98 protein-coding genes (1 of these 98 only partly in view) are annotated in these 114,045 nt (G+C 67.4%); 42 read left to right on the top strand and 56 right to left on the bottom strand.

Features of this window, described 5'->3' with window-relative positions; translation table 11 throughout:
• The 4 genes from JW897_RS21370 to JW897_RS21355 form a co-directional block, all read left to right on the top strand.
• Positions 1-276, top strand: partial view of a surface-adhesin E family protein gene (locus JW897_RS21370; protein ID WP_048415540.1) — the 3' portion only. The gene continues 207 nt to the left of window position 1, outside the view; only the last 276 of its 483 coding nucleotides appear in the window; its start codon lies beyond the left edge, outside the window; its stop codon occupies positions 274-276.
• A 259-nt stretch (positions 277-535) separates the two neighbouring features.
• Positions 536-1,327: a ParA family protein gene (locus tag JW897_RS21365; RefSeq protein WP_082159133.1), complete on the top strand. Its 792-nt coding sequence runs from the start codon at positions 536-538 to the stop codon at positions 1,325-1,327.
• 45 nt (positions 1,328-1,372) lie between these two features.
• Complete coding sequence (locus JW897_RS21360; protein WP_048415541.1) at positions 1,373-3,961, top strand: sensor histidine kinase; 2,589 nt, start codon at positions 1,373-1,375, stop codon at positions 3,959-3,961.
• Entirely contained in the window at positions 3,936-4,829 is an 894-nt protein-coding gene (locus JW897_RS21355; RefSeq protein ID WP_048415542.1) for an ATP-binding response regulator, read from the top strand. Before JW897_RS21360 ends, JW897_RS21355 begins: the two co-directional genes overlap by 26 nt.
• A 19-nt stretch (positions 4,830-4,848) precedes the next feature.
• On the opposite strand, the gene JW897_RS21350 is transcribed toward JW897_RS21355, so the two are convergent.
• Positions 4,849-7,122: a DNA internalization-related competence protein ComEC/Rec2 gene (locus JW897_RS21350; RefSeq protein WP_205467557.1), complete on the bottom strand. Its 2,274-nt coding sequence runs from the start codon at positions 7,120-7,122 to the stop codon at positions 4,849-4,851.
• Positions 7,123-7,442: 320 nt separating this feature from the next.
• Here JW897_RS21350 and JW897_RS21345 point away from each other — a divergent pair, with 320 nt between their 5' ends.
• Positions 7,443-8,030, top strand: coding sequence for a phage tail protein (locus JW897_RS21345; protein ID WP_048415544.1), 588 nt, complete (start codon positions 7,443-7,445; stop codon positions 8,028-8,030).
• Between the two features lie 80 nt (positions 8,031-8,110).
• Entirely contained in the window at positions 8,111-8,443 is a 333-nt protein-coding gene (locus JW897_RS21340) for a hypothetical protein (RefSeq protein ID WP_048415545.1), read from the top strand.
• A 168-nt stretch (positions 8,444-8,611) separates the two neighbouring features.
• On the opposite strand, the gene JW897_RS21335 is transcribed toward JW897_RS21340, so the two are convergent.
• From JW897_RS21335 to JW897_RS21310, 6 genes are all read right to left on the bottom strand, one after another.
• The gene (locus JW897_RS21335) at positions 8,612-9,148 is read right to left on the bottom strand and encodes a GNAT family N-acetyltransferase (protein WP_048415546.1); all 537 of its coding nucleotides are present in this window, start codon (positions 9,146-9,148) and stop codon (positions 8,612-8,614) included.
• A 111-nt stretch (positions 9,149-9,259) separates the two neighbouring features.
• On the bottom strand, positions 9,260-11,368 hold the full coding sequence (locus tag JW897_RS21330; RefSeq protein ID WP_205467556.1) for a site-2 protease family protein: 2,109 nt from the start codon (positions 11,366-11,368) through the stop codon (positions 9,260-9,262).
• Between the two features lie 2 nt (positions 11,369-11,370).
• Entirely contained in the window at positions 11,371-12,702 is a 1,332-nt protein-coding gene (locus JW897_RS21325) for an efflux RND transporter periplasmic adaptor subunit (protein WP_205467555.1), read from the bottom strand.
• 7 nt (positions 12,703-12,709) lie between these two features.
• Positions 12,710-13,468, bottom strand: a complete 759-nt coding sequence (locus JW897_RS21320) for an efflux RND transporter periplasmic adaptor subunit (RefSeq protein ID WP_205467554.1) — start codon at positions 13,466-13,468, stop codon at positions 12,710-12,712.
• Complete coding sequence (locus JW897_RS21315) at positions 13,465-14,988, bottom strand: TolC family protein (protein WP_048415549.1); 1,524 nt, start codon at positions 14,986-14,988, stop codon at positions 13,465-13,467. The genes JW897_RS21320 and JW897_RS21315 overlap by 4 nt, the downstream gene beginning before the upstream one ends.
• A 43-nt stretch (positions 14,989-15,031) precedes the next feature.
• Positions 15,032-21,247: a DUF4347 domain-containing protein gene (locus JW897_RS21310; protein WP_240352319.1), complete on the bottom strand. Its 6,216-nt coding sequence runs from the start codon at positions 21,245-21,247 to the stop codon at positions 15,032-15,034.
• A 462-nt stretch (positions 21,248-21,709) separates the two neighbouring features.
• Here JW897_RS21310 and JW897_RS21305 point away from each other — a divergent pair, with 462 nt between their 5' ends.
• Positions 21,710-22,483, top strand: coding sequence for a class I SAM-dependent methyltransferase (locus JW897_RS21305; protein WP_205467553.1), 774 nt, complete (start codon positions 21,710-21,712; stop codon positions 22,481-22,483).
• Positions 22,484-22,596: 113 nt separating this feature from the next.
• Here JW897_RS21305 and JW897_RS21300 read toward each other — a convergent pair whose 3' ends face one another.
• Genes JW897_RS21300 through JW897_RS21290 form a run of 3 tightly spaced genes read right to left on the bottom strand, consistent with a single transcriptional unit; the run spans position 22,597 to position 24,646 of the window.
• The gene (locus JW897_RS21300) at positions 22,597-22,920 is read right to left on the bottom strand and encodes an antibiotic biosynthesis monooxygenase family protein (RefSeq protein ID WP_205467552.1); all 324 of its coding nucleotides are present in this window, start codon (positions 22,918-22,920) and stop codon (positions 22,597-22,599) included.
• Positions 22,917-24,023: a cytochrome P450 family protein gene (locus JW897_RS21295; RefSeq protein ID WP_205467551.1), complete on the bottom strand. Its 1,107-nt coding sequence runs from the start codon at positions 24,021-24,023 to the stop codon at positions 22,917-22,919. Before JW897_RS21295 ends, JW897_RS21300 begins: the two co-directional genes overlap by 4 nt.
• Complete coding sequence (locus tag JW897_RS21290) at positions 24,020-24,646, bottom strand: DUF6058 family natural product biosynthesis protein (RefSeq protein ID WP_205467550.1); 627 nt, start codon at positions 24,644-24,646, stop codon at positions 24,020-24,022. The genes JW897_RS21295 and JW897_RS21290 overlap by 4 nt, the downstream gene beginning before the upstream one ends.
• A gap of 80 nt (positions 24,647-24,726) precedes the next feature.
• Between JW897_RS21290 and JW897_RS21285 the strand changes: the two genes are divergently transcribed.
• On the top strand, positions 24,727-25,446 hold the full coding sequence (locus tag JW897_RS21285) for an ArsR/SmtB family transcription factor (RefSeq protein WP_205467549.1): 720 nt from the start codon (positions 24,727-24,729) through the stop codon (positions 25,444-25,446).
• 580 nt (positions 25,447-26,026) lie between these two features.
• Here the strand turns inward: JW897_RS21285 and JW897_RS21280 are convergent.
• The gene (locus tag JW897_RS21280) at positions 26,027-26,476 is read right to left on the bottom strand and encodes a hypothetical protein (RefSeq protein WP_205467548.1); all 450 of its coding nucleotides are present in this window, start codon (positions 26,474-26,476) and stop codon (positions 26,027-26,029) included.
• Between the two features lie 1,100 nt (positions 26,477-27,576).
• On the opposite strand from JW897_RS21280, the gene JW897_RS21275 reads away from it, so the two are divergent.
• The 4 genes from JW897_RS21275 (at position 27,577) to JW897_RS21260 (ending at position 30,199) form a co-directional block, all read left to right on the top strand.
• The gene (locus JW897_RS21275; protein ID WP_205467547.1) at positions 27,577-28,131 is read left to right on the top strand and encodes a cysteine hydrolase family protein; all 555 of its coding nucleotides are present in this window, start codon (positions 27,577-27,579) and stop codon (positions 28,129-28,131) included.
• A gap of 33 nt (positions 28,132-28,164) precedes the next feature.
• Positions 28,165-28,956: a helix-turn-helix transcriptional regulator gene (locus JW897_RS21270; RefSeq protein ID WP_205467546.1), complete on the top strand. Its 792-nt coding sequence runs from the start codon at positions 28,165-28,167 to the stop codon at positions 28,954-28,956.
• 35 nt (positions 28,957-28,991) lie between these two features.
• Positions 28,992-29,693 carry a transglutaminase-like domain-containing protein gene (locus JW897_RS21265; protein ID WP_205467545.1) on the top strand — a complete coding sequence of 234 codons (702 nt, stop codon included), beginning with the start codon at positions 28,992-28,994 and terminating at the stop codon, positions 29,691-29,693.
• A gap of 113 nt (positions 29,694-29,806) precedes the next feature.
• Positions 29,807-30,199, top strand: a complete 393-nt coding sequence (locus JW897_RS21260) for a VOC family protein (RefSeq protein WP_205467544.1) — start codon at positions 29,807-29,809, stop codon at positions 30,197-30,199.
• Positions 30,200-30,644: 445 nt separating this feature from the next.
• On the opposite strand, the gene JW897_RS21255 is transcribed toward JW897_RS21260, so the two are convergent.
• From JW897_RS21255 to JW897_RS21200, 12 genes are read right to left on the bottom strand one after another with little or no spacing between them, the layout of a single operon-like run.
• Positions 30,645-32,051: a lipid II flippase MurJ gene (locus JW897_RS21255; RefSeq protein WP_205467543.1), complete on the bottom strand. Its 1,407-nt coding sequence runs from the start codon at positions 32,049-32,051 to the stop codon at positions 30,645-30,647.
• A 13-nt stretch (positions 32,052-32,064) separates the two neighbouring features.
• Positions 32,065-32,928 carry an acyltransferase gene (locus tag JW897_RS21250; RefSeq protein WP_205467542.1) on the bottom strand — a complete coding sequence of 288 codons (864 nt, stop codon included), beginning with the start codon at positions 32,926-32,928 and terminating at the stop codon, positions 32,065-32,067.
• Positions 32,925-34,352 (bottom strand): O-antigen ligase family protein, encoded by a 1,428-nt coding sequence (locus JW897_RS21245; protein ID WP_205467541.1) that lies wholly within the window; start codon positions 34,350-34,352, stop codon positions 32,925-32,927. The genes JW897_RS21250 and JW897_RS21245 overlap by 4 nt, the downstream gene beginning before the upstream one ends.
• On the bottom strand, positions 34,349-35,452 hold the full coding sequence (locus JW897_RS21240) for a glycosyltransferase family 4 protein (RefSeq protein ID WP_048415561.1): 1,104 nt from the start codon (positions 35,450-35,452) through the stop codon (positions 34,349-34,351). The genes JW897_RS21245 and JW897_RS21240 overlap by 4 nt, the downstream gene beginning before the upstream one ends.
• Complete coding sequence (locus JW897_RS21235; RefSeq protein ID WP_197083108.1) at positions 35,436-36,689, bottom strand: glycosyltransferase; 1,254 nt, start codon at positions 36,687-36,689, stop codon at positions 35,436-35,438. Before JW897_RS21235 ends, JW897_RS21240 begins: the two co-directional genes overlap by 17 nt.
• Complete coding sequence (locus JW897_RS21230) at positions 36,686-38,020, bottom strand: cellulase family glycosylhydrolase (protein ID WP_205467540.1); 1,335 nt, start codon at positions 38,018-38,020, stop codon at positions 36,686-36,688. Before JW897_RS21230 ends, JW897_RS21235 begins: the two co-directional genes overlap by 4 nt.
• Positions 38,013-39,197, bottom strand: a complete 1,185-nt coding sequence (locus JW897_RS21225) for a glycosyltransferase (protein WP_205467539.1) — start codon at positions 39,195-39,197, stop codon at positions 38,013-38,015. Before JW897_RS21225 ends, JW897_RS21230 begins: the two co-directional genes overlap by 8 nt.
• Positions 39,194-41,188, bottom strand: a complete 1,995-nt coding sequence (locus tag JW897_RS21220; protein ID WP_205467538.1) for a GumC family protein — start codon at positions 41,186-41,188, stop codon at positions 39,194-39,196. The genes JW897_RS21225 and JW897_RS21220 overlap by 4 nt, the downstream gene beginning before the upstream one ends.
• A 27-nt stretch (positions 41,189-41,215) precedes the next feature.
• On the bottom strand, positions 41,216-42,022 hold the full coding sequence (locus JW897_RS21215; RefSeq protein ID WP_048415564.1) for a polysaccharide biosynthesis/export family protein: 807 nt from the start codon (positions 42,020-42,022) through the stop codon (positions 41,216-41,218).
• A gap of 5 nt (positions 42,023-42,027) precedes the next feature.
• A complete protein-coding gene (locus JW897_RS21210; RefSeq protein ID WP_205467537.1) occupies positions 42,028-42,942 on the bottom strand; it encodes a glycosyltransferase in 915 nt (304 codons plus the stop codon).
• Positions 42,939-44,402: a mannose-1-phosphate guanylyltransferase/mannose-6-phosphate isomerase gene (locus tag JW897_RS21205; protein WP_205467536.1), complete on the bottom strand. Its 1,464-nt coding sequence runs from the start codon at positions 44,400-44,402 to the stop codon at positions 42,939-42,941. Before JW897_RS21205 ends, JW897_RS21210 begins: the two co-directional genes overlap by 4 nt.
• A gap of 7 nt (positions 44,403-44,409) precedes the next feature.
• Positions 44,410-45,843 carry an undecaprenyl-phosphate glucose phosphotransferase gene (locus JW897_RS21200; protein WP_205467535.1) on the bottom strand — a complete coding sequence of 478 codons (1,434 nt, stop codon included), beginning with the start codon at positions 45,841-45,843 and terminating at the stop codon, positions 44,410-44,412.
• Between the two features lie 237 nt (positions 45,844-46,080).
• Here JW897_RS21200 and JW897_RS21195 point away from each other — a divergent pair, with 237 nt between their 5' ends.
• The 17 genes from JW897_RS21195 to JW897_RS21115 all read left to right on the top strand — a co-directional run bounded on the left by JW897_RS21195 (position 46,081) and on the right by JW897_RS21115 (position 61,343).
• Complete coding sequence (locus tag JW897_RS21195; RefSeq protein ID WP_019101069.1) at positions 46,081-46,260, top strand: DUF3460 family protein; 180 nt, start codon at positions 46,081-46,083, stop codon at positions 46,258-46,260.
• Positions 46,261-46,321: 61 nt separating this feature from the next.
• Entirely contained in the window at positions 46,322-46,990 is a 669-nt protein-coding gene (locus tag JW897_RS21190; RefSeq protein ID WP_048415567.1) for a class I SAM-dependent methyltransferase, read from the top strand.
• Positions 46,991-47,267: 277 nt separating this feature from the next.
• On the top strand, positions 47,268-47,678 hold the full coding sequence (locus JW897_RS21185) for a biopolymer transporter ExbD (RefSeq protein ID WP_205467534.1): 411 nt from the start codon (positions 47,268-47,270) through the stop codon (positions 47,676-47,678).
• Positions 47,675-48,541: an energy transducer TonB gene (locus JW897_RS21180; RefSeq protein ID WP_205467533.1), complete on the top strand. Its 867-nt coding sequence runs from the start codon at positions 47,675-47,677 to the stop codon at positions 48,539-48,541. Before JW897_RS21185 ends, JW897_RS21180 begins: the two co-directional genes overlap by 4 nt.
• Positions 48,542-48,645: 104 nt before the next feature.
• A complete protein-coding gene (gene tolB, locus JW897_RS21175) occupies positions 48,646-49,935 on the top strand; it encodes a Tol-Pal system beta propeller repeat protein TolB (RefSeq protein WP_205467532.1) in 1,290 nt (429 codons plus the stop codon).
• A 14-nt stretch (positions 49,936-49,949) separates the two neighbouring features.
• On the top strand, positions 49,950-50,477 hold the full coding sequence (gene pal, locus JW897_RS21170; RefSeq protein ID WP_205467531.1) for a peptidoglycan-associated lipoprotein Pal: 528 nt from the start codon (positions 49,950-49,952) through the stop codon (positions 50,475-50,477).
• A 316-nt stretch (positions 50,478-50,793) separates the two neighbouring features.
• Positions 50,794-51,540 (top strand): tol-pal system protein YbgF, encoded by a 747-nt coding sequence (gene ybgF, locus JW897_RS21165; protein ID WP_048415570.1) that lies wholly within the window; start codon positions 50,794-50,796, stop codon positions 51,538-51,540.
• Positions 51,541-51,873: 333 nt separating this feature from the next.
• Positions 51,874-53,535: an RCC1 domain-containing protein gene (locus JW897_RS21160; protein ID WP_205467530.1), complete on the top strand. Its 1,662-nt coding sequence runs from the start codon at positions 51,874-51,876 to the stop codon at positions 53,533-53,535.
• A 27-nt stretch (positions 53,536-53,562) separates the two neighbouring features.
• Complete coding sequence (locus JW897_RS21155) at positions 53,563-55,041, top strand: S8 family peptidase (protein ID WP_205467529.1); 1,479 nt, start codon at positions 53,563-53,565, stop codon at positions 55,039-55,041.
• 131 nt (positions 55,042-55,172) lie between these two features.
• Positions 55,173-55,994, top strand: coding sequence for a CPBP family intramembrane glutamic endopeptidase (locus tag JW897_RS21150; RefSeq protein ID WP_205467528.1), 822 nt, complete (start codon positions 55,173-55,175; stop codon positions 55,992-55,994).
• A gap of 102 nt (positions 55,995-56,096) precedes the next feature.
• On the top strand, positions 56,097-56,585 hold the full coding sequence (gene purE, locus JW897_RS21145) for a 5-(carboxyamino)imidazole ribonucleotide mutase (protein WP_205467527.1): 489 nt from the start codon (positions 56,097-56,099) through the stop codon (positions 56,583-56,585).
• Positions 56,585-57,715 (top strand): 5-(carboxyamino)imidazole ribonucleotide synthase, encoded by a 1,131-nt coding sequence (locus JW897_RS21140; protein ID WP_205467526.1) that lies wholly within the window; start codon positions 56,585-56,587, stop codon positions 57,713-57,715. The genes purE and JW897_RS21140 overlap by 1 nt, the downstream gene beginning before the upstream one ends.
• Positions 57,716-57,754: 39 nt before the next feature.
• Positions 57,755-58,174 carry a fosfomycin resistance glutathione transferase gene (locus JW897_RS21135; protein ID WP_205467525.1) on the top strand — a complete coding sequence of 140 codons (420 nt, stop codon included), beginning with the start codon at positions 57,755-57,757 and terminating at the stop codon, positions 58,172-58,174.
• On the top strand, positions 58,171-58,857 hold the full coding sequence (locus tag JW897_RS21130; RefSeq protein WP_205467524.1) for a DNA alkylation repair protein: 687 nt from the start codon (positions 58,171-58,173) through the stop codon (positions 58,855-58,857). Before JW897_RS21135 ends, JW897_RS21130 begins: the two co-directional genes overlap by 4 nt.
• Positions 58,854-59,732 (top strand): phosphoribosylaminoimidazolesuccinocarboxamide synthase, encoded by an 879-nt coding sequence (locus tag JW897_RS21125; protein WP_048415577.1) that lies wholly within the window; start codon positions 58,854-58,856, stop codon positions 59,730-59,732. Before JW897_RS21130 ends, JW897_RS21125 begins: the two co-directional genes overlap by 4 nt.
• A gap of 473 nt (positions 59,733-60,205) precedes the next feature.
• Positions 60,206-60,751: a cysteine hydrolase family protein gene (locus tag JW897_RS21120; protein WP_205467523.1), complete on the top strand. Its 546-nt coding sequence runs from the start codon at positions 60,206-60,208 to the stop codon at positions 60,749-60,751.
• Positions 60,752-60,761: 10 nt separating this feature from the next.
• Positions 60,762-61,343, top strand: a complete 582-nt coding sequence (locus JW897_RS21115) for a GNAT family N-acetyltransferase (RefSeq protein WP_048415579.1) — start codon at positions 60,762-60,764, stop codon at positions 61,341-61,343.
• A 442-nt stretch (positions 61,344-61,785) separates the two neighbouring features.
• Here JW897_RS21115 and JW897_RS21110 read toward each other — a convergent pair whose 3' ends face one another.
• Positions 61,786-61,992: a DUF1484 family protein gene (locus tag JW897_RS21110; protein WP_205467522.1), complete on the bottom strand. Its 207-nt coding sequence runs from the start codon at positions 61,990-61,992 to the stop codon at positions 61,786-61,788.
• Between the two features lie 600 nt (positions 61,993-62,592).
• Here JW897_RS21110 and JW897_RS21105 point away from each other — a divergent pair.
• The 3 genes from JW897_RS21105 (at position 62,593) to JW897_RS21095 (ending at position 65,781) form a co-directional block, all read left to right on the top strand.
• Positions 62,593-63,525, top strand: a complete 933-nt coding sequence (locus tag JW897_RS21105; RefSeq protein ID WP_205467521.1) for an alpha/beta hydrolase — start codon at positions 62,593-62,595, stop codon at positions 63,523-63,525.
• A gap of 264 nt (positions 63,526-63,789) precedes the next feature.
• Positions 63,790-64,611, top strand: coding sequence for a class I SAM-dependent methyltransferase (locus tag JW897_RS21100; RefSeq protein WP_048416074.1), 822 nt, complete (start codon positions 63,790-63,792; stop codon positions 64,609-64,611).
• A 735-nt stretch (positions 64,612-65,346) separates the two neighbouring features.
• Positions 65,347-65,781: a lysozyme gene (locus JW897_RS21095; protein ID WP_205467520.1), complete on the top strand. Its 435-nt coding sequence runs from the start codon at positions 65,347-65,349 to the stop codon at positions 65,779-65,781.
• Positions 65,782-65,872: 91 nt separating this feature from the next.
• On the opposite strand, the gene JW897_RS24570 is transcribed toward JW897_RS21095, so the two are convergent.
• The 11 genes from JW897_RS24570 to JW897_RS21040 form a co-directional block, all read right to left on the bottom strand.
• Positions 65,873-66,310: a DUF2846 domain-containing protein gene (locus tag JW897_RS24570; RefSeq protein ID WP_048416076.1), complete on the bottom strand. Its 438-nt coding sequence runs from the start codon at positions 66,308-66,310 to the stop codon at positions 65,873-65,875.
• A 118-nt stretch (positions 66,311-66,428) separates the two neighbouring features.
• A complete protein-coding gene (locus JW897_RS21085) occupies positions 66,429-67,526 on the bottom strand; it encodes an AAA family ATPase (protein WP_205467519.1) in 1,098 nt (365 codons plus the stop codon).
• A gap of 49 nt (positions 67,527-67,575) precedes the next feature.
• On the bottom strand, positions 67,576-68,403 hold the full coding sequence (locus JW897_RS21080) for a S1/P1 nuclease (RefSeq protein WP_205467518.1): 828 nt from the start codon (positions 68,401-68,403) through the stop codon (positions 67,576-67,578).
• A 189-nt stretch (positions 68,404-68,592) separates the two neighbouring features.
• Positions 68,593-69,252, bottom strand: coding sequence for a DUF799 domain-containing protein (locus JW897_RS21075; RefSeq protein WP_048416104.1), 660 nt, complete (start codon positions 69,250-69,252; stop codon positions 68,593-68,595).
• Between the two features lie 11 nt (positions 69,253-69,263).
• A complete protein-coding gene (locus JW897_RS21070; RefSeq protein ID WP_231589351.1) occupies positions 69,264-69,620 on the bottom strand; it encodes a DUF4810 domain-containing protein in 357 nt (118 codons plus the stop codon).
• Positions 69,621-69,723: 103 nt separating this feature from the next.
• On the bottom strand, positions 69,724-70,398 hold the full coding sequence (locus JW897_RS21065) for a CsgG/HfaB family protein (RefSeq protein ID WP_048416078.1): 675 nt from the start codon (positions 70,396-70,398) through the stop codon (positions 69,724-69,726).
• A 226-nt stretch (positions 70,399-70,624) separates the two neighbouring features.
• Positions 70,625-71,455, bottom strand: coding sequence for a taurine dioxygenase (tauD, locus tag JW897_RS21060; RefSeq protein WP_205467517.1), 831 nt, complete (start codon positions 71,453-71,455; stop codon positions 70,625-70,627).
• Between the two features lie 54 nt (positions 71,456-71,509).
• Positions 71,510-72,391 (bottom strand): taurine ABC transporter permease TauC, encoded by an 882-nt coding sequence (gene tauC / locus JW897_RS21055; protein ID WP_205467516.1) that lies wholly within the window; start codon positions 72,389-72,391, stop codon positions 71,510-71,512.
• Entirely contained in the window at positions 72,378-73,172 is a 795-nt protein-coding gene (locus tag JW897_RS21050) for a taurine ABC transporter ATP-binding protein (RefSeq protein WP_205467515.1), read from the bottom strand. Before JW897_RS21050 ends, tauC begins: the two co-directional genes overlap by 14 nt.
• A 16-nt stretch (positions 73,173-73,188) precedes the next feature.
• Positions 73,189-74,199 carry a taurine ABC transporter substrate-binding protein gene (gene tauA / locus JW897_RS21045; protein WP_240352318.1) on the bottom strand — a complete coding sequence of 337 codons (1,011 nt, stop codon included), beginning with the start codon at positions 74,197-74,199 and terminating at the stop codon, positions 73,189-73,191.
• A 120-nt stretch (positions 74,200-74,319) separates the two neighbouring features.
• The gene (locus JW897_RS21040; protein WP_205467514.1) at positions 74,320-76,929 is read right to left on the bottom strand and encodes a glycoside hydrolase family 15 protein; all 2,610 of its coding nucleotides are present in this window, start codon (positions 76,927-76,929) and stop codon (positions 74,320-74,322) included.
• Between the two features lie 237 nt (positions 76,930-77,166).
• Between JW897_RS21040 and JW897_RS21035 the strand changes: the two genes are divergently transcribed.
• The 3 genes from JW897_RS21035 to JW897_RS21025 all read left to right on the top strand — a co-directional run bounded on the left by JW897_RS21035 (position 77,167) and on the right by JW897_RS21025 (position 82,067).
• Complete coding sequence (locus tag JW897_RS21035; RefSeq protein ID WP_205467513.1) at positions 77,167-78,771, top strand: FAD-binding oxidoreductase; 1,605 nt, start codon at positions 77,167-77,169, stop codon at positions 78,769-78,771.
• A gap of 193 nt (positions 78,772-78,964) precedes the next feature.
• Positions 78,965-80,920 carry a hypothetical protein gene (locus tag JW897_RS21030; protein ID WP_048416083.1) on the top strand — a complete coding sequence of 652 codons (1,956 nt, stop codon included), beginning with the start codon at positions 78,965-78,967 and terminating at the stop codon, positions 80,918-80,920.
• 49 nt (positions 80,921-80,969) lie between these two features.
• Positions 80,970-82,067, top strand: coding sequence for a ferritin-like domain-containing protein (locus tag JW897_RS21025; protein WP_205467512.1), 1,098 nt, complete (start codon positions 80,970-80,972; stop codon positions 82,065-82,067).
• On the opposite strand, the gene JW897_RS21020 is transcribed toward JW897_RS21025, so the two are convergent.
• Both JW897_RS21020 and JW897_RS21015 read right to left on the bottom strand, forming a co-directional pair.
• Positions 82,042-83,358: an ATP-binding protein gene (locus tag JW897_RS21020; RefSeq protein ID WP_205467511.1), complete on the bottom strand. Its 1,317-nt coding sequence runs from the start codon at positions 83,356-83,358 to the stop codon at positions 82,042-82,044. The two genes, JW897_RS21025 and JW897_RS21020, sit on opposite strands and share 26 nt — an antisense overlap.
• Positions 83,355-84,020, bottom strand: a complete 666-nt coding sequence (locus JW897_RS21015) for a response regulator (RefSeq protein WP_205467510.1) — start codon at positions 84,018-84,020, stop codon at positions 83,355-83,357. The genes JW897_RS21020 and JW897_RS21015 overlap by 4 nt, the downstream gene beginning before the upstream one ends.
• A gap of 110 nt (positions 84,021-84,130) precedes the next feature.
• Here JW897_RS21015 and dsbD point away from each other — a divergent pair, with 110 nt between their 5' ends.
• The 5 genes from dsbD (at position 84,131) to JW897_RS20990 (ending at position 91,965) form a co-directional block, all read left to right on the top strand.
• Entirely contained in the window at positions 84,131-85,912 is a 1,782-nt protein-coding gene (dsbD, locus tag JW897_RS21010) for a protein-disulfide reductase DsbD (RefSeq protein WP_205467509.1), read from the top strand.
• Positions 85,913-85,939: 27 nt separating this feature from the next.
• A complete protein-coding gene (gene dsbG / locus JW897_RS21005; protein ID WP_205467508.1) occupies positions 85,940-86,689 on the top strand; it encodes a thiol:disulfide interchange protein DsbG in 750 nt (249 codons plus the stop codon).
• A 149-nt stretch (positions 86,690-86,838) separates the two neighbouring features.
• Positions 86,839-87,657, top strand: coding sequence for a TlpA family protein disulfide reductase (locus tag JW897_RS21000; RefSeq protein WP_205467507.1), 819 nt, complete (start codon positions 86,839-86,841; stop codon positions 87,655-87,657).
• A 7-nt stretch (positions 87,658-87,664) separates the two neighbouring features.
• On the top strand, positions 87,665-88,414 hold the full coding sequence (dsbG, locus tag JW897_RS20995; protein WP_205467506.1) for a thiol:disulfide interchange protein DsbG: 750 nt from the start codon (positions 87,665-87,667) through the stop codon (positions 88,412-88,414).
• 212 nt (positions 88,415-88,626) lie between these two features.
• A complete protein-coding gene (locus JW897_RS20990; protein WP_205467505.1) occupies positions 88,627-91,965 on the top strand; it encodes a coiled-coil domain-containing protein in 3,339 nt (1,112 codons plus the stop codon).
• 156 nt (positions 91,966-92,121) lie between these two features.
• Here the strand turns inward: JW897_RS20990 and JW897_RS20985 are convergent, their stop codons facing one another.
• Positions 92,122-92,742 (bottom strand): VTT domain-containing protein, encoded by a 621-nt coding sequence (locus tag JW897_RS20985; protein ID WP_048416090.1) that lies wholly within the window; start codon positions 92,740-92,742, stop codon positions 92,122-92,124.
• Positions 92,743-93,014: 272 nt separating this feature from the next.
• Between JW897_RS20985 and pdxR the strand changes: the two genes are divergently transcribed.
• A complete protein-coding gene (gene pdxR / locus JW897_RS20980) occupies positions 93,015-94,472 on the top strand; it encodes a MocR-like pyridoxine biosynthesis transcription factor PdxR (RefSeq protein ID WP_197083143.1) in 1,458 nt (485 codons plus the stop codon).
• Between the two features lie 562 nt (positions 94,473-95,034).
• Here the strand turns inward: pdxR and JW897_RS20975 are convergent.
• The 15 genes from JW897_RS20975 to JW897_RS20905 all read right to left on the bottom strand — a co-directional run bounded on the left by JW897_RS20975 (position 95,035) and on the right by JW897_RS20905 (position 109,756).
• On the bottom strand, positions 95,035-95,427 hold the full coding sequence (locus JW897_RS20975) for a RidA family protein (protein WP_048416091.1): 393 nt from the start codon (positions 95,425-95,427) through the stop codon (positions 95,035-95,037).
• The gene (locus tag JW897_RS20970) at positions 95,424-95,852 is read right to left on the bottom strand and encodes an acyl-CoA thioesterase (protein ID WP_191186214.1); all 429 of its coding nucleotides are present in this window, start codon (positions 95,850-95,852) and stop codon (positions 95,424-95,426) included. The genes JW897_RS20975 and JW897_RS20970 overlap by 4 nt, the downstream gene beginning before the upstream one ends.
• 48 nt (positions 95,853-95,900) lie before the next feature.
• Positions 95,901-96,509 (bottom strand): anthranilate synthase component II, encoded by a 609-nt coding sequence (locus JW897_RS20965; protein ID WP_205467504.1) that lies wholly within the window; start codon positions 96,507-96,509, stop codon positions 95,901-95,903.
• Positions 96,500-98,017: an anthranilate synthase component I family protein gene (locus JW897_RS20960; protein WP_205467503.1), complete on the bottom strand. Its 1,518-nt coding sequence runs from the start codon at positions 98,015-98,017 to the stop codon at positions 96,500-96,502. Before JW897_RS20960 ends, JW897_RS20965 begins: the two co-directional genes overlap by 10 nt.
• On the bottom strand, positions 98,011-100,776 hold the full coding sequence (locus JW897_RS20955) for a 3-deoxy-7-phosphoheptulonate synthase (RefSeq protein ID WP_205467502.1): 2,766 nt from the start codon (positions 100,774-100,776) through the stop codon (positions 98,011-98,013). The genes JW897_RS20960 and JW897_RS20955 overlap by 7 nt, the downstream gene beginning before the upstream one ends.
• Positions 100,777-100,889: 113 nt before the next feature.
• Positions 100,890-102,089 (bottom strand): iron-containing redox enzyme family protein, encoded by a 1,200-nt coding sequence (locus JW897_RS20950; protein WP_205467501.1) that lies wholly within the window; start codon positions 102,087-102,089, stop codon positions 100,890-100,892.
• 76 nt (positions 102,090-102,165) lie between these two features.
• The gene (locus JW897_RS20945; protein WP_205467500.1) at positions 102,166-103,347 is read right to left on the bottom strand and encodes an MFS transporter; all 1,182 of its coding nucleotides are present in this window, start codon (positions 103,345-103,347) and stop codon (positions 102,166-102,168) included.
• A gap of 22 nt (positions 103,348-103,369) precedes the next feature.
• Positions 103,370-104,437, bottom strand: coding sequence for a 2Fe-2S iron-sulfur cluster-binding protein (locus tag JW897_RS20940; protein WP_205467499.1), 1,068 nt, complete (start codon positions 104,435-104,437; stop codon positions 103,370-103,372).
• Positions 104,438-104,447: 10 nt separating this feature from the next.
• The gene (gene paaD / locus JW897_RS20935) at positions 104,448-104,969 is read right to left on the bottom strand and encodes a 1,2-phenylacetyl-CoA epoxidase subunit PaaD (RefSeq protein ID WP_197083145.1); all 522 of its coding nucleotides are present in this window, start codon (positions 104,967-104,969) and stop codon (positions 104,448-104,450) included.
• Complete coding sequence (gene paaC / locus JW897_RS20930) at positions 104,966-105,736, bottom strand: 1,2-phenylacetyl-CoA epoxidase subunit PaaC (RefSeq protein WP_338030582.1); 771 nt, start codon at positions 105,734-105,736, stop codon at positions 104,966-104,968. Before paaC ends, paaD begins: the two co-directional genes overlap by 4 nt.
• Positions 105,733-106,014: a 1,2-phenylacetyl-CoA epoxidase subunit PaaB gene (gene paaB, locus JW897_RS20925; RefSeq protein WP_019104274.1), complete on the bottom strand. Its 282-nt coding sequence runs from the start codon at positions 106,012-106,014 to the stop codon at positions 105,733-105,735. Before paaB ends, paaC begins: the two co-directional genes overlap by 4 nt.
• Positions 106,007-106,969: a 1,2-phenylacetyl-CoA epoxidase subunit PaaA gene (paaA, locus tag JW897_RS20920; RefSeq protein ID WP_048416096.1), complete on the bottom strand. Its 963-nt coding sequence runs from the start codon at positions 106,967-106,969 to the stop codon at positions 106,007-106,009. Before paaA ends, paaB begins: the two co-directional genes overlap by 8 nt.
• A gap of 3 nt (positions 106,970-106,972) precedes the next feature.
• Positions 106,973-108,715, bottom strand: a complete 1,743-nt coding sequence (locus JW897_RS20915; protein ID WP_205467498.1) for a class I adenylate-forming enzyme family protein — start codon at positions 108,713-108,715, stop codon at positions 106,973-106,975.
• A 104-nt stretch (positions 108,716-108,819) separates the two neighbouring features.
• Positions 108,820-109,251, bottom strand: coding sequence for a carboxymuconolactone decarboxylase family protein (locus JW897_RS20910; protein WP_205467497.1), 432 nt, complete (start codon positions 109,249-109,251; stop codon positions 108,820-108,822).
• Positions 109,252-109,315: 64 nt separating this feature from the next.
• Positions 109,316-109,756, bottom strand: coding sequence for a MauE/DoxX family redox-associated membrane protein (locus tag JW897_RS20905; RefSeq protein WP_205467496.1), 441 nt, complete (start codon positions 109,754-109,756; stop codon positions 109,316-109,318).
• Between the two features lie 560 nt (positions 109,757-110,316).
• Here JW897_RS20905 and JW897_RS20900 point away from each other — a divergent pair.
• The gene (locus JW897_RS20900; protein WP_205467495.1) at positions 110,317-111,051 is read left to right on the top strand and encodes a glycoside hydrolase family 16 protein; all 735 of its coding nucleotides are present in this window, start codon (positions 110,317-110,319) and stop codon (positions 111,049-111,051) included.
• A 218-nt stretch (positions 111,052-111,269) separates the two neighbouring features.
• On the opposite strand, the gene JW897_RS20895 is transcribed toward JW897_RS20900, so the two are convergent.
• From JW897_RS20895 to JW897_RS20885, 3 genes are all read right to left on the bottom strand, one after another.
• Positions 111,270-112,064 carry an N-acetylmuramoyl-L-alanine amidase gene (locus JW897_RS20895; RefSeq protein WP_200123101.1) on the bottom strand — a complete coding sequence of 265 codons (795 nt, stop codon included), beginning with the start codon at positions 112,062-112,064 and terminating at the stop codon, positions 111,270-111,272.
• A 149-nt stretch (positions 112,065-112,213) separates the two neighbouring features.
• The gene (locus JW897_RS20890) at positions 112,214-113,260 is read right to left on the bottom strand and encodes an SEL1-like repeat protein (protein WP_205467494.1); all 1,047 of its coding nucleotides are present in this window, start codon (positions 113,258-113,260) and stop codon (positions 112,214-112,216) included.
• A partial coding sequence (locus tag JW897_RS20885; protein WP_205467493.1) for an SEL1-like repeat protein occupies positions 113,253-114,045 on the bottom strand: 793 nt, incomplete at its 5' end. The genes JW897_RS20885 and JW897_RS20890, both read right to left, overlap by 8 nt.

The following is a 114,045-nucleotide window of genomic DNA, read 5'->3' as shown; positions in this document are numbered from 1 at the left end:
CAGCTGGTCAGTTTTCGCGACCGCAAAACCATCTTCAATCTGAAGAAGGAAAACTTCCTGTCCACGCCGCGCCACAAGGTGTCGATCAATACTTGGCAGATCGACTGTTCGCAGCGCACTTTCCGCCTGCTGGACATGGTGTTGTTCGATGAGAACGGCCGCCAGATCGCCAGCTTCACCTATAATGACGCTCAGATAAAACCTATGCCGGTGGTGCAGAATTCGGCCAGCTATCAACAGATGTTGCTGGTCTGCAAGGGCGATCCCGGGTTCTAAGAACGTGTTTACGATCTCGCGAGCTACAGCGAGACAAGGCGAATACGGCTGAGAAAGCGGAATGTACAAACGGTACATGAGCATTTCGAAGCAGTTTTCAACGCCGTATCGCCGACGCGCAGCAGATCGTAAACAGGTTCTAAGCCCGCTTCGCCCTGCCCGCTCGCGCGCGGCCCGGCCCCGCGGCGCGCCAAGACGCAAGCGGGCGTCTTCTGCGTAGCGGCCCCGCCGCCCAACCGGCCCCATGCCTGGAGCACCCATGCAAGCGATCCGACGAGTGGTCTTCAATCAAAAAGGGGGGGTGGGCAAGTCCACCATTACCGTCAACCTGGCCGCCGTCGCCGCCAAACAGGGCAAACGGGTGCTGCTGGTGGACCTGGACCCGCAAGGCAACGCCAGCCATTATCTGCTGGGGCCCGCCGCCCGGGACGAGGCGCCTTCGCTGGCCGGCCTGTTCGAGCAGATGCTGAACATTTCCATGTTCAGCAAGGAGCCCGTCGACTTCGTCCGCGCCACGCCGCTGTCCGGCCTCAGCCTCTTGGCCTCCCACCCCGAGCTCTCCGAGCTGATGGGCAAGCTGGAGGCCCGCTACAAGATGTTCAAGCTCAAGGAAGCGCTGGACAGCTTGAGCGCGCAGTTCGACGAGATCTGGATCGACACCCCGCCGGCCTTGAACTTCTTCACCCGCTCGGCGCTGATCGCCGCCGACCGCTGCCTGATTCCCTTCGACTGCGATGCCTTTTCCCGCCAGGCCCTCTATAACCTGAAAGTAAACACCGAGGAAATTCGCGCCGACCACAACCCCGAGCTGTTCATCGAAGGCATCGTGGTCAACCAGTTCCAGGCTAGGGCCAGCCTGCCGGTACGCCTGGTGGAGGAGCTCAAGCAAGAAGGACTGCCGGTATTGTCCTCTCCGCTGTCTTCATCCGTGAAAATCCGGGAGTCACACGATGCGGCGCTTCCCATGGTGTACCTGGACCCGCGCCACAAACTATCGCGCGAGTTCGAGGCCCTTTACCAGGAGCTGGCGCAGGATGGGCGGCGGGCCTAGCGTCCCGGTTCCGCCGCTCGCCGGCTCGCGCGGGGGCCGCTCTCCTTGAATCGCCTGAGCTCGCTGGTGGTCAGCGGCCTGCTGAGCGTCGGCCTGCTGTCCGCCGAATACTGGCTGATGATCAACGATGAGCGCGCCGAGCTCATCGACCGTCAGCATTACTGGGGCGAATTGAGCGCCGAGCTGCTGCGCGTGCGGATGCAGGCGATGCTGGATCACTCCGCCGTGCTGGCGCAAAGCCTGGCCAACAGCCCGCAGCCGCGCTCGCTGGCCGTGCTCGCGCGCAGCACCATACGCGACGACACCCCCTTCGGCGGCCTGGGCATCATCGAATACGTGCGCCCGGAGCAGCGCGAGGCGTTTGAAAGCCGCATCGCCAACAGCATACGCGTGCTGCAAGACCGCCACCTGGCACCCAGTCCGCGCCGACCGCTGTACTACCCGGTTTCCGGCTACCTGCCGGACGACAGCAACGCCCTGCCGCAAGGCCTGGACCTGGGCGGCATAGGCAACGCCCGCCGCAAGATGGACCTGGCCCGCCACAGCACCCAGCCGGTGCTGATGCCGACCACGCTGCCGGGCAGCAACGGCAGCCGCCTGGACATCGTCGTGCGGCTGAACGACGACAACACCCTGCTGCTGCTGAATCTGCGCAAGGACAAGCTGATCCAGGACAGCCAGCGCGAGCCCGGCACCGCCAGCCCCTTGCGCCATGTGCGCATCGTCGCCTGGACCCAGGAGCAGCCCGACGCGCCCTTGCTGGACTCCCAACCCACCCGGCCGCTGCCGTCCACGCCGCCCTTGTACACCATCCGCCACAATCTGGGCGGCAACGAGTTGCTGTTCGGCGCTTATCCGCAAGGCGTGGCCAATCCCGGCATGCGCCTGACCCACTGGGCCATCCTGGCCACCACCGCCGGCTTCTTGCTGGCGATGTTCTGGTTCCAGCAACAGCAGGCCCAGTCCCGCCGCCGGATGCAGGATCAGCTCAAGCGCAGCCAGCAGCAGCTGGAAATGAACACCCGCACGCTGCGCGAGCAGATCAACGACCGGGTGATGTCGGAACAGGCGCTGGCGCAGAGCGAGGCGCGCCAGCGCGCCATCCTGCAGGCCAGTTCCGACGCCATCATGCTGATCGACCACCAGGGCCTGGTCTTGCAGATCAACCCGGCGGCGGTGCGGCTGATCGGCCAGTCCGCGGACATGGTGCGTCAACTGCCGATAGGCAAGCTGCTGGACGAGCTGTACGACCGCAACCCGGCGCGCAGCTTCGAGCACATCGCCCAGGAGCACGAAGGCCGGCCGTTCGAGGCCAGCTTGCGCCGCAGCGACGAGCACATGCTGCCGGTGGAGTTGTCCCTCAGCCGGGTCACCCTGCCGGACGACTGGTTCTACGTGGTGGTCTGCCGCGACATTTCCATTCGCAAGGAACAGGAAGCGGCGCTGATCGAATTGAAAAACAGCCTGGCCGAGCAAGTCGAGGTGCAAAGCCGCCAGCTGTCCGCGCTGCTGGACGCCAGCCCGATGGCAATGGCCTACATCGTGGACCGCAACCTGCTCCAGGTGAACCGCGCCTTCCTCGACCTGTTCGAGCAGCGCGAAGAAGTCGTCCTCGGCCACAGCACCCTGCCCTTTTTCGAATCGCCTGAGCAGTGGGAGCGTACCGGCAAGGCGTTGTACAGCCTGCTCAACGACGGCAAGGTGGTGCAGACCGAGCAAAGGCTGCGCACCGGCACCGGCAAGCTGTTCTGGTGCCGGCTGTACGGCAAGGCCATCAATCCCTCGGTGCCCAAGCTCGGCACCATCTGGTTGTACCAGGATTTTTCCGCCCAGCGCGCGCTGGAGGAAACCCTGCGCCACGCCAAGGTGCTGGCCGAGGAAAACAGCCGCGCCAAGACCGAATTCCTGGCCAATATGTCCCACGAGCTGCGCACGCCGCTGCACGCCATCCTGGGCTTCACCGAAATGGGCCAAGCCCGCTCGCGCGGGCAGCACGACGACAAAATGGCGCAATACTTCAGCCGCATCCAGAGCAGCGGCAACCGGCTGCTGACCCTGCTCAACGATTTGCTCGACCTGGCCAAGATGGAAGTGGGCCGCATGGAGTACAGCATAGGCCGCAATAATCTGTGCCAATGCCTGCACGACATCTGCGACGAAATGACGCCGCTGGCCGCGCTCAACGAAATCCGCATCTACCTGAACTGCTCGTCGGAACAGTTGAACGCCGACATCGACCCCTTCCGCATCGGCCAAGTGATGCGCAACCTGCTGTCCAACGCCATCAAGTTCAGTCCGCACGGCGGCGAAATCTACGTCAACGCCGGGCTGCGCCAAGACGCCGACGGGGAGAACATCCTCGTCACCGTGGAAGACACCGGCCCCGGCGTGCCGGAATCCGAACTGGAAAGCATTTTCGACAAATTCATCCAGAGCAGCAGCACCAAGACCGGCGCCGGCGGCACCGGCCTGGGTCTGGCAATTTGCCGCGAAATCATCACGGCCCATCATGGCCGCATCTTCGCCAGCAATTTGCCGACACGCGGCGCGCTGTTCACCTTCATCATTCCGCGCACCGGGCCGGCCGGCGCCACGGAGGACCCCAACCATGCCCCACAAACTACTGCTCGTTGACGATGAACCCTTCAACCTGGAGCTGATGGCCGAGCTGCTGCAGGACGCCGGCCACGAGGTGGTCCAGGCCGAGGACGGCGAAACCGCTCTGGCCATCCTGCAGCGCGAAGGCGAAACCTTCTCCACCGTGCTGCTGGACAAGATGATGCCCGGCATCAGCGGCTTCGACGTGCTCAAACGCATCAAAAGCGAGCCGCGGCTGGAGTTTTTGCCGGTCATCATGCAAACCGCCATGGGCGCGGCCTCCAGTGTGCAGGAAGGGCTGGCCGCCGGCGCCTTCTACTATCTGACCAAGCCGTTTTCCCGCGACATGCTGCTGGCCATCGTCGAAGCCGCGATAGGCCACTGGGACCGCTACGCCCATTTCCGCGAGCTGGCCAATCTGCACGTCGACGCCCTGCGCCACCTGAACAAGGCCACCTTCACCTGCCGCAGCCACAAGGAAGCCCAGACCGTCACCGCCCTGCTGGCCAAAACCTGCGCCCATCCGGAGCGGGTGGCCACCGGCCTGTTCGAGCTGCTGGTCAACGCCATCGAGCACGGCAACCTGGACATCAGCTTCGACGAGAAAAGCCACTATATGGCCGAGGGACAGTGGGAAGCCGAGCTGGCCCGCCGCATGCAGGACCCGGTGATGGGGCAGCGCCAGATCAGCGTGGACTTCAGCCGCGAACCGGAACAGATGCGCTTCACTATCAGCGACATGGGCGCAGGCTTCGACTGGGAGCGCTACCAGAACGCCGAACCCGCCTCGCTGATGTCCAGCCACGGGCGCGGCATCCTGATCGCGCGCAAGCTGTCCTTCGACGGCCTGCACTACCAAGGCCGGGGCAATATCGTGGTCGCCCACGTCAACAGCCAGGACTAAGCATCCGTTCGCGGCCCGCTCAGGGCGGCTCGCCGCAATCGCCGCGCTCGCGCCAATACCGGCGCTGACTGTCGCGCAGGCAACTCCACTCCACCCCGTCGCCGAACTCCAGCGTCAGCGCGCCGTCCAGGTCGGTGCGCAGCACCGCGGCGCCGGCCTCCTCCGCCCGCCTCAGCACGGACGGATGCGGATGACGGTAACGGTTCAAATAGCCGGCGCTGATCAAGACCACCTCCGGCCGCGCCGCCGCCAGCCAAGCCGCGCCGGTGGCGGTGCGGCTGCCATGATGGCCGGCGGCCAGCACCGTGCTGCGCAACCGCAGGCCCGGCTGCCCCGCCAGCGCCCGCTCCACAGCCTCCGGCGCGTCGCCGCTCAGCAATAAGGCATGCCGCATGCCGGCCACCCGCAGGATGCAGCTGCGCGCGTTCTCATCATTGGCGGGCGCCGCATCCGGCGGGCCCAGCACATCGAAGCGCACGCCATCCCACGCCCAGCTCTGGCCGAGCCGGCACCCCTCTCCGCTCAAGCCCAATTCCGCCAGCGACTCCGGCTGGCCCGCCAGCACCCGCCCCGGCGGCATGGCGGCGGCCAGCTCCGCCGCCGCGCCGTCGTGATCGCTGTGATGGTGCGACAACACCAGGCCGTCCAGCTTCTTCACGCCCAGGCCGCGCAACTGCGGCAAGAGAACCCTCTCGGCCCCGCCGAGGCCGGTATCGAACAACAGCGCGCGATCCCGGGTCTGCACCAGCACCGCCAAGCCCTGGCCCACATCCAGCATGGTGGCGCGAAATTCGCCCAAGGCCGGCGGCGGCGGCCGGTAGAGCAACATCGGCAGCAGCAGCAAGGCCGCCAGCCCTTTCCCCGGCACCCCTCGCGGCGCGATCAGCCACACCGACCCCAGCAAGGCGAGCAAGAACAGCGGCAGCGGCGTTCCGGCCAAAGGCATGGGCGGCGCTTGCGCCAGCCGCTCCACCCCCCAAAAAAAGCCGCGCGCCAGCCAGGCCGCCCAATGCAGCGGCCATTCCAGCGGCAGCAAAACGGCGGCCAAGGCCAACGGCGTCAACAGCAGCGACACATAGGGGATGCCCAGCGCGTTGGCCAGCGGCGACACCAGCGGGATACCGCCGAACCACCAGACCAGCGGCGCCAGCGTGCATACCCCGGCCGCCCACTGCCCCGCCAACGCCGCCCGCCATTTGCCCGGCGCGCGGCGTCTGGCGATGGAACTGGCCATCAAGGCCGCCACCAGTCCGAAGGACAGCCAGACGCCGGGCGCCAGCACGCAGAAAGGATCGATCAGCAAGACGACCGCCAGGGCCAGCCACCAGATGCGGAACGGAGACAGGCCGCGGCGCAGGCACAGGGCGACCAGCCCGACGCCCAGCATGAACAGCGTGCGCTGAGTCGGCACCGATAAGCCGGCCAGCAAGGCATAGGCCGCCGCCGTCAGAAACGCCCCGCCGGCGATCAACAAGCGCGGCGGAAAGCCGAAAGTCGGCAGCCGCCGCGACAGCCAAGCCAGCGCCGCCGCGGCCAGGCCCGCCAGCATGGTGATGTGCAGCCCGGAAATCGAGATCAAATGCGTCAGGCCGGTGGCGGCGAACAAGCGCCAATCCTCGCGCGCCACCCGCTGCTGCGCGCCCACCGTCAAGGCGGCGATCAGCGCCGCCTCGCGCGATTCGCCCAACACCCGTTCGACACGCGCCACCAAGGCGGCGCGCACTCGGTCCACCTGGACCAACGGCGCGCGGCTGTCCTCAAGCCGACGCTCCCCCGGCCCCAGCGAGCCGGTGGCCAGCACTCCTTCCGACCACTGCCATTGCTCGACGTCGAAACCGAAGGGATTGGCCGTGCCGCGGCTGCGCTTGAAGCGAGCTTCCGCCCGCCAGCGGCTGCCCGTCGGCCACTCCCGCCCGCGAAAATCCGTCAGCCTCACCGTCTGCGGCAACTTCACGCCCGGCGTCAGCGTGCGCTCCACCTCCATGGTCAGGCGCGTTCCGTACTCGCCGGGCTGCGGCAGGCCGCGCACCTCACCGATAAAGACGACCGGCCGCTGCTGCCAATCGGCCGGCAGCTGCTGCGCCAGGCGGTGCTCGGCGCGCCAGGCGGCGTAGCCCAGCCCCAGCAGGAAGGCCGGCGCCAGCGCCGCCCAAGGCCGCAACCGCGACGGCAGGCAGGCGGCCAACGCCGCCGCGCCCGCGGCCAGGCCCACCAGACAGCCCGCCGCGGCGGGCAAAGCCGGCAAGACGGCGCAGGCGGCGATGCCGCACAACAGAGCGATCAAGACAGGCATGCCGACATCTTAGGCGGCGATGCCGCGGCACCGCAATCTATTAAACACATTCACTAAAGCGCAGCGAATAGACCATGCCGATTGTATTTTTTATGATCTCGGAACGAACCCATAGCAGATAAATCCTGAAAAAATAACAAGTACAAATGCGTATTGCATTAGCGGAACGCTGGGCTACACCTAGGACAAGCGCTTTCGAAACCTCGGCCGCCGCGACGCTCCGCTGAGCCGGGGCGGCCCCCAAGCGCGGCAGCCGGCCTCTCTTTGACACGGCTTTCCCATCTGGCAGCCGCCAGGCGGATCACTCGCAGGAGGAATACATGGACGCATACATGGGCACCATCACGGTCTACGGCTTCAATTACGCGCCGCAAGACTGGGCGCTGTGCCAGGGCCAGACCTACCAGGTATCGCAGTACGAGGCCTTGTACTCGCTGCTGGGCACGCTCTACGGCGGCACCGCGTCGCAAAACTTCAAGCTGCCCAATCTGACCGGCCGCATGGCCATAGGCACCGGCCCCGCCCAGCCCGCCTACAATCTGCCGGCCTACAACCCCGGTCAGTTCGGCGGCACCCAGAACGTGGCGCTCAGCGTGGCCAACCTGCCGGCTCACTCCCATACCGCCACCTCCATGGCGGTGACCTTCCACGCCGCCGGCACGCCCACGCCGGCCACTCCGGCCAGCGCGCCCAGTTCCAGCAACCCCTATCTGGGCGCTTCCGGCGCCGGCACCGGTCTCGCCACCATCTGGTCCACCGCGCTGAACAATCCGGTATCGGTGCAAGGCCTGTCCGCCACCGGCAATACCGATCTGACCGGCGGCAACGCTCCGGTCAGCGTGCTCAACCCCTTCCTGGCGCTGAATTTCTGTATCGCCATCAACGGCCTGTATCCGGTTCGTCCATAATCACAATACGCGGCCTCCGGCCGCTCCCGGCCGCCTCTCCTCCGCGGGAGCGGCGGCCTTTGCCTTCAGGGGACATCGCCATGCTCGCCACCGTCCAAGCCGAAGACTTCATGCATCTGCTCGGCAAGCACTGCATCTTCCGCAATCCGCAACATCCCGATATTTCGCTGCAAGTGCAGGCCGTCAAGCTGCGGCCGCAAGCGCAATCGCCGCACCAGACCGCGCGGCGCACCCCCTTCGTGGTGGAGTTGGCAGCCGAAGGCGCCACCGACCTGGCGGATGCGGTGGGCCAGCTGGAACTGCCCGCCACCGAGCACAGCGACGCCATCCGCCTGGACCTGGTATGGATAGGCCGGGTGATTCCCGCCGGACGCGACCCGGCGCTGGCCTACTTTCAGCTGCCCTTCAACTAAGCGCCTGTTCGCAGGCCCGCCGGGCAAGAGCGAAGCAAGGCCCGGCGGCCGAGAAAACGAAACGCTCATACGGCATGTATGAGCGTTTCGAAAACCTACTCGCCGACTCCATGGCGGGCCCGCGCAGCGGACAGTGCACAAGCTCCAAGCCGGCCGGAGCCGGCGACGCTACAGGCCGACCCGCGCCTCGCCCTGCGGCGAATGGCGCTCCGGCCGCCACACCAGCTTGTCCGCCATGTCGCCGGCCTCTTCCAGCACGAAGCCCAACTGGTGATACAGCCGGCGCGCCTGCACATTGCTGTGCCACACCACCACCGCCAGCGGCGCGCGCACTTGCCAGGCCGCCTGCTGCAAGCCCATCAACACCTCTTTGCCGTAACCCAGGCCGCGCGCCTCCGGCACCATGGCCAGGAAGATGATGCGCACTTCGTTATGGCCGAAATCCACCATCACCACGCCGACGTTGGCGCCGGTTTTTTCGATGACGAAATGCATCGCGTCCGGGTAGTTGTCGCCTGCGCCGCGTTGCAACACCTGGTACTGCTGCTCCTGCACGGTGCGGATCAGTTCCTCCTCGCCGTCTATCAGCTGCAGGTCCGGGCGGGCGCTGCGATAGAGGCCGGCGATGAAGGCCTCGTCGTGATGCCGCGCCGGGCGCAGATGCAGGCCTTCGGCCAGCGAGGAAGTGTTCAAGAATGAAGACATGGCGAACGGCTCCTTTCCAAAACCCGTTATGGGGCGCGCCGGCGGCGCGCCCGACTTCGTAGTGCGCGCTCCTGCGCGCAAGGCCTTGCGGATAGGACGACACAAGCCGCGCTACAGCCCGCCCTCCCGCCGCAACACCGCCAACAACTGCCGCGTCCCTCTCTCCAGCAAGCTGTAGCGCTCACCCCGCAAGCGCGCCACCCCGGCCAGTTCCCGCAGCGGCGCCGCGCCGCGCTCGCAGCGCTCCAGCCGCACGCGGAAGGTGGCCGCCAGCGGCACCAGGCCGCGGTCGCGCTGCTCGGTGGGAATCGGCCCGCCATAGGTGGAGGCCAGCAAGGGCTGATCCAGCAGCGGCAGATTGAGACGGTCTATCTGGCCCAGCCGGCACTCCACGCTCCAGAACTCGCCGCCGTCGGCGACGAAACGGGCGACATGCCCCGGCTTGAGCCCGGCCAGCGCGGCCTCGTCGACAAAGGCCTCGCCCTTGACGCCGTCCGGCCCCACCACGTCCAGCAGATGCTCGCCCTCGGCCAGCGCGGTGCCGGCGCGCAGCGCCTCGCTGACGTCCACGACACGGCCGGCGAAAGGCGCGGTCAGAGTGAGCCGGGCCATCTGCTGGCGCAAGGCGGCCACCTGCTCCTGCGCCACCTGCCATTGCTTACGCAAGGCCGGGCCGCGCTGCTGCAGTTCCGGATCGAACGGCTGCTGCGCGGTCTGCCAGGCCAGATCCCGCTCGCGGGCGCCGGCCAGCGCCAGCTGCGCCTCCAGCATCGGTGAACCTAGCCTGGCCATGACCTGCCCCGCCTTGACCAGCTGGCCGTCGCGCACCAGGACTTCGGCCACCTCGCCCGTCGCCGGCGCGTACAGGCCCTGCGATTGCAGCGCGCCCATCACCGCCGGGCTGGCCACTTCGCGCTGCCAGGGCAGGATCAGCGCCAGCATCAGGATCAGCAGCGCCGCGGCGCTGCGGCGGGTTTCCCGGCCCCAGCGCAGATCCGCGCGGCGCTGCCACCACACCATCAGCTCGCCGACCACGGGCCGGGCGATGAACCAGCCCAGCTCCACCGCCAGCAACAGGATGCCCAGCGCCTTGAAGAACAGGTGGTAGACCAGGAAGGCGATGGACAGGAACAGCACCAGCCGGTACAGCCAGGTGGCCCAGGCGAACAGGATCAAGCCGCGCCGGCGCGCGGCCGGAAAATGCTCCGGCACCGGATCGTCCAGGCCCAACAGCGTTTTGCGCAGCCGCCAGCGCGCCAGCGCGAAGGAGCGGTTGTGCAGATTGGGCAGGCCCAGGTAATCCGCCAGCAGAAAATAGCCGTCAAAGCGCATGAAGGGGCTGGCGTTGATCGCCAGCGTCGCCAGCCAGGTGGTGGTGGCCAGCAGGAAGACGCCGGCGCGCAGCGGGCCGTCCGGCAGGAAGCTCCACAACAGCGTGGCCCAAGCGGCCAGGACCAGTTCCGCCAACATGCCGGCGCCGCCTATCAACAGCCGCTGGCGGCGGCTGTTGAGCTTCCAGGCGTCATTGGTGTCGGTGTAAAGCACCGGCATCATCACCAGGAAGGCCACGCCCATGGCCGGCACCCGACAGCCGAAGTGGCGCGCGGTCAGCGCATGGCCCATTTCGTGCAGGATTTTGGCCAGGCTCAGCGACAGGCCGATGCCGATGGCGGCGCTGACGCCGCCGTAGGCGGAGAAGGTGTGGGTGAACTCGTCCCAGCGCCGCGACACCAGCGCCAACGCCAGCGCCAGCACCGCGGCCATCGCCAGCCAGAAGCGCGGGTGGAACAGCCAGCCGGTCCACGGCAGCAGGCGATTGAGCAGCGCCTCCGGCCGCAGCAGCGGCACCCGGAAGAACAGATAGTTCTTCAACAGCCACATCGCGCGGCTGGGGCGGTTGGCCTCGCGCAGCTGCCACAGCCAGGCGTTCTGCTCGGCGCTGGCGGCCTGCAGCAGCTGATGGCGGGACAGGAACAACAGCACCGCCTCGATATCCTCGGCGCCCAAGCTCAGCGTGGTTTCTTCGTTGACGGCTTGCAGCACCGCCTCGGCGGTGCCCAACTGCCAGCGCGACAGGATTTCGAAACTGGCCCAACCCAATTGGTAGAAGCGATGGGCGCAGGGGTCGTGCAAGGTCCAGCTGGGCGCGCCGTCGGCCAGCGCCGGGCCGGGGTGCAGCGTCAGTTCCTGGCGCAGCGCGGGCAAAGCGGGGGACCGCATGCTCACCACCCCAACCATTGCCGCGCGGCGGTCAGCGGCCGGCGTAAGGCGTAATAGACCAGCGGCACCCAGTCGCCGTAAACGCGGGCGGTGCCCATCTGCCCCAGCCGCGGCTTGTCGCCGTCGACGAAGCGGGCTTGCAGCCGGTAGGCGAGCAGGCCGCCCTCCACCGCCTCGGCCTTGTAGGCGACGCGGAGGATTTCCGCGTCGTAGGACTCGGTGGGCGAAGCGTTGGGATAAAGCGTGATCTTGCCGCCGGGCGCCACGTCTATGGCCTCCGCCGCCGGCAGCCAGGCGGCCAGTTCCACATGGGCGGGATCGGCCAGCGTCATCACCTTTTCGCCCACCGTCACCGCCTTGCCCTGCCAGTCGTTGCGGTCGGAAAACACCACCACGCCGGCGCTGGGCGCGGTGACGTGCAGCCTTTGCAGCTCCAGGCCGGTGTATTCGGCGGCGATGCTTTTTTCTTCCAGCTTGGCGCGGTCCTGCGCCATGGCCAGCTTGCCCTTGTCGTCGGTGACCGCCAGCTGGGCGCTGGCGCGGAAGCTTTCCTGCGCGGCATCGCGTTCGCGCGCGGCCATGGCGAACTGGCCGGCCAGCGAGGTGGCGTCCAGATCGAACAAGGGATCGCCGACCTTGACCCGCTGGTTGGGCTGCACCTGGATGCGGTCTATCACTCCGCTGAGCGGCGCGCGCAGCAGCACCGGGTTTTGCGGCGTCACCTCGCCGCGCGCCAGCACGCTGAGACGTATCGGCATGCAGGCCAGCAACAGCGCGGCGATGAGCAGCCGGCGCTGCTTGCGGCCGGGCCGCAGCCATTGCCGCGCCAGCTCCCGCCAGTTGCGTTTGGGCGCGAAGCGCAACAGCGCGTGGCCGTAGCCGTGGGCCAGCTCTTCCGCCAGCTTGCGCTCGTAATCGCTCCACGGCAGTTCCCGCGCCAGCAGCCAGGCGCCCTGCTCGCCCAGGCGCAGCCACAGCGCGTGGGCCGGCAGCCAGGACGACCAGTCCTCGGCCAGCGCCGTCGGCAGGTCGCCGGCCTCGAGCGCGCGGCTGTCCTGCCCGACCTCCGGCCCGCCGGACTCCGCCAGATGGCGGAACACTCGGGACAGCCATTGCATATAGGGCGCGGTGGGGTCCAGCTCCGCCAGGCCGGACAGCGCCGTCACGTGGCGATGCAGGCCTTCGCGCCATGCCGCCGCCTGGCGGTAGGGCAGCAATTGCTGGCTTTCGTTGACGATGATGAAGCCCAACTGCTCGGCGCTGACCGCGTCGCGCGCGCGGTGCAGCAATTGCAGCAGGCCGGCCAGTTCCCGGCTTCTATCGGCGTGCCCCATGCACGGCCTACTTGAAGCTGGCCCAGCCGCTCATCCCCGGCAGCAGGCTGGCGCCGTTGCCCTCGATGACGCCCACCGCGAGGATGGACTGGCTGACCGGATCGATCTGCGCGCCCAGGCGTTCTATCCTGGCCGGGAAGCTGGCCCCCAGCTCGTCCACCGCCACGGTGAACTTGCTGCCGGGCTTGAGTTTGGCCAGCCATTTGGACGGCACCAGCATGCGCAGCTCCAGCGAGCCGGAATCGACGATGTCCAGCACCGGGTTGCCGGGGCTGACGTATTGGTGCACGGCGGCGATGCGGCGCGCCACGCGGCCGTTGAACGGCGCGCTGATCACGCATTTGCCGACTATGGTCTGCATATAGCTGGCGTCGGCGGCCGCCTCCTTGGCCTTGCCCTGGGCCTGGGCCACGTCCAGCACGCCGGCGGAATTGAGCTTGGCCAGCTGGTTGTTCACCTTGAGCAGTTGGCTGGCCGCCTCCAGCGAGGCCTGGGATTTGCGCAGCTGGGCGCGGTAGCTGCCGCAGTCGAACTGCACCAGCGCCTGCCCCTTGCTGAAGCTGGCGCCCTCCGGCACCGGCAAGGCCGCGATCTTGGCGGCCACTTCGCCGGACAGGGTGACGGCGTTGCGCGCCATCAGTTGCACGCGGATGCGGCCGTCGCTGGCGTTGGTCACCGGCGCCGACGGTTTGGCCGGCGGCGTCGCCGCCTGGGCGCAGGCGGCCGCCAGCAGGCAGGCGGCAAGCCTAAGTACCGTCAACCTCATGGCTTGCTCCCCGCCACCTGACCCTGCCACCGGGTTTCCGCGCCCTTGAAGGCCGCGGCCAGCGCCGGCAGCTCATAGCTGGCCGTGCTTTCCGGCAGCGGGTCCATCCCCAGGCTGGAGCCCATCTGGCCGTAGGCGTTTTGCAGATCGCCGTAGCTCTGGTACAGCCGCAGCGTGGAGAACACCGCGTTGGCGTCGGCCAGGATCGCCGGCAGGCGGCCCTGCACGCCGCTGTCGGTGGCGTTGCGGTTCTGCACGTAGATGCGCTGTTCCACGTCGTTGAGCTCTTGCTCCAGCGCGAACTGGCGCGAGCGGCCCTTGAGGTCGAGATAGGCCACGTGCACCTGGGTCAACACCGCCATGTTCAACGCCATGCGCTGGGTCTTGGCCACTTGCAGCTGGGCGTCGGCGGCCTTGGTGATCGGCCCGGCGCTGAACAGATTGAGCAGGTTCCAGCTGATGCGCAGGCCGGCGTCGCTCCAGGAGTTGTTGACCAGGAATTTATTGCTGTCGTAGTTCTGGCCGATGCTGAATTCCAAGCCAGGCAGCAGCTTGGCGATGGCCTTGCGGGTTTCGGTGACGCCGATGCGCTCGTTGTAGCGCGCCTCGTTCAGTTCCGGCCGGTTCAGCAGGGCCATTTCCTCCATCTGTTCCAGCTTCAGCCCCAGCGCCGGAGTGGGCAGCCCTTCCGGCACCGCCACCTTGAAGTCGGTGCCGGGCGGCACGTTCATGATGGCGGCCAGCTTGGGTTTGGCCTGGGCCAGCGCGTTGCGGATCATGCCCATCTGGCGGATCACGTCCAGCAGCTGACGGCGGTAGTTCAGCGCTTCCAGCGGCGCGCGCAGCTTCTGCTTCTCCACCTGCCGCGCGTCTTCCAGCGCGCGGTTGGTTTCGGCCAGCAAGGAATCGATGCGGCCTTCCAGTTGTTGCGCGCCCACCGCCTGCCACCAGGCTTCGCGCACCTGCTGCATCAGTTGCTGCGCCACTTTGCGCTTGCGCTGCTGCAGGATCAGCAGCCGGTCGGACTGCTGTTGCGCGGTGTAGTAGCTGACGCCGAAGTCCAGCACGTTCCAGCTCAGATTGAGGTCCGCGGTATGGCTGCGCTTCTCCGAGGAGATGGACGGCACCAGCGATTGCTCGCCGGTGGCCACGTTCTGCGACGAAGAGGCGTTTTCCTTGTTGCGTGCGGTGTAGCCGGCGGCCAGCGCCAGCTTGGGCAGCATGTCCAGGCTGGACAGGTCCAGCTGGCGCTGCGCCATCGCCTCTTCCATCAGCTTGACCCGGTAGTCCAGGTTGTACTTCAGCGCGCGCGCCATCGCTTCTTGCAAAGTCACAGGCCCCGCCAACGGCTCCTGGCTGCCGAACATGGCCTGGCGGTCCGCCGCCAGCGTGGCCTGGCGATCGCCCAGGCTCATCGGCGCGGGCGTGACCGCGCAGCCGGACAAGGCCAGCGCCGTCAGCGCGGCCAGCGTTCGAAGAACGCCGCGGCCGGCCCCTCCCCCTTGTGTTTGTTTGTTCATATCGTCCCCTGTGCGGTTTGTTGGTTTAGTGGAGAGACGGCGCTCAGACCGTGTCCTCCGTCTGCAGCCATCCGGCGATCTGCTGATCGAAGGCGGGTCTGCCGTGCTGGCGGAACTGCTCGTGCAAGGCCGGCTTGCCGGCCGCCGCGACCTTTTCCGTCGCCGCGGCCGCCTGCTCGCCCGCGCCGGTTTTCAGCTGCATATGGGTGACGCCGCGGTGGCCGTTCTGGTCGCTGACCGTCACTTCCAAGGACAAGGACCGGTTCCAGCCCGCCGGCGGCGTGCCGCTGAAACGGCCGGTCTGCGGGTCGAACTTCAGCCAGGCCGGCAGCGGCTGACCATTGCTCTGACGCACCTGGATGTTCAGCACCGCGTCGGGATTGCGGCTGATCACGGTGCCGGGCGGCAGGCTGAAATTGAAGCCTTGGCCGGCCACCAGCGGCCGCACGCCCAGATCCGGCATCACTTGCAGCGGCGCGCCGGCGGTGCCGCCCAGATTGGAGACGAAGGGCAGACCGGCGTTGCCGCGTCCAAACGGCTCGCTAGGCGTCGGCGCGAAACGATCCTGACCGAAGGAGAGCTGGATGGGATTGCTCGTCAGCGGGCCGGCCGGGCCTTGCGGTGTCGGCGCGGAGCCCGGGCCGTTGCCGCCGTTGCCCGCGCCGCTCACCGCGGCCAACACGATATTGGGCGTGATGGGCGCGATATTGATGACCGGCGCCGCGTTGGACTGCGGCGGCGCTTCCGCCGGCGGCAGCGGCGGCAGCACCACGGTGGTGTTGGGGCTCAACTGATACGCCGGCGCCACCGTCTGCTGCTGGGTCACGTTGCCGGCCAGATCGGCCGCCGCGCCGGACTTGAGCGCCAGCGCCACCGAACCGGCGCCGCTCACCCCGGTCAGCTGCACCACGTAGTGGCTGTCGCTGATGCGGACGATGTTGCCGATGTCGGCGCGGGCGCTGCCGCTGGTGATCACGCTCAGATCGCCGGCGCTCAAGCCGATGATGGGTTTGTTCAGCACCAGGTCGTAACGCAGGCTGCTGGCGGAGCTGGAAGCCGGGTCCAGCCGGGTGAAGGACTGCGGCGTCGGCGTGGTGGTGTCCACGACAACGGTGAACGAGGCCGACTGCGCGCTGATGTTGCCGGCCGTGTCAGTGGCCGTGGCGCGCACGCTGTGGCTGCCGTCCGTCAGCGGCTGGCTCAGATTGAACAGCCAGACGCCGCCGCCGTCGGCGGTGGCGGTGCCCACCTGCACGCCGTCGATGAACACGGCCACCTTGCTGCCCGCCTCGGCCAGGCCGGTGATGCTGGGACGATTGACGTTGGTGACCCCGTCGCGGTTGCTGGAGCCGCTGTCGGTGGCCTGGGTCAGACCGGTATTGGCCGGGCTGTCCGGCGCCACGGTGTCCACCGTGATGATGTAGGCCGTCGATTGGCCGCTGGCGTTGCCGGCCAGATCAGTGGAGGTGGTGCGGATGCTGTGATTGCCGTCCGCCAGCGAACTGCCCAGGCTGTAGCTCCAGGCGCCGCTACCGTCCGCCGTCGCCGTGCCCACCGCCGTGCCGTCCACGTACACCGTGACCGTGCTGTTGGCTTCCGCCGTGCCGGTGACCGTGGGCCGGTTGTTGCCGGTGATTCCGTCGCCGTGATTGCTGCCGGTGTCCGTCCCCGTGCTCAAAGCCACGCCGGACGGCGCCGCCGGCGCGCTGCTGTCTATCACCACGTTGAAGGCGCTGGATTGGCCGCTGCTGACGCCGCCGCTGCTAACCACGGCGGTGATGGCGTGCGCGCCGGAACTCAGGCTGGAGACAAAGCTGTAACTCCAGGCCCCGCTGCCGTCCGCGACCGTGCTATCGATGGGCACCCCGTCCACATAGATGATGACAAGGCTGTTGGCGATCCCGGTGCCGGTGACCGTGGGCGTGGCGTTGCTGGTGACGCCGTCGCTATGGCTGCTACCGGTGTCGGTGCCGCTGGTCAGGCCGGAGACGCTGGGCGGCATCAGTTGCAAGGCGATGTTGCGGGTGACCGCCGCGCTGTTCTTGGTCCCGTCGTTGACGGTGAAGCTGACGGTGCGAGTGGCGGTGTTGGGCGAGCCGGCGGTGTCGATGTAAGTGACCGCGCGCAGCGCCGCCTGCCATTGCGCCAAGGTGGCCGTGGCGCCGCTGGACGTCAGCGTCAACACCCCGGTGCCGGCGTTGTAGCTGGCGGTGATGTTGCCGAAGGTGCTGCTGCTGGTGTTGCTGAAGGCCAGCACGTCCTCGCCGCTCTGGAAGTTGCCGCTAATCGCCACCGTGGCGCTGGCCAGGGTGGTGTTGTCCAGATCCGACACGGTCAGGCCGCCGTCCACCGGCGTGGCAGCGCCGCCCACCACATAGGCGCCGGCGCTGCCGGTGGTGGTGGCGATCGGCGTTTGATCGGTGGCCGCCACGGTCACGCCGCGGGTCACCGCCGCGCTGTCCTTGCTGCCGTCGTTGACCTGGAAGCTGACGGTGCGGGCGGCTGTGTTGGGCGTTACCGCGGTGTCGGTGTAAGTGACCGCGCGCAAGGCCGCCTGCCATTGCGCCAGCGTCGCCGTCGCGCCGCTGGAGCTCAGCGTCAACACCCCGGTGCCGGCGTTATAGCTGGCGGTGATGTTGCCGAAGGTGCTGCTGCTGGTGTTGCTGAAGGCCAGCACGTCCTGGCCGCTCTGGAAGTTGCCGGTGATGGACACCCTTGCGCTGGCCAGCGTGCTGTTGTCCAGATCGCTGATCGTAATGCCCGTATCCACCGCCACCGGCGTGGAAGCCGTGTTGTCCCCGGCGGTGAAGGCCGCGCTGCCGCCGCTGGCGGTGGCGATCGGCGTTTGGTCGGTGGCCGTCACCGTCACGCCGCGGGTCACCGCCGCGCTGTTCTTGCTGCCGTCGTTGACCTGGAAGCTGACGGTGCGGGTGGCGGTGTTGGGCGTCACCGCGGTGTCGGTGTAAGTGACCGCGCGCAAGGCCGCCTGCCATTGCGCCAGCGTCGCCGTCGCGCCGCTGGAGGTCAGCGTCAGCACCCCGGTGCCGGCGTTATAGCTGGCGGTGATGTTGCCGAAGGCGCTGCTGCTGGTGTTGGTGAAGGCCAGCACGTCCTGGCCGCTCTGGAAGTTGCCGGTGATCGCCACCGTGGCGCTGGCCAGCGTGCTGTTGTCCAGATCGCTGATCGTGATGCCCGTATCCACCGCCACCGGGGTGGAAGCCGTATTGTCGCCGGCGGTGAAGGCCGCGCTGCCGCCGCTGGCGGTGGCGATCGGCGTTTGATCGGTGGGCGTCACCGTCACCGTGCGCGTGGCCACGCCGCTGCTGGCGCTGCCGTCGTTGACCTGGAAGCTGACGGTGCGGGTGGCTGAGTTGGGCGTCACCGCGCTGTCGGTGTAAGTGACCGAGCGCAAGGCCGCCTGCCATTGCGCCAGCGTGGCGCTGCCGCCGCTGGAGGTCAGCGTCAGCACCCCGGTGCCGGCGTTGTAGCTGGCGGTGATGTTGCCCATGGTGCTGCCGTCGTTGGTGAAGGCCAGCACATCCTGCCCGCTCTGGAAATTGCCGGTGATGGACACCGTGGCGCTGGCCAGCGTGGGGCCGGCGTTATTGCTCACCGTGATGCCGGAGTCCACCGCCACCGGGGTGGAACTCGTGTTGTCGCCGGCGGTGAAGGCCGCGCTGCCGCCGCTGGTGGTGACCACCGGCACCACCGCCACGCTGACGGTGGAGGCCACGGCCAGCGTGGTGGTGTCCACGCCGCCGTTGCTGGTGCCGCCGTCGTCCTTGACGCCGGTCAGCGTCACCACCCGGTTGCCGATGGAGGGACTGCCGCTGCTGTCGCGATAGGTGATGCCGTTGATCACGCTGCCGGCGGTGCTGGCGGAGATGCCGCTGCTGCTGATGGACACGGTGGCGGTGCCGCCGGAAACCGAGACGGTGACGCTCAGGCCGTTGCCGCTGGTGGTGACCGAGTTGCCGTTGGTCAGCGCCACATTGCTGCCGTCTATGGACAGGATTTCATTGCTGCCGTCTTGCAGGCCGGACACGGTCAGCGTCAGCAGAATCACGCTCTGGCTGGATTCGACGGCGCTGACGCTGGCGCCGCTGAACACCGATACCGCGGAGCCGCCCATCGTGAAGGTGGGATTGCCGGCGGTGGCGCTGCCGGTGGGCGCGTCGTTGACCGCCGCCACCGCCACCGTCACATTGCTGGAACCGGTGCCGCCGCGGCCGTCGTTGACGCTGACATTGATGGTGCGGGTAGCGGTGTTGGGATCGTTGCTGGTGTTGTTGTATGTCAGCGCCGCCAGCAGCGTGGCCACCCGCGACGGAATGGCGTTGCTGTTGAAGGTGACGATCAGATCATGGCCGCTGACGCCGTCGCCGTTGCTGGCGATCACGCCTATGCTCACCCCGCCCACCGTCACCACGCTGCCCACGCTGGTGCCGCTGGACAAGGACACCGTGCCGCTGGTGTCCACGCCCAGCACATCCTGGCCGCTCTGGCCGTTGGCGGAAATGTGCACGGTCAGGTTGCCGCTGTTGAAGTTGGGGGTATCGCTGTCCGTCACCGTGACCGCGGTGCCCACGTCCAGTTTCACCGCGCCGCCCTTCTCGGTGAAGGTGGGGTTGTCGCCGTTGAGATTGCCTATCACCGGCGCGGAATCCGCCGCCACCGTCACCGTCTTGGTCACCGCGCTGCTGTTGATCGCGCCGTCGTTGATGGCGAAGCTGATGGTGCGGGAGCTGGTGTTGGGCGACAGCGAGCTGTCGGAATAGGTGACCGCGCGCAAGGCGGCCTGCCATTGCGCCAGCGTGGCTGTGGCGCCGCTGGAGGTCAGCGTCAGCACCCCGGTGCCGCTGTTGTAGCTGGCGCTGATGTTGCCCATGGTGCTGCCGTTGTTGGTGAAGGCCAGCACGTCCTCGCCGCTGTGGAAGTTGCCGGTGATGGACACGGTGGCGCTGGCCTGGGTGCTGCTGTCGGAGTCGGACAGGGTAATGCCGCTGTCCACCGTCACCGCAGTGCCGGTGCCGCTGCTGTAAGCGCTGGAACCGCCGCTGGCGGTCAGCGTCGGCGCGAAACCGAAATTGATGGCGTTGATGGCACCTATGCCTATCATGCCGGTCACCGTATGACCGTTGGCCGCCAGCACCCGGAAGGAATCGATGCCCTGGAAAGCGCTGTTGCCGGACACCGTGAAGGTCACCAGGCCGCCGCTGCCCTGCAAGGCATCGCCCACATTCAGCGTCAGCGTCGCGCCGCTGACCGCGGTGCCGTTGATATAGCCGACCAGCTGCAGATTGCCGCCGGTGGTGCCGGAATCGTAGCCGTTCAGCACCACGCCGATGGAATTCAGCGTGAAGCGGCTGTTGTCATTGGACTTGACGCTGAAATAGGAGATGGGGATGGTGCCGTCGCTGTAGCCGTCCACCGTTTCCGTGGTCACCGAACCGACTTTTTCGACAATGATCGTCTGGCCGCCGTTATTGGTGGCACCCAGTTGCAGCGTGAAATCCCAGGCGAGAACGTCACTGGCGTTCACCACGCTGCCGGAAGGGTTGTAAGAGTAGCCATCCTTGGAAGTAAAGTCGGTAGTGCCCGTCACCGGCCGCGCCAGCAGCGCGTCGTAAGAGAAGTGCAAGCCAGCCACGTCGATTTGGCCGCTGTTGCGCTCCAGCGTCCAATCGCCGCCCAGCCGCGCCGCGCCGGTGGCGTCGGTGGACGCCGCCACATCGGCCTGGGTATAGCGGGCCAGCGCGCTGACGAAGGCGGCGCCGCTGCTGCCGGCGCCTATGTCGCAGCCGTACAGCAAAATGTCGCCGTTGGCCGTCAGCGATTGGCCTACGAGTTTCAGATCCGCCTGGCGGCTGTCCAGCTTGGCGGTGGTCAACTCCATGCTGCCCAGCATCAGATCCCCGCTCTGACCGTGGGAAATGATGTGGATGGCGGCGTAGCCGTGATGGGTTTTGGCCCATTCGGCGATCTGGCTCAGGCCGTCCTTGCCGGCGTTGAGCATCACCACCTCCATGCCGGCCGGCATTTGCGCCAGCAGGCTTTGGTAATTGGCGACGTTGGACTCGACGAACACCACCTGCTTGGGCGGCGCTGCCGGCGCCAGCGCCGCGGCCACCTTCTCCGCCAAGCGCTCCACCGCGACGGACCGCGGCGCCTCCGCCGGGGCCGGACGCTCCGCCGGCAGCGGCGCGTCCGCGTGCGCCGAGGCGGCGGCGGCCGTCACGGCCGCCGCGCCGTCGAACATCAACCTGGGCTCCAGAGCCTGCAACAACAGGCGAGAACGCTTGAGAGCCGGTGTCTTCTTGTCACTGCCTTGCGATTGCCCCGCTGATTTCCACCAACTCATCACGCTCTCCCGATCATTTCGGCTTAAAGCACTGGTCGAACCCCGCCCGCGACTGCATTCCAAAAGCTGCTCAGCGGATTAGAACCTGTATCAAAGCAAAAAGAAATGACAATAAAATAATTCCAAATTAAAACTAGCCGCGACAACTTAACAAACCAGGCAGCCGAAAAACTGACAAAAGCTGTCAAACGCGGCGAAGAAGCCCCTCTTTAAAAAATAGTTGTTCCTCACGCGAAGTAAGCTAAGTGCAAATACGTAGCACGCGTGATATTTGTTCAACATATAAAGCAAGCTCCGGCTTGCCCTCGCCCACGCCATCCCGTATCGTTCGTCCGCCGTTCGCCCATCCGAGGATTTGCCATGCCCGCCACCCCGCTGTACTGCGCCCGTCCCGACCGCCTGGACGCCGCCCGCCTGCTGAGCCAGCGCTTCGCTTTGCCGCTGCTGGAGCAAAGGCCGGAGCAAGGCTATTGGCTGGAACTGGGCGCGGAACGGCTGGAACTGCTGACCACCGGCAAGCACGGCGCGGTTTACGCGGAATTCGTCGAGGGAGCGGCCAAGCATCGCCGCGAACAGGGCGGCGGCCGCGGCCAGCCGGTGGCCAAGGCCATAGGCCTGAAAGGCGCCAAGGAACTGCCCTATGTGGTGGACGCCACCGCCGGACTGGGCCGCGACAGCTTCGTGCTGGCCGGCCTGGGCTGCCGCGTCACCCTGGTGGAGCGCTCGCCGGTGGCCGCCGCGCTGCTGGCCGACGCGCTGGAACGCGCCGCCGGCCACCCGGACACCGCCGACATCGCCGCGCGCATGCATCTGGTGCACGCCAGCTCCATCGCCTGGCTGGCCTCGCTGAGCGAGGCCGAGCGTCCGGACGTGGTCTTCGTCGATCCGATGTTCCCGGACACCGACAAGAAAAGCGCCGCCGCCAAGAAGGACATGCAGGCCTTCCAGCAGGTGATAGGCGACGACCTGGACAGCGCCGCGCTGCTGCAAGCCGCCATCGCCGCGGCCAAGAACCGCGTGGTGGTGAAACGGCCGCGGCTGGGCGCGGCCATCGAGGGCGTGAAGCCGTCCGCGGTGCTGGACGGCAAGTCCACCCGCTTTGATCTTTACGTGATCAAGGCGCTCCACTCTTAAAAAGCTGCGATCAAAAATCAGCTCCGCGTCTGAGGCAAGGCGCGCCGACGCAGACAGTACATCTAGTACGGCAAGTCGGCGCAACGCAGCATCAGGGTTTTTGTTCGCTGCTTTTAATCGGGGACCTGTTCCCGCTCGAACATCCCATAATCCCGCAACACCGCCGCCACCCGCAGCCGGTAATCGGCGAACAAGGCCTCCCGGCCCTGCCGCTGCGCCGCGCGGTGCGGCTCCAGCCGCCGCCAGGCCGTCACCGACTCTTCATCGCGCCAGAACGACAAGGACAGCATCTTGTCCGGCCGGTTCAGGCTGACAAAGCGCTCGATGGACAAGAAACCGTCCGCCGTCGCCAGCTCCCGCCCCAAACGCTCGGCCCAGCCCAGATAGCCGTCCCGGCCGCCCTCGGCCAGCTCCACCTCGAAAATCACCGCAATCATTCCGCTCTCCCTTTATCGCCATAGATGCGCTCCCGCGCGTTGGGCAGCCGACGAAAACGCGCCGCCGCCGTCAAAACTTGCCAATCCGGCCGCGCCGCCGCCAAGGCCGCCAGGCCGCCGCGGGCGATCTCCAGCGCCAGCGCCTGACCCGGACAGGCATGCCGGCCAGCGCCGAACATCAAGGCCTCGCCCGGCCCGGCCGGGTCCAAAGCCGCCGCGGCCAGCACCACCAAGATCGAAGCGCCGGCCGGCACCGTCTGGCCGCCGTGACGCCAGTCCATCGCGGCGAAACGGCGAGTGTTGTGCAAGACCGGATCATGCAGCGCCAGCCAGTCCCATTCCGCCGCCGCGCCCGTCGCCAGCGGCCGGCCCTGGGCCTGATGCCAGACCGCGGCGGCGAACAGACCGGCGCCGGCGTCCAGGCTTTGAAACAACAGACCGATCACATTCGCCGTCAGCGCCGCCTCGTCCGGCTCCAGTGCATGCCGCAGCGCAGCCAATAGGCCGCCGGCCCGCGGCAAGGCCACGCCGACCCGCGCCCGCAAGGCCTCCAAAGCCGCTTCCCCTCGCGCCAGCGCCTTGGCGTCGGCATCCGCCGCCAGCGCTTGCGCCAGGGCCGCCACCTCCGCCACCAGCGCCGGCGCATCTTCCACCTCCAGCCCCAGCAAGCCGGCCAGCGTCAGCACCGGCAGGCCCTGCGCCATCCGGTCCAGCAAGCCGCCGCTCAGCGGCTCGCGCGCCAACCAGTCCCGCGCCAGGCTTTCAGCCAAGCGCCCGGCCTCCGCGCCCGCCACCGTCGCCAAGGCGTGGTTCAAGGCCGCCTTCAGCGCCGGATGGCGCGGCGCCTCACTCATCCGCACCCACAGACAGAAAGTCTGCGCCAAGCCGCCATCGCCCAGCGGTGGCGGCGCGGGCTGCTCCAGCGGCCGCACCCGGCATGCCGCCGAGGCCAACACCGCCTGCGCCGCCGCGTGGCCTGCGGCCACCCACAGGCCCAACCCAGCGTCAAAATACAGCGGCCGCCGCCGCGCCAAATCCTGGTAATAGGGATAAGGGTGGGCGTGGACCACCGCCGCCAGCGGGTCCGAGGGCCAAGCGCTCATGCCGCCTCCGTCAGGTAAAGCCGCCGCGTCAACTCGACGCAGCGGGCGCGCGAACTGGCTGCCCGCTCATGCGGCGCAAACGGCGCCGCCACCGCGTCCAGCCAAGCCACAGCCCGCGCCAGTCGCTCACGCTGCGCCGGCTCCAGCCCGGACCGGCTCTGGCGCTCGGTCAGCGCGTCGATCAAGGACACCAGCGCCTCCTTCTGCGCGATCTGCGCCGGCAAGCCGTCGCAGGTGCACACCCCGTAGCCGCCGGCCAGGAAATCCCGCCACGCCGCCGCCAGGTCCAACTCCGCCTCGGCGGGAGACAGCTCCAGCGCCGCCAGCCCCGCGCGCCACTCCCGCTCAAAGCCGGCGCGCAGACGCTCCGGATCGCCGTCCCAAGCCAGCGCCTGACCCAGCCAGCACAGCATGCCCCGCGGATACCAGGCCGACTCCGCGCTCAGCGCCGCCGCGCCCATGCAGGACACGGCCTCGCCGGCCAGCGCCAGCCGGTACGAGGGCCACGGCGCCGCGCCGGCCTGCTGCCAGCCGCGCAAGGTTTCCAGGCTCACGCCGCTGCGCGCCAGCAAGGCCGGCTCACTCAGAAAATGGCTATGCAGATAGCCCAGCAAATCCTCCATTCCAGCTCTCCTTGTTCCAACTTGACGATGGGTTTATCGTAGCCGGCGGCATCCGCCAAAGTTTCAGCCGAGGATGAACCATGCTTGCCACCCCGCACGACCGCATACCCGACATCAGCCGCCTGGCCAGCCTGCTGGCCGACCCCGGCCGCGCGCTGATGCTGCTGCTGTTGCAAGACGGCCGCCTCTACCCGGCCAGCGACCTGGCCCAGGCCGCCGGCCTGTCGCCGCAAGCGGCCAGCAACCATCTGGCCAAGCTGCTGCACGGCCAGGCGGTGCGGGTGGAACAGCGCGGCCGCCACCGCTATTACGGCCTGGCCAGCCCGGCCATCGCCCACGCGCTGGAAGCGCTGTCCGCCGCCGCCGGCGAAAGCCGGAGCGCGGTGCGCCCCAAGGGCAACGCCGACATCCGCCTGGCGCGCAGCTGCTACGACCACCTCGCCGGCCGGCTGGGCATCACCGTCGCCGACTTCCTGCAACAGCAGCAACTGCTGCAACGGCTTGAAGAGCGCGAGTTCGCGGTGACGCCGGCCGGCGCGGACTGGCTGGCGGCGCGGCTGGACATTCAACTGGCCGGCATCGCCCGCCCGCGCCGGCCGCTGGCGCGCGCTTGCCTGGACTGGAGCGAGCGCCGCGACCACATCGCCGGCAGCCTGGGCGCGGCCCTGTGCCAGGCCTTTTTGCAGCGCGGCCTGACCGAGCGCCGCAGCGACAGCCGCGCCTTGCGGATCACGCCGGCCGGCTACGCTTTCCTGAAGCAGGAGTGCGGCGTGGGCAGCGAGCAGTTGCGGGGAGATTGAGACGGTTTAACCGCACGGATCAGGGAGGCCTCCGCAGGGTAGATGAAACGTAGCGATACCCACGCGGACATGTGGCGGGATTGATCTTTGGGTCTCGATGGCGGGGTTTGGTGGGTATCGCCTACGGCTCCTCCCACCCTACCAATCCGCCTGCCGTAGGGTGGGTGGAGCGTAGCGATACCCACGCGGAAACGTGGCGGGATTGATGGGTATTCGATGGCCGAGTTTGATGGCGGGGTTTGGTGGGTATCGCCTGCGGCTCCTCCCACCCTACAAATCTCCCGCCGTAGGGTGGGTGGAGCGCAGCGATACCCACGCGGAAACGTGGCGGGATTGATGGGTATTCGATGGCCGAGTTTGGTAGCGGGGTTTGGTGGGTATCGCCTACGGCTCCTCCCACCCTACCAATCCGCCTGCCGCAGGGTGCGGTCGAGCACAGCGATACCCACGCGGAAACGCGATGGGATCTATGCTTGGGCCTTGGCAGCGGGGTTTGGTGGGTATCGCCTGCGGCTCCTCCCACCCTACAAGATCATCCACCGTAGGGTGGGTGGAGCGCAGCGATACCCACCAGCCGAGGTCAGCGATTGCGCAAGCGGATGCGGCGGAAGCGCCCTTCCAGCTTGAGCCGTTGTCCCAACGCCAGGTAGAGCTGGTGTTGGCTATCGACATGGCGGTAGACGCGGACCCGGTCCGCGCCCAGCAGCATGATGATTTCCAGATAGTTGAAGAAACCCATCCACTGGCCGCGTCCATCGCGGTCGTCAAAATCGATGTCGCGGGCGACGCGGCTGAGCAGGCCTTTGCCGACGTATTCCCGATTGTCCTTCAGCCATTGCAGCAGGTGAGCCGCGCATTCGCGGCCGTAGGCGTTGTCGGCGGGGTAGTCCTTGCTGGGCGCGGGCATCTGCCAGTAATGCGCATAGGTACGGCCGGGGCAGAAGCGGACGAAGGGCAGCAGCGCTTCCTGTTGTTCTAGGGAGGCCAGCTTGTAACGGCGGCGACGGGGAAAGTTTTGAGGATGTTGCATGGTGTTTCTCCTGCTGTGACACAAGATAAACCACCTGCCGGGCAAGGCTGAGGTATTAGGCAGGCGCGTGGCAGGATTGGCGTACCGGACACTGTTAACCCGGCGAGTGCATAGCACTCTCCCACCATGCGCCTGCCGAATGGCACGACCATGGAAAAGCAGCTTGCGCAGAGGTCTGCGCAAGCAAGTTAACAGTGATTACGGGACGCCAATCCCGTGTGCCGCTTGTTTTGGCGGCAACGTGGGGATTGTTGCCGAGGGGGCGGGCGGGGTCAAGGTGGGGTGGTTGCTTTGGCTAGGTAGGTGGGTTTTGTATCCGCTGCGCGGATGATGATTTTCATTGCCGGGGCTGCCCGGCGAGCAGGGAGAGGATATTTGCTTGGCCAAATATCCTTATCACTGAGCGAATCGAAGATTCGCACGTAGACACTCCTAAAGGCCACCCTGCAAGCCTGGCCTACGGCTTCCCGCCGGGACCCGTCAGGCCCGAGGCGCGGCTGAACTCGCAGCGCGCTAACGTCGCGCTGCTCGAACAAGCAGCCGCTTAAGACCTCGGGCCTGCCACCCGACGGCAGGCTTGAAGGGACCCAGGGCGCATCGGATACGTGCTTTCTTCTTGATTTGCCCTAGATATCCACAGGCAGGGTCAAACTGGACAGTTACCCACAGAAATAACTAACGAAGCTAAATCACTCTTTCTTTTCAAAAAAAAACCACCTCGTGTAGCGACCAAGTGTCCCCTCGGGGCGCGCCGGAAAAAATGGGGTCTGCAAGGTTTTAAGCGGCTGCTTTGTTTGAGCGATTTGACGTTAGCAAATCGCGAGTTCAGCCGCGCCTTGCAGGCCCCTTTTTCTTCGGGGTTTCGCGTCCTGGGGGACGAGGGGGGATGGAAGGGGGCGGCGGCCCGCCCCCTCCCCGTTCGCCGCGCGGAAAGCGGCACCCAAAACATCATCCGCGCAGCGGATTCAACAAAACAACTCTCTCCAAGCACAAAGTTATCTAAAGACCGTAACCCCTCCACAAAACCGATCCCAAGCCATCGGCACACCCACACCTCCCCTGCTACACTAAACCCCCGCCATGCCCCCGGCATCCCCGCCATGCACACCGCCCCCGCCCTCATCATCATCGACATGCAACAAGGCATGAGCCGCCCCGAAGCCGGCCCGCGCAACAACCCCCAGGCCGAAGCCAATATCGCCCAACTGCTGAACACCTGGCGCCAGGCCGGCGCGCCGCTGGTTCACGTACGCCACATCTCCCGCACCCCGGAGTCGCCGTTCTGGCCCGGCCAGCCCGGCGTCGAATTCCAACCCGCGCTGGCCCCGCTGGCCAGCGAACACGTGATGGAAAAGAACGTGCCGGACGCCTTCGCCCACAGCGGCCTGGAACGCTGGCTGCGCGTGCGCGGCATCGAACAACTGCTCATCGTCGGCGTCAGCACCAACAACTCGGTGGAAGCCACCGCCCGCAGCGCCGGCAACCTCGGCTTCCGCACCCTGGTGGCCGCCGACGCCTGCTTCGCCTTCGACAAAGTGGACTACGCCGGCACCCCGCGCCGCGCCGACGAAGTGCACGCCATGGCATTGGCCAATCTGGACGGCGAGTACGCCCAGGTCGTTCAATGCGCCGACATGCTGCGACAGCTGCGTTAAGCTGTCCGGGATACCCCACGCGGAGACGCCGGCATGGATCACATCTTCCAGGCGGACGACCACCTGCTGGTGATAGGCCAGCGCATCCACGCCGAGCCCCACACCCACCATTACGCCCACCTGATGCTGTGCCTGGAACCGGACCCCGCGCGCACGCTGCGCGTCCGCATCGGATCGGACGCCGTCGCCTGTCGCGGCCTGCTGCTGGACGGCGGCGTCGAACACGCGTTTTACGGCAAGGACGGCTTGCACGCGCTGCTGCTGATCGACCACACCTCCCGGCTGTGGCGCGAGCTCAAGGCGCGCCACCTGCCGGCGCGGCAAACTTATGCGGTGCTGCCGGAGCCGCTGACGCGGGCGCTGGCCGCGCGCTTCGCCGCCATGACCGCGGCCGCCTGCCGATCCTGCTATCACAGCCACTGGCGGGGCGTTCTCAAGCAACTGGGGCTGGACCCGCGGCTCGCCGGCCATGCGCCCAGCGACGGCCGCCTGCGCGGCGTGCTGGCGCGGATCCGCCGCTCTCCGGCCGACGAGCGCTCCATCCGGCACTTGGCGCGCCAAATTCACCTGTCTCCCAGCCGCCTGTCCCACCTGTTCAAACAGCAGACCGGCGGCACGCTGAAGCACTATCTGCTATTCCAGCAGCTGCTCGACGCGCTCGGCGCCGTCGCCCAGCACAACTCGGTATCCGCCGCGGCGCTGGACGCCGGCTTCGACACCCCGTCCCACCTCTCCGCCACCTGCCGACGCTTGATCGGCATTCCGCCCAGCATGGTGCGCAATGTCAGCGGTTTCTTGAAAGCGCCCAAGCCGGTGCCTTCCTAAAGTGGACGCTCCTGCCACACATGGAGCCCACGGCAATGCAACGCTATCTGCAAGAAACCCCGCTGCTCGATTTCAGCCACCCGGCCATCCAGCAATTGCTGGACGCGCAATCCTGGCGCACGCTGACGCCGGACGCGCAGCTGACCGCCATCTACAATTTCGTCCGCGACCATATCCGCTTCGGCTTCAGCGAGCGGGACACCACCCCCGCCTCCAAAATCCTGCTGGACGGCTATGGCCAGTGCAACACCAAGGCGATTCTGTTCATGGCCCTGTTGCGCGCGGTGGGTCAACCCTGCCGCCTGCACGGCGCCACCATCCACAAGTCGATGCAGTCCGGCATCATGGAAGGCGAGGTCTACCAAGTGATGCCGGAAGAAATCATGCATACCTGGGCGGAGGTCTATTTCGGCGACAACTGGTATCAGCTGGAGGGCCTGATCCTGGACCAGCCCTATCTGCAAGCCTTGCAACGCAAGTTCTCCGAGGTGAGCGGCAGCTTTTCCGGCTACGGAGTGGCCACCCCCAATCTGCAACAGCCTGACATCGACTGGAAAGGCGGCAACCACACCTATATCCAGAAAGAGAAAGTGATGCAGGACTTCGGCGTGTTCGATGATCCGGACACCTTCTTCTCCCAACACTCTCAGCAAGCCAGCGCAGAGACTCTGCAGCGTTTCGCCGCCAGCCTGCGCCATGACATCAACAGCAACATCGCCAAGATCCGGCAAGCCTGAGCGCCGATCCCGCGCCGCGACGGACAGCTTCCCATTGCGGCGCAACCCTCCACTTTCCGCCGACGTTCGTGTTAGATTGCATGCCAATCGCAAGCCCTGCCTAGGAGTTTTCCATGCAATTCGGCTACACCATTCTCTACGTCTCCGACGTCGCCGCCTCGCTGGCCTTCTTTGAAAACGCCTTCGGCCTGAAGCGCCGCTTCCTGCACGAATCCGGCGATTACGGCGAGCTGGACACCGGCGCCACCGCGCTGGCTTTCGCCGCCCACCCGCTGGGCCGGATGAATTTGCCGGACGGCTATGTGGCGGCGGACGCCTCGCCGCTGCCGCTGGGCATGGAGATCGCGCTGGTGACCGACGACGTGGCCACCGCGCACACCCAGGCCTTGCGCCATGGCGCCGCCGAGCTGCAAGCGCCGTCGCTCAAGCCCTGGGGCCAGACGGTGTCCCATCTGCGTTGTCCGGATGGGCTGCTGTTGGAGCTGTGCTCGCCCATTTCCACCTAAGACCTGTTCACGGTCTTTTCGGACCAAAGGTATTGGTCCACGCATTGAATCCGCTACGCGGATGATGATTTAGGGCCGGTTCCGCCCTGACCGAGCGAGGCAAGCGTAGCGTCGCGAGGGAATAAAACGGAAAGGGAGATTTGCGCGGCCAAATCTCCCTGTCACTGAGCGAATCAAAGATTCGCACGTAGTCCCCTAAAGGCCGCCCTGCAAGCCTGGCCTGCGGCTTCCCGCCGGGTCCCGTCAGGCCCGAGGCGCGGCTGAACTCTCTACGTGCGAATCTTTGATTCGCTCAGTGATGGCGCGCTAACGTCGCGCGGCTCGAACAGGCAGCCGCTTAAGACCTCGGGCCTGCCACCCGACGGCAGGCTTGAAGGGATCCGGGGCGCGTCGGATATGTGGTTTCCTGCGTATCTAGCAACGCTTAACCACACGAACCCAAAGATCATGAACCGGCTCTAAAACGCCAGCCCAACCCCAGCAACAGCACAGCCCCAGTCAGCGTGGCCAACGCCAGTTGCGGCCACGGGCCGAAGCCGCGCAGCGGAAACAACAGCAGGCCGGCGGCGAGCAGCGGCGCGGACGCCGCCAGGCCCTGACGCGCCAGCCTTGACGGCAAACCCCGGCCCAGCCGGGCGGCGAGCAGGCCGCCGGTCAGCCACACCCCGGCCAAGGCGGCCAAGGCCAGGCCGGGCAGGCCCAGCCAGCGCGGCAGCGTCAGCAGCAGCGCCGCGCTCAGCGCGCTGCCGGCCAGTTCCAACAACATCGGCCCGCGGGTGTCGCCGCCGGCGTAGCAATAGCGCGCCAGCAGCGCGTTCCAGGCGCCGAACACGATGCCCGGCGCGTACAGCGCCAGCAGCAGCGGCAGGCTGCTCGCCGCCAGCCCAGCCGGCAACAACAAGGCCACCAGCGCCGGCGCGGCGCCGATCAAACCCGCCGCCGCCGGCAGGGTCAGCAGGGTGCAGGCGGCCAGGCCGCTGTCCAGCAACCGCCGCCGGTCCGCGCTCAGCGCGCCGCTCATCTTGCTCAACAGCACCTGGTTCAAGCTCATCAGCGCGATCAACGGCAGATTGATCAGCTTGCGCGCCAGATTCAGCAGGGTAATCGTCCCCTCGCCCAGCAGCGAGGCGGCCATGCGTTCCAGCAAGCCCAAGCCCTGGCTGGCCGCACCGCTGGCCAGCAAGGGCCACAGCTGCCGCCAGGCTTGGCCAACTTCGCCACGGCCGGCGCGCAGCCAGGGCCGCCAGCCCTGCCGCCAGTTGCCGGGCAGCAGCGCGGTGGCCATCAGCCCGCTGCCGGCGACAAAGCATTGCGCCAGCGTCGTCTCCGTCGCGGCCGGTCCGACCCAGTACAGATAGGACACCGCCGGCAGATTGAACAGCAGCGAACCCAACCCGGCCAGCAGGAAGCGGCCCTGGGCTTGCAGCGGCGCCGCCAGCGCCGCCTGGGCCAGCAGGCCAGGCGCAAGCCAGGCCAGCCAGCGCAGCGCGGCAGCGGCCTGTTCGGCGTGAACGGCGTCGACGCCGGGCGCCAGCGCCCGCGTCAGCCACGGCGCGGCTAGGCTCAGCAGCGCGGCCAGGCCCAGACCCACGGCCAGCCAATGGCGCAGTTGACCGGCCAGCCAGGCGCCGCGCCGCTCCGGCGCCTGCGCTTGCCACAGCGGCAGCAGCGCGGCGGACAGCAGGCCGCCGGACAGCAGGGTGCGCAAGGCTTCCGGCAGGAACATCGCCACCAGGAAGGCGTCGCTGCGGCCGCCGGCGCCCCAGGCGGCCACCAGCAGCCACTCGCGGGCGAAACCGGCCAGCAGGCCGGCCAGCGTGGCCAGGGTCAGTAAGGCGGCGGGGCCGAACATGGCTTCAATGTCATCAGTGGAATAGCGTGAACAGCCCCTTGCCGCCCACCTTGTAGTTGAGATCACGCGGCCGTTCGCCCATCGGCTTGGCACCGCTGCCGCCGACGATTTTGTACGGCGCCACTTCCTTGCCCACCACGGTGTTGGCGGTGACCACCGCGCCGCGGCCGATGCGCGCGCCGTGGCCGATCAGCGCGCCGGTGGCGATCCAGGCGTAGTCGTCGATGTAGACCGGAGCCGACACCGACCAGAACTCCGGCGCGTTCAGGTCGTGGCTGCCGGCGATGATCTTGGCGTAGGAGGCGACGGCGACGTGATCGCCGATGATCAGCCCGGCGCGGGCGTCCAGCAGGCAATGCCAGGCCACGCAGCTGTCCTCCCCTATCACCAGATTGTTGACGCCCAGCACCTCGGTATTGCGCCACACGCTGGAGCCCTTGCCGATGCGCGCGCCGCCCAGGCGCAGCCAGGCCAGCCGCAGATGGTGGGACGGCAGCTTGTTGATCAGAATGTTGTAGCACTGCTCCCAGGCGCGCAGCCAACGGTCCTTGAAAGTGGGCCAGTTGAGGCCGTAGCGCGGCACCAGCTGGGTGGGGATTTCGTCGCGCAGCATGGCGTAGAAGCGGCGCGCCAGCGGGTGCGGAATGCGGCTTTCCATATCGACGGAAACGATGGACACCCGCGGTTCGGCGGCGTCGCCCTCCTCGAAGGCCACGTTGTTGGCCAGCATCCAGTCGTAGGCGGCGGCCAGCTCCGCCGCCGGCATGCCCAGGCGCGCGGCGTAGCCGTCCAGCCGCTCGCGCAGCGCGCAGCTGTGGTGGATGCGATGGCGCAGCGTCAGCGCCGGCGGCGCGAGGGGAAGGTCGGTCGGATTCATCGCGGTTTCGCTTTCGGATCGAGTGGCGCGGAGCCTGCCGGCGCGATGGGGGTCAATAGCGGGTCGCCGCGGCCGGCCAGACGGCGCGCCGCTTGCAGATTGACGCCCATCAGCAGCCAGAACAGGCCGATCAGCACCATGGTGAAGCTGTAGTAGTGGTCGAACAGGCCGGTGAGCAGCGCCGCCAGCAGGCCGGACAGAGTGCCGAGCCAGATCGCGCGCTCCGGGTCCAGCGCGGACAAGGGCCCGCGCGGCCGCGCCTCGCGCCACCAGGCGACGGTGACGGCGACGAAGAGCAGCATGCCGGGCGCGCCCAGCTTGTAGACGAAGTTGAGCCACAGATTGGAGATGCCGAGCAGGCCGCTGTCCGGCGGCGGCGGGTCCACCTTGAAACCCAGGCCCAGCGGATAGGCGCGCATCGCGTCGGGGAAGCGGCGGTATTCGTCCATGCGCACCTCGGTGCTGGCGTTGCTGGCGGAGAAAGTGGTGGCCAGCCTTTCTTGCAAGGGCGGGTAGAACAAGACCAGAGCCAGGCCCAGCGCCGCGGCCAGGCCGATGATGCGGCCGGCGTGCGGCGCGCGCCGCCAGCTCAGCCACAGCAAGACCAGCGCCAGGCTGACGATGGCCCCGCGCGAGATGCTGAACAACAGGCCGGCCGCGCCCAGCAAGGCCACCGCCAGGCCCAGCCACCGGCGCCAGCCGCGCTGCGCCAGGCCGTAGAAGAAGGCCAGCGGCAGGAACAGCGCCAGCGCGCCGCCGGTGAGATTGGGATGCACCCAGGGCGAGGCCATGCGGGTGTAGTTGGCGGAGAAAATGTCGCGCACCGCTTCCGGGTGGGCGTAGCGCAGCTTCTCCAGCACCGGGATGAAGCTGTTGGCGTCGCGGTCCTTGAGGAAGTAGCCGATGGACAGCAGCAGCATGGCCAGCGTGCCCAGCAGCAGCATCACGATCAGGCGGTCGCGGCTGCGTTCGTCCGGCAGCAGCAGCGGCGCCAGGAACAGGGCGGACAGATTGAGCAGCCAGCGCGCCCAGTTGACCGGGCCGTTGCCGTCGGCCTGCACCATCAGCTGGCCGGCCAGAAACGGCAGCAGGCTGAAGGCTATCAGCCACAGCAGCCGCCGTTCGACGCGGCCGCTCGGCCATTGCAGGAGGCCGACGGCCAATCGCGGCAGCGCGCCCAGCCAGGCCAGGCCCAGCAGCGCCTCGGACACGGTGACGCGCACGCCCAACTGCACCGTGGTGTAAGGCATCAGGGTGGCGGCGAAGCCGAACAAAACCAGACCCAGCAGCGGCGCGCGCAGCACGGCGACGCCGGCGCAGACGGCGGCCAGCGCCAGCGCGGCGGCGGCCGGGCTGAGCAGGGCCAGCAGACCGCCGAACAGCAGCCCGCAGGCCAGGGCGAGCGCGCGGTTCAGCGGCGTCATGCCAGCAACCGGTCCAGCAGTTGATCGACGCGGCGGCGATAGGCGTCCATATCGTAGCGGCGCGCCCAGGCGCGATTGGCATCGACGTCGCCGTCCGGCCCGGCCGCGGCCAGCCTAAGCATCAAGGCTTGCAGTTCGCCGGCGTCGTTGGGGGCGAAGCGCGCCGCCTGCGGCGGCGCGACCTCGTCCAGCGCCGACCCGGTGGCCACCGCCACCGGCGTGCCCTGCGCCAGCGCCTCGATCACCGGCAGGCCGAAGCCTTCGGCGTAGGACGGCTGCCACAGCCGCTCCGCCGCCGCGTACACCGCGCTCAGCATGGCGTCGTCCAGATCGTTGAGCCAGATCAGGCCGTCCAGCCGCCGCAACTCGGCCGGCAAGTCTTCCGGCCGCGCCACCAGCGCCAGCGCCGGCAGATCCGGCTGGCGCTGGCGCGCCTTCCGCCATTGCTCGACGAACCAGGGCATGTTCTTGCGCGGCTCGCGCGCGCCCACCGCCAGCCAGTAGCGCGCCGGCAGCGCGGCCGGCGGCGCCGCGGCCGGCGAGGCCGGCTGCGGCACCGCGTTGGGCAGCAGCGCCAGCTTGGCGCGCTGGCGCGGAAACAGCCGCGCGGCGGCGTCGGCGGTGAATTGCGACGGCGTCCAGACCGCGTCGGCGCGCTGCAGGGAGCGCGCGGTGCCGGCCCAGTCGATCACGCGATAAGCCAGCGCGCGCAACAGGCTGACGTGGTAGTTGTCCAGGGTCAGCTGAAACACGTCGTGCAGCAGCATCGCATAGCGCACGCCGCCGGGCGCGCGCCAGGGCGGCAGGCCGGTGTTGGCGGTGGCGATGTAAAGGTCCAGCCGGCGGGCGCGGATGGCCTGCGGCAGGAAGCGGCACTCGAAATGCCAGCGCTCGCGCGGGCGGTGCAGGCCGTCCGTCGGGCTGGGCCGCGCCGGGCATTCGGCCAGCCGCCGGTGGGGATGGTCGGCCGGACAGGCGGTGAAGCGCAGCACTTCCACATTAGGCCGCGCCGCCAGCGCGGCCTCCAGCGCCAGCACTTGCCGCGCGATGCCGGAGCGCGGCGCGGCGGTGACCGGGCGGTAGTCAATTCCGATGCGCATGTCTCAGCTCCCGATACAGGGTTTCCAGCTGGTCGGCGGCGATGGCCCAATCGTGCCGCCGCCGCACGTATTCGCGCCCGGCCGCGCCCAGGCTGGCCGCGCGCTCCGGCCGGCTCAGCAGCGCGGCCGCCGCCTCCGCCAGCTGCTCGGCGTCGTCGCCGCGCAGGTAGTCGCTGTCGGGCCGCAAGTCCAGCCCGGACGCGCCCTGCGGCGTGCTCAGCAGCGCCAGGCCGGCGGCCAGCGCCTCCAGCACCTTGAGCTTGGAGCCGCCGCCCTGGCGCAGCCCGGCGATGAAGGCGGCGGCGCGGCGCTGCTGCGCCGGCAGCTCCGGCACAAAGCCCAGCCACTCCAGCCGCGAGTCCGGCCAGCGTTGCGCCCAGTCCTCCGGCATCGCGTAGCCGCATATCGCCAGCCGCGCGCGCGGCAGCTGCCGCCACAGCCGCGGCATCACCTCCTCCGCCAGCCAGACGGCGGCGTCGCGGTTGGGCGGGTATTCGAAATTGCCGACGAACAGCAGGCGCTGGCTGGCGTAGTCCGGGCGGACTTCGGCGAAGGCGTCGGCGTCCACGCCGTTGATCACCACGTCCACCAGCCGGCCGCTGTGCTGGGCCATCGCCGCGGCGTCTTCCCAGGTGACGGCGGCGACGCGTTCGGCGGCGTTCAACGCCAGGGCCGCCCAGCGCCGATAGCGCCAGCGGTCCCACCACACGAAGGGCGCGCACCAGCGCGGCAGGTGTTGGTAGGTGGCCGCGCCCAGCTCGGATTCGACATTGTGTTCGGTCAGCAGAAAGGGCTGGCGGCGGCGGTCCAGCGCTTCCAGGAAGGGCTGCAAGCCGTAGCTGTGCTCGATCTGCACCACGTCCCAGCGCTGGCGCAACAGGCCGTCGAAGGTGCGGCTCAGGTCCGGCGACAGGCCGTTGACGCTGGCCAGCAGCGGATACGGGCCCAGCGCGGCGGCCAGCAGGGTCAGCGGGTGCTTCAGCGGGCGGCGCGGCAGCACGATCAGCCGCTCGACGATGCTTTCCAGCTGGCGGCGGCAGGCGTCGCTGGCCGGCTCCTTGCTTTGCACCAGCAAGGTGATGCGGTGGCCGCGCGCCGCCAGCGCGCGCAGCAGCTGGAACTGGCGCAGCTTGCCGCCGCTGGTGGTGGGCCAGGGCAGATAAGGCAGGGTCCACAGGATGCGCAGCGGCGGACAGCCGCCGGCGGACAACGGGGGGAGCGGGAAGGCCGGCTTCATTCTCGCCACTCCAGGATTTGCAGCTGCGGCTTCACCGTCACGCCAAGGCTGTCGCCGGCGGCGCTCAGCTTGGCGCTGCTCCCGCTCAAGGGTTGGCTCAGCGTTGCGCGGGCGACGCCGGGCAGGCGCGCCGCGCCGCCGTTAGCGCTCCAGAACATCCACAGCCGCGCGCCGTCCGGCTTGCGCCAGCCTATGCTGTACAGGCCGTCCGGCGCGGCGTCCAGGCGCGGCGGCGGCGCCGGTTCCAGCCGCGGGCCGGTGATGGCGAGGAAGCGCGCCAGGGCCTGGTAGGCCGGCTTGGGCTTGCCGGCCAGATCCAGCAGGCCGTAGCCGCGGTCGCGCGCGCTGGCGCGCTGGTCCAGATCGGACAGCGCGAACAAGAAGACGCGGTCGTAGTCCAGCGCGCTCATCAGCGCCAGCCGGCGCAATAGATAATCCGCTTGGCCGTCGCGACCGATGATGTCCTGCTCCTCCTTGGGCCCGGCGTAGCTGGACCAGCCCCATTCGGTGGCCCAGATGCCCGGCGCCTTGACCTGGCGCAGCCGGGCGTTGATCTGCTGCGCGCGCAGCACGAAGTCCCGCGTTTTGGGATCGTCGCCCTCCGGTTGCTGGCTGTACGGGTGGTAGGCGACGATGGTTTTCAGGTTCAGCGTGCCCTTCTTGCCCAGCTCCTCCAGCATCAGGCCGCCGCGCACCGGCATCTGGCTGTAATAGGCCATGCCGGCCATCACCACCGGCTTGCCCGGCGCGGCGGCGCGCAAGGCCTCGGCGCTGGCCTGCAGCAAGCGGCCGTAGCCTTCCGGACTGGGCAGCGGCCGCCAGAAGCCGGGCAGATTGGGCTCGTTCCACACCTGCCAGGCGTCCACCGCCGGATAGCGCCGCGCCAGCATGGCCATGCGCTTGGCGAACACCTTGTCGTCCTTGGGCGGGAACTGGTCGCTGGGGCCCAGCAGCGGCAAGGCGCTGCTGGCGAAGGGCGCCGAGCCCACCAGGTAGAACACCGATTTGAGCTTTTGCGCCTTCAGTTCGTCCACCAGTCGGTCCAGCGGCGCGAACACGAACTGGTTTTCCTTGGGCTCGTGGCGGTCCCAGTGCAGATCCACCCGCACCCAGTTCAGGCCCAGCGCCTTGAGCTGCCGCATCTGGCGCTGGTATTGCGGCGGCGTGAACCACAGGAAATGCGCGTTGACGCCGAGAAAGTCGCGCCACACCACCGGCCGGCCGGCGGTCAGCTCGGTGGTTTCGGCGCGCAGGCCGGCCGCGGCCATGAGCAGGGCCGCCGCAGCCAGGCCCAGCAGCCGACACGACGCCGCGCCGCGCGCGCTAGCCATGCGCCCTCTCCCCCAGCGCGGTCCGGAACAAGTGGAGAAACTGCGTCGCCACGCGCGGCCAGGCGCGTTCCCGGCCCAAGACCCGCGCCTGCTCGCTGTGCCGGCTCAAGCGCTCCGGCTGGCGCAGCAGGCTGATCAGCGTCTGGGCCAGCGCCGCGCTGTCGCCACGGGCGTAAACCTCGCCGTTGCCGAAGGAGGCTTCCTCCGCCAGCGCGCGCGCGTCGGAACAGACCACGCCGCGGCCGCAGGCCACCGCCCAGGACAGCGCGCCGCTGGCGCCGCACATCCGGCCCAGCAAGGACAGCTTCCACGACTCCCGATACGGCAGCACCATGGCGTGATTGGCCTGGATCAGCGCGGGGATCTCGGACGCCGGCAGGTCCGGCCGCCACTCCAGCATGTCCCGGTGCAGGCCCAGCAAGATGGCCTGCTGGCGCAGGGCTTCCAGATAGGAGCCGGAACGGCCGAAGGCGATGTCCGGTGCCACGCCGCCAGCCAGGGTCAGCCGCACCCGGTCGCGGGTGTCCGGCGCTTGCTGCAGCAGCGCCAGCGCGTCCAGCACGTCTTCTATGCCCTTGCCCTGGTAGATGTAGCCGAAGTACAGCAGCCGCAGCGGCCCTTGCGGCGGCAAGGCCGGCAACGGCTCGGCGGCGATTTCGCGGTTGCCGTGCGCAATGTGGAACACCCGCCCGTCCGGCAGCCGCATCCGCCGGGCCAGCCGTTCCGCGCCGGTGGAGGTCAGCGTCACCAGCCGGGTCAAACACCAGGCCAGCCGCCGCTCGCGCGCCAGCGTCAGCGGAGCGGCCAGCAAGGCTGCGGCCTGGGCCAGCCGGCGCGGCAGCCACCGCGGCAAGCCGGGCGGCCGCCAGACCAGGCGCTCCGGATCATGGACGGTGGCGGTCAGCCTCAGCTCCGGACAATGGCGCGCCAGCCACTCCAGCGCCATGAATTCGCCGCAGCGGCCGCCGCCCAATTCCGCGTGCACCAGGTCGAAACGCCGCCAATCCACCTTCTGCATCTGCCAGGACAGTTCCAGCGCGTTGCGCGCCAGCGGTTGCCCGTCCAGCGGCGCAATCACGCTGACGCCTTCGTTTTCCAAAGCCCGACGCCAGGCGGCGGCGTAGTCGGCGATGCCGTTCTGCTCCGACGGCAGCGGAGCCAGCAGGGCGATCTTCATCGGCTTTCTCCTTTCCAGCGCGCCGCGCGTCTCAGCACGGCGGCGGGGATTTCAAAACGGCGGCGGTTGAGCACGATGCCGTCGACTTGCTTGAACGCGGTGCGAAGAATGGACAGCGCGTTTTCCACCACCGGCACGGTGGAGGCGCGCGCCTCCACCACCAGCAGGATCAGGTCGGCGCGCTTCAGCCGCACCAAGGCCTGCTGATTGTCGAGCAGGGCCGGCGCCTCGATCAGCGCCACCTCGCCGGCGCCGACGCTCGCGTCGCCGTCGGCCAGCCGCGCCGGCACGCCGCGCTCGGCCAACGCGCGCAGGAAATGGCCGGCGACGAAGCTGACTCCCTCGCCGCGCCGCGACGACGCCAGGCCGATAATCAGGCCGTCCCGCGCCAGCCTGTCGGCCGGCAGTTGGCTGTAAAGACGGTAAACGCTGGCCTCGAAAGCCGGCGGCGGGACGCTGCCCGGCTCCAGTTCCATCAGCGTGCTCCACAGCGGCGCGCCGAAACGGCGCTCTACGCCGCCGCCGTCGTGGATGCGCTGGTCCAGCAGGTAGCACAGGTAGAGCGCGAACAGCCCCACCGCCAGGCCGGCCGGCACAGCGGCCAGCAGGATGGCCAGGCTCTTGGGAAACACCCGCGCCGGGCTGAAGGTGGCTTGCTCGATCACCGCGATATTGCTGATGCGGCTGTTGTCCAGCTCGCGGTCTATGCGCGCCTTCTCCAGGCTGTCGCGGTAGAGCAGGTAGTTCTTTTCCGCCACCGCCAGATTGCGCTCCAGCCGCGACAGCTCCGGCTCCACGCCGAGAATGCGCGCGCGTTCGTCCTTCAGCGCGGCGATGGCCTTGTCGTAAGCCGCCACCTTGGCCTTCAGCTCGCCGGCGCGCATGCCGCGCTCCAGTTTGCCGCGCTCCAGCAGATTGACGAGGTCGCTGGGCGCGCGGTTTTCCGAGCGCTGCACCGTGTCCTTTTCCCGCGAGATCAAGGCCTTGAGCGCGGCGATGTTTGCGTCCAGCTCGCGGATGGGCGGCGCGTCCGGCAGATAGGTCTTGAGCTTGTCCAGCCGCTCCAGCTCCAGGCCGTTGAGCTTGAGCTTGAGGTCCTGCTGCGCCGGGTTCAGGCTCAGCTCGCGCTCCTTGACGATTTCGCGCGGCAGCTTGCCTCCGCTGGCCTGGGCGTTGGCGATGCCGCCCTGCGCCGCCATCCAGTCCGCCTGATCGGCGCTGCGCGCCGCCTCCAGCTTGTTGAGCTGGTCGGTCAGGCTGTCCAGCCGTTCTTTGGAGCTGATGCCGTCGATCTGGCGCAGCTGCTGGCCGATGCGCTCCTTGTAGCCGGCGATCTGCTCGGCCAGCTTGCCGCTCTCGGTTTCGTAAAACGCGTACAGGCTTTTGCGGCCCAGCGCGCGGCTGCGCTCGTCGATGTACAGCGCCAGCCACTTGGCCAGCACTTGCTGCGCCACCGCCGGATCGTCCCAGCTGAAGGCGATTTCCATCACCGCCGAGCCGCTTTGGTGGCTGACGCTGAATTGCTTTTCCAGCTTGGCGGCCAGCCGCTCCCGCGGAGTCTGCGTTTCCACCACCCCGATCAGGGCCAACGCGTCGCGCGCGCCGTCCAGCGCCGCGCCGGCCGCCTGCTTGAGCCGGTGCTTGAAGGTTTTCCACCAGCCTTGCGGCGGCGGCGAGCGCATCTCGTTCAGGTAGTAGTCGGCCACCTGGTGGATGATGGGGCGGCCGGTGAGCAGCTTTTCCTCGTCGACGATGGGGTCGCGCTGGGTGCTGGGCGCCACCAGCGTCGGGCGGTCGGCGTATTCGATGGGCAGGGTGCTGGTGTCGCGGCCGGGCTTGACCAGCAGCCGCGCCTCGGACTCGTAGCGGGCCGGCAGCAGGAAGGCGCCCAGCGCCGCCACCAGCACGGTGGCGGCGAAGGCCCATTTGAACTCTCGCCGGAAGATGAAGAACAGGCGGGCCAGATCGCGGAAGGAGCGGATTTCTATCATGTCGCTGTTGCCGGTGCGGACCAGGGGCTAACCGCCGGCCTTGATGGTGGGGTTGTTCTGGATGTTGACGTTGTTGCTGCCCTTGCCGCCCAGGTCGTAATTCAGGCCTATGCCTATCGCCTTGGAGAAGGGCAGCAGCTGGTTGACGTACATGTCCACGCCCTCCACCGCCTGGCCGATGGCGGACTTGGGCACGAACACGATGTCGCCGCGCTGCAGCATCACCCCGCGCCGCCCGGCGGCCGGGTCCAGCATCCGCGCCAGGTCGGTGAAATAGATCTGGTACAAGCCGGTCTCGTCCATGCGCAGCAGCGCGACGTGCTCGCTGTCGGCGGACGGCAGCACGCCGCCTGCGCCTATCACCGCCTGCTCGATGCTGGCGGCGGCGCTCAGTTCGAAGGCGGAAGGATTGCGCACCGCGCCGCCGACGAAAACGCGGTTGCCCGGGGCGATGGCGATGTTGACGGTGACCTGCGGTTGCCGGTACAGCGCGGACAGCCGCTCGGTGATCTCCGCGCCTATCTCCTCCGGCGTGCGGCCGCCGCCGCGGACCAGGCCGGCGTTGGGATAGGAAAAGCTGCCGTCCGGACGCACGAAGAACAGCGCCATCTCGTCTTTCTCCGCCGGCGATTGCGCGTCGCGGACGATGCGCAGGGTGTCGCCGTTCATCACCCGGGTGAGCGGCGGCGGCAATTGGCTAATATCGCGCAGCGCCAGCCGCCGCGCTTCCACGGTCTTGGCGTCCGGCAGCGCGATGGTGCTGGGGGTGGAACAGGCCGTCAGTCCGCCCAGGACGGCGGACAGCAGGACGGCGGCGAGCTTGGCGGTGGTCATCGCATTCATTTCCAGTAAGCGGAGAACATGCTGAGGCGGCGCTTGAGCGCGCGCGGCAGCCAGCGCTCGGCGTGGCCCAGCCGGTAGCCGGCCAGCTTGAGCGCGCAGCGCAGCAGCACTTCGGACTGCCGCCACGGCTGGCCGGCGCGGCGGACCGTTTCCAGCTCCGAGCGCAAAAAGCGCCGCCCTTCCGCGCCGGCGCGGCCGAAGCGTTCGGCGATCCAGCGCTCGCGGCCGTAGAACACGCCGATGTCGAAGTAGCGGCGCATTTCCTCCAGCAGCCCGTAATCGTGCGAATGGTGGACGCAGGCGGCGGCCTCGTAACGCACCGCCCAGCCGGCCAGCAGCATGCGGCCGGCGACGTGGGCGTCCTCGGAGCCGATCACGTCGGCGGGAAAGCCGCCCACCCCGCGCAGGGCCTCGCGGCGATAGGCGGCGAAGGAGTCCGAGCTGAAGCAGGTCTTGATGCCCAGCTCGGCGGCGTCGGCCAGCCGCTTGGTGCGGCTGAACGGCGGGTAGTTGAAACGGCGCGCGTGCGCGCCCAGCAGGCCGGCGTCAGGCTGCGGCAGCTGGCGGCCGTAGGCGACGCCGATGTCGTCCTCGACCAGCAGCGCGTCGCGCAGCCGGCGCAGCGCGTCGGGCCCGGCCGGAATGGCGTCCTGGGTCAGATAGATCAGCACCTTGGCGTCGGTCAGCTCGCTGGCCAGCCGGCGGGTGCCGCCGTGATTGAAGTCCGCGGCGCGCACCGGCACCACGCTGGCGCCGGCGGCCAGCAGGCGCGCCCGGCTGCCGTCGCTGGACTCGCTGTCCAGCGCCAGCCATTCGTCCGGGCGCAGGCTTTGCGCCGCCAGCGCCGGCAGCAGCCGGTCCAGGTGGCGGCCGGCGTTGCGCACCGGCAGGATCAGCGCGGTGCGGCTCACGGCGCGGCCTCCGAGCGGCCGTAGTCGTCGGCGAAGCGCACGATGTCGTCCTCGCCCAGGTATTCGCCGCTCTGCACCTCGATCAGCACCAGGTCGATCAGGCCGGGATTGCTCAATCTATGGGTTTCGCCGGCGGGAATAAAGGTGGATTCATTGGTGTGCAGCAAGCGCTCTTGCTCGCCGTGGGTCACCGTCGCGGTGCCGCTGACCACGATCCAGTGCTCGCTGCGATGGTGGTGCATCTGCAAGGACAGCGCCGCGCCCGGCTTCACCACGATGCGCTTGATCTTGTAGCGCTCGCTGTCCGCCAGCACGGTGTAATGGCCCCAGGGCCGCTGCGAGCTCAGATGCAGCCGCCAGGCCGGATGGCCCTGGTCTTGCAGCCGCCGCGCCAGCTCGCGCACTTCCTGGCTGCGTCCGCGGTCGGCCACCAGCAAGGCGTCCGGGGTGTCCACCACCGCCAGATTGTCCACGCCCAGCATCGCGATCAGCCGGCCGCGGCTCTGGATGAAGCAATCATGGCTGTCCCGCAGCAGGGCGTCGCCGCTGACGCGGTTGCCGTCGGCGTCGGCCGGGAACTGCTCGGCCAGGCTGTCCCAGTTGCCGATATCGCTCCAGCCCAGTTCGCAGCGCACCACCGCCGCGACGCGGGTGCGCTCCATCAGCGCGTAATCGATGGAGATGTCCGGGCAGCGGCCAAAACGCTCGCGCTCCAGCGCGCGCAGCCGGTGGTCCGCGTGCAGGGACGCCGGGCTGTGCGCCAGGCAGTCCCGCACCGCCGCCAGCACGTCGGGCGCGTGTTCGGCCAGTTCCGCGCACAAGGCGGCGGCGGAAAAGCAGAACATGCCGCTGTTCCATAAGTGGCGGCCGCCGGCCAGATAGCCTTCGGCGGCGGCAAGGTCCGGCTTTTCCACGAAACGCGCCACCTCCTGGCCGTCCGCGCCTATCGCCGCGCCGGCCTCGATATAGCCGAAACCGGTTTCCGCGCGGCTGGGCGTCAGGCCGAACACGACGATGCGGCCGCCGCCGGCCAGACGCGCGGCTTTCTCCACCGCGGAGGCGAAGGCGGCCTCGTCGGCGATCAGATGATCCGCCGGCAGCGCCAGCAGCAGCGGATTGGACTCCGGCTCGCGCTCCAGCAGGTCCGCGGCCGCCGCCGCCAGCGCCGGGGCGGTGTTGCGCCCTTCCGGCTCCAGCAGCAGCTCCAGCGCCAGCCCGCCGGCGTTGACCGCCCGGCACTCGTCCAGAGTGCGCAGCTGCGCCTGCTGATTGGTGATGATGATCACCCGCTTCACCCCCGGCAGGCGCGCGGCGCGCAGGAAGGCTTTCTGCAACAGGCTCTGGTCGTCGGCCAAGCGGATGAAGGGTTTGGGAAACGCCTGCCGCGACACCGGCCACAAGCGGGTGCCGGCGCCGCCGGACACGATGCAGGGAATCAGTTCTGGAGTATGGGTTTGCATGGCGGCCTCAATAGGCTTCGTCGGCCGACAGCACGGCCGGCAGGGTGCGGATCAGGATGTAGGCGTCGAACCACAGCGACCAGTTCTCGATGTATTCGAGATCGTGCGCCACCCGGCGCTCTATCTTGGCCAGGGTGTCGGTTTCGCCGCGGTAGCCGTTGACCTGGGCCCAGCCGGTAATGCCCGGCTTGACCCGATGACGGGCGGAATACTCCGCCACCGCGTCCTCGAACAAGACGCCGGCGGCCTTGGTGGCGGTGGCGTGCGGACGCGGCCCCACCATGGACATGCTGCCGCCCAGCACATTGAGCAGCTGCGGCAGCTCGTCCAGGCTGGTCCTGCGGATGAAGCGGCCGACGCGGGTCACGCGTGGATCGCGGCGCGTGGTTTGCGCCTCGGCGTCGGCGTCGGCCTGCTCCACATACATGGAGCGGAATTTGTAGACCTCGATCAGGCGGTTGTTGTAGCCGTAGCGCCGTTGCCGGAACAACACCGGCCCCGGCGAATCCAGCTTGATCGCCGCGGCGATCAACAGCATCAGCGGCGCGGCCGGCGCCAGCGCGCAAGCGGCCAGCAGCACGTCCTCGCAGCGCTTGAGCAAGGGCGACCAGCCCTTGAGCGGCCGCTCGGAAATATTGAACATCGGCAGCCCGGCCACCGCGCTCACCCGGTGATGGGCGTGCCGCAAACCCGCCATGTCCGGCGCCAGCAGCACCGTCACCGGCAAGCGCCGCAGCAGGCTGACCAAATCCCCCATCCGCTTCACCGCCGCCCAGGGCAGCGCCACCAGAATCTGCTGCACCTGGCCCTCGCGCACCCTCTCCTCCAGCTGTCGCATGCCGCCCAGATAGGGCAGGCCCGCCATCGCGTATTGCAGACGGTCCGAACGGTCGTCGACGAAGCCGACCACGCAGGCGCGGATGTCCGCGTTCTCCCGCAGAAAGCCGGCCAGCAGATGGCCGCTGGCGGTACAGCCCAGGATCACCGTGCGTTGCAGGCCCACGCCGCGGCGCACCAGCCGGCGGCACCAGACATGCACCAACAAGCGCTGCGACAACAACAAAGCCAGCGTAGCCGCGAACCAGGACGGCCACAGCCGGTCCGGCAAGGCCGCCAGCGCCGGCGACAGCCCGCGCGCCAGCCACAGAACAGCAAACAGCAGCGCGCACGCCGCGGCCAGGGGCCGCAAACGCAGCTGGCGCAAAAACATGCCGCCGCCGTAAACGCCCAGCGCCTGAAAAGACAACAAGGCCAGGACTCCGGCCAGCAACAACACCTGGGCGGCCTGCCCGCGGGCCGCCGACGACGCCGGTTCAAGCAGCAACAGCGCGCCGCCGGGCGCCAACACCATCGCCAAGTGCGTCAACCGAGCCAGCAACCTCAGATAGGTCAAGGTCTCGGGGTAGAACTGCACCAGGCTGTCCACATTGCGAATTCGCATCACATAAACCATTAAGTTTAATTTGATTAAACAAATCCACCTTTTCAGTTTAAAATTTCTCTTTAATGTCTTTAAATCTTTTACGCAATATCGCAGCAAAGCGCGTTTCGCGCAACCAGGATTTGCGCTGTACTGTGAAATCTGTTGTCAAAATGAATGTAAAGCGCGGCCATCAGGCTGACTGCGCGGCGATTTATCGATTAAAATCACGGCATCAGCCTTAGAAGGAACGATGCGATGTATCAGTCCGATTTCACCCAATTCATCAACGGCTTCCTGGAAGAACACCCGGAAGTGGACAGCCAGCGCCGCGAACTGCGCCTGACCCTGTGGGATCGTCAGCTGAACGCCGACGACCAGAAGCGCTGGAAAGAATCCCGCGTGCCGCAACAGCCCTACGTTTACCAGCCGGAATAAGCCCGGCTCCCGCCTGACCCGACGCCCGCGCCGCGGGCGTTTCCGATTGCACTGCACACCCATGACCAGCCGCACCGTGGCGCTAGACGGCGCCTTGCACGACTACCTGCTGAACATCAGCCTCAGCGAACATCCGGTGATGCGCGAGCTGCGCGAATTCACCGCCACCCACCGCATGGCCAAAATGCAGATCGCGCCGGAGCAAGGCCAGTTCATGGCCTGGCTGGCGCAACTGATAGGCGCGCGCCGCTATCTGGAGATCGGCGTGTTCACCGGCTACAGCTCGCTGGCGGTGACCTTGGCGATGCCGGAAGACGGCCGCACGCTGGCCTGCGACGTCAGCGAGACCTTCACCGACGTCGCCCGCGACTACTGGGCCCGCGCCGGCGTCGCCGATCGCATCGAACTGGTGCTGCAGCCGGCGCTCGCCACCTTGCGCCAGCAACTGGACGCCGGCCAGGCGGGCCAGTACGACCTGGCCTTCATCGACGCGGACAAACCTTCCTACCGCGACTATTACGAAGCCTGCCTGCAACTAGTGCGCCCCGGCGGCGTGATCGCCATCGACAACATCTTCCTGTCCGGCCGCGTGGTGGAACCCAAGCCGGAAGACCCGCCCGGCGTCCACCTGATGCACGAATTCAACGCCGGCCTGAAACACGACCCGCGCATCCGCATGTGCGTGCTGCCGGTGGGAGATGGGCTGACCTTGTGCACGCGGCTGGCCTGAGCCCCCCAGGCGACCGCGGCCATGAACTTTTCATGATCCGCCGCGGTCTGACCCGCTTTAGAACGTGTTTACGATCTCGCGAGCTAAGGCGAGACAAGGCGAAAACCGCTGAGAAAGCGGAATGTACATACGGTACCTGAGCATTTCGAAGTTGGTTTCAACGCCCTTGTCCAACTATCCCGCCGACGCGCAGCAGATCGTAAACAGGTTCTTAGCCGGCCCACCTAGACCGGAGCCCGGTGTATCATGACCGCTTGCCAACGCTAACAGACGCTCCATGCTCAATCGCCGTCCCCGCCGCCAGATGAACCAGATGAACGTCGTGCCCTACATCGACGTGATGCTGGTGCTGCTGGTCATCTTCATGGTGACCGCGCCGATGTTCACGCCCGGCGTGATCGAAGTGCCCAGCGTGTCCCAGGCCGCCAGCATCGACACCCGTCCGCTGGAAGTGACCGTGGACGCTCAGGGCAAGATCCAACTGATAGACAACGACCGCAAGACCGACGTCGCCTCCGTCGCCGACCTGGCCGCGCAGATCCAGACGCTGGGCGCGGCCGAACGCCCGGTGGCCATCTCCGCCGACGCCAACCTCAAATACGCCGAGGTGGTGCAGATCGCCGACAAACTCCACCAGGCCGGCGTCAAGCGCGTGGCGCTGACGGTCAAGCAGCAAAAGCAGGGATGATGGCCGCAGTGTCCACCTCGCCGCGTCCCTGGTCGTTGATCGTCTCGGTGCTGCTGCACGTCGTCGTGGCCGGCCTGCTGCTGTGGGGCGGCTTCCACTCCCAAACCTTGCAGGAACAAGCCCCGGTGGCGCTGGAACTGTGGACCACCGCGCCGCCGCCGCCCGCGCCGACCGTGACCGCCGAGCCCAAGCCGGCGCCGACGGTGGAGCCGCCGCGCCCCGCCGTGGCGGAGCCGCCCGCCGACGTCAACCTGGGTCGCAACAAAAAACCGCCGGAGCCGCCCAAGCTCAAACCGGAGCCCAAGCCCGAGCCTAAGCCGGAACCCAAGCCGGAGCCGGCGAAGAAGCCCGAAGCGAAGAAAGCGGACCAGCCCGCCGAGAAAAAACCGGAGGCCAAAGCGCCGCCGGCGCCGGCCAAGCCGCAAGCCAAGCCCAAGCCGTCCAAGACCTACAATCCGGAAGCCGACGACCTGCTGGCCAGCCTGGACAGCCCGCGCACCAGCGGCAAGGCCAATGCGCGCAGCGATCAGGCCGGTTCGCCCAACGGCGTGGCCGGCGGCGCGGCCAACGGCTCGTCGACGGCCAAAGCCGGCTGGATCAGCCGGGTCAAGGCCAAAGTCACCCCCTTGGTGCAGGTGCCGCCGGAGCTGAGCGGCAATCCCAAAGTGGTGTTGCAGGTCAGCCTGCTGCCCTCGCTGGAGGTAAACCGGGTGCAACTGCTGCAAAGCAGCGGCAGCAAGGCCTACGACGACGCGGTGCAAAGGGCGATCTGGGAAGCCAAAACCTTCCCGGCCTTGCCGCCCGGCGCCAATTTCAACGACGGTTACCGGCAGTTCAAAATGGAATTCCGTCCCAAATCATAAGACGGCGATATACGCCGGCATGCGCGAAGCGCAAGGCGGAACCAGGCTGACCATGCCGCCGTGCATCGGGCTTAGCATGCCGATAGACTGACTCGAGGGAACTAATGTCCAGCTTCAAAACTCTGTTGAATGTGCTGCTCGTCACGCTGGGCCTGCTGGCCGCAGGCGGCGCGCAAGCGGAAATGACCATCGAGATCGTCGGCGGCGGGGCCAATCGCCACGCCATCGCCATCGCGCCGTTCAAGGACGAAGCCAGCGCCCAGGGCGGGCTGAGCCCGGTGATCAAGAACGATCTGACGATTTCCGGCGCCTTCCGCATGGTGGACGCCGCCGGCGTGGCCAACACGCCGTTCGAGCCCGCCGACATCCGCTACCCGCTGTGGCAGGCCGCCGGCGCGCAGTCCGTCGCCATCGGCAAGGTGGAGGCGGCCGTCGGCGGCCAGTTGAAGATCAGTTTCCGGCTGATGGACGTCGCGCAGAAGAAACAGCTGACCGGCGGCGAATTCACCGTCACCCCGGACCGCACCCGCCAGGTGGCGCACGCGATCGCCGACATGATTTACGAGGCGATCACCGGCCAGAAGGGCTTCTTCAACACTCGCATCGTTTACGTGCTGAAGACCGGCGGCAGCTATCTCTTGCAAGTGGCGGACGTGGACGGCGGACGCGCCCAGACCATTCTGCGCTCCAGGGAGCCCATCATCTCCCCGAGCTGGAGCCCGGACGGCGGACGCATCGCCTACGTGTCGTTTGAAAGCAAGAAACCGGTGGTCTGGGTGCAGAGCCTGGCCACCGGCCAGCGTTTCGCCGCCGCCAACTTCAAGGGCAGCAATTCCGCGCCGGCCTGGAGCCCGGACGGCAGCAAGCTGGCGGTGGTGCTGACCACCAGCGGCAACTCGCAGATCTACGTGATCAACGCCAACGGCGGCGGCGCGCGCCGGCTGATGTACAACGGCGGCATCGACACCGAGCCCGCATGGAGCCCGGACGGCGGCAGCCTGTATTTCGTGTCCGACCGCGCCGGCGGCCCGCAGATTTACCGCGTGTCCGCCGACGGCGGCAACGCCCAGCGCGTCACCTGGGAAGGACGCTACAACGTGTCGCCCAAGGTGTCGCCGGACGGCAAGACCCTGAGTTACATCCGTCGCGAGGGAGGCAACTTCCGCGTGATGGCGCAAGACCTGGCCACCAACGACAGCCGCGCGCTGTCGGACGGCGGCTACAACGAACGCCCAAGCTTCGCCCCCAACGGCCGCATGGTGCTGTACGCCAGCGACGCCGGCGGCAAGAGCGTGTTGTACGCCGCCACCACGGATGGCAGCAGCAAAGTGAAATTGGCCGTTATCAACGGCGATGTACAGGACCCGGCTTGGGGCCCATTTAATCGTCCTTAATTGGAGCTATTGATATGAACTGGAAACAACTCGTCCTCGGCACCGCCACCGTAACCCTGCTGGCCGCCTGCGCCAGCACCAAACCGGCCGACACCAGCGCCGGCACCCAGCAGCCGACCACGCCGCAGACCAGCGCGCCGGTGGACACCGGCAGCGGCAACCAGAACCAGGTGGCGGTGGATCCGCTGAACGATCCCAACAGCCCGCTGGCCAAGCGCAGCGTCTACTTCGCCTTCGACTCCTCCTCCGTCGACGCCAACGGCAAGCCGGTGGTGGAAACCCACTCCGCCTACCTGAAGCAGAACGCGGACAAGAAAGTCATCATCCAGGGCAACACCGACGCCCGCGGCAGCCGCGAATACAACCTGGCCCTGGGCCAGCGCCGCGCCGAGAGCGTGAAGAAGGCGATGGAAGTGCTGGGCGCCAAGGAAAGCCAGCTGGAAGCGGTCAGCTTCGGCAAGGAAAAACCGCGCGCCACCGGCAACACCGAGTCGGACTTCGCCGAGAACCGTCGCGCCGACATCGTGTACCAAGGCCACTAAGAACGGGTTCTAAGAACGTGTTTACGATCTCGCGAGCTAAGGCGAGACAAGGCGAAAACGGCTGAGAAAGCGGAATGTACACACGGTACATGAGCATTTCGAAGACGTTTTCAACGCCGTATCGCCGACGCGCAGCAGATCGTAAACAGGTTCTAAGCCTATGACGCCGGCCCGGTTTCGGGCCGGCTGTACAGCCGGACATCGGGCGGATGCGCTTTCGCGCGCTTGCCGTTAAGATATCCGGCTGTATTCATTGCCACCCAACTCACTAGCGTCGTCCCCTCCGGGCCGGACGGCGGGACATCCCGGGACAACCATGAAACGGCTCACCCTTTGCAGCGCGCTGCTGCTGGTCCTCACCGGCTGCGCCACCACCGGCGATCTGGAAGAAACCCGCCGCCAGCTGGACCAAGTCAACCGCCAGGCCTCCACCCGCCTCAATGAAGTGGAAAGCAAGCTTTCCAATGAGAAGCTGCTGGAAATGGTCAGCCAGCTGGAAGCGATGAAGGCCGAAGTGGCCAAGCTGCGCGGCGACGTGGAAGTGCTGAACTACAATCTGCAAACCACGCAGAAACGCCAGAACGATCTGTACAACGACCTGGACGGCCGGTTGGGCCACCTGGAAAACAGCGGCGCCAAACCCATGCCCGCCACGCGCGGCGACGCCGCCGCAGGCTCCGCGGACGGCGGCGCCACCACCAGCCCGGATTACGACAAGGCGCTGAACCTGCTGCGCGCCCGCGACTTCGCCAAAGCCGCCGACGCGCTGCGCGGCTTCATCGAGCAAAACCCGCAGGCGCCGCAAGTGGCGGAAGCCACCTACTGGCTGGGCGTGTCCCACACCGCGCTGCGCCAGTACGACGCCGCCATCGACATCCACCGCCGCTTCGTCGAGCAATTTCCGGACAACCACTTCGCGCCGGAAGCCCTGCGCAATATCGGCAACTGCCAGCGCGATCTGGGCCAGATGGATCAGGCCAAAGCCACTTACAAACGCCTGATCAAACTGTATCCCAAGACGGATTCCGCCCAAAAAGCGCGCCAGCAACTGGCGAAAATGTAACACCCCGGCCGGCTCTCCTCCGGCCGCCATGCCCCATTTTGACGCCAGCCCGCCGCGGCTGGCTTTGTCTTCCTCGTCGTTTTCGCCGCCGGCAAATCTCTGATTTTTCAATAAAAAATTAAAACACAAATAATTATAACCGGTGGTTATCAGCCCACCGCACCAAAATGGCGCAGCGCGCCGTCGCCCTCAGCCGCCTTGCCTCCCGCGTCCTCTTGTCTTGTCCATGCGTTTTCTCTACCCATCATGCTTATCGCATGACAATATATTCATTCTGGGTTTAAACCCAGGATAAAAACACAAACGACAAGATATACAAAGGAGTCACCCGTGATGAGAAACACACAAGCAAGCGGAACCCAATGGTTCCGGCTTGGCGCTATCGCCGTGGGCGTAGCGCTGATCGGCGGCCTCTCCGGCTGCGAGGACGACGGCAGCACCCCCGGCGGCGGTTCCGGCCATCATGGCGGCAGCGGCCGCCTGGCGGTGGAAATCTTCGGCAACCGCGGCGGCGTGCTGACCGCTGTGCCCAGCGGCCTGTGCCTGGGCGAGCCGCGCGTGCAGTGGAGCAACGGCGCCCGCGGCTTCAGCGCCGACGACAGCGCGCCGGACCAGCCGCTGACCGCCACCGTCAGCTGCGCCTTGACCAGCGCCAGCCAGACCCTGGTGCCGCAAAACGTGTTCAGCGCGCCGTCGGTGTTCGCCGTGCTCAAGGCGGACCGCACGCTGGCGGTCTGGGGCAGCCGCCGCCTGGGCGGCGACACCTCCTCCCTGCCCGCCCAACCGCAAAACGTGGTGGCGGTGGCCGGCAATGAACGCGCGATGGCCGCCTTGCAGGCCGACGGCACCGTCGTCGGCTGGGGCCGCGCCGGCTCCGGCGCCAGCTTCGCCGGCTCGGTGGGCATAGGCAGCGCCGACGCCACTTCGCCGGTGGCGCCGCTGAACAAAGTTTCCAAACTGTGGCCCACCAAGCGCGGCTTCGTCGCCCTCAACGGCGACGGCAGCGCCACCAGCTGGGGCAATATCGAAACCACCTTCGACGGCAGCGGCGGCTCCAAATCCATCTCCTCCTACTTCGACGCCGGCCGCCTGGCCGCGCTGAAGGACGTCGCCAGCGTCAGCCACAACCTGGGCGCGGTGGCGGTGCTGAAGAAGGACGGCAGCGTGCTCGCCTTCGGCGACCCCAACTCCGGCGGCGACGCCTCGCCGCTGACCGCCAAGCTCAACAACGTGGCCAGCATCGCCGCCACCGACTACAACTTCGCCGCACTGAAAAAAGACGGCAGCGTAGTGGTGTGGGGCCTGAACTGGGATGGCCAGACCAGCGACTACTACGACGGCAGCGAGCCCATGCCGGCCGGCGTCAGCGCCGTGCAGACCAACCTCAACGTCTTCGCCGCGCTGAAGCAGGACGGCTCGGTGGCCACCGTAGGCAGCGCCTACTTCGACCGCGGCGCCGACACCGGCCCGGTGGCCGGCAACCTGGCCGGCGTGGCCAAGCTCTACGCCAGCAAGACCGCCTTCGCCGCCTTGCGCAAGGACGGCAGCGTGGTCACCTGGGGCGACGGCGCCCGCAACGACGCCAGCGGCGTGCAACACCAGCTCAACCGCGTGCGCTCCATCGCCGCCACCGAACTGGCCTTCGCCGCGCTGCGCCAGGATGGCAGCGTCGTGACCTGGGGCGATGAACTGCGCGGCGGCGACAGCAGCGCCGTGCGCCACCGCCTGCGCGATGTGGTGGCCTTGTTCGCCAACGACTACGCCTTCGCCGCATTGAAGGCCGACGGCAGCGTGGTCACCTGGGGCGCGCCCACCCATGGCGGCGACAGCGCCGCCGTCCGCTCGCGCCTGGTCAACATCCGCGCCATCTACAGCACCCCGCTCGGCGGCTTCCTCGCCGTGGCCAAGGACGGCAAGTTCGTCGCCTGGGGCAGCCCGTCCGCCGGCGGCAACGCGCCGGCTGGCCTCGCCGCCATCCCCTACGTCAAGAACTAAGCCCCCGACGCATTGGAGCAACAGAATATGAATCGCAAAAACTCGCTGTCCCTGCTGACCGCCGCACTGCTGGCCGGCGCCGGCGCCGACATCGCCGCCGCGGCGCCCTCCGCCGCCGGCATCACCGGCATCATCGTCAAATACCACAGCGTCTCCCAGCTGCAACTGACCCAGGCGCGCATCGCCAACGGCGGCCGCGCGCCGTCCAGCCGCCCGGCCGACTTCGCCGCCCGCACCCAACGCGTGCAGCAATTGAGCGGCAGCCCGCTGCAATTCCATCACCAGATGGGCACCGGCGCCTACGTCTACCAAAGCGGCAAGGCGCTGAGCGTGGCCGAGGCCCAGACCCTGGCGCGCAAGATCCAGCAAGACCCGGCGGTGGAATACGCCGAGCCGGACTTCGTGATGAGCCCCAACTACCTGCCCAGCAGCCCGCTGTACGCCGGCAAGCAATGGGACATGCAAGCCAGCGCCGGCGAACCGGGCGCGATGAACCTGCCGGCGGCCTGGGACCTGTCGCTGGGCGCCGGCGTCACCGTGGCGGTGCTGGACACCGGCTACCGTCCGCACGCCGACCTCAAGCCCAATCTGCTGGAGCCGGGCTACAACTTCATCTCCGACGCCAAACGCGCCCGCCTGCCGGCGGTGGCGCAAACCAACGCCGACGGCAGCCCGCTCTTGGACAGCAACGGCCAGCCGGTGCAAAGCGCGCGCACCAACAACGGGCTTGACCAGGGCGACTACAGCGACGGCAGCCTGTGCCGCGCCGGCAACAGCAGCTGGCACGGCACCCACGTGGCCGGCACCATCGCCGCGGCCGCCGGCGACGCCAACGGCCTGACCGGCGTGGCGCCCAAGGCCAAGCTGCTGCCGCTGCGCGTGCTGGGCCAGTGCGGCGGCGCCAGCTCGGACATCGCCGACGCCATGCTGTGGGCGGTGGGCGCCACCGTGCCCGGCGCGCCGGTCAACGCCAATGTGGCGCGGGTGCTGAGCATGTCGCTGGGCGGCGCCCAGCCGTGCAGCCGCACCTACCGCGACGCCATCCAGCAAGTCAACGCCCGCAACGGCGTGGTGGTGGTGGCCGCCGGCAACGCGATGAAGAACGTGCGCAACACCAACCCGGCCAGCTGCCCCGGCGTGATCACCGTGGCCTCCAACGGCAAGTCCGGCGGCATCGCCTCCTACTCCAACTACGGCGCGATGACCACCGTCACCGCGCCGGGCGGCGATCTCAACAGCGGCGACCCCGGCATCTACTCCACGCTGAACAGCGGCACCACCGTGCCCGGCGCCGACAGCTACGCCGCCTTCCAGGGCACCTCGATGGCCACGCCCCACGTCGCCGGCCTGGTGGCGCTGATGCTGTCCTCCAACCCCAGCCTCAACTGGAAAGCGGTGCGCAACATCCTGATCAAGACCGCGCGCCAACCGGCGGCGGACTGCGAAGGATGCTCCGCCGGCATCACCGACGCCGCCGCGGCGGTGCGCGCGGCCAAACTCAACTAAACATCGCCTCTCCCCGCACACGGGAGCGCTCTGCCGTCGCGGGTCCGGTTCCGGCCTGACCCGCGGCGGTCTTTTTGTCGCCGCCCCGCTTCAGTATCATTGGCTTTCCGCCCATCCCCCGCGAGCCCGCCATGCCCCTGCCCGATACCCTCACCCTGGCCGCCTTCGCCCTGCTGGCTTTGGCCCTGCTGGCGGAAAGCCTGCGCCTGCGCTGGCCGTCGCGTCTGGCCGCGCTCAGCAGCGCCGGCGTCGCCGTCGCCTGCGGCCTGGTGCAGCCCTTGGGCGCGGCGGCCCTCGTCGCCGCCCTCGCCGTCAGCCTGACCGCGCAGCGCTACCGGCGGCCGGAACTGTGGCTGGTCTGGATCGCCCTGCTGCTGGCGCTGGCGCTGCACGCGCTGCCCGGCTTCGACAACCCCTTGCTGTGGCAGGGCCTGAGCACGCCCAACAGCGCGCCCTACCGGCTGTACTGGAGCTACGACAAGGGCGCCGCCGGCTGGCTGCTGTTGATGGTGCTGAGCGCCAGCCCGCAGGTGGAGCGGCGCTGGGGCCCGGCCGCCGCCGGCGTCGGCGCGCTGCTGCTGCTGATCGTGCTGGGCCTGGCCAGCGTGGCCGGCGTCATCGCCTGGGCGCCGAAGTTGCCGCACTGGCTGCTGCCCTGGCTGTTCGCCAACTTCTTCCTGGTCTCGCTGGCCGAGGAAGCCTTCTTCCGCGCCGGCCTGCAACGCTGGCTGGAACTGCGCACCGAACCCTTCGCCGCCTTGATGGCCGCCTCCGTGGCTTTCGGCCTGGTCCACGTCGCCGGCGGCTGGGTCTGGGTCGGCCTCGCCACCCTGGCCGGGCTCGGCTACGGCCTGGTTTACGCCGCCACCCGCCAGGTCTTGTGGGCGGTGCTGGCCCATGTCGCCTTCAACGCTGTGCACCTGATTCTGTTCACTTATCCGCGGCTGATGTGATATGCCCTAAGTACCTTGATGTCAAAATAAAAAACCATAACGGCAGCAGGCCCCAATCGGGTAAAATCCCGGCTTTAGCCTCAACCAGCGAGCTTCTCCGCCATGATTGAAGTCGGCATCGTGATGGGTAGCAACAGCGATTGGGAAGTCATGCAGAACGCCGCCCGCGTGCTCAAGAACTTCGGCATCGCCTGTGAAACCCGCGTCGTCTCCGCCCACCGTACTCCCGACCTGCTGTTCCAATACGCAGAAACCGCTGCCGAGCGCGGCCTGAAGGCCATCATCGCCGGCGCCGGCGGCGCCGCCCACCTGCCGGGCATGCTGGCCGCCAAGACCCATGTGCCGGTGCTGGGCGTGCCGGTGCCGTCCAAATACCTGCGCGGCGAGGATTCGCTGCTCTCCATCGTGCAAATGCCCAAGGGCATCCCGGTGGCCACCTTCGCCATCGGCGAGGCCGGCGCCGCCAACGCCGCGCTGTTCGCCGTGGCCATGCTGGCCACCACCCGCCCGGAACTGGCGGAACAACTGGTCGCCTTCCGCCGCAAGCAAGAAGAAACCGTGCTGGCGATGACCCTGCCGGAGATCGAATAATGGCCGCCATCCTGCCCCCGGCGATGCTGGGCATCCTGGGCGGCGGCCAGCTGGGCCGCATGTTCGCCGTGGCCGCCAAGACCATGGGCTACCGCGTCACCGTGCTGGACCCGGACGAAGCCGCGCCGGCCGCTGACTTCGCCGACCGCCACCTGTGCGCGCCGTTCAACGACCCGGCCGCGCTGGAAGACCTGGCCAAAAGCTGCGCCGCCGTCACCACCGAATTCGAGAACGTCAACGCCGACGCGATGCGCCAGTTGGCCAAGACCACCCGCGTGTCGCCGTCCGGCGACTGCGTCGCCATCGCCCAGGACCGCATCGCGGAAAAAGCCTGGATCCGCAAGGCCGGCCTGCCCACCGCCCCGTATCTGGCCATCCAGAGCGTGGAGGACATCCAAGTCGAACTCGCGCCCTACCTGCCCGGCATCCTGAAAACCGCGCGGCTGGGCTACGACGGCAAGGGCCAGGTGCGGGTGAGCAACGCCGAGGAAGCGCGCGCCGCCTACGCCAACCTGGGCGGCCAGGCCTGTGTGCTGGAAAAAATGCTGGACCTGCAACTGGAAGTGTCCGCCATCGTCACCCGGGTCAGCGCCACTCAGAGCGCGGTATTCCCGGTGGCCGAGAACATCCACGCCGGCGGCATCCTGGACGAATCCATCGTGCCGGCGCGCATCAAGCCGGCGCTGGCGGCCGAAGCGCAAGGCATGGCGATGCGGCTGGCCGAGGCGCTGGACTACGTTGGCGTGCTGGCGGTGGAATTCTTCGTGCTGGCAGACGACAGCCTGGTGGTCAACGAGATCGCGCCGCGGCCGCACAACTCCGGCCACTACACGCTCACCGCCTGCCTGACCGACCAGTTCCAGCAACAGGTGCGCGCAATGTGCGGCCTGCTGCCGGGCCGCACCGACCTGCTCAGCCCGGTGGTGATGGTCAACCTGCTGGGCGATGTGTGGAAGGACAACGGCGCCCAGCCCAACTGGGACGTGCTGGCGGAAGCGCCCAACGCCCAGCTGCATCTGTACGGCAAGAAAAGCGCGCGCCCCGGCCGCAAGATGGGCCACTTCAATGTGATGGCGGCCACGGCCGACGAAGCCTTGGACCAGGCCCGGGCCTTGAAGGATACGTTGTAAGCACATGGCGAAGCTTTTCGGCTTCGCCATTTTTTCGCCATGACACTGAACGGCCTCAATCACCTGACCCTGGCGGTGCGCGATCTGGAGCGCGCCTGGGACTTCTACGCCCTCACCCTGGGCTGCCGTCCCCACGCGCGCTGGGACGGCGGCGGCTATCTGAGCCTGAACGGCCTGTGGCTGTGCCTGTCCTTGGACCCGGCCGCCGCGCCGGCCCCCGGCTACACCCATTACGCCTTTGGCGTGGACGCCGCCGACTTCCCGGCCTGGCGCGAGCGCCTGGCCGCCGCCGGCGTCCGTCAATGGCGGGACAACCGCAGCGAGGGCGACTCGCTCTACTTCCTGGACCCGGACGGCCATCAGCTGGAACTGCACGTCGGCACGCTGGCCTCGCGGCTGGCCACCTGCCGCGCCCGGCCTTACGCCGGCATGCGCTTCTTCGACGAGGCGCCGGCGTGAACGCCGCCATCGCCACGCTGCGCGCCGGACTGAGCGCCGCCGCCGTCCCGGACAAGGCCGCGCCGATGCGCGCCTATATGCGCGAGCAGTTCGACTATCTCGGCGTGCCCACGCCGGCTCGCCGCAAAGTGTCCACGCCCTGGATCCGCGCGCTGAACACCCAATCCGCGGAACACTGCCTGGACTTGGCCGAACAGCTGTGGCGGCAGCCGGAGCGCGAATTCCAATACGCGGCGGTGGACCTGCTGACCGCGCGCGCCGAGGAACTGCCGGCCGCCAGCCTGCCGCGGCTGCTGACCCTCGCCGCCGCCAAGCCCTGGTGGGACTGCGTGGACGGCTTGGCCGCCTGGGTGGTCGGCGCCCTGGTGCGCCAACACCGGGAGTTGCAGCGCGACATGGACGCGCTCAGCGACGACGCCGACTTCTGGCTACGCCGCGTCGCCATCCTGCACCAGCTGCGCTGGAAAGCCGACACCGACGCCGAACGGCTGTTCCGCTACTGCGCCGCCAATGCCGGCGACGCCGAATTCTTCATTCGCAAGGCCATTGGCTGGGCCTTGCGCGAATACGCTTACACCGACGCCAGCGCCGTGCGCGCCTTTGTCGCGGCCACGCCGCTATCCGGGCTCAGCCGGCGCGAAGCGCTGAAACACATTGCCCGCTCCACCGAGGATTTCCGATGACCGGACTCAACACCACCCAACTGACCAGCTTGAAGAAAATCTACTCCGGCAAGGTCCGCGACCTGTACGAGATCGACGACAAGCGCATGCTGATGATCGCCACCGACCGGCTGTCCGCCTTCGACGTGATCCTGGACGACCCCATTCCCGGCAAGGGCCAGATCCTCACCGCCATCTCCAACTTCTGGTTCGACAAGCTCCAAGCGCTGGTGCCCTGCCACCTGACCGGCGACGCGCCGGAAGACGTGGTCTCCGCCGCCGACCTGCCGCAGGTGGCCGGCCGCGCCGTGGTGGCCAAGCGCCTGAAGCCGGTGCCGATCGAAGCCGTGGTGCGCGGCTACCTGGCCGGCTCCGGCTGGAAGGAATACCGCCAGAGCGGCACCGTCTGCGGCCTGGCGCTGCCGGCCGGTCTGCGCGAAGCCGACAAGCTGCCCGAACCCATCTTCACCCCGTCCACCAAGGCGGCGGTGGGCGACCACGACGAAAACATCAGCTACCAGCGTTGTGAGGAAATCGTCGGCGCCGAGCTGGCCGCCCAGGTGCGCGACACCGCGATCAAGCTCTACCGCGCCGCCGCCGAATTCGCCGCCAGCCGCGGCATCATCATCTGCGACACCAAGTTCGAGTTCGGCCTGGACGAGAACGGCGTGCTGACGCTGATGGACGAAGCGCTGACCCCGGACTCCAGCCGCTTCTGGCCGGCGGACAGCTACGCGCCGGGCGGCAACCCGCCGTCTTTCGACAAACAGTTCGTCCGCGACTGGCTGGAAGCCTCCGGCTGGGACAAGCAGGCGCCGGCGCCGACGGTGCCGCTGGAGGTGCGCGAGAAGACCGCGGCCAAGTATAAAGAAGCGCTGGACAGGCTGACCGCCTAAGCGCCTGTTTACCTTGCCGGGTACTTTCGAATCCGCTTCGCGGATAATGATTAAGGGCCGGTTCCGCCCTGACCGAGCGAGGCAAGCGTAGCGTCGCGAGGGAATAAAACGGAAAGGGAGATTTGCGCGGCCAAATCTCCCTTTACCCTAAAGGCCGCCCTGCAAGCCTGGCCTACGGCTTCCCGCCGGTTCCCGTCAGTCCCGAGGCGCGGCTGAACTCGCAGCGCGCTAACGTCGCGCTGCTCGAACAAGCAGCCGCTTAAGACCTCGGGCCTGCCACCCGTCGGCAGGCTTGAAGGGAGTTGGGGCGCGTCGAATACGCGGTTTCCTGAGTATTGAATAATGTTTCAAAGCACTGCTGGAAAATCGTAAACACATTCTCCGAACCAGTTCCAAGCCCCGCCCCGGCGGGGCTTGCTTTTTAAGCCATTTCATATGACATTGGCGACTCAATCCCGCGACAGGAAGCCCCGATGAAAACCGCCCTGCTGATCATAGACGTGCAAAGCGGCATGTTCGACAATGAACCGCGCGCCGACCAGGCCGACGCCGTCATCCCCCGCCTCAACCAACTGGCCGCCGCCGCGCGCGCGGCCGGCGCGCCGGTGATCTGGGTTCAGCACGAACGCGCCAGCGCGCCGCTGACCCACGGCTCGCCGGAATGGCAACTGGCCCGCGGCCTGGACGCCCAGCCGGACGACCGCTATCTGCGCAAGACCACGCCGGACTCCTTCCTGAACACCGGCCTGCACCAGCAACTGCAACAATCGGACATCGGCCAACTGGTCATCGCCGGCTACGCCAGCGAATTCTGCATCGACACCACCACCCGCAGCGCGGCCGCCCACGGCTACGCCATCATCCTGGCCAGCGACGCGCACACCACCCACGACAAGGACCACGCCAGCGCCGCCCAGATCCGCGCTCATGAAAACGCCACCCTGCCCAAGCTGGGCAGCTTCGGCGTGCCCATCCTGCTGCGCGCGGCGGCCGAGATCGCCTTTCCAGCCAGCGCCTGACCGCCCCCGCATGCCCATCGCCCAAGCCACCCTGAGCACGCCGCGCCTGCTGCTGTTGCCGGCGCAGCCGGCGCTGGCGCGCGCGATGCTGGATTTTCACGTCCGCAACCGCCAGCACTTCGAGCCCTGGGACCCCAAGCCCGGCGACATGTTCTTCACCGAGCTGTACTGGACCATGCAGTTGCGCCAGCGCGCGCGCGACTGGGAGGACGGCCGCGGCGGCCGCTACCTGCTGGCGCTGCACGCCGAGCCGGAGCGGGTGATAGGCAGCGTCGGCCTCAGCAACATCAGCCGCGGCGCCTTCCAGTCCTGTCACCTGGGCTACGGGCTGGACCAGCACTGCCAAGGCCAGGGCCTGATGCGCGAAGCGCTGGAGGCGGTGATACGCTGCGCCTTCGACACCCTCAAGCTGCACCGGATCCAGGCCAATTACCAGCCGCACAATCTGCGCAGCGCCGGCCTGCTCAAGCGGCTGGGCTTCGAGATAGAAGGCCACGCCAAGAACTACCTCTACCTGAACGGCGGCTGGCGCGACCACGTGCTGACCTCGCGGCTCAATCCGGACTTCGACCCGGAGCACATGCTGGCCTGAACGTCTGCCCACCGCGCGCGGCGCGTCGGTCAACACAAGACCAAGAGCCTGTGCACGATCTTTTCAGCGTGAAGCAGGCTGGGCACCCAGAAAACCGCCGATCCGAAGCGCCCCAAGCCTCTGCAACAAACCTCCGCGTGGGTATCGCTACGCTCCACCCACCCTACCCCTGGCCAACGACCACACGTAGGGTGGGTGGAGCCGCAGGCGATACCCACCGCCCGCCGCCGCGGTCCGCACCCACGGGTTTCCGCCCCGTTCGCTTCAGACGCAGACTCCCGCGTGGGTATCGCTGCGCGCCACCCGCCGGCCCCCTGGCCAACGACCGCACGTAGGGTGGGTGGAGCCGCAGGCGGTACCCACCAGCACCCGCGGTTGAGGATCACGCCAACCAAGGCGAAACAAGGCCTTGCTCGCGATGCGCAACGGATCGTGAACGGTTCTACGACGTAACGGCCTCCAGCCTTTCCATCGCCCTCTGCAAACGCTGCTGCAAAGGCTCCAGCAAGGCCCACAAGGCCTTGCCGCGCACTTGCGCGTTCTCAGTGTGACGCAGCATCAACAGCACCGCGCCCAAGGCTTCATTGCATTGACGCAGCTCTTCGGCGATATCGTCGTAATGCTCGCAACAGCGGGTTAAATGGATCAACGCCGGATCAATGGCGGAAAGCGCGGCATTTTCCGAACGAAGACCTTGCAGATATTTGACGGTCTTGATTAGACGGCTAGCCGCCGGGGGAACGGAGGGAGATTGAACGGCCTCCTTGGGCGGAGGCGGTTTTGAAAGCAGGGACAGCACTGACAATATCGGCATGACGGGCTCCTACTGAACAGAGAGCCTGCCACCCCGCTTCCAATCAAGATGGGCAGGCATATGGCAGGGTTGGAAGACAGGCGAGTAGGAGCCAGCAGGCCAAAGGCCTCCCTGCCATAACCTGCCCTGATGGGCGCAGCTATAGCGTGGCGAGGGATGATAAATCCCTCCTACTCAATTCAGGCTTCCATTCCTGATGCCGCGCTGTATGAAACGGCATGCGGCCCATGTTGCCCACCCCGCCTGGCCTGGTCAAGCGCGGCGCGTCCGGGGACGCATTCGAAATACCGTCCCATCCCGGTGACGGCGAACACGCCAGGACATTTGGATAGCGCTTGCCAGCATCCTTGCGCCATGTTCTGCTGTGAAGCCGCCGCCCCGCCGCAACCCTGATGCCGCGGCGCAGTCAAAACAGGCCATAAAAGGGCTCAACGCATGCAAACCTTCCACCTGAACGCCGACGACGGGGAAACCCTGCACGCCGCCTGCTGGCTGCCGGACGGCGCCCCGCGCGCCGTGGTGCTGATCTCCCACGGCATGAGCGAATACGCGGTGCGCTACCACCGCTTCGCCCAGACCCTGAGCGCCGCCGGCTACGCGGTCTACGCCCACGACCACCGCGGCCACGGCGCCGCGCCGCGGCTGCGCGGCCATTTCGCCGCCGACGGCGGCTGGGACAAGGTGGTGGCCGACGTGGAGACTTTGCGCCGCCATGCCGCCGAGCAACACCCCGGCCTGCCGGTGGTATTGTTCGGCCACAGCATGGGCTCCTTCATCGCCCGCGCTTATTTCCTGCGCCACGGCGCGGCGCTGTCCGGCCTGGTGCTGTCCGCCACCGGCTACCGCCAGCGGCCGCTGGCCTGGCTGCTGCGCGGCCTGGCCCGGCTGGTGGCCCGCTGCGGCAGCCCGGAACGGCCCAGCCGGCTGCTGGCGCGGCTGGTTTTCGGCAGCTTCAACCTGGGCTTTCTGCCCGCCCGCACCGGCATGGACTGGCTGAGCCGCGACCCGGCGGAAGTGGACAAATACCTGGCGGACCCGCTGTGCGGCTTCGACCCCTGCCCCGGCCTGTGGATAGATTTGTTCGGCGGCATCATCGCCATGGAGCGCGGCGAGGCGCAGGGCGACGAGCTGCCGCGCCGCTGTCCGGTCTGGCTGCTGGCCGGCAGCCGCGACCCGGTCAGCCTGGGCAAGCTGGGCCTGGGCCAGCTGGAAATCCGCTACCGCGAGGCCGGCCTGCTGGACGTGCAGACCACGGTCTACCCCGGCGGCCGCCACGAAATGCTGAACGAAACCAACCGCGTGGAAGTGGAGCAGGACATGCTGCGCTGGCTGGAGCGGATAAGCGCGCAGCCGGCCAGCGCAGGCTGAGAACCTGTTCATAGTCTGCTGCGCGTCGGCGATACGGCGTTGAAACCGTCTTCGAAATGCTCATGTACCACCCGTACATTCCGCTTTCTCAGCCGTTTTCGCCTTGTCTCGCCTTAGCTCGCGAGACTTTGAACAGGCTCTACGCCTGAGAATGTCCGCCGCGCTTCGGCGGGACAGTTAGACAGGAGCATTGAAACCAGCTCCCAAGCGCGCCGGCGCGAATTGGACTAAAATCCGGCGATTCGTTTTTCGCAGGAGGCCGCCATGAGCCTGATTCCCGAGATCAAACCGCAGCAATCGCTGGAACTGCTCAAAGAGCTGCACATCCTGACCCGCGACGGCAAGATCAACCAGGACACCCGCCGCAAACTGAAACAGGTTTACCACCTGTACCAGTTCATCGAGCCGCTAATGGCCGACGTGCTGGCGGAAAAAGGCGAGATGAGCCTGGCCGACCACGGCGCCGGCAAATCCTACCTGGGCTTCATCCTTTACGACCTGTTCCTGAAGGACAAGGCCGCCGGCAGCGTCTACGGCATCGAAACCCGGCCGGAACTGGTCAGCCGCTCGCAAGAGCTGGCCGCCCGCCTCGGCTTTGAACGCATGGGCTTCTTGAACCTGAGCGTGGAACAGTCGATCACCTCGGACCAACTGCCGCAGCAGGTGGACATCATCACCGCGCTGCACGCCTGCAACACCGCCACCGACGACGCCATCCGCTTCGCGCTGGCCAAGAACGCGCGCTACATCGTGCTGGTGCCTTGCTGCCAGGCGGAAGTGGCCGGCGTGCTGCGCCAGAAGAAAAACCAGAGCTTCGGCCTGACTCCGCTGTCCGAAATGTGGCGCCACCCCATCCACACCCGCGAGTTCGGCAGCCATCTGACCAATGTGCTGCGCTGCCTGCAGCTGGAAGCCCGCGGCTATCAGCTCACCGTCACCGAGCTGGTGGGCTGGGAGCACTCGATGAAGAACGAGCTGATCATCGCCAAGTACACCGGCCAGCGCAAAAACAGCGCGCGCGAACGCCAGGAAGCGATTCTGAAAGAGCTGAACCTGGAAGACCTGCGCGAGCGCTTTGTGTACTAAACACCGGCTCAAAGCCTGACACGCCGCGAAACCCTGTACGCAAGGGGTTTCCGCGCGGGTATCGCTTCGCTCCACCCACCCTACCGATGACAAGCCGCCGCGCGTAGGGTGGCTGAAGCCGCAGGCGATACCGCCGCCCGCCGCAGTCCGCACCGGCAGGTTTCAGCTCCGGTCCGCTTCATACCGAGAAAACTCCCGCGCGGGTATCGCTGCGCTCCTCCCCCCCTACCGATGGCAAGCCGGCGCGTAGGATGGCTGAAGCCGCAGGCGATACCGCCGCAGTCCGCACCGGCAGGTTTTAGCTCCGGTCCGCTTCATACCGAGAAGACTCCCGCGCGGGTATCGCTGCGCTCCTCCCACCCTACCGATGACAAGCCGCCGCGCGTAGGGTGGCTGAAGCCGCAGGCGATACCGCCGCCCGCCGCAGTCCGCACCGGCAGGTTTTAGCTCCGGTCCGCTTCATACCGAGAAGACTCCCGCGCGGGTATCGCTGCGCTCCACCCACCCTACCGATGACAAGCCGCCACGCGTAGGGTGGGTGGAGCCGCAGGCGATACCCACCGCCCAGCACTGACGCCCGTCGCCTCGGCCCGCCTCCGGGCCCTGAGCATAATGGGGACGACGCACCCGGACCGCCCCGCGCGGCCGGTCCCGCCCCCGCCCGCCTCTCCTCCCGCCTCAGTTTCTTTCGAGCGTCTCTCCGCGTCCGCCGGGGGCCCTTCCCAGGAGCCCGACATGAATATCAGCGCCAACGGCGTCAAATTGATCCAGCAATTCGAAGGCCTGCGCCTCAAGGCCTACCAGGACGCGGTGGGCGTCTGGACCATAGGCTACGGCCACACCGGTCCGGACGTGACGCCGGGCCTGGTCATCACCCAGGCCCAGGCCGACGCGCTGCTGGCGCGCGACCTGAGCCGCTTCGAAGCCGGCGTCACCCGGCTGGTCCAGGTGCCGCTGAACCAGAACCAGTTCGACGCGCTGGTCAGCTTCAGCTACAACCTGGGCCTGGGCTCGCTGCAAAACTCCACGCTGCTGCGCCTGCTGAATCAGCGCGACTACGCCGGCGCCGCCGCTCAGTTCCCGCGCTGGAACAAGGCAGGCGGCAAGGTCCTGCCCGGCCTCACCCGCCGCCGCGCGGCGGAGCAGGCGCTGTTTCTGAAGCCGGCCTGAACACGCGGTCTGAGCCATGAAAAAAGCCCAAGCGGATGCTTGGGCTTTTTCTTGCGGAGCGCGGCTTACTCAGCCGCGCCAGCACCATTGCTTATTGCGGCGACTGCACCAGCTGGGACTCTTTCACCCCTTTTTGACCTTCCGCCTCGTCAACGCTCTGCAGCTTGTTGCGAGCGTACAGCACGCCCATCTTCACTTCCTGCCAAACGTAGTAAATCTTGCCCGCCATCAGGTCCAGAGTCAGGCTGGAGTCGTTCTCGGCCTTGCCCACCAGGGTATGGGAGCCCGGTTCCAGGTCCGCCATGATGTAGGTTTTGGCCACGGTGTCGCCCAGAGCCTTGTTGTCGGCCAGCACGTTCATTTTCACGGCGGCGCCCATCGCTTCGTTGCGATAGATGTAGACGCGGGCCTTGGCCGGCTGGGAGTTGAACTGCTTGGCTTGGGCGTCCGCCTCGGGCGTGGCCAGCGTGGTGGAGGCGCAACCGGACAACAGCGCGAGCAGGGAAGCCGCGGCAAATAGTTTTTTCACGGAAAGTTCTTTCTTATATTTGAATGGTATGACGGCGGGGATTCTACATGCAAATATTCCGCCTCGCATCCATCCATTTTCACTTTTCGTGAAGCCGAGCCGGGCTCATCGCCCCCACTCAATCCTCGTCCGCCAACACCGTCTCCCCATCGCGCTGCGCCAGCGTGAAACGGCGCAGCGGCCGGTGTCGCGCAATCAGCTCCGCCAGCCGCGGCGAATGGCTGGTCACCCACAGCTGGCTGTGGCGGCCGGCTTCGGCGATCAGCCGCGCCAAGGCCGGCAGCAAGTCCGGGTGCAGGCTGTTCTCCGGCTCGTTCAAGGCCATGAAGGCCGGCGGACGCGGGCTGAGCAAGGCCACCGCCAGGCACAGGAAGCGCAGGGTGCCGTCGGACAATTCGGCCGCCTCCAGCGGCCGCAGGATGCCGTCGCGCTGCATCAGCATCTGAAAACGGCCGTGCAGCGCCTCCACCTGGAAGCTGCTGTCCGGAAACGCGTCGGCCAGCACGCTGCGCAGCAGTTCGACGTCGCCGATCTCCACAATGGTCTGGAAGGCCGCCGCCAGGTTGCCGCCGTCGTGCGCCAGCACCGGCGAGCGGATGCCCACCTGCGGCGCGCGCGGCGGCGAGCCGGGCCACACCGCGAACTCATGGTAGAAGCGCCAGCGCCGCAGCGTCTCCCGCACTTGCGACACCTCGGGATAAAGATGCGGCTCAGCCAATTGGCCGAACACCGATTCCTCGGCTTGCAGGCCCAATGGATAGGTGGTCCTGACCCCGTCCACGCTGGTGAGAAAGGCGCTCTGATTGCGCCGTTCCAGCACCTGGGCCGAGGGGCGGCGGCCCTGTCCGGCCAACCACAGCGTTTCCTCCTTCACCAGCGGGTCCAGCGAAAACAGGCTGCGGCTGGGTTCGGGGTAGCCCAGCTGCAATTCGTAGTCGTAGTCGGCCAGCCGCGCCGCCAACGTCATGCGCTTGGGCTCGCCCTTGCGGTCGCCGCGGCGCAGGCCGCCGGCCCACATCGCCTTCTGGATGCCGCCCTCTTCCGCCAAGGCCGCGGACAGGCGGCCACAAGCGGCCTCGTGCAGCAGGCGCACCGCCTTGTAGAGATTGGATTTTCCGCAGCCGTTGGGCCCGACGACGACGTTGAGCGGCTCCAGCTCCAGCCGCAGTTGGCGGATGGAACGGAAGCCCTTGAGGCTGAGCTCGTGAATGGACATGGCGGCTCCGGTGACGACGGAGCCGCCATTCTAGCGCGGACGCGCCGGTTTACTGCAGCGCCTGGTTGATCACCATGGCGATGCGCGCGCCGGCCTTGACCAGCTGCTGTTTGACCAGCTGAGCGCCGGCGGTCTGGTAGGTGCGGTCCAGGTAGGCCATGTCGCTGGGCGCGCTGCCGCAGCTGAAGTTGGACAGCGGGCCGTAGACCTCGCTGCGCGCGTACTGATTGGATTCCTTGATCCAGTCATTGACCTGCCCGCTCTGCCAGCCGGCGATGTTGCGCGCGTAATACTTGAGGTTCTGCGCCGCCCAGCTCTGCTCGTTGGCGCCGCTCAAGGCCTGCTGCACCAGGGCGGTGTCCCACACCGAGTGCAGATTGCCGGTCTTGTTGCTGCCGGCCAGCCGCGTCTTGACGTCGTTGCCGCCGCGGTCGTGGTTGTCGGCCGCGTGCAGCGGCTGGTGGATGTCGCCGATCATGTGCAGCAGGAAGGTCAGCGCCTGGACGCGGGCGGACTTGCTGGCGCTCTTGTCGGCCAGCACCTTGCTGTAGCGCGTGATCTGATTGGACGCGCAGTTGCCGCTGGGGCAAGCGTCCTCTTCCACGCCGTCGCACACCGGTTCGTCGTTGTAATGCCATTGATCCGAGCCCGGCAGCTGCTGCTTCAATTCCTGCTTGTGCTGGTCCATGTACAGGGCCAGCTGGGCGAAGTCCGCGTTGGGGATCAGCTGATTGACCGCGGCCTTGGCCTGAGGGCTCAACAGTTGCTGGGCGACGTAGCCGGTGACGCGGTGGCCTTCCTGACCCCAGGCCAGCGCCTGGGCGCTGGGCAGCGCGAAGGCGGCGGACAACAGCAGGGCGAGCGTAAATTTCTTCATGACGGTTTCTCTTGTGATTGTGATTGGCCAAGGCGGGCGCTCCGCCCGCCGCTTTTATGGCGGACGGATATTACCCGAAAATCGTTAAATTTAAATGCCATTATCATTTCACATGGAGATATGTCGCAGCTCGATGCCCGTAAAAAAGCCCGGCAATGCCGGGCTCGGTGTTCTCGATAACTTGCGGATTCAGTCGGTGCCGTATCTGGGAGAGTACGGACCGTACAGCAGACCGCCGTTGCGACCGGCGCTGAACAGACGCTGGCTGGTGACGCCGGCCATATCGTGGCTGGCGTCGGTGGCGCTGTTGATGATCTGCTTCAGCGCCGCGGTCACCAACAGACCCACGAGGCCGCCGCCGGAGTTGTTGTTGCCCTCGTTGTTGGAGGCGGTGGCGAAGCCGCTCCACAGCACCGCGCCGGTCTTCAGATCCACCATCTTGGCGCTGGCGGACACCACGGTGTCGCTGCTGATCACGCTGTAGCGAGTGCCGTACTTGCTCACGGTCACGTACAGCGCGGCATCCGCGCCGAAGATTTCCTTCAGTTTGGCCGGAGCCACGCCGTGGATGTCCGAGGCCGTGCTCATGCCGTTCTGCTTGAAGGTTTCGTCCACCAGCGTCACCGGCAATACGTAGTAGCCGGCTTCGGCCAGCGGCATGGTGACTTGCGACAACATGCCGTAGCTGGCGGCCACTTCCGGCGATTCGTTCAACGGCGGCAACACCAGCAGGGAACGCGGCCGGCTCTGCTTGTAAGCGGTGTAGTCATAGGGCTTGTGGCTGGCGCAGCCGGTGGCCAGCGCCGCGATGGCCAGGAAGGCCAGCCATTGGGCAATGCGTTTGATCATGGTGCGGGCTTTCACTTCTTGGCTTTCTTCAGCAGGAAATCCATATAGGCGGCGGACTCCGGAAACAGCTGCTTCTCGGTCTGAAATTCCTGAGCCATCTGATCCCCCTTGCCCAGACTGGCGTACAACATGCCCAGGTGGGCGTGATAGCCCGGCGGCGGGGTCTTGCCGTTTGCGCGGATCTTCTGCAGATCGCGCTCTAGCGCGGTGACCTGTTCTTCCGCCGCCGCGCCCTTGAAGTGCTGATAGACCTGGGGCTGGTAGCTTTCCCACTGGTACAACGAGTGTTGGCTGGCGCAGCCGGTCAACAATGCGCCGCCCAGCAGGGCCAGCGCCAATAGCGGCGTTTTCGCCATCTTGTGTTTCATGATGTTCATCTTGCAAAAGGTAAGGCGGACGGGCTGCCGGCCCGCCCTGTAATCATCCGAGGCTTGCTTAACGCTTAGAAGCGCAACGCAGGATCAGCCGGTCTTATTTGGCGGGCTGCCAGGCGCCGGAATCTATGGCCGCGGTCAGCTTGTTCACCGCCTCGCGCATCGCCAGGTCCAGCACCTTGCCGTTCAGCGTAGAGTCATAGCTGGCGGTGCCGCCGAAGCCGATGATTTCACGGTTGGACAGGCTGTATTCGCCGGCGCCCTGAGTGGAGTACACCACTTCCGAGGTGGCCACCTTGACGATGTTGAGGTTGACCTTGGCGTAAGCGATCTGCTGCTTGCCGCGGCCGAGGATGCCGAACAGCTGGTGGTCGCCCACTTCCTTGCGGCCGAACTCGGTCACGTCGCCGGTCACCACATAGGTAGCGCCCTTGACTGCCTGCGCTTGCTTGCTGAACGCGGCCTCCTGCTTCATTTCTTCCAGGTTGTCGCGGTCCAGCACATTGAAGCGGTTGGTCTGCTGCAGGTGAGTGATCAGGATGGTCTTGGCCTGGCCGCCCAGACGGTCCACGCCGTCGGAAAAAATGCCGCGCATATAGCTGGAGCGATTGTCGAACTTGCCCACCGCGATAGGGGAACGCGGGCCGGCGTAAGGTTTGCCGGCGGTTTCCACCTGGGCAACCGTCAGCGCGCGCGAGCTTTCCGTCGCGCAGCCGCTCAACCCCGCCGCCGCGACCATGGCGAATACGACGCATTTGTTTGCGATCTTCATTTTTTATTCTCTCTAAACATCCAACTCGGACAGTCGAACATCATACTGCCGCGCCGATAGGCCGGTCGACGCTATTTATGCCAAAACAGACTTATCAAATATAGGTTCCAAACCCTTTTCCAGCGCTGGATAGCCCACATTAAATCCCTCAGCTCTCCGGCAATTTAAGACCATTGGAATTGAAAATCCCGGCATAGCCGGGCTTGTTACTTTCCTCCCGCTCCGCTCAACGCGGCCGGTCGCCCAGGATGGTGGCGCGGTGCATCACCCGGCGCTGCGGCAGGTAATCCGCCACCGCGTAATGCTGGGTGACGCGGTTGTCCCAGAACGCCAGATCGTTTTCCTTCCAGCGCCAGCGCACGGTGAATTCCGGCCGCGCGGCGTGGGCGAACAGCAAGGCCAGCAGGGCATCGCTCTCGCGCGGCGCCAGTTCCAGGATGCGGGTGGTGAAGCCCTCGTTGACGAACAAGCCCTTGCGGCCGGTGACCGGGTGGGTGCGCACCACCGGGTGCACCACCGGCGGATGGTCGCGGCTGGCCTGCTGCCAGCGCGCGTATTGCGGCGTGTCCTTGAAGCGGCTTTCCGGGAAGGAATGGACAAAGCTGTGCTCGGCGCTGAGGCCGTCCAGCAGCGCGCGCAAGGCCGGCGACAAGGCTTCGTAAGCGGCGCTGTTGCTGCTCCACAGCGTGTCGCCGCCCACGTCCGGCAACTGCCGCGCCGACAGCACCGCGCCCAGCGGCGGGGTGGCGATGAAGGTGACGTCGGTGTGCCAGTTGTCGTTGTCCGGCAGATTGTCGACATGGGTGTCCAGCACGATGATTTCCGGCTGCTCCGCCACCGTCGGGTAGACCGGGTGCAGGTGCAGATCGCCGAAGCGGGCGGCGAAGTCGCGCTGCTGGCGCGGCGTCAGCGGCTGGTTCTCGAAGAACAGCACCTGGTGGCGCAGCAGCGCCGCCTCGATCGCGTCGCGCTCGGCGCCGGACAGCGGCGCGCTCAAGTCGACGCCGGAAACGATGGCCCCCAGGGCCGGGCTGAGGGCTTGCAGTTGCAGGCTCATGAATGTGCTCCCTATCCGCTCAACGGATTCAAATCCAAGAAATCGAAAACTCGCTCAAAACCGCTCCGGCGTGGCCCAGCCGGCGAAGCGCCGCTCCGCCCAGCGCAGCCCCAGCTCCAAGGCCAGCGCGATCCAGGCGATGATCAGGATGCCGGCGATCACCGCGTCGGTGACTAGGAACTGGGCGGCGGACTGCACCATGAAGCCCAGGCCGCGGGTGGCGGCCACCAGCTCCGCCGCCACCAGGGTGGACCAGCCGATGCCCAGGCCGATGCGCAGCCCGGTCAGGATCTCCGGCAGCGCGCTGGGCAGCACCACCAGCCGCAGCAGCTGGCCGCGGCTGGCGCCCAGCGAGCGCGCCGCCTGCAGCCGCGCCGGGTCCGCGCGGCGCACCCCGGCGGCGGTGGCGATGGCCAGCGGCGCGAAGATGGCGAGATAGATCAGCAGCACCTTGCTGGCTTCGCCGATGCCGAACCAGATCACGATCAGGGGCAGATAGGCCAGGGGCGGCACCGGCCGGTAGAACTCGATCAACGGGTCCAGCGCCGCATGCGCGCGCCGGCTCAGGCCCATCAACATGCCCAGCGGCACCGCGGTGGCCGCGGCCAGCAGCAGCGCCAGGCCCACCCGGCCCAGGCTGGCGGCGGCGTGACGCCACAGGCTGGCGTCCATGAAACCGTTGACCGCTAGGTCCGCCAGCCGCGCCGCCACCTGGGCCGGGCCGGGCAGAAACAGCGGCGACACCAGGCCGCCGGCGCTGGCCGCCCACCACAGCAGCAGCAGGCCGCCCACCGACAAGGCGGTGGGCCAGCGCCGACGCCAGGCGGCGAAACGGCCAGCGAGAGGGACGGGAGGATGGGCCGGCGGCGGCGCGCTCAGCTCGGCTTGCGCGGCCGGGCCCAATTCAGTCAGCTCAGTCAGTTCAAGCGGCGGCATGGTCGGCCTCCTCGGCGCGGAAAATCCAGTCCAGCAAGTGCTCGCGCATGGCGATGAAGGCGGGATCGGCCTTGATCGAGCGCGCCGATTCGCCGGCGGCGTAGCGCTGGGCGAAGCCCAGCTTCTGCCGCAGCGCGATGCGGCCGGGGCGCGGCGTCAGCACCAAGAGCTCGGTGCCGAGAAACAGCGCTTCCTCGATGCTGTGGGTGATCAGGAAGATGCCCTTGCCGCTGCGCTGCCACAGGCTGAGGATTAGCGACTGCATCTTTTCCCGGGTCAGCGCGTCCAGCGCGCCCAGGGGCTCGTCCAGCAGCAGGAAGTCGGGATCGGCCGCCAGCGCGCGCGCCAGGCCCAGGCGCTGGCGCATGCCGCCGGACATCTGGCTGAGCGCGTGGCCGGCGAAGGCCTCCAGCCCCACCCAGCCCAGCATGCGGCGCGCCTCGCGCCGCCGCTGCTCGCGCGGCACCCCGCGCAGGCGCAGGCCGAAGGCCACATTGTCCTCGGCGTTGAGCCAGGGCATCAGCGCGTCGTCCTGGAACACCACGCCGCGATCCGCGCCCGGCCCGCGCACCGACCGGCCGTTGGCCAATACCCGGCCCTGGCTGGGCGTCTGAAAACCGGCCATCAGCCCCAGCAAGGTGGATTTGCCGCAGCCGGACGGCCCCAGCGCCACCACGATCTCGCCGGAACGCAGCTCCAGCGACACCCGGTCCAGCGCCAGCACCGGACCGGACGGGCCGGCGTAGCTGACGCCGGCGTTTTCCACGATCAAGCTCGCCATCGCGGCCTCCTGGCGCTCAGCGCGGCTGCGCCAGCCGCACGAAGCGCGGCTCGACATAGGCTTGATAATCCGGCAGCACCGCTTCCACCTTCTTCTGCTCCTTCAGGAACAGCGCGGTGTCGCGCAAGGCCTTGGCGGTGCCGCCGCCCAGCAAGCGCGGCGACAGCTGCTCCTGCGCCAGCGGGAAGCGGCTGCCGGCCAGCAGGCCGGGAATCTGCGCCGGATCAGCCCCGGTCAGCCGCGCGATCTTGGCCACCTGCGGCGAGCCGGTGCTCCAGGCCGCCGGCTTGGCGCGGTAATCGGCGAAGGCCTGCAAGGTCACCTTGGCGAAGGCGGCCAGCGCTTGCGGCTGGGCGGCGGCGAAATCCTTGCGCGCTACCCAGGCTTCGAAGGTGGGCGCACCCCATTGCCCCACTTGTTCGGAGTTGACCAGCACCGAGCCGGTTTTCAACGCCTGGCTCAGCGCCGGATCCCAGACATAGGCGGCGTCGATGTCGCCGCGCTGCCAGGCGGCGCTGATCTCGGACGGGCGCAGATTGACGATGGACAGCTTGGCCGGGTCCAGCTTCCAGTGTTTGAGCGCCGCCAGCAGGCTGTAATGGGTGGTGGAGACATAGGGCACCGCCACCTTTTTGCCGATCAGGTCCCGCGGGCTCTTGATGCCGCTGCCCTTGCGCGCCACCAGCGCTTCGGAGTTGCCGATCTCGGCGACGATCAGAAAGGTCTGGATCGGCAACTGGCGGGTGGCGGCGGCGCTGAGCGGGCTGGAGCCGAGGTCCGCGATATGCACGTCGCCGGAGGCCAGCGCGGCGAGCACTTCCGCGCCGCTCTCGAACTTGCGCCACTGCAGCGGCCGGCCGATGGCTTTTTCGTACAGGCCGTCGGCCTGGGCCACCTTGGAAGGATCGACCCCGGTCTGGTAGCCGATGACGATGGGGGCCTCGGCGGCGTGCGCCGCCAAGGCAACAAGAGAGAGGCTGGCGAGGCTGAGCGCCAGCAGGGAACGGCGGGAGATGAACATGGACATGGCGAGTTCCTGAACAAGGGGGACTCAGCACACTATAAAAGCCATGTTTAATATCAAAAAGTAATTAAATTTGCTTTCAATATTCCAAATAAATCAATAAGCATTTGATCCCCGCCCGCCTCACCACACCACCTGATCATTCAACGTCAGCCCGCCGGCCGGCGCCTGCAACACGCGGTTGCCGGCGCGCTGCTCCCAGCTCACGCTGCCGTCGGCGTTCTTGCGGTAGTACTTGTACTCGACGCGCTGGCCGGCCGGCAGATTGACCCGGGTCTTCCACAGGGGATAAGCCGCCGCGTCGGCCGGCAGGCCCAGGTCGGTGTTCCAGTTGCCCAGAGCGCGCGCCGCGCCGGTCACGTACAACTGCTGCCCCCAGCTGGTTTCGGCGGCGGCCTGGATCTCCACCGTCGCCTCCCCGGCCTTGGGCGGCACCCGGCAGGCGTAATAACGCGCGCAGGCGGCTTCCGGCAGATCGACGACGCGGCCGGCGCGGATGGAGGCCAGCAGGCTGATGTATTCGCCCATCGCCCAGCTCAGCGGCGCGATCGAACCGGTGGGCGTGCCGGCCCGCTTGCCGGCCGGCGTCTCCACCGCCCAGCCGTCCGGCAGCACCGCGCTGTGCGGCCACACCTGCTCCGGCAACATGCCCTCCGGCGTGGCCAGCTGCTTCAGCGCGGCAAGATAGGGCTGGCCGGCCGCGCCGCCGCCCTGGCGCGCAATCTCGTAGACGCCGCGCTCAGCGGTGAAGATGGGCCACAGCCGACCCACGCCGCTGCCGGCGAAATCGCCGCCGTCGTTGCGCTCGCCGTAGCCGTCGAAGTTGTAGCGGAACCAGGCGTTCACCGGCAACGCCGGCGCGCCGGACAGTTCCAGCCGCTGGCCCAGCACCGCGTCGTAAATGCCCAGCGTGGCGGCGATGGCCGGATCGTCGGCACGCTTCACTCCCATGCGCACCAGCTCCAGGAAACCGCCGTCTACCACCCGGCGCGCGTCGCGGCTGCCGCCGCCGTTCTTCACCTCCAGCGTCTGCGGCGTGTCCGGGCCCAGCGCCGGCGCCTGGCCGGCGCGGCTGGCTCCGCCGGCGCGCGCCGACGGGTTGAGGCGCAGATAATAACGGCCGTCGCCAAAGCCGCCGCTGCGGGTGAAGGTCCAGGCGTCCACGTTCTGCTGCCAGTAATCGGCGGCGGACAGATAGCGCGCGGCGCTGGCGTCGTCGCCGTTGGCGCGGGCGATGTCGGCGGCGGCGGCCAGGCCGGCGATCTGCGCCGCCAGCGTGGACGGCGAATAGCCGCTGTTTTCCTCCCAGCGCTCCTGGTAGGTCCACGGCCCGGCGTTCAGGATGTAGTCAGCGGCCAGCTTGATGCGCGGCCACAGCGGCGAATACACCGCCGGCCCCTGCCGCCAGGCCAGTAGGATGGGCATGGCCTGCTCGTCCATCTGGGTGCCCTGCCAATACTGCGCGCCGCTGACCCAGGCGTTTTGCGGAAAGCGGCCGTTGCGGCTGAAGCCGTCCGGGCAGCCGGCGGCGTCGTATTCCGCCGCGCCGCAGTCGCGCCGCTGCTGCAAGGTGTTGAACAGATAATCCGTCACCCGCGCGGCGGTGGCGCGGTCGCCGGCGGTGAGCAGGGCGTTGGCGAACTTGAACAGGTCGCGCGGCCACACCAGGTGGTAGCCGCCGGCGTTGGCGTCGCCCTGGCTGGCGCCCCACGGCGTGCCCAGCCCGGCCACCATCGCGCCGCTGTCCTTGTCCTGCATGGTTTTCAGCGTCATCGCGGCCAGGTAATAGCCGTCGTCGGCGCTGCCGCCCTGATCGGACAGGCCGGAGGCATAAGCCTGCCAGCCGGCGTCGTAGCGCCGCTGCGCCGCGTCCAAATCGCCGCCCAGCGCGGCGGCGGCCGCGTCCAGCGCCTGCCCCTGGCTGGCGCCGAAGCCCAGCACCACATCGAAGGACACGCTGGCCGCGCGCGGGTCGCCCAGTTCCAGCCAGCCCATCTGCGCCACATTGCCGTTGCCGGCGGAATCGAAGGTCCAGTCCATGCGCTTGTCCGCCGCGCCGCCCAGCAGATCGGTCCAGCCGTCGCTGAGGCCGACGAAGCCGTTGGACAGCATGCGGCGGCCGTTCTGCGTCTTCCACGGCAAGCTGCTCAGCAGCGCCGAGGCGCGTTGATTGCGGCTGGCCGCCAAGGCCGCGCCGCCGCCGGCGCGCGCCAGGGTGGCGGCGCTGTTGCCGGCGCCGGCGTTGTCCAGATAGGGTTTGAACAGCAGATAGAGCCGGAAATCGCCGACGCGGCGGCCGTCCAGCGCGCTGAAGGTGACGCGCTGGATCAGCGCGTCGCGCGCCGGGTCAGTGAAGATGTGCTTGCTGATGCGCCAGTGATGGGCCGGGTTGCCGGTCTGCGCCTGCCAGCTCATGCTGCGCGGATGCAGCCGCTGCACGCGGTAGTCCTGCCGCTTTTCCTCGTCGACGAAGCCGCCGCCGGCGTCGCCCACCAGGAATTGCAGATCCACCGCCGCCTGGGTGTCCACCGCCGGGTAGAACACCTCGGACACCACGCCGCGATAGCCGGTGAAATACACTCGCGACGGCCCCTCCGCCGCCACGCCGACGAAAGACTTGGCCGCCGGGCCGCGCACCGCCGTCAGCCCCGGCGCGCCAAACGCTTCCCCGGCCTGCGCCGCGCCGCCCAGCCCGCCCAGCAGCAGGGCCAGGCCCATCCATTGCTTGATCATGTCCGCTCGCTCCTGATTTTGGCTGGGAGCGTAGCAAAACAACATTCAAATGTCATTTCATGCCAGAACAAAATCCAGTTGATTCAAGCATGGCCCCCAAGAAATGAAACGTTAAAACAGGCAATGCCGCCCAGCTCAGCATTTGCCAGCGTTCTCCCCGCCCGGCTCGTCTATAAAACAATGTCATGCAAAACGCATGGGCACCGCCCTTGCGGCCGACTCAAAGGAGAACTAGACATGGGCTTGAACGCCATCACCCCGGACGACCGCCGTTACGAAACGCTGAAAAAAGGCTTCAATCTACGCTGGCCGGAAGCCGGCCAAGCGGCCGGCGGCATCGTCGTCTGCAGCGACGAGGCCGAAGCCGTCGCCGCCTTGCAATACGCGCTGGACCACCGGCTCAATCCCACCATCCGCAGCGGCGGCCATTGCTACGAAGGCTTCGTCAGCAACAATCCCGGCGGCCTGATCATAGACATCGGCCAACTCTCCGGCCTGCGCCGGGATGTGACGACGGACGGCCGCCGCTACGGCTTCCAGCTCCTGGCCGGCAATCAGAACTGGGATGGTTACGTCGGCCTGTACAAGCTCACCGGCAAGACCGTGCCCGGCGGCTCCTGCTACTCGGTGGGCGCCGGCGGCCATATCAGCGGCGGCGGCTACGGCCTGCTGTCGCGGCTGCAGGGCCTGACCGTGGACTGGCTGAGCGCGGTGGACATCCTGCTGGCGGACGGCGGCAAGGTGCGCAAGGTGCACGCCCGCGCCGACAATGAATTCGCCGGCCTGCTCAAGCTGTGCAAGGGCGCCGGCGGCGGCAACGTCGGCCTGATCACCAGCTATTACTTCGACGATTTGCCGCCGGCGCCGCAACAGGTGGGCGTGCAGCTATTGCAATTCAGCTGGGACGATTTCAAGGACCTGGGCCGCTTTACCGCCTTGCTGCAAACCTACGGCCAATATTGGCAGGAGGCGGACAGCGAGCCCGACGGCTACGGCCTGTTCAGCCTGCTCAAGCTCACCCATATCAGCGCCAAAAACCTGGGGCTGGTGGTGCAATACACCGACCGGGACGGCAAGCTGAACCACACCGCGCCGTTCAACGATTTCTACCGGCGCATCGAGCAAGTGGCCCAGCCGCAACTGCTCAACACCTACCTGCCCGGCGGCGGCCACCTGCCCCACATCCCGCACCGCTCGCAGCCGAGAAACAGCGCGCCGCTGCCGGAACACGCTCAGGCGATGGACTGGCTATACGCCACCCAAACGCTGAACGGCTCCGGCAACAACCAGCGCGGCAAGTACAAATCCGCCTATATGAAGCGGAACTTCAGCCCGGCGGAGTGCAAGGCCATCCACCAGCACCTGACCGCCGACCCCGACAACAAAGACCTGGCCCAATCGCTGCTGCAAGTGGACTCCTACGGCGGCGCGATCAACCACCGCAGCGCCGGCAACAACGGCTTCGATCCGGCCGACAACCAGACCGCGGTGCCGCAGCGCGCCTCGGTGATGAAGCTGCAATACCAAAGCTACTGGACCGACCCGGCCAACGACGCTCAGCACCTGCGCTGGATGCGCGACTTCTTCGACGCCGTCTACGCCGCCGACGGCTTCAACGGCACACCCTACCCGGCCTCGGCGGCCTTGCCGGACTCGCCCTACGAGGGCTGCTACATCAACTATCCGGACGTGGACATGCTGAGCGGCGCGCGGCCGGGCACGCCCGGCTATAGCTGGGGCGAGCTGTATTACGGCGCGCTGTATCCGGAGCTGGTGGCGATCAAACGCCAGTACGACCCGGGCAATGTGTTCAAGCACGCGATGTCGCTGGGCGCGGAGTAAGCGCCAGTCCCGGCCGACGCGTGTCCGCACAGCGTCGGCCAATCCCTTTCCGGGCCGCGCCGCGGCCCGCCCATCCACCTGTCCTAAAGAACATTGCCCTTACGGCCAGCGCCGCCTATACCCGCGCTATGCCCATGGAATTAAATCGCCTACAAAAACCGTCAGCGCATTTTCCTGCCGGCAAGGAGCCAATATGAGCTATCTGCAGTTCCCCCGCCTGGCCTTTGCCGGCCAGTTCCAATCCGACGTCTCCACTGTCAACAACGATCCGCGCCATTACGACAACGCCACCTTCGAACCACATTTCCAGGAATATCAGCAAGCGGGGGAAAACGGGCGCACCAAAACCTTCAACGGCTGGTGGCACCCCACCGGCACCGCCATCATGCGCTTCGCCAACTGTCAGGTGAGCAGCTTGCGCGGCCCCAGCGGCATTCTGATCACCGATCCGGCGCAAGACCCGCTGCTGTCCTGCAGCGTGGGCAACGCCATCGGCAAACCGTCCGGCAAGATGGTGGACCTGGACCCGGACTGGCAGCTGGCCTCCAGCATCTACGGCCTGGCGGTGTCCTTGCTCAAGCCGGACGGCACGCCGCTGATGACCGCCGACTACCAGAGCAACCCCTTCCGCGATCTGTGGTTCTCCCGCGCCGCCAGCCAGGGCGACAGCGGCGCCTCCGCCGTCTTTCAGTCCGTACTCACCAATATCCAGTGGCATCTGGACGGCTTCGACAGCCCGCTGCTGACGCGTCTGATCGAGTTGAGCGAGCAGAACCGGCTATCCATCCGCCTGTCCACCTACGGCTACAGCACCACCTATAGCGACCCCGGCTTCGGCTACGGCACCGTGCTCGGCGCCATCGGCCCGGCCTATCTCGGCCAGCCGCGCTCCTTCATCCTGGGCCGCCGCTTCATGCCCACCACGCAACAGGGCAGCGATCTTGCCAGCCAGAACGGCATCGGCTGTTTCTCCTCCTGGCTGGATCAGGATACCGCCAGCCTGCAAGTGGACCTCAGCAACGCGCTGCCGCTGGACAGCCACTACCAAGTGGCGGCGCTGCCGCCGCTGCAATACGCGATCCTGCACAATGAATGGACCGCGCAGGACGCGGAGATAGGCCCGGACGACTACACCGCCATCGCCGGCGTGGACACCTCGCAGACGCTGCAAGACCAGCAGGCCGGCATCCAGTCCGTGCCGCTGAACGAGGCGCAGCTGCGGCTGGCCAATCAGCCCTTGCCGCTGGCCATCGTCCAGCCGGTGGGCGCGGAGGGACGCGCCGTGGTCTGCGTGCGCGAGGCGCTGCTGGGCAACGAGGTGCGCGCCGAGGACTTCGCCATCCGCCTGGACCCCAACCACCCGGACAAGAACCACCTGCACACTCATCTCTACGCGGCGCGCTACGGCCAGCCGCTGGCCGGCGCGGCGCTGGCTTTCTGGGCCGGCGCGCCGATGCTGGATTACAGCGACACCCCCACCGACAAGACCCAGGGCACCACTCCGCGCGCGCTGCTGCCGGTCAACAACGTGCCCAACGCCGCCATCCGCATCAGCCCGGCGGACCCGATCACCGACCAGGCCGGCCGGGCCGCCGTCACCCTGCACGGGCCGGAAAGCTTCGGCACCCCGCGCGAATACATGGACGGCCAGCTGTTCACCATCTCCTACAATCTGGCCGGCTCCGATCCGGCGCTGCAACAGCCCTTCGACAACTTCGCGGTGGTGGTTTTCAGCAGCTTCCCGCAACCGGGCCAGGACATCGACCTGGACAACCCGCGCTGGGAGGACGTGCAGCCCATCCTGCAGCAATACGCCAACCTCTACCCGGTGATGAGCCAGGGCCTGTTCGACTTTTCCAAACAAGCGGTGGCCGACGCCAGCGCCTTCATCATGCGCTTCGTCTTCGACAAGCCCATCGAAGACCCGGACCAGATGCCGGTGACGCGCGATCTGTCCGCCAGCAAGCGGCGCATGCTGATCAACTACTTTCAGAACGTGATTGACCGCACCGGCAAAACCTTCGACCGCCAGCTGATGTACGGCAAGCGCTGCCCGCTGCGCCAGAGCGCGCCGCCCAGCGAGGCCGACATCGCCGCCACCCGCGGCTCTCTCAGCACGAGCAAGAGCCGCAAGGGCAACGACTCCTGAGCGCCCAAACGGCCCCCCTTTCAAGGAAACCAAGCAAGGAAACCAAGCCATGCTGAAGATACGTCAAGAACTGATGGCCGAACTGCTTCAAGCCGAGCACATCAATGATGTGCGGACCATGCTGGCCGGCGCGGTGCGGCTGGAGCTGTCCACCATTCCCACTTATCTGACCGCGCTGTTCTCCATCAAGCCCGGCCAGAACCAGGAGGCGCGCGCGCTGGTGCAGTCGGTGGTGGTGGAGGAAATGCTGCACATGACGCTGGCCGCCAACACCCTGATCGCCATCGGAGGCAATCCGCGCGTCATCGAAGACGGCCGGGCGCTCAATTACCCCGGCCCGCTGCCGATGTGCGTGGACACCGGCCTGATCGTCACCCTCAAGGCCTTGAGCCGGCAGCAGGCGCAGGAAGTGTTCATGGAGATAGAACGGCCGGACACCCAGGCCATCCTGCCCGGCGAAACCCAGGCCTCTGTCGACAACCAGCCCGGCTTCGACTCCATCGGCCGCTTTTACCAGGCCATCCTGGAGCGGCTGCAATACTTGGAAAACCACGGCCACGACTGCTTCGCCCAGCCGCGGCTGGACGAGCAGGTGGACGTCAGCCAGTGGTTCCCGCACGAGGTGCCGGGCTGTCCGGACGGCAAGGTCTACGACATGGCCAGCGCCCGCGCGGTGATAGACACCATCGTGCGCCAGGGCGAGGGCGTGCAGGTGGAGGACGACTGGATCAATCCCAAGGAAGACGCCGGCGGCGGCTACGCCCATTATTTCAAGTTTGGCGAGATCTACTACGGCAAGCGGCTGGTGCGCGACGACTCCAGCCCCTCAGGCTGGTCCTACACCGGCGAGCCGGTGCCGCTGGACGAAACCGGAGTGTTCAATCTGCTGCCCAACGCCGCGCTCTCGGACTATCCGGCCGGCAGCGGCGCGGCCGTCAGCGGCGCTCAGTTCTATCAGGCCTACCAGAACCTGCTGGCCGCGCTGGACCGCACCTTCAACGGCCAGCCGCGGGAATTGGAGGCCGCCATCGGCATCATGTACGAGCTGAAGCTGGTGGCGCAGAAGGTGATGCAGCACCCGGTCAACAGCAGCGTGCCGGACGTGGTGGCCGCGCCGCCTTTCATGCGCATTCACCAGGCGAGCTGAGCACCGGCAGCGTCAGGGCGGCGCATAGCCCGCCCTCCTCGCCGGCCAGCAGTTCCAGGCGGCCGCCGAAGCGCCCGGCGACCGCGGCCGCGATGGACAGGCCGAGACCGCTGCCGGCGCCGGCATGCCGCCCGCGCCAAAAGCGCTGCGCGGCCTGCTCGCGCTGGGCGGCCGTCAGCCCCGGCCCCTGATCGCGAACCTCGAAGCGCAAGCCCCCCTCGCACAGCGCGGCCTGCAGACGCACCGGCGCGTCCGGCGGCGAATAGCGCAAGGCGTTGTCCAGCAGATTGCGCAGCGCGGTGGCCGCCAGCGCCTGGGGCAAGGCCAGCGCGGCCTCCGGCAGCGGCGCGCAGACAATGCGCCGCGGCGGCGCCGGTTCCGCGTCGCGCATCGCCAGCCTCGCCACCTCGTCGGCGCAGGCCGGCGGGCCTTCCTCCCAATCGAAAGCCCCTTCCAGCCGCGCCAGCATCAGCAGCTGCCCCAAGGTGTTCTGCAAGCGTTCCGCTCCTTCGGCGGCGTGGGCCAAAGCCTGCGCCGCGTCCGGCCCCTGGGTGATGCGCGCCACCTGCAGATGGGTCTTGATCGCCGTCAGCGGGGTGCGCAGCTCATGGGCGGCGTCGCTGGTCAAACGCCGCTCGCGTTGCAGCGCCTCGCCGACGCGACGCAGCAATTGATTCAGGCTGTCCGCCAGCGGCAGCACATCGCGCGGCAAGCCCCGCGTGGACACCGGCTCTAGGGCGTCCGGCGCGCGGCGCGCCAAGGCGCGACGCAGCCGCTCCAGCGGCCGCAGCCCCCGGTTCACGCCCAGCCACAAGACCACCAGGCTGCCGGCCAGGGCCGCGATGAAGGGCACGGCGGCGGCCCAGCGGATATCCGCCAACATCGCGTCGCGCTCGGTCAGCCGGTCCGCCGTGGTCACCCTCAGGCCGTTGGCCACCACCGTATAGCTGCGCCAGCGCTCGCCGCGCAAGCTTTGCTCGGCATAGCCCGGCGCCGGCGCGGCGCGGCTATCCGGCGCGCCCGGCGTGCGCGCCAGCACTTCGCCGCGCACGGAAACGATCTGACACGCGATGCCGGCGCCTATGCCGTCGAAACGCGGCAAGGCGCGCGGCGGCGGCGCCGGCAGCTGTTCCATCAGGCCGGCCACCATCTGCGCCGACATCGCCAGCCGCCGGTCCAGCGTCAAGCGCATCTGCCGCTCCAGATCATGCAGCGTCCAGGCCGCCACGCCGCCCCACAGCAGGCACAGCGACACCCCTATCCACAACAGCAAGCGCAGGCGCAAGCTCATGCGCCGGCCCTGCCGTAGCGATAGCCCAGGCCGCGCACCGTCTCCACGATCGCCGGACCCAGCTTGCGCCGCAAATGATGGATGTGCACGTTCAGGGCGTTGCTTTCGATTTCCTCGCTGTAATCGTAGAGCCGGTCCTTCAGTTGCTCGGCGCTGAGAATCCGCTCCCGCGCCTGCATCAGAGCCGCCAGCAGCGCCAGTTCTCGGCGCGCCAGCGCCACCGGCCGGCCGTGCAGCCAGACTTCGCCGCGCGCCGGGTCCAGCCGCAGCGGGCCGTCCTCGATCGCATCCACGCAGCGCCCGGCGGCGCGGCGGCGCAAGGCGTGCAGCCTGGCCACCAGCTCGTCCAGATCAAAGGGCTTGAGCAGATAATCGTCCGCGCCGGCGCGCAGGCCGGCCACCCTGTCCTCCACCGCGTCGCGAGCGGTCAACACCAGCACCGGCAGCGCCGCGCCGCGCGCGCGCAAGCGCGCCAGCAAGCGCATGCCGTCCTCGTCCGGCAGCCCCAGGTCCAGAATCATCACATCGGCGTCCAGCGTCGCCAGCGCCGCCTCGGCCTGGGCCGCGCTGCCCACCGCGTCCACCGTCAGGCCGTGGGCGCGCAGCCCGGCGACGATGCCCAGCGCGATCAACTCGTTGTCTTCCACCAATAACACCCGCATTCCCGCCTCCTTGTCGTCCCCCAGCTTGCCGGCAACGGATTATCCCATTGTTAACGGCGGCTTAATCCCCGGCGCCCAGGCTGTGCGCATTCATCGCCATGGAGACCGCAATGCCGCTTATTTTCCGCAGCCTGTTGCTGCTGCTTGTCCTCTGGATGCCCGCCGTCCAGGCACAAACCGGCTTTTTGCCGCCGGAACAGGCCTTCCGCCTCAGCGTCAGCGAGTTGGGCGACGGCCAGGTCCGCCTGCGCTGGGACATCCGCGACGGCTATTACCTGTATCGCAAGAATATCAAGATCTCGGCCGAGCCCGCCGGCAGCGTCCCGCCGCCGGCGATGCCGGCCGGCAAAATCATCCATGATGAATTCTTTGGCGAATCCGAGGTGTATTACCAGCGGCTGGAACTGCTGGTGCGGGCCGGCCAGGCGCGCCGCCTCGCTCTGAGCTGGCAAGGCTGCGCCGAAGCCGGCCTGTGCTATCCGCCGCAACATCGCGTCGTCGAGCTGTCCGGCGGCGGCCAGGCCGTCAACACCGCCGCCGCGGGAGCGCCCGGAACCGCCTTCCCCTCCTCCCTCGCCGCGCCGCCCCTGGGCGAAGATCAGGCGCTGGCCGCGCGGCTGGCGCAATCCGGCGCGGGCTGGGTCTTGCTCGCCTTTTTCGGCCTGGGCCTGCTGATGACCTTCACGCCCTGCGTGCTGCCGATGGTGCCCATTCTCAGCAGCCTGATCGTCGGCAGCGGCGCCACGCCGCGACGCGGCCTGGTCTTGGCGCTGGCCTTTGTGCTGCCGATGGCCTTGACCTACGCGGCGCTGGGCGCGCTGGCCGCCAGCATGGGGGCCAATCTGCAGGCCGCGCTGCAAACGCCGTGGGCGCTGGGCCTGTTCGCCGCGCTGTTCGTCCTGCTGGCGCTGGCCATGTTCGGCGTTTACGAGCTGCAATTGCCGGCGGCGCTGCGCGACCGGCTGGCCATGGCCAGCCAGCGCCAGCGCGGCGGCACCCTGGGCGGCGCGGCGGCGATGGGCGTGCTGTCCGCCTTGCTGGTGGGCCCCTGCATGACCGCGCCGCTGGCCGGCGCCCTGCTCTACATCAGCGACAGCGGCGATGTGCTCAAAGGCGGCCTGGCCTTGCTGGCCATGGGCCTGGGCATGGGCGTGCCGCTGCTGCTGGTGGGCGTGCTGGGCGCCAAACTGCTGCCGCGCCCCGGCCTGTGGATGAACCGGGTCAAAGCAGTGTTCGGTTTCCTGCTGCTGGGCATGGCCATCTGGTTCCTCGGCCGCGTGCTGCCCCCGGCGGCCAGCCTGGCCTTGTGGGGCGCGTGGCTGTTCGCCGTCGCCATCGGCCTGCTGACGCTGGCCCGGCCCTGGCGCGCCAGCCCCGGCCAATGGACGCTGCGCGGCGCGGCAACGCTGCTGGGCTTGTGGGCAGCGGCGATGCTGATCGGCGCGGCCGCCGGGCAGGGCGATCCGCTGCGTCCGCTCGCCTTCGTCTCCGCGGCGGCTCCGCCCGCCGCCGGCATGGAACAACTGGGCTTCGTCACCGTGCGCGATGTCCGCGCGCTGCAACAGGGCCTGGACGAGGCCGCGCGCCAAGGCCAGTGGACGCTGGTGGACTACTACGCCGACTGGTGCGTGGCCTGCAAGGAAATCGAGCGCAAGGTGTTTGGCGATCCCCGCGTGCAACAAGCGCTGGCCGGCATGAAGCTGCTGCGGCCCGACGTGACCGAGTCCGGCCCGGACAGCGCCGCGCTGCTCGCCTCGCGCCAGGTGATCGGACCGCCGACGCTGCTGCTGATCGGACCCGACGGCCAGGAGCGCCGCGCCCAGCGCATCGTCGGCGCGCTCGGCCCGGACGCCTTCCTGGAACGCCTGAACCAGGCGCGTCAGGCCCGCTGAACCAACAACGCCGCCAAGGACCCTCAAATGCTTTTCAAAACCATTCCGCCGCTGCTGCTGGCCTTGAGCCTGCCTGTCCACGCCCTGGCCGCCCCGGCCAGGCCCGCGCCCATCCAGGCGCTGGAGCGCCAAGGCTATCAAATCCTGGACAGCTTTCCCGGGCCCGGCGGCCTCACCGGCTACGCCGCTCTGTATCTGGGGCGGCCGCAAACCCTCTACCTGACGCCGGACCGCAAGCAGGCCATCGTCGGCCAGCTCAGCGACGCCAACGGCGAGCCCTGGAACGCTCCGCTGCTGAATAAACAATTCAGCCAAGTCATGTGGCGGCAGCTGGAAGCCAGCCATTGGGTCGCCGACGGCGACGCCCGCGCCCCGCGCGTGGTCTACGCCTTCACCGACCCCAACTGCCCGTTCTGCAACCGCTTCTGGCAAGACGCCCGCCCCTGGGTGCAAGCCGGCAAAGTTCAAATCCGCCACATCCTGGTGGGCGTGATCAAGGCGGACAGCCCGGGCAAGGCCGCCGCCATCCTGGCCGCCGTCGACCCGGCCGCGACGCTCAACCGCCATGAGCGCCAACACGCCTCCGGCGGCGTGGCGCCGCTGGCCAAACCGCCGGCGGCGGTCAGCGCCAAGCTGGCCGCCAATCACCAATTGATGGAGCGCTTCGGCGTGTTCGCCACCCCGGTCATTTTCTACCCGGACCCCAAAGGCGATCTGCAAAAAATCCAGGGCGCGCCCAACGCCGAACGGCTGCTCCGCATTCTGGGGCCGCGCTGACGCCGGACTGGCGCAAGCCGCTGAATTTTTTGTAAGGCGCCCAGTCTATTCAGGCGTTTTAAAAAACCGCCCCCTCCGTGCGCGCGGCCTTATTCGGCAGCCGGCGCGCCGAGGGAGCCATGCCGCTCCGCGCGGCGCAGGACTGAACCATGCTTTCTTTTCACCTTGGCCCGCTGGCCATTCCGGTCAGCCTGGCCATTGTCGCCGCCGCCTGGCTTGCCGCCCACGGCGCCGGCCTGCTCGCAGGCCGCGGCCGCCGCGTCAGCGTGGCCGCCGACCTCAACGACATGCTGCTGTGGGGCTTCGTCGCCGCCCGCGTCGGCTTCGTCCTGTCCTGGTTTTCGCTGTACGCGCACCGGCCGCTGGCGATGCTGGACCTGCGCGACGGCGGCTTTCTGCCCTGGGCCGGCATCGCCGCCGCGCTGCTCCTGGCTGTCTGGCGCGGCTGGCGCGGCCCGGAACGGCGTCGCCCGCTGGCCGTCGCCATCCTGATAGGCGCCCTGGCCTGGGCCGGCGGCGAGGCGCTGCAACAGGGCCACGCCAAGGCCGCGCTGTCCACCCGCTCGCTGCCGCAGCTGGACGGCGCTCCGGCCTCGCTGCCGGCGCTGGCCGCCGGCAAGCCGGTGGTGCTCAATCTCTGGGCCAGCTGGTGCCCGCCCTGTCTGAGGGAGATGCCGCTGCTGCAAGACGCCCAGCGGCAAAGGTCCGACGTGAGCTTCATCTTCGCCAATCAGGGCGAGGACGAAGTCGCTGTGCGCGAGTTCTTCCACAAGCAGCCGCTGCGGCTCAAGCACGTGCTGCTGGACCCTGGCGGCGCGCTGGGCCGAGAATACGGCTCGGCGGCGCTGCCCACCACCCTGTTTTTCGACGCCGACGGCCGCCTGGCCTCCGTCCACCTGGGCGAACTGTCAGCGGCCACCCTGGCCAGCAAACTGCAAACGCTCACCCGCTCAGACTCCAAGGAATAAGCGCACCATGACCGCCCCGCTCTCTTTCCGCCTGGCGCCGCTGGCGCTCTGGCTCAGCCTGAACGCCTTCGTCGCCCACGCCCAGTCCTGGCCTGCGCCCATCCAGGCGCTGGAGGCCCAGGGCTATGAAATTCTCGGCAGCTTCCCCGGCCCGTCCGGGCTCACCGGCTACGCCTCGCTCTATCTGGGCCGGCCGCAGGCCGTCTACCTGACCGCGGACGGCCAGCAGGCCATCGTCGGCAACGTCACCGACGCCAACGGCGACAAATGGCAGCCGGAGATGCTGGACCGACAGTTCAGCGCCGCGCTGTGGCGGCAACTGGAAAGCAGCCACTGGATCGCCGACGGCAAGGCCGGCGCCGAGCGCGTGGTCTACACCTTCACCGATCCCAACTGCCCGTACTGCCAACAGCTGTGGCGCGACGCCCGGCCCTGGGTGAGCGCGGGCAAGGTCCAGATCCGCCACATCCTGGTGGGCTTGCTGGCCGAGGACAGCCCGGCCAAGGCCGCCGCCATCCTGGCCGCGCCGAACCCGGCCGCCGCGCTGGCGCGCCACGAGGCAGGAGATTCAGTGCGGCCGCTGGCCAAACCGCCGGCCGCCGTCGGCGCCAAATTGGCGGCCAACCAGCAGCTGATGGAACGCTTCGGCGTGTTCGCCACCCCGGCGTCCTTCTACCGCGACGCCCGGGGCCAACTGCAAAAAGTGCAAGGCGTGCCCACGGCGGCCACGCTGCAAAAACTGCTCGGGCCGCGCTGAGCCCCTCGCTCTCGCCACCGCTGAATTGAACAAAACTTGCAAGCCCGCCGGCAACGCCGGCGGGTATCTTTACGCCAACAAACAGCGCTAGCCCCGTCCAAGCCGAACACCCCACCTTGCTTATAGCAACACCCTCGCCCGGCCTGCCACTCAGCCAATCCGCTGCCCTCAATTCAGCCTTGCCTCCCGCATGCCAATTTAAGGATCAAGCCATGCCCAGCCCCATTCACGCCAACCGAACCTCTTTCTCCCTGAACACGGCAACGGCCTCTCAACAGACACCGCTTCAGGTTGCCAGCGGCCCCCTGGCCAGCCGGCTGCGAGGCATCTCGGCACAAACTATTCAACCCGTGCTGCGACAAACGGTGCCGGAGAGCGCCAAAACACTGAGCGAACCCCAATGGCGGCAATACTCATCCCGCGTGGCGGAAAAACTGACGGGCATACAGCAAGCAGAAATGTCGCTAGGCCTGGCCTACATGATGAATATGAATGAAAACGCCGGCCAACTCCCCGGAGAGAAAGCCAAAGCGCTGGAGCAATTGCTGGCACGCAACAATCAGGCGGGTGGCGCAGCCAGCCAACGCTGGCGAGCGGATACTCAAAAAGAAATCGAGCTGCTCAAAGCCGCGGATGCCAAGAACAGCGCGGTGGGACATACCTCCATCGCCTACGCCAATCTGGACGACTCCGCCAATCCGGGCTATGTCCGGGCCTATATGGCGGTATACGCCAAATCCACCGGGGACAACTTCAAGGATGTCGGCCAAAATCCAGACGGCAGCCTGAACGCCAGCGGCAAAGCGTTATGGATAGGCTTCGGCACGCCCCACCGCGCCTTGGGCTATTTGATGAAGTACAAAATGGCGGGGGCGGAAAGCCCGCTGATTCGCAGCTTTCTGGTCGACAAGCAGTTTTTGGAACAACAGCTGGGCAAGACGGAATCCGAGCCGCTGCGCGCCAAGCAAAGCGCCGCTGAAAAAAAACAGGTGAGCGGACAACACCTGATGAATGTCGACACCAAAGAGTTCAACCAGTTCGAAGTCAAAACCACCGCCAGGCGCGAGCAGGTGGAAGTCTTGCAAATTCGCGACAAAAAAACCGGCGAGCTCGTTGAAAAAACCATCAAGAAATCCAAGGAAGGGGAATCCGAGCTTATTCAAAGTCTGCTCGCCCACGCCAAGCCAGGCTCTTTGGAAACGATTGGCTACTCCTCTGCGCAAGCACAACACAATGACGCCAAAGAAGGGGTCTTCATCGACATCGCCCGCTTCCACCAACAACTTGGATTTGACCCCGAGCATGGAGCGGTTGCATTCGGCGCGGATCATCTGCTCAATCTCAGCAAGGACAGCAAAGGCGACTGGGGCTTCGATACACCTACCGTTTTCCAAGACAAGGTTGTGCAATGGAAAAGCTTTTTCCACATGCTCGAATCGCTGGACGCCCCGGAAACCGCCGAGTTGCTGGCAGACCCCGCCATTAACGAACGCTTCCAGTCCATGCTGCGGGACGTACTGAGCGCCAACCGCCTGATGCCGGACGATATGAGCTTCGAGCCCGACGCGCCCAAGCAAAGCGATACCGAACAAGCGCGCGCCCAGCAACTGGCCCGCCCCTTAACTGCCGGCGCCCAGAAACTGCAACAGATCATCGCCAACGCGGAAACCCAGTCGCCATTACGGCAACTGGAGGCCATTAGCCGGAAAAACAGCTTTGGCCAATTCGAATTGAATCAGCAATTGCTTCGCAGCCTGAATTACAACCAGGCTTGGGACCGTCAACTTGGAGTCGAACTCAACGAAGCCTATCTGCAACTGCTGCAAGCCTTGGCCCAAGACCATGGGCAAACCGTGGCCGAGAAAACCGCCAAGCTGCTGCGCTCTCCCGACAATGGCAAACTCACTCTGGGCAAGCTGACTGGCTACTACCAGTCCGTGCTGGAGCACGGAAAGGCTCACCCGGAACTGCTGGATGCGCTCAAATCCTTGCTCAACACCATAGACAGCCAGGCCAGCCCCGCCACCATGGCCAAGCTGACCGCAAAGATCCAGAAGCAGTTGGACAAGATGCTGCGCGAGCGCGCCGGTCAGATGCCGGCCGCCCAAGCGCTCACCCTGAGCGCCATCAATGATCGATTGGAAAACATCAAGGAACGCGGCCTCGCGCTTGCAAGCCGACAAGCCGCCGCCGAAGCTCAACGCGAAGCCTTCCAACAGCAGCAGCAACAACGGTCGGCGCAGCTGCAGCAAGTGGCCAGCCATTACGGACTTGAAGTGCCCCGCTATATGCGCGATCAATTGAAACCCATCCACCTGGAACTGGCCGCCGCCCTGCACGCAGACTTCGAACGCCAAGCGGGGCAATTGCGCGCAAGTAGCCAAGATAAACAGAACATCGCTCTTGGGCACGCTCGGCAACTGGCACAGGGCTATAACGCCAACACTGAGGCCAAGCAAGCTCAGTTGACGCAGCTCCAGTCCCAACAGGACAAAGCAGGCCAAAAAACACTGAAGCAAGAATTGAAAGCCAACGCCAAAGCACTGGATGCGGTGCATAACGAGGCCTCTCGCATCAGCGGACAACACCGCCGCGAACTGGATTCCGCGCTCAGCGCTCTGACACGCGCCGGTAGGGAGCAATTAGCCAAGCAACTACTGGCCAGCGGCGTCTACCTGGAGCATCCCGCCGCGGAGAAAGCCGCGCTGGAACGCTGTCTGCAATCCGACGCCGCGCAACGCATCGTGGCCAAGGCGGTGGACGAAGCCAAGGACTTCAGCGGCCAGGTAAACAAGCACAAAGCCATTGAGCTGGCCAGCCGGCGACTGGTAGACCATGTGATGAGCGACAGCTTTTTCCGTGAAAAGATGAGCCAGATTGGACAAAGTTTCGCCAATCACGCGCAAGCGGCCCCGGAAGCCGGGGCCAGCGCAGCCGCCATCCCATCCTTGAGGCAGGCTCAATCCGCCGCAGGCAGCGAAGCCGAGCGGCAGGTGGCGGAAACCGCGCAGCAGCAAGTCAAACAGCAGGCCAAGACCGTGGCGGAAGAGCTGGCGCGCAAGCAAGCCGAAACTTCGGCCCGACAAGAGGCGGAACGCGTCGCCAAACAACAGGCGGAGCAGGCCGCTCAAGAACAGGCCGAGCGACGCGCGCGTGAACACGCTGAATCCGCGGCCCGCAAACAGGCCGAGCAAGCTGCGCGGGAGCAAGCGGAACGAGCCGCGCGCGAGCAGGCCGCCAGCGCGGCTCGCCAGCAGGCGGAACAAGCCGCGCGCCAACAGGCGGAAGCCGCCGCCAGACAGCAGGTGGAAGCGGCGGCGCGCGCCAGGGCGGAAGAATTATGGGTGCGCGATTTCAATCGCAAGATGGAACCGGCGGACACTAACTTGCTACACGCCCGCCTGGGCATGCTGAAAGACGAGCATGAAGAAATCCGCGTGAACAATGCTCTGGAAAATGCGCCAAGAGTGCCCAAAGCCAGCCCAGCCAGCGCGACCCGAGTCCGCCAGGCGGAAGCGCTAACGGCCGATGGCAAACCCCGCATTCTCTGACGCAAGCCTCAAGATCATTCCATGAACATCGCCGGCGGCGCGGACCTTGAATCCGCGCCGTTCGACGTCAAGGCCGGCAGCGCCGCGATCATGGCGCAGCCTGCTGCGCGTCGGCGAAATGGATAGAAACCGGAGTTGAAACCGTCTCCAAAACCTTCAGCCGGCCTGACGGCGGCTGCGCCGCCACTGCCACAAGGGCGGCAGCAAGAGCAGCGCGACCATGCCCAGCACCAGCCACAGCATATTGTCCTGCACCCATGGAATCGCCCCCAGCCAGTAGCCCATGGACAGCAGACCGCCGCACCAAATCACCGCGCCCAGCACGTTGTAACAGGCGAAGCGGCGCGGACACATGCCGGACAAGCCGGCCAGAAACGGCGCCACCGTGCGCACGATGGGCACGAAGCGGCCGATGGTGATGGTGGGCGCGCCGTAGCGGTCGAAAAAGACCTGGGTCTTGGCCAGGTGCTGGGGCTTGACCCAGCCGCGCCGGATCAGCGTCTGCCCCAGCGCGGAGCGGCCGATGCTGTAATTCAGCAAATCCCCCAGGATGGCCGCCAGCGTGATCAGCCCCATCGGCCACCACGGCGACACCCCCTGCGCGCCCAGCAAGGCGCCGGTGGCGAACAAGAGCCCGTCGCCGGGCAGGAAGGGCAGCACCACCAGGCCGGTTTCGCAAAACACGATGGCGGCCACGATCCATACCCCCAGCACCCAGTTCTGCGCCAACAAGGACATCAGATTCTCATCGCCGAACAACCAGCTCAGAAACCCCATGGTCAACACGCTTGCTCTCCTCGCTCCAGTGAATTCTACGGCTCTAGCTGTTGACCGCCGCGCCGGGCGGATGTTTCCAGGCCCATGGCCGCTTCGCCGGAATCTTAATTTGACATAGGCATATTGTTTTGTTTTTAATGATGACAGCAAATGTCAGAATTGATTCTGCAACGGCTATCGACTTTCAAACTAAACCGCTTTTAGGAAGCCGCCATGCCTCAGTTGCCGCAAGCCCCCTTCTTATCCTCCTGTCCGCGCGCGGGAGCGCCGACGTGAGCGCCGGCCTGGCCGCCCCGGAACTCTCCAGCCAGGACGACGCGCTGCCGCTGTACCGCCAAGTGTATCAACGCTTCATCCAGGCCATCAGCCAGGGCAGCCTGACGCCGGGCCAGCGGGTGCCGTCCATCCGCGCGCTGGCCAGCGAGCTGCAAGTGTCGCGCAATACCGTGGAACTGGCTTACGAATTATTGATAGGCGAAGGTTATCTGGAGGCGCGCGGCCAGGCCGGCACCGTGGTGTCGCCGCGGCTGGCGGACGTGCGCATGCAGCAGCCGCGCCCGTCGGACGCGCCGGCGCCGCGCCCGGCCGGCCTGTCGCTGTTCGACTCCGCCTCGGACTGGCAACCCTTGCCCTATCAGCTGGGCTTGCCGGCGCTGGACCTGTTCCCGCGCAAGCTGTGGGCCAGCCTGAACACCCGCCAGCTGCGGCTGCAAAACCGTTTCCTGTCCTACCCGCAACCGGCCGGCTACGGGCCGCTGCGCGAGGCCATCGCCGCCTATCTGCACCTGTCGCGCGGGCTGGACTGCTCGCCGCAGCAGGTGTTCATCACCGCCGGCTACCGCGGCGCGCTGAACCTGATCGGCCGCACCCTGCTGCGGCCGCTGGACCAGGTGTGGATAGAAGACCCCTGCTTCCCGCCCAGCCGCCACCTGATGGCGGAAATGGGCGCGGAGCTGGTGCCGGTGCCGGTGGACCGGGACGGCATGCAGGTGGCTGCCGCCAAGGAGAGGGCGCCGCACGCCCGTTTCGCGCTGGTGACCCCGGCGCATCAAAGCCCGCTGGGGGTGTCGCTGTCGCTGGTGCGGCGCCTGGAGCTGCTGGCCTGGGCCGAGCACAACAACGCCTTCATCATCGAAGACGATTACGACAGCGAATACCGCTACGACGGCCGCCCGCAGCCGGCGCTGGCCAGCCTGGGAGCCAACGACAACGTGCTCTACGTCGGCAGCTTCAGCAAGGTGCTGAGCCCGGCGCTGCGCCTGGCCTATCTGGTGGTGCCCAAGCCCTTGCTGGCGCGCTTCAACGCCGCCTGCCACACCTGGCACGACGGCTGCCCGCTGTTGAACCAGGGGGTGGTGGTGGATTTCATGCAGGAAGGCCACTTCATCCGCCATCTGCGCAAGATGCGCTCCGCCTACGCGCAGCGCCGCGAGCTGGTGATCGCCAGCCTGCGCCACGAGTTCGGCGACAGAATGAGCTTCGACGTGCCGGCCTGCGGCCTGCATCTGCTGGCGAGGCTGGATCGCTCGGAAGACGACATCGCCCTGGCGCAGCGCGCCAAGCGCGAGCGCTTCGGCATCGCCGCGTTGTCGGCGCGGGCGCTGGAGGCGGATTGCGGCAAGGGCCTGTTGTTCGGCTTCGCCAACGTCGCCACGCCGGAACAGGCCGCGCAGCAGGCGCGGAATCTGCGCCTGTGCCTGGAAGGCCGATTGTTGCCGCCAGGAGGCTGAGGGCGAGCTCTCTTGCCTGTCGCCGGCGGGTTTGGCGGGTATCGCCTGACGGCTCACCCCCCCTACAAATCCACATCTCGTAGGGTGGGTGGAGCGTAGCGATACCCACGCGGAAACGCGATGGGATCAATGCTTGGGCCTTGGCTGCGGGGTTTGGTGGGTATCGCCTACGGCTCCACCCACCCTACCAATCCGCCTACCGTAGGGTGGGTGGAGCGCAGCGATACCCACGCGGAAACGCGATGGGATCTATGCTTGGGCCTTGGCGGCGGGGTTTTGTGGGTATCGCCTACGGCTCCTCCCACCCTACCAATCCGCCTGCCGTAGGGTGCGGTGGAGCGTAGCGATACCCACGCGGAAACGCGATGGGATTGAACTTTGGGCTTGGATGGCGGGGTTTGGTGGGTATCGCCTACGGCTCCACCCACCCTACAAATCCACATCTCGTAGGGTGGGTGGAGCGCAGCGATAGCCACGCGTAAGCCCAGCGGGATTGATTCTTGGGTTTCGATCGCGAGGTTTGGCGGGTATCGCCTATCGGCTCCGCCCGGCTTGGCAAGCCTCAATCCGGAATCACCGCCGTCGCTTCGATCTGCACCTTGGCGCCCGGCACCATCAGGGACGCCACCTGGAACGCGCTCATCACCGGGAAATGGCCGATCAATTCCCGGTAGGCGCGGCCCACTTCCCGGGCCTCGGCGAAATAGGCGTCGCGGTCGGACACATACCAGGTCAGCCGCACCAGATGCTCCGGCTTGGCGCCGGCCTCGGCCAGGACCGCCACGATGTTCTTCAGGATCTGGATCGCCTGCTCGGCGTAGCCCGGCCCCACCAGCTTTTCCTCCGCGTCCCAGCCCAGCTGGCCGGAGGTGAACACCATGGTGCCGCGCGCGGCGATGCCGTTGGCGTAGCCGCGCGGGCGCGCCCATTCCGGCGGTTGCAGAATTTGCATCATGCCGTCGCCTCCTCCAGCAAGCCGCTCAAGGCGGCACGCACGTCGGCCGGCGCGTCGATGGCGGCGCCGCTGTCCAGCGAGATGTGCACCAGCACCTGGCGGCAGCGCAGCCGCAGTTCGCCGTTGGCGTGGCCTTCCATGTCCAGGGTCAGCGAGCTGCCGCCCAGCCGCGCCACGCGCAGTTGCAGCGTCAGCTGCTCGCCCTGGCGCGACGGGCGCAGGAATTCGCAGTCCAGCTTGACGATGGGCAGGCCCAGCCGGCGCGGGCCGATGAAGTCGGCGAAGCTGATGCCCAGGCCTTCGGTGAACCAGTCTTCCACCAGCCAGTTGCTCAGCACCAGATATTGCGGGAAGTAAACGATGCCGGCCGGATCGCAGTGGGAGAAGCGGATCGGGTAGGCCTTGGAAAAATGGGGATCTTGCATCTTGTCGCTTTCTTGGCGGGGGCGGCCGCGGCCGCCCCCTTGCATGTGTCAGACCAGCTCGGTTTCCGCTTGCGCGGCGCGCTCGGCCAGCCGCAGATAATTGCCCAGCATGCTGAGCCCCTGTTCGGTCAGCACCGATTCCGGGTGGAATTGCAGGCCGTGAATCGGCAGGCTGCGGTGGCGCAGCGCCATGATTTCGCCCCGGCCGCCGTCGGCGCGCAGCGCCCAGGCTGTGGCCACCAGCTCGTCCGGCAGCGCGTCCGCCACCAGCGAGTGATAGCGCGCCACCTTGAGGCCGTCGGCCAGGCCTTCGAACAGGCCCTCGCCGTCGTGATGGATGCGCGACACTTTGCCGTGCAGCACTTCGTCGGCGCGACGCACCTGCGCGCCGAAGGCGGCGGCGATGCACTGGTGGCCCAGGCAGATGCCGAGGATGGGCAGGCGACCGGCGAAGCGGCGGATCGCCGCCAGCGACACCCCGGCCTCGGCGGGCGAACAGGGTCCGGGCGAGACGATCAGCGAGCGCGGCCGCAACGCTTCTATCTCCTCCAGGCCGATCTCGTCGTTGCGCCGCACCATGATGTCCGCGCCCAGCATGCCCAGGTACTGCACCACGTTGTAGGTGAAGGAATCGTAGTTATCGATCATCAAATGCATGCCGCCTCCTCTTGCCGCGCCGCCGCGGCCAGCTTGGCCGCCAGCAGCATCAGCCGGCTTTTTTCCAGGGTTTCCTGCCATTCGCGCTCGGCCAGCGAGTCCTGCACCACGCCGGCGCCGGCCTGCACGTGCAGCTGGCCGCCTTGCAGCACGCCGGTGCGGATGGTGATGGCCTGGTCGGCGTTGCCGCGCCAGCCGATGTAGCCGATGGAGCCGCCGTAGACCCCGCGCGAATGCGGCTCCAGCTCGGCGATCACCTCCAGCGCCCTCACCTTGGACGCGCCGCTGAGGGTGCCGGCCGGGAAGGTGCTCTTGAGCACGTCCAACGCCTGCGCCTGTTGCGGCAGCTTGCCGGACACGGTGGAGACGATGTGCATGACGTGGGAAAAGTTCTCCACGGTCAGCAACTCGTCCACCTGCACGCTGCCCAGCTCGGCCAGCCGGCCCAGATCGTTGCGCGCCAGGTCCACCAGCATCATGTGTTCGGCGATTTCCTTGGGATCGGCCAGCAGTTCGCGGCGCAGGTCCTGGTCTTCCGCCGCGTCCGCGCCGCGGCGGCGGGTGCCGGCCATCGGGCGGCTGGTCACGCGCTCGTCTTGCTGACGGAACAGCATTTCCGGCGAGGCGCCGACGATCTGGGCGTCGCCCAGATTGAGCAGGTAGCGGTAAGGCGTGTCGCCCAGGCCGGACAAGGCCCGGTACAGCGTGGGCGCGTCGGCGGCGAAGGGCTGGCTCATGCGCTGGGACAGCACCACCTGCATCACGTCGCCGGCGGCGATGTAGTCCTTGATCCGGCCCACCGCCCGCTGGAAGTCCTCGCGCGAAAAAGCGTGATTCAGCGCGGGGTCCGCCGCCGCGTCCGCGGCGAACGCCGGCGGCGGCTCCGGCGGTTCCGCCAACAGCGCGCGGGTGCGCTCGCACAGCTCCCGCAAGCGCCGCTGGCCGCGCGCGTAAGCGGCCGTCGCCTCGGTGGATTCGTGGACGATGCAATAGACGCTGGCCTGCTGGTGGTCCAGCACCAGCAAGTCCAGGCTCAGCCATTGCAGCGCGTCCGGCAGCGCCAGCCCTGACGGTTTGCGCGGCTGGCGGCGCAGCCGCGGCTCGATCAAACGGGTGGTTTCAAAGCCGAAGTAGCCGAACAGGCCGCCGGAGAACGGCGGCAAGGCGCTGAAGTGCGGCGCGCTCCAGCCTTGCCGCAGCCTGGCCAGCTCCGCCATCGGGTCCTCGCACTCCAGTTCGCGCAGCAGCTGGCCGTCGCGCCAATGGCGCAGCCGGCCTTCGTCCAGTTCCACCCGCTCGCGGCAGGGCAGGCCGATCACCGAATAGGCGCGCTGGAACTCGCCGTCGCTCCAGTGGCCGGTTTCAAACAGATAGTCCCTGCCCTGGTTGGCCAGCGCCTGGTACAACACCAGCGGGTCCGTGCCCGCCGGCAGCGGCAGGGTCTGCCACAGCGGCGCCAGGCTGAAGCCGTGGTCGCCGTAACGCAGAAACGCCTCTTCGCTCAGCATACTTTTTCCTCCTTGCGCTCCGCCTGTTCCCGGGCGGCCAGTTGCGCCATCGCGCGCCGGTCCGGCTTGCCGTTCTTGTTCAGCGGAATCTCCGCCAGCGCCAACACCAGCGCCGGGCGCTTATAGCTTTCCAGATGGGCTTCCAGCGTGGCGTGCACCAGGCGCACCAGCGCCTCGCTGTCGTCGCCGGCGCGCAGGATCAACGCCGGGCGGGCTTCGCCGTCGCGGTCCGGCGCGGCCACCACGTAGGCGTCGCCCAGTTCCGGCAACAGCGCGGCCAGCAAGTTTTCGATTTCCACCGGCACCACCCAGCGGCCGAATACCTTGAAGCGGTCGTCCTCGCGGCCGTGGAAACTCAGATAGCCGTGCTCGTCGCGGCTGAACAGGTCGCCGGTGCGATACCAGCCGTCCTGGAAACGCTCCTGCTCTTCCTGCGGACGCCGCCAGTAGCCCAGCGCGCGGCTGGGCGCCTTGACCAGCAGCACCCCGCATTCGCCGGCCGGCGCGTCCCGGCCGTCGGCGTCGACGATGCGCGCCTCCCAGCCCGGCAACATGCGGCCGACGCTGCCGGAGCGCAGCGCGTCCGGGTAGCTGGTGGCGAACACATGGCACATTTCGGTGGCGCCGATGCCGTCGTGCAGATCGAAGCCGAAGCGTTGCCGCCAGCGCCGCGCCAAGGGGGCGGACAGCGGAGCGCCGGCGGAGAAGGCCAGCCGGATCGCCACGTCGGACGGCTCCAGGCCGTGTTCCAGCAGCAGCCGGTACAGGGTGGGCACGGCGAACAGCACGGTGGGGCGGAACTGGCGCAGCACGCCGGCCACCCGTTCGGCCGACGGCCAGGCGCCGTCCAGCACCCCGCAAGCGCCCAGGTAGAGCGGGAAGAACAGGCTGTTGCCCATGCCGTAGCCAAAGAAGGATTTGGGCACCGAGTACAGCACGTCGTCCACGCCCAGCCGCAGCTGGCCGGCGGCGAAGTGCGAGCACACCGCCAGCATGGAGCGGGCGCTGTGCACCACGCCCTTGGCCTGGCCGGTGCTGCCGGAGGTGTACTGGATCAGCGCCGGCGCGTCTTCCGGCTGCCGCGCGAAATCGTCCCAATCGTCGTCGGCGCTGTCGCCGGCCAGCCATTCCAGATGAGCGCCGGCGTCCAGCAGCCGCAGCTTGGCCGCGGCCGGCCACACCGCGATCTGCGAGGACTGGCCCAGGCACAACGCCGGGGCGGCGTCGGCCAGCAGGTGGTGCAGCGAGGCGGCGTCCAGCCGCGGATTGGCCACCACCGGCAAAGCGCCCACCGCCAGCGCGGCGTAGAAGGCCACCGCCAGCTCCGGGCCGTCGTCCAGCGCGATCAGCACGCGCTCGCCGGCGGCCACGCCCTCGCCTTGCAGCCAGGCGGCCTGGCGGCGCAGCGCGCGGTTGAGCTGGCGGTAGCTGAGGCTGAAGCCGGGGCCGACGAAGCAGAGCCGGTCGCTGTCCGGCCGGCTGGCGGCCAGGCGCTCGGCCAGATTGATCAGCGGTTCCGGGACGGCGGCGTCCGGCGCCGGCCGCGCCGCAGCGCCGGAGGGCTGGGTCAGCGCGGCGATCAAGCGATCGGTCAGGGCCAGCGCCTGACGCGGGTTGAGGCGCGGATCGCAACTGCTGTGGTAGGCGCGGCCCAGGTCTTCCTCGGCCAGCGCGTCCGGCCCGCCCAGGCATTCGGTGACGTCCTGGGCGCTCAATTCCAGGTGCACGCCGCCGGCGTGGCTGCCGCAGTCGCGGTGGGCGGCGAGGAAGGCTTCCACCTCGGCCAGGATGTCTTCATAGCGCCGGGTCTTCACGCCGTTGGCGGCCTGCACCCCGTTGCCGTGCATCGGGTCGCACAGCCACAGCACCTGGCGGCCTTCGGCGCTCACCGCGTCCAGCAGCTCCGGCAGGCGCTGGATGTTAGCCGCGCCGAAGCGGGTGATCAGGGTCAGCCGGCCGGCTTCGTTGTCCGGGTTCAGCGCGTCGATCAGGCGCAGCAACTCGTCGCGCGCCATGCCGGGGCCCACTTTGACGCCGACGGGGTTGTTCACGCCGCGCAGGAATTCCACGTGCGCGCCGTCCAGCTGGCGGGTGCGTTCGCCCACCCACAGGAAGTGGCCGGAGCCGCAATACCAGTCGCCGCGCTCGTCCTGCTGCAGCTGGGCCTGTTCATAGGGCAGCAGCAGCGCTTCGTGGCTGACGTAGTAGCCGCTGTCGCGCGGCGCGGCCTCGCGGTCCAGGCCGCGCAGATAGTTGAGGCTGGCGGCGGCGTGGAAGTAGGCGGATTCCAGCCGCTGCGGGTCGTGGGCGCGCGCGGCGGCGGCGAATTCCACGCCGTTGATGATGTCGCCGCGATAGCTGGGCAGGCTCAAGCCGCCCAGCGCTTCTTGCGGCTGGCTGCGCGGCTTGGCGTACTGGCCGGCGATGCGGCCGATGCGCAGCACCGGGCGTTGCAGCGCCTGGCCCAGGTCCGCGGCCATGCGTTCCAGCAGGCGATAGTGGCCGCCCAGCACCTCCGGCCGCAGGCCGGCGAAGCGCTCGGCGCAGTCGCCGGCCTGGATGACGAAGCCCTCGCCGCGCGCCACCCCGGCCAGCGCGGCGCGCAGCCGGCGGATTTCGGCGGAGGGCACCAGGTTGGGATAGGCGCTCAGACGCGACAGCACGGCGCGCAGCGCGGCGCCGTCGTCGTAATCGGGCATTTGCGTGTGCGGTTTCGCCTGCCAGCTGCTTGGGCTCCAGGCTTTGGATAGTGTCAGCATCGTGATCTCGTTTTATCGGGTGCTGATTGGGAAAACCTCGCCCGGCAAGAGCCGCTTGCGCCGGGCAAGGCTGCGGGCCGGGCCGCCCGGTGGGCAGGCGGTCCGGCCGGGGCTCAGGCGCTCAGTTCTTCGCGCAGCGCGATGCCGCCCAGGTTCTGCAACAAGGGCGCGTTCTCGCAGGCCAGGTAGACGCACTCCTCCGCGCCGGTGTTGACGTGCTGGTGCTCGGCCCAGACCGGCACGTAGATGGCGTCGCCGGCGCGCCACGGCACTTGGCGGTCGCCGATGCGGGAATAGCCCTGGCCTTGGGTAACGTAGATCACCGTCTCGTAGTTGTGGCGGTGCAGACGGGTGGCCTCGCCCTCTTCCAGCCGGCCTATGGTCAGGCTGATGGTGCGGCTGGGCAGGTCGACGATGTGCACCTTGTGCTTGCGCTCGGAGGAGAAGGCCTGGTCGCCGCCCTGGCTGGCCGCCATCACCTGCTGGTGGCTCAGCCGCTCCGGCAGTTGGGCCTGCAACTGGCTGGGCACGCGCCAGAAATCGGCGGAGGAGAAGTGGCCGGCCGGGGCCGCGGCCGGCGCGGCGGCCGGCTGCGCCTGGCAATGCGCCCAGATGGCGTCGAACATCGCCACGCGGCGGGCGATCAGCTCGCGGCCCACGGCGATGGCCTGCTCGCGGCGCGCGTCCTGGTCCAGGGTCAGGCGCTGCATGATGGCCAGCATGGTCAGCGCGTGGTCCTCGTCTTCCTCGATGTGCAGGCTGAAGAACTCGGTGGCGTCCTCGCCGAAGCCGTGGTGCTGCAGCGCTTGCAGGATGGGGCGGTAGATCAGCGGCACGATGGCTTCAGCGCCCAGGCACATCGCGGCCAGGCCGGCCAGCGCGTCCGGGGACTGGCAGTGGCCCATCATAGTGTCCACCATCGCCAGGGTCTGCGGCAGCGGCGCGTGCGAGGCCGGGGACGCGCCCACCACGCGCAGGGTGCGCTGGAACATTTCGGCGTGGGTGATGCTGCTGCCGCCGTCCACGCCCATTTCCTCGCGCATGTTTTCCATCAGCGCCATCACGTCGGCCGGGTCGCTCAACTGGCCCATCAGCGCGCACAGATAGCGGGTGAAGTGGCGCGAGTAATGGCTGTGCTGGATCAGCAGGGTGCGCACGGTGGCCAGGCTGGCCTCCTTGCGCTCCAGCGCTTGCAGCAGCGGGTGTTCCACCAGGCCTTGCAGGTCTTCCTCTTTCAGCCAGTCTGCCCAGATCAGGCTCATTCCTGCGATCAACGGGGTCTTGCTGCCGCTTTTTTCCAACAATGCTTCCATATCCATCTCCCAATCGAAGTGTGCGGTTCGCGGCGCGGAAAGCGCCGCGGCGTCCAGGTGTTGCGGTGTTGCGAAATCAGGCCCGGGCAAAGCGCAGCGCCGGGTTGCGCCAGCTCAGGAACAGCAGCCCGGCGGCGGCGCAGGCCGCCGGGAACAGATACATGCCGGCCCAGCCCAGCCGGTGGATGGCGATGCCGCCCAGCCAGGAGCCGAGCGCGGCGCCGAAGAAGAAAACCGTCATGAACAGGCTGTTCAGCCGCGAGGCGGCGGCCGGATCTATGCCCAGCACCCGGCCCTGGGCGATGGTCTGCACCGAACGCACGCCCAGATCGGTCACCATCAGGAAGGCCACGATCATCAGCACCTGGCTGCCCAGCCAGACGCCGGCCAGCGAGGTGGCGGCGATGCCGACGCCCAGCAGCGCGATCACGCCGTGCCAGTCCAGCCGGCGCTGCAGCCATTGCGCCAGCCACGGCGCGCGCAGCGCGGCGATGGAGGTGAAGGCCAGCAGGCCGGTCTGGCCGGCGTTCCAGTTCAGGGTGGCGTGGGTCAGCGAGGACAGATTGGCCCAGATGCCGTTGGAGGCGGCGAAGAAGCAGGCGGCCACCAGCGCCAGCCGGCGCAGCTCCGGCAGCTTCAGCCACAGCGCGCCCTGCTGGCCCAGCATGCGGCCGTAGCGCAGCTGGCCGGCCAGCGGCACCTCGCCGATGCAGCCGCGCAGCGCCAGGCCGATGACGAAGGTCAGGGCGCCCACCACCAGGTAGATGCCGCGCCAGCCGATGTGCTCACCGCCCCAGCCGGCCAGCACCCGCGCCAGCAGCAGGCCGGCGAACAAGGAAGTGAGCAGGCTGCCCACCGCCCGCCCGCGCTGCTCCGCCGCCAGCGCCTTGGCGCTGTAGGCCAGCAGCAGCTGGCCGCCGATGGACAGCAGGCCGGCCAGGCCGCACAACAGCACCATCAGCCACGGCGACGGGGCGATGCCCACCAGCAGCAGCACCGCGCCCAGCGCCAGCATGGTGGCGGGGATCAGCCGGCGCGGCGCGATCATGTCGCCCAGCGGCAGACCCAGAATCAGGCCGGCGCCGTAGCCGAACTGAGTGGCCACCGACAACCCCCACAGCGAGTCCGCGGACAGGCCGAAGGAGACGGCGATCAGCTGCGTCATCGATTGGTGGTAGACCACCGCCGCCACGGAAAACCCGGTGGCCAGGCAATAGAGGGTCAGCGCCCAGCGGGACAGGGCGTTTTGAGTCGTCATGATGTGTGTCCTCAGGCGCGGATCAGTCGAATGACAGCGCCAGTGTTGAAGTCAGCGGGCGGCTGCGGCAGCTGAGCACATAACCGGCGGCCACCTCCTCGGGCGCCAATGCGTGCGGCGCCTCCATGTCCACTTCGCCGGCCAGCACCTGGCAGCGGCAGGTGGCGCAAACGCCGGCCTTGCAGGAATAGCGCGGCGTGACGCCGGCTTGCAGCAGCGCGTCCAGCAGGTTGTCCACCGGCGCGCCCAGTTCCACCTGGCGCTGCATGCCGTCCATCCTCACCGTCACCCGCACCCGTTCCGGGCTGTCCGCCAACGCGCGCTCGGCGCGGGCCGGACCGGCGGCCGGGGCCGCGGCGTAGTGTTCGCTGCGGACGCGTTCCGGCGGCAGGCCGCTCTCGCTCAGCGCCTGGCTCACCGCCGCCATCATGCCGGCCGGGCCGCAGACGTAGGCGTGGTCGATGGAGGCCGCCGGCAGGCAGCCGCGCAGCAGCGCCAGGCAGCGTTCGCGGTCCAGCCGGCCGTTGAACAGCTCGATCTCCTGCTCTTCCGCGCTGAACAGATAGATCAGCGACAGCCGCGCCGGGTAACGGTCCTTCAGCGTGGCCAGCGTTTCGCGGAACTGCAGCGAGGCCAGGTTGCGGTTGCAGTAGACCAGGGTGAAGCGGCTGAGCGGCTCGCGCAGCAGCGTGGCCTGCAGGATGGACAGCACCGGGGTGATGCCGCTGCCGGCGGCGAAGCCGGCGTAGTGGCGAGCCGCTTCCGGCGCCGACGGCAGGCCGAAGCGGCCGGACGGCGGCAAGGCCTCCAGCATCGCGCCCGGCCCCAGGCTGTCGTGCGCCCATTGCGAGAAGCGGCCGCCGGCCACCCGCTTGATCGCCAGCTGCAGCTTGGGCGCATCCGGCGCGTTGCACAGCGAATAACTGCGGCGCACTTCCTCGCCGTCCAGCCAGGCGCGCAGGGTCAGATGCTGGCCCGGCTCGTGGCGGAAGCGGTCGCGGTGCTCCTCCGACGGCTCCAGCGTCAGCAGCAGACTGTCCGGCGTGTCACGCTGGATCTCGGTCAGCTGCAAGGGGTAAAACTGCGGCATGGCGGCTTCCTCATAAACTCTTGAAGTGCTCGAACGGATTGCGGCAGGCCTCGCACTGGTACAGCGATTTGCAGGCGGTGCCGCCGAATTCGCCCTGCGGGCGGGTGGCGTCGGAGCCGCAGCGCGGACAGGGCACCCGCGGCGCGGCGACGGCGACGAAGCTCAGCCGCTGCCAGCCCGGCTCCGCCGGCAAGGGCGGGGCGATGCCGGCGGCGCGCAGCTTGGAGCGGCCGCTCTCGCTGAGCCAGTCCGTGCTCCAGGCCGGGTGCAGCCGCGTTTCCAGCCGCACCGCCTCCACGCCGCGGTCTTGCAGGGTCTGGCGGATATTGCTGTCTATCTGCGCCTTGGCCGGGCAGCCGCTATAGGTGGGCGTCACCACCACGCGCAGCGCGTCGTCCTCCCAGCGCACGTCGCGCACGATGCCCAGGTCCACGATGGAGACATAGGGCATCTCCGGGTCCGGAATGCCGGCCAGCCATTCCCAGACGCGCTCGGTGCCGCTTTGCACCTCCTGGCCGTGCACCCGGCTCACCAGCCGGCTCCCGGGTGGGCGCGGCTCAGGAACTGCATTTCCATCAGCAGCGCCACCAGCGCCTCGCCGTGCGCGCCGCGCTTGCCGCCGCTGACGCCGGGCGCCGCGCGCGGCGGCTCCAGCGTGGCCGCGGCCAGCACTTCGTTGACGTAGACCAGCCATTCCGGATACAACGCGGCCAGGTCGCAACCCACGCCCTGGGCCAGCATCGCCTGCTCCAGTTCGTCCATCTCGAACAGCTCGCCCACGTAATGCCAGCAGCGCTCCAGCGCCAGCAGGCAGAATTCGCGGCTTTGCCGGCTGCCGTCGCCCAGCCTCACCACCCAGCCGCTGCTGCGGCGCAGGTGGTAAGTGGCCTCTTTCAGCGCCTTGGCGGCGATGGCGGCCACTTCCGCGTCCGCCGAATCCGACAGCTCGCGCAGCAGCAGGCAGTGCCAGCTGTCGAACAGGAACTGGCGCATCTGGGTGTCGGCGAAATTGCCGCGGGTCAGCTCCACCAGCAGCACGTTGCGGAAGGCCTGGGCGTCGCGGCCGTAGGCCAGATCGTCCTCGCTCTGCGCCGGCGTCAGCCCGCGGCCGGCGGCGTCCAGCCACAGCCGCGCCTGGCCCAGCAGGTCCAGCGCCACATTGCTCAGCGCCAGGTCTTCTTCCAGCGTGGGCGCGTGGCCGCACCATTCGCACAAGCGCTGCGACAGGATCAGCGCGTTGTCGCCCAGGCGCAGCAGGTATTCCGCGCGCAGGTTTTTCAATTCCGGATGCAGGGTCACAGGTGTTGCACTCCCTCTGGCACCTCGTAATAGGTGGCGTGGCGGAAACCCTTGTCCGCCGCGGTCTCGAACCACGGCGCGCGCTCCACCTCGCCGCTGCTCACCAGGTCTTCGGCGGCCACCAGCCACAGGCTGACGAACTCGCCGCGGCGGGTGAACACATCGCGCGCGTGCTGCAGCGCCATCGCCGCGTCGCTGGCCTGCACGCTGCCCACGTGGCGGTGCGCCACGCCGTTCTGGCTGCGCGCGAAAACTTCCCACAGCTTCCACTCATGCATCTCGTTCTCCTTGCGGCCGCGCCGCCAGCTTGGCGGCGTGGCAGGCGGCGGCTTCGCGCACCCAGGCGCCCTCGTCCCAGGACCGGCGGCGGCTGGCGATGCGTTCGCGGTTGCACAGGCCCTGGCCCCGAATCACCCGGTTGAATTCGTCCCAGTCGATGCGGCCGATCTCGTAATGGCCGGTGTCCGGGTTGAAGCGCAGATCCGGGTCCGGCACCGTCAGGCCCAGGTGCAGCACTTGCGGCACGGTCTGGTCGACGAACTTCTGGCGCAGGGTGTCGTTGGAATACAGCTTGACGCCCCAGCGCATCGAGCGCTGCGAGTGCACCGAATCCTCGTCCGGCGGGCCGAACACCATCACCGTCGGCCACCACCAGCGGTTGAGCGCGTCCTGCGCCATCCGCCGCTGCGCCGGCGTGCCCTCCGCCAGCCGCCGCACCAGATCAAAGCCCTGGCGGTGGTGGAAGCTCTCCTCCTGGCAGATGCGCACCATGGCGCGGGCGTAAGGGCCGTAGGAACAGCGCGACAAGGGCACCTGGTTGACGATGGCGGCGCCGTCGGTCAGCCAGCCAATCATGCCGACGTCGGCCCAGCTCAAGGCCGGATAATTGAAAATATTCAGATACTTGGCCTCGCCGGCCAGCAGCTGGCCGTAAGCCTGCTCCCGGCTCAGGCCCAGGCTCTCCAGCGCGCTGTACAGATACTGGGCGTGGCCGGCCTCGTCCTGCACCTTGGCCAGCAGGATGCATTTGCGGCTGAGGCTGGGCGCGCGGGTGATCCAGGCGCCCTCCGGCAGCATGCCCACGTATTCGGAATGGGCGTGCTGCGCCATCTGCCGCTGCAGGGTGCGGCGGTAGGCCGCCGGCATCCAGTCCTGCGGCTCTATCTTCTCGCCGCGGTCTATCCGCTGTTGAAACGCCTGCTCCAGCGCTTCCAGATCGTCCGTCGTCGCCATCCCTCAGCCCCTCAGGTAATCCAGCAGGCTCTGCGGCTCCGCCGCCGCCTCCGGCTGACGGTCCAGCGACTGGTTCCAGCGCAGCGCGCTGAATACGTCGCGCAGGCCGTCGTCGTAGTCGCGCTGCCAGCTCCAGAACTGCTCGCGCGCCACGCGCTTGAGCACCTTGCCGGTGGAGCCCACCGGCAGCGCGTAGCCGTCGCCCAGCACGCCCACGCACACGGTGTAGTCCGGCAGCGCGCCGCGGCCCTTGAACGGGAAGCAGTCCAGCGCCTGGCGCAGCACCTCGTCCGCGTCCAGCGTCGCGCCGGCCTTGCCGCGCGCCAGCACCAGCACCGCTTCTTCGCGCGTCGGCCCGCGCGAAACACCGATCACGCTGACGTCGAACAGGTCGGCATGGCTCAGCAAATGCTCTTCCAGCAGCAGGGTGTAGGCCGGCACGCCCAGCGGCGTCGGCACCGCGTCCACGATGCGGTCCAAGTGCACGAACTCGCCGTTGTCCAGGCGCAGGCCGATGTCGCCGGTCAGCCAGTAGCCGTTCAGCGTGGTCAGCGCGGTCAGGTGCGGCTGGCCGTAATAGCCCGGCGTCACCGTGGGCGAGCGCACGCCGATATAGCCCGGCTGGCCGTCCGGCAGCAGCTCGCCCTGCGGGGTGAGCACATCACAGCGCGCGTAGGACGCGGCCGCACCCACGGTGCGCTTGCTGGCCACCTGCTCCGGCGTGGACACCTTGAAGAACTGCGACATGCCCAGCTCGGACGCGCCGAACATATCGGTGAAGCGACCCCGCGGCGCCAGGCGCAGCAGCTGGCGGATATGCGCCTCGTGCGCGGTGTCGCCGGTGTTGTAATAGCGGCGCACCGAGTCGAAATAGCCGTCCGGCAGGTTCAGCTCGGCAAAGGAGGCGTAAGTCTGCGAGAACGCGGTGACGATGGTGGGCTGGAAGCTGGCGATCAGATTGGCCGCCACCTGGCCGGTTTGCGTCGCCAGCGCCAGCGCCGGCAATTGCAGCATGGTGGCCGTCATCAGATAGCTGATGCCGGCCGCGTGGGTGGGCGGCATCGCCGTGGCCAGCTTGTCCTCGTCTTGCTCGACGAAGCCGCGCAGGCGCTCGCGCTTGCCGTTGAAGAACTGCGCGTGGCCGAACAGCACCGCCTTGGGAATGCCGGTGGTGCCGGAACTGTGGCACACCATCACGATGTCCTCGTCCTTCACCGCAGCCGGCCAGCCGGAGGCCGGCAACGGCGCCAGCGCCACCGCCGCGCCGGCGTTGAAGCCCGCGTCCAGCGCGGTGAGGCCGCGCAGCGCGCCGGCCAGGTCCCAGCGCGCGTCGGTTTCCTTGTCGTAGACGAACACGTCGAAGCGGTTGCGCTGCGCGTACAGCGCCGCGATGTCGGCGCGCAGATGGCCGTTGATCAGCACCGGCACGCAGCCCAGGCTGCCCAGCGCCAGGAAGTGCAGGAAGGACGGAATGCCGTCGCCCAGGAACAAGCAGACATGCCGCCCGGCCTGGATGCCCTGCTGGCGGTACCAGGCCGCCAGATCGCTCACCAGATGGAACAGGCTGTCCAGGGAAAAGGACTGATAGGCGTTGCCGCGCGGGCCGATAAAAGGCTTTTCCAGGAACAGATAGTCTTCCCGGCTGCCGCCGTAGGCGGCGTGGGCCTTGAACAGGAAATTGCCGGCGCCCAGTTCCGGATCGTTGAACAGCGCGTCCCAGGCTTGCTTTTTAATCAGGTGGTCCATGTCGGTGTGTGTCTGCTGGCGTTGGTTAAACCCGCCGCTTGCGGCCAGGCGGGTGGGTGGACTGTCCGCGAGCCCGCTCCGCGAGCGGGCCCTGGCTCAGGCGCTTACTGGCGCATGCCGACGGCGAGACGGTTCATGCCGTTCATCAGCGCGATGGCGAAGGTCAGATCGGAAATCTCCTGATCGCTGAAATGCGCTTTCAGCGGCAGATAGGCGGCGTCGTCGGCGTGGCTGTCCACGACATAGGTCAGCGCCTCGGCCCATTCCAGCGCGGCCTTCTCGCGCTCGCTGAACTGGGTGCTGACGCGCCAGCCGGCCAGCTCCGCCAGGCGGCGGTCGCTTTCCTCGCGCTCGCGCAGCGCCTTGGAGTGCATGTTCAGGCAGAAGGAACAACCGTTGATCTGCGACACGCGCAGATAGATCAGCTCGATCAGCGGCAGGCCCAGCACGCTCTTTTCCAGGCCCTGCTTCACCAGGCGGAAGCCCTGCAGCAGTTCCGGGGACAATTCGTAATAAGCAAGACGCAAGCTACTCATGATCAACACTCCTAAATTTGGATAAGGACAGGAAGCGGGCGCGGCCCGGCCGCGCCCGGAAACTTCAGACGCGGCGCGCGCCCGGCGTCGGCTCCAGCGAACTGGCCAGATACACCAGCGCGGCGCAGGCGGCGCAGGTGAGCACGCTGAAATTCAGCGACAGCTTCAGGCTCTGGAACGCGGCCATGCTCAAGGCGAACACCAGCAGCAGCGCCGCGCTGATCCCGGCGGAGGCGCGCAATTGAACGCCCAGCAACAGGGTCACGCCCAGCACCGCCTCCAACGCGTTCACCGCCCAGGCCAATACCGGAATCAGGCCGGCCGGCGCCCACGGGCACAGCTTGGCCACATGGCGATAGAAGTTCTCCATCGTTCCCCAGGACACCCCCAGTTCGCCCATATGGCCCCAGAAGCCGAAGCGATCCGCCACCGCCGACAAGAACGCCGCCGCCAACGCGAACCGGGCCAACAGCAACACCGCCTTCCAGGCGCTTTCCTTTTGCATGCCTAAACCTCCCAATCGATATGGATGCCAACCAACGGCGGCGCGCCGCCACGTTATGCAATATGGATTGCACTGTAATAGACATACTCGATACGCATAAGGGACAAGAATGAATTTTCCGACCATGACAAAGCGCATGACGGAATTTGGAAATCGGAAAGACGGCGCGCGAATCGCCAGGCGGCAAGATACACAAGCCATTGAAAAGAAAACATAATTCACAGAAACAAGAACGCGTGGACCTGGGCCGCGCCAACGTCCAAGCCGCCGGGACATGACCCCGTCGCCGCCACGCCGGCATGACCCCGTCCGCGCCACCGCCTGTCCGGACGGACAGCCCCGCCTGGCAAAAACACCCTTTACCCGCCGCCGCCGCCGCGCTTAGAGTCTGTTTACGATCTAGCGAGCAAGAGCGAGACAAGGCGAAAACAGCTGAGGAAGCGGAATGCACAGATGGCACATGAGCATTTCGAAGCAGTTTTCAACGCGGTATCGCCGCAGTGCAGCAGATCGGAAACAGGCTCTTAAATGACAAGCTTATCCACAAGCAAAGGCAAACCATGCGCCGCCTCCTGCTCCCCCTCCTCGCCGCCGGCCTGACCCTGTCCGCCGCCGTCCAGGCCAAGACCCTGAATTTCTCCGGCTACGCCTGGGAAGTCCGCAATCAAAGCCAAAGCGGCCCCGGCCCCAACGACTGGGACGAAAACAACGCCTGGGTGGACGCCCAGGGCCGGCTCCACCTGAAGATCGCCCACCGCGGCGGCAAGTGGAGCAGCGCCGAAGTCTACCTGCCGCAGCGGCTGGGCTTTGGCCGCTACCAGTTCAAGCTGATAGGCCGGCCGGACCTGTTCGACGACAATATCGTGCTGGGCCTGTTCAACTACCCGACGCCGGACGTGGGCCCGGACGCCACCAATGAGATCGACATCGAATTCGCCCGCTGGGGCAATCGGCAAAATCCGATGGGCAACTACACCGTCTACCCGGCCATGCCCGGCCCCAAGCCCACCTCCTACGCCTTCGAACCGAATCTCAACGGCGACTACAGCACCCACCGCTTCAACTGGGACGCCAGCCGGGTGCTCTATCAATCGCTGCACGGCCATCAGGACGGCGACCTGTATGAAATGGCGCGCTGGAACTTCGCCCCGGCGGACCCCACGCGCCTGGTGCCGCAGCAGCCGCTGCCGCCTCACATCAATCTGTGGCTGTTCCAGGGACGGCCGCCCAAGGACGGCAAGGAAGTGGAGATCGTGATCAAGGAGTTTTCCTTCATCCCGGCCACCGCCAAATAAGACCCGCTAACAAAACCCCTGATCCTGCGTTGCGCCGACTTGTCGTACTATTTGTACTGTAGCTTCGCAGAAACTTCGTTTTCTGCGTCGGCGCGCCTTGGCTCAGGTACGCTGCGCGGTTTTGTTAGCGGCTCTTAGCGCGCAGCGGCGTTTCGCGAAGAGAGCGGCAATGAAAAACCCGGCCAGGCGGCCGGGTTTCGCGTTGCGGACAAACAGCGTCAAAGCTTGATCAGGGCCAAACGCTTGGGCCAATAACGCTCCAGCAAGGCAAACAGAATGGCCGCGGTCTCCACGTCCAGCGCGCCGCGGTAATCGCCGGCGCGGAAATGCATCTGGAAGGCGCGCACCAGGGCGGCGAAGCCGGCGTCGCCGCCCGCCGCCGCCACCTCGTAGCCGTAATGCTTGAACGCCTCCAGCATCTTCTCCCGGCCGGGCAAGCCCTGCTGCTGGAACTGCTCTGTGTATTTGCGCTGCGTCTCCGCCTCCGGCCAGGCGCCCACGCCGGCCTGATGCAGCTCCCGCCACGGGAACATCGGGCCCGGATCGCTCTTGCGGCCCACGGCGACGTCGGAATGGCCCAGCACGTTCACCGGGCTGATGTCCGGATAGCGCGCCAGAATGTTCCGCGCCAATTCCGTCACCGCCTCCATCTGCTGCGGGTGATAGGGCGGAAACACCATGCCGCCCTTGTCCTCCCGCGCCAGATTGACGATTTCCACGCCTATGGACGAATCGTTCAGATTGCTGCGGCCATCCCAGGAACTGGCGCCGGCATGCCAGGCGCGGTCGTTCTCGTCCACCAGATTGAACAGATTCATCTGCTTGAAGCCGGCCTGCAGATAGCTGGGATCGCAAGGATCCGGCGCCAGATAATGCGCGCTCACCTGACCGGAGCCGGTCAGGGCCTTGACGGAGCCGGCGAAGTCCAGCGCGGTGTAATGCAGGATCAGGAAACGAACGCGTTTGTTGAAGCCTTGGACCGAGCGATAGGTATTGAACAGGATGGGCGTCATGAAGAATCTCCAGGAGGGGGATGGGAAGGGATGCGCACCGGCCAGACAGCCGGCACATAGAGTCTGAGTCCTCCCGGACGCGGGGGTTCGGAGGGGGTGACGGGCGTCAGTTCAGCACAGGCGGGCCGCGTCCCGCTGCAAAACCAGCGTCAATCGCGTCGCCCGCCCAGCGGCCGCCCGGTCTTCGGGTCCAGACCCTTGGCCGCGGCTAGCTTACTCATCAAGGCTTCCGACGGTTTTTCCGGCGGCACATTGGCCTTGAACGCTTCCAACCACTTCAGCTTGCCGTCCCAGGCCGGCAGCGCGGCCGGCGGCAGCGGCACGATCTCGTCCAGCTCCAGCACTTTGGGATGGGCGTAGGAGTAGTCGCTAAGGACATCGCTAATGATTTTGTAGCGACGGCTACGCTCATCATCCTGCTTCATCCCCAGATCATTCCGTTGCCGGTTCGCATCAGTAATTGGGCCAAAACCTTTTTCCAAGCTGAAAACAGCAACCTCATTCCCCCACTTGGTTCCAAGTTGAAAAAACATGGCTGCCTCAGCGAATTTTTTCTCAAAAAACATCGGATTGGCATACTCAAGCGCAGCCTTCCCATGCCCCTGTTCCGCTGCACATTTTTTCATCTGATTACCAATAGCAAACGGTACAGGCTGCGATATCGTCAGCCCTGTCAACTTATCTCCCACCAAATACTGCGCATCCGGGCTGCCCAAGTCCGCCGCCTTGCGGTAGTAACGGTTGGCCAGTTCCTCATCCTGCTTCACACCGTAGCCGGCCTTCAGATAGCGTCCCATATCGTAGTAGCCGCCGGGAATGCCGCGGTCTATCAGCTCCTGGGTCAGGTCCAGCGTTTCCTTGACCGGGTCCTCACTGCGCGCCGTGCCCCGCCCTATCATGTCGCGCAGCTCCAGGTTGGCCTTGTAATGGCCGTGAGCGGTGGCAATGCGGTAATAACGCTCCATCTCCGGGAAACGCAGCGGGTCTTCCTTCTCGATCTGCTTCTTCTGCAACCAGCGGGCGTAGCGGTATAACTGCTCCGCCTCCGGGTTCAATGCCGGCAGATGGTCTTTCTCATATACACAGTTGAAGGCCAGCTTGGCTTCGACTGCTTTCAAGTCCGGTACTGCGCGTTCCTTGGCGCCGCAGGCGGCCAGAGCCCCCAACAGCGACAAGGCGTACAGCGTTTTAACCATGCTTGCCGTTCAACGGCCGTCCGGTCTTGGCATCCAGGCCCTTGGCCGCGGCCAACTGGCTCATCAAGGCTTCCGATGGCTTTTCCGGCGGCACATTGGCCTTGAACGCTTCCAGCCACTTCAGCTTGCCGTCCCAGGCCGGCAGCGCGGCCGGCGGCAGCGGTACGATCTCGTCCAGTTCCGGCACCTTGGGGTGGGCGTAGGAGTAGTCACTGAGAACATCGCTAATGATTTTGTAGCGACGGCTACGCTCATCATCCTGCTTCAGACCAAGACCGAACCTCTCTTGATTCGAATCTGCTATTGGACCAAAACCCTTTTGCAACTTGTAAGGAGCAGCCTCATCTCCCCATTTGGTCGCAAGTTGGAAAAATTTGACAGATTCTTCATTATTTTTTCCTGCTATTAGGTAGGCATACTCCTTTGCAGCCTTTCCATGCCCCTGCTCACCAGCACACTTCAGCATTTGGGTTCCAATAGCAAAGGGGCCTGGTTGCGCGATCGTCAAACCCGTCAGCTTGTCTCCCACCAGATACTGCGCATCCGGGCTGCCCAGGTCCGCCGCCTTGCGGTAGTAGCGGTTGGCCAGCTCCTCGTCCTGCTTCACGCCGTAACCGGCCTTCAGATAGCGCCCCATATCGTAGTAGCCGCCGGGAATGCCGCGGTCTATCAGTTCCTGGGTCAGGTCCAGCGTTTCCTTGACCGGGTCCTCACTGCGCGCTGTGCCCCGCCCTATCATGTCGCGCAAGTCCAGATTGGCCTTGTAATGGCCGTGAGCCGTGGCG

Origin of the sequence: Chromobacterium alkanivorans (assembly GCF_016937655.1) — a bacterium.
GTDB lineage: Bacteria > Pseudomonadota > Gammaproteobacteria > Burkholderiales > Chromobacteriaceae > Chromobacterium > Chromobacterium alkanivorans.
The sequence above is the reverse complement of the archived record's forward strand: the minus strand, read 5'-3'. Positions and strand labels throughout refer to the sequence as shown.

Bases quoted from the DNA above. Each gene is read 5' to 3' on its own strand.
- JW897_RS21000 (WP_205467507.1), top strand. From the start codon at position 86,839: ATGCTTTCTTTTCACCTTGGCCCGCTGGCCATTCCGGTCAGCCTGGCC.
- JW897_RS21225 (WP_205467539.1), bottom strand. From the start codon at position 39,197: ATGAAGATCGCCCTGCTGGCTCCGCTGCCGTCGGAGCAGAACGGCATC.
- JW897_RS21205 (WP_205467536.1), bottom strand. From the start codon at position 44,402: ATGCAAACCCATACTCCAGAACTGATTCCCTGCATCGTGTCCGGCGGC.
- JW897_RS20970 (WP_191186214.1), bottom strand. From the start codon at position 95,852: ATGCAAGATCCCCATTTTTCCAAGGCCTACCCGATCCGCTTCTCCCAC.
- tolB (WP_205467532.1), top strand. From the start codon at position 48,646: ATGTCCAGCTTCAAAACTCTGTTGAATGTGCTGCTCGTCACGCTGGGC.
- JW897_RS21025 (WP_205467512.1), top strand. From the start codon at position 80,970: ATGCTGAAGATACGTCAAGAACTGATGGCCGAACTGCTTCAAGCCGAG.
- JW897_RS20910 (WP_205467497.1), bottom strand. From the start codon at position 109,251: ATGAGTAGCTTGCGTCTTGCTTATTACGAATTGTCCCCGGAACTGCTG.
- tauC (WP_205467516.1), bottom strand. From the start codon at position 72,391: ATGCCGCCGCTTGAACTGACTGAGCTGACTGAATTGGGCCCGGCCGCG.
- JW897_RS20950 (WP_205467501.1), bottom strand. From the start codon at position 102,089: ATGGAAGCATTGTTGGAAAAAAGCGGCAGCAAGACCCCGTTGATCGCA.
- JW897_RS21115 (WP_048415579.1), top strand. From the start codon at position 60,762: ATGCCCATCGCCCAAGCCACCCTGAGCACGCCGCGCCTGCTGCTGTTG.
- JW897_RS20900 (WP_205467495.1), top strand. From the start codon at position 110,317: ATGCGCCGCCTCCTGCTCCCCCTCCTCGCCGCCGGCCTGACCCTGTCC.
- JW897_RS20985 (WP_048416090.1), bottom strand. From the start codon at position 92,742: ATGGGGTTTCTGAGCTGGTTGTTCGGCGATGAGAATCTGATGTCCTTG.
- JW897_RS21300 (WP_205467552.1), bottom strand. From the start codon at position 22,920: ATGATTGCGGTGATTTTCGAGGTGGAGCTGGCCGAGGGCGGCCGGGAC.
- JW897_RS21330 (WP_205467556.1), bottom strand. From the start codon at position 11,368: ATGCGGTCCCCCGCTTTGCCCGCGCTGCGCCAGGAACTGACGCTGCAC.
- pal (WP_205467531.1), top strand. From the start codon at position 49,950: ATGAACTGGAAACAACTCGTCCTCGGCACCGCCACCGTAACCCTGCTG.
- JW897_RS21255 (WP_205467543.1), bottom strand. From the start codon at position 32,051: ATGTTCGGCCCCGCCGCCTTACTGACCCTGGCCACGCTGGCCGGCCTG.
- JW897_RS20965 (WP_205467504.1), bottom strand. From the start codon at position 96,509: ATGCATTTGATGATCGATAACTACGATTCCTTCACCTACAACGTGGTG.
- JW897_RS21080 (WP_205467518.1), bottom strand. From the start codon at position 68,403: ATGAAGAAATTTACGCTCGCCCTGCTGTTGTCCGCCGCCTTCGCGCTG.
- JW897_RS21355 (WP_048415542.1), top strand. From the start codon at position 3,936: ATGCCCCACAAACTACTGCTCGTTGACGATGAACCCTTCAACCTGGAG.
- JW897_RS21280 (WP_205467548.1), bottom strand. From the start codon at position 26,476: ATGCAACATCCTCAAAACTTTCCCCGTCGCCGCCGTTACAAGCTGGCC.
- JW897_RS21065 (WP_048416078.1), bottom strand. From the start codon at position 70,398: ATGAAGATCGCAAACAAATGCGTCGTATTCGCCATGGTCGCGGCGGCG.
- JW897_RS20915 (WP_205467498.1), bottom strand. From the start codon at position 108,715: ATGGACCACCTGATTAAAAAGCAAGCCTGGGACGCGCTGTTCAACGAT.
- JW897_RS21245 (WP_205467541.1), bottom strand. From the start codon at position 34,352: ATGACGCCGCTGAACCGCGCGCTCGCCCTGGCCTGCGGGCTGCTGTTC.
- JW897_RS21230 (WP_205467540.1), bottom strand. From the start codon at position 38,020: ATGGCTAGCGCGCGCGGCGCGGCGTCGTGTCGGCTGCTGGGCCTGGCT.
- JW897_RS21020 (WP_205467511.1), bottom strand. From the start codon at position 83,358: ATGAGCTTGCGCCTGCGCTTGCTGTTGTGGATAGGGGTGTCGCTGTGC.
- JW897_RS21315 (WP_048415549.1), bottom strand. From the start codon at position 14,988: ATGAACAAACAAACACAAGGGGGAGGGGCCGGCCGCGGCGTTCTTCGA.
- JW897_RS21070 (WP_231589351.1), bottom strand. From the start codon at position 69,620: ATGAAACACAAGATGGCGAAAACGCCGCTATTGGCGCTGGCCCTGCTG.
- JW897_RS21265 (WP_205467545.1), top strand. From the start codon at position 28,992: ATGCAACGCTATCTGCAAGAAACCCCGCTGCTCGATTTCAGCCACCCG.
- JW897_RS21365 (WP_082159133.1), top strand. From the start codon at position 536: ATGCAAGCGATCCGACGAGTGGTCTTCAATCAAAAAGGGGGGGTGGGC.
- JW897_RS21140 (WP_205467526.1), top strand. From the start codon at position 56,585: ATGGCCGCCATCCTGCCCCCGGCGATGCTGGGCATCCTGGGCGGCGGC.
- JW897_RS21305 (WP_205467553.1), top strand. From the start codon at position 21,710: ATGCCCGCCACCCCGCTGTACTGCGCCCGTCCCGACCGCCTGGACGCC.
- JW897_RS21350 (WP_205467557.1), bottom strand. From the start codon at position 7,122: ATGCCTGTCTTGATCGCTCTGTTGTGCGGCATCGCCGCCTGCGCCGTC.
- JW897_RS21275 (WP_205467547.1), top strand. From the start codon at position 27,577: ATGCACACCGCCCCCGCCCTCATCATCATCGACATGCAACAAGGCATG.
- JW897_RS21160 (WP_205467530.1), top strand. From the start codon at position 51,874: ATGAGAAACACACAAGCAAGCGGAACCCAATGGTTCCGGCTTGGCGCT.
- JW897_RS21310 (WP_240352319.1), bottom strand. From the start codon at position 21,247: ATGTTCGACGGCGCGGCGGCCGTGACGGCCGCCGCCGCCTCGGCGCAC.
- purE (WP_205467527.1), top strand. From the start codon at position 56,097: ATGATTGAAGTCGGCATCGTGATGGGTAGCAACAGCGATTGGGAAGTC.
- dsbG (WP_205467508.1), top strand. From the start codon at position 85,940: ATGCTTTTCAAAACCATTCCGCCGCTGCTGCTGGCCTTGAGCCTGCCT.
- JW897_RS21030 (WP_048416083.1), top strand. From the start codon at position 78,965: ATGAGCTATCTGCAGTTCCCCCGCCTGGCCTTTGCCGGCCAGTTCCAA.
- JW897_RS21105 (WP_205467521.1), top strand. From the start codon at position 62,593: ATGCAAACCTTCCACCTGAACGCCGACGACGGGGAAACCCTGCACGCC.
- JW897_RS21235 (WP_197083108.1), bottom strand. From the start codon at position 36,689: ATGAAGCCGGCCTTCCCGCTCCCCCCGTTGTCCGCCGGCGGCTGTCCG.
- JW897_RS21325 (WP_205467555.1), bottom strand. From the start codon at position 12,702: ATGGGGCACGCCGATAGAAGCCGGGAACTGGCCGGCCTGCTGCAATTG.
- JW897_RS20890 (WP_205467494.1), bottom strand. From the start codon at position 113,260: ATGGTTAAAACGCTGTACGCCTTGTCGCTGTTGGGGGCTCTGGCCGCC.
- JW897_RS20955 (WP_205467502.1), bottom strand. From the start codon at position 100,776: ATGCTGACACTATCCAAAGCCTGGAGCCCAAGCAGCTGGCAGGCGAAA.
- JW897_RS21085 (WP_205467519.1), bottom strand. From the start codon at position 67,526: ATGTCCATTCACGAGCTCAGCCTCAAGGGCTTCCGTTCCATCCGCCAA.
- dsbG (WP_205467506.1), top strand. From the start codon at position 87,665: ATGACCGCCCCGCTCTCTTTCCGCCTGGCGCCGCTGGCGCTCTGGCTC.
- JW897_RS21035 (WP_205467513.1), top strand. From the start codon at position 77,167: ATGGGCTTGAACGCCATCACCCCGGACGACCGCCGTTACGAAACGCTG.
- JW897_RS21345 (WP_048415544.1), top strand. From the start codon at position 7,443: ATGGACGCATACATGGGCACCATCACGGTCTACGGCTTCAATTACGCG.
- JW897_RS21260 (WP_205467544.1), top strand. From the start codon at position 29,807: ATGCAATTCGGCTACACCATTCTCTACGTCTCCGACGTCGCCGCCTCG.
- JW897_RS21200 (WP_205467535.1), bottom strand. From the start codon at position 45,843: ATGCGAATTCGCAATGTGGACAGCCTGGTGCAGTTCTACCCCGAGACC.
- JW897_RS20945 (WP_205467500.1), bottom strand. From the start codon at position 103,347: ATGACGACTCAAAACGCCCTGTCCCGCTGGGCGCTGACCCTCTATTGC.
- JW897_RS21125 (WP_048415577.1), top strand. From the start codon at position 58,854: ATGACCGGACTCAACACCACCCAACTGACCAGCTTGAAGAAAATCTAC.
- JW897_RS21295 (WP_205467551.1), bottom strand. From the start codon at position 24,023: ATGAGCGCTTGGCCCTCGGACCCGCTGGCGGCGGTGGTCCACGCCCAC.
- JW897_RS20990 (WP_205467505.1), top strand. From the start codon at position 88,627: ATGCCCAGCCCCATTCACGCCAACCGAACCTCTTTCTCCCTGAACACG.
- JW897_RS20960 (WP_205467503.1), bottom strand. From the start codon at position 98,017: ATGCTGAGCGAAGAGGCGTTTCTGCGTTACGGCGACCACGGCTTCAGC.
- JW897_RS21220 (WP_205467538.1), bottom strand. From the start codon at position 41,188: ATGATAGAAATCCGCTCCTTCCGCGATCTGGCCCGCCTGTTCTTCATC.
- tauD (WP_205467517.1), bottom strand. From the start codon at position 71,455: ATGAGCCTGCAACTGCAAGCCCTCAGCCCGGCCCTGGGGGCCATCGTT.
- JW897_RS20895 (WP_200123101.1), bottom strand. From the start codon at position 112,064: ATGACGCCCATCCTGTTCAATACCTATCGCTCGGTCCAAGGCTTCAAC.
- paaB (WP_019104274.1), bottom strand. From the start codon at position 106,014: ATGCATGAGTGGAAGCTGTGGGAAGTTTTCGCGCGCAGCCAGAACGGC.
- JW897_RS20940 (WP_205467499.1), bottom strand. From the start codon at position 104,437: ATGCCGCAGTTTTACCCCTTGCAGCTGACCGAGATCCAGCGTGACACG.
- JW897_RS21050 (WP_205467515.1), bottom strand. From the start codon at position 73,172: ATGGCGAGCTTGATCGTGGAAAACGCCGGCGTCAGCTACGCCGGCCCG.
- JW897_RS21040 (WP_205467514.1), bottom strand. From the start codon at position 76,929: ATGATCAAGCAATGGATGGGCCTGGCCCTGCTGCTGGGCGGGCTGGGC.
- JW897_RS21150 (WP_205467528.1), top strand. From the start codon at position 55,173: ATGCCCCTGCCCGATACCCTCACCCTGGCCGCCTTCGCCCTGCTGGCT.
- paaA (WP_048416096.1), bottom strand. From the start codon at position 106,969: ATGGCGACGACGGACGATCTGGAAGCGCTGGAGCAGGCGTTTCAACAG.
- ybgF (WP_048415570.1), top strand. From the start codon at position 50,794: ATGAAACGGCTCACCCTTTGCAGCGCGCTGCTGCTGGTCCTCACCGGC.
- tauA (WP_240352318.1), bottom strand. From the start codon at position 74,199: ATGTCCATGTTCATCTCCCGCCGTTCCCTGCTGGCGCTCAGCCTCGCC.
- JW897_RS21155 (WP_205467529.1), top strand. From the start codon at position 53,563: ATGAATCGCAAAAACTCGCTGTCCCTGCTGACCGCCGCACTGCTGGCC.
- JW897_RS21335 (WP_048415546.1), bottom strand. From the start codon at position 9,148: ATGTCTTCATTCTTGAACACTTCCTCGCTGGCCGAAGGCCTGCATCTG.
- JW897_RS21215 (WP_048415564.1), bottom strand. From the start codon at position 42,022: ATGACCACCGCCAAGCTCGCCGCCGTCCTGCTGTCCGCCGTCCTGGGC.
- JW897_RS21290 (WP_205467550.1), bottom strand. From the start codon at position 24,646: ATGGAGGATTTGCTGGGCTATCTGCATAGCCATTTTCTGAGTGAGCCG.
- JW897_RS21100 (WP_048416074.1), top strand. From the start codon at position 63,790: ATGAGCCTGATTCCCGAGATCAAACCGCAGCAATCGCTGGAACTGCTC.
- JW897_RS21120 (WP_205467523.1), top strand. From the start codon at position 60,206: ATGAAAACCGCCCTGCTGATCATAGACGTGCAAAGCGGCATGTTCGAC.
- dsbD (WP_205467509.1), top strand. From the start codon at position 84,131: ATGCCGCTTATTTTCCGCAGCCTGTTGCTGCTGCTTGTCCTCTGGATG.
- JW897_RS21135 (WP_205467525.1), top strand. From the start codon at position 57,755: ATGACACTGAACGGCCTCAATCACCTGACCCTGGCGGTGCGCGATCTG.
- JW897_RS20975 (WP_048416091.1), bottom strand. From the start codon at position 95,427: ATGATGCAAATTCTGCAACCGCCGGAATGGGCGCGCCCGCGCGGCTAC.
- JW897_RS21270 (WP_205467546.1), top strand. From the start codon at position 28,165: ATGGATCACATCTTCCAGGCGGACGACCACCTGCTGGTGATAGGCCAG.
- JW897_RS21075 (WP_048416104.1), bottom strand. From the start codon at position 69,252: ATGATCAAACGCATTGCCCAATGGCTGGCCTTCCTGGCCATCGCGGCG.
- JW897_RS21195 (WP_019101069.1), top strand. From the start codon at position 46,081: ATGTATCAGTCCGATTTCACCCAATTCATCAACGGCTTCCTGGAAGAA.
- JW897_RS21180 (WP_205467533.1), top strand. From the start codon at position 47,675: ATGATGGCCGCAGTGTCCACCTCGCCGCGTCCCTGGTCGTTGATCGTC.
- JW897_RS21240 (WP_048415561.1), bottom strand. From the start codon at position 35,452: ATGCGCATCGGAATTGACTACCGCCCGGTCACCGCCGCGCCGCGCTCC.
- JW897_RS21250 (WP_205467542.1), bottom strand. From the start codon at position 32,928: ATGAATCCGACCGACCTTCCCCTCGCGCCGCCGGCGCTGACGCTGCGC.
- JW897_RS21340 (WP_048415545.1), top strand. From the start codon at position 8,111: ATGCTCGCCACCGTCCAAGCCGAAGACTTCATGCATCTGCTCGGCAAG.
- JW897_RS21185 (WP_205467534.1), top strand. From the start codon at position 47,268: ATGCTCAATCGCCGTCCCCGCCGCCAGATGAACCAGATGAACGTCGTG.
- JW897_RS21095 (WP_205467520.1), top strand. From the start codon at position 65,347: ATGAATATCAGCGCCAACGGCGTCAAATTGATCCAGCAATTCGAAGGC.
- JW897_RS21190 (WP_048415567.1), top strand. From the start codon at position 46,322: ATGACCAGCCGCACCGTGGCGCTAGACGGCGCCTTGCACGACTACCTG.
- JW897_RS21285 (WP_205467549.1), top strand. From the start codon at position 24,727: ATGCTTGCCACCCCGCACGACCGCATACCCGACATCAGCCGCCTGGCC.
- JW897_RS21015 (WP_205467510.1), bottom strand. From the start codon at position 84,020: ATGCGGGTGTTATTGGTGGAAGACAACGAGTTGATCGCGCTGGGCATC.
- JW897_RS21320 (WP_205467554.1), bottom strand. From the start codon at position 13,468: ATGAGGTTGACGGTACTTAGGCTTGCCGCCTGCCTGCTGGCGGCCGCC.
- JW897_RS20905 (WP_205467496.1), bottom strand. From the start codon at position 109,756: ATGCAAAAGGAAAGCGCCTGGAAGGCGGTGTTGCTGTTGGCCCGGTTC.